Origin of the sequence: Bacillus sp. CD3-5, assembly GCF_006349665.1 — a bacterium.
Classification (GTDB): Bacteria; Bacillota; Bacilli; order Bacillales; family Bacillaceae_G; genus Bacillus_A; species Bacillus_A paranthracis.
This window is the reverse complement of record NZ_VEPX01000004.1, coordinates 172,360-287,702: the sequence shown is the minus strand read 5'-3', so window position 1 is coordinate 287,702 and position 115,343 is coordinate 172,360. Positions and strand designations below refer to the sequence as shown.

Below are 115,343 nucleotides of genomic sequence, written 5' to 3'. Positions count from 1 at the left end.
CAAGCGAAGAAGTTTGAAGAGTTTTGCGTGAGTCTATTTCAAAAACAGACAGAAAAAATCCCGACTTCTTATGAAGAAAGGGTAGCTTACATTCTGCAACGTATTTTAACGACTGAGGGATATGTGAAGCTTTCACAGTTAGCAGAGGAGATTTATGTCAGTAAATCGACAGTAAATTTAATTATGAAAGATGTTACAGATATATGTGGTCGCTATCAATTACAAATTGAAAAGAGACCGTATTATGGTATACGTATTGTCGGAGAGGAGTTTCATATTCGTTCTTGTTTATCACAATATGGTTTACCGCGTTATGACCATACTCCGTTTCATGAGCAATTTGAGCAGAGTGATACATACTTATCGTTACCTCATATACCGCTTATCCGTTCGGTTATACTAAAGTATATCGAAGGAGGAGCGATATATTTATCAGATATAGAAATTGATAATTTAGTCATTCATATTGCAATTGCATTAAAGCGTTGTGAAGATCAACATTATATGAAAGGACTACATGTAGAGCAAGCTGAACTTATCATAAAGAAAGAATATACAATTGCGAAAGAGATTTTAGAGGATTTAGAGAAAGAGTTGCATCTTTCATTTCCAGAAGAAGAAGTTTTATATGTGACGATGCATTTATTAAGCACTGCTGTTACAACGAAAGATCGTTATGAAAATGTGGAAGAACTATTAGGAAAAGATCTATATGCATTCATGCAACATATTCTTTTTAAAGTAGCGGAAGAACGGAATCTTATTTTTTATTATGATGAAGAATTATTATTTGGGTTTGGTGTTCATTTAAAAACGTTATTAAACCGTTTGAAGTATAAGTTAAATACGAGAAATCCTCTTTTGGCAGAAGTGAAAAAGAATTATCCGTATGCTTTTGAAATTGCGGTTCTCGTTGGAGATATAATTGGTGAATACACGGGAGAATCGATTCCGGAAAGTGAGATTGGTTATATTGCGATTCACTTCGGCGGAGCGATGAGCCGTTTACAGGAACAGAATCAAAAGAAAAGATGTTTATTAGTTTGTGCGACTGGTCAAGGAAGTGCTCAACTATTGAAATATAAAATTCTATCACAGTTCCGAGATAAATTAGAGATTGTAGGGATTACAGGTTATTATCAATTGAAAGTAGAAGATCTCTACAAAGAAAAGATAGATTGTATTATTAGTACGATTCATATACCAAGTGGTTTACCTGTGCCTGTTATAAAAGTAAACTCAATATTTGATGATAAAGAGATTAAGTCAATTGGTCAGCAGTTATTTACGCATGTGAATACTAGTGTGCAGCAATATATGAAGGAAGATTTAATCTTTTTAAATTACAGTGCTTCTACGAAGGAAGAGGTTATCCAATTTTTATGTGAGAAAGCTGCTGAAAAAAATTATGTACCAGAAAACTTTTATGACTCTGTTATGGAAAGAGAGAATACATCCCCTACAGCGGTTGGGAATTTAGTTGCGATTCCACATCCGATGCAGTTATTAAGTGAGAAAACATTTTTGATGTTTTGTACACTTGATAAAGCGGTTGACTGGGGAGATAAGAAAGTACAAGTTATTATTTTATTTAGTGTAAAGCGCAATAATAATGAAGATTTACAAAAGCTTTATGATTTTTTATATGATATTATGTCTAATCAAAATACGATAGAGAAATTAGCTCAGGCTGAAGTGGTTGAAGATTTTCAAGAGATATTATTATCGTTATAAGAGAAGTATATAAAAACTTCCGTTACATAACGGAAGTTTTTTATGTTTAATTGTATGCGTTTTCATAATAAGATAACAATATAGAAAAAAGATGGCTTGGGGGAATTTAAAATGACTGATATGCAAACTCCATTTGCGTTAATTTTACATGGTGGCAACGCGAGAAGCGCGTCACTTGAAGCAATTGCTTTTGCAAGACAAGGAGATTTTGAGAATGCGAGTGAAAAGATGAAACTTGCTAGGGAAGAAATTTCAGCAGCTCATCGTATTCAAACAGACTTAATTCAAGAAGAAGCAAGAGGAAATCATGCAGAAATCAGTTTACTGTTAGTGCATGCACAAGATCATTTAATGAATGCAATTACAGTGAAAGAACTTGCGGAAGAATTTATCACTCTTCATAAACGAATAGAAGAGAAAGTGACAGTATAAGATGTACATTTTATTATGTTGTGCAGCAGGCATGTCAACGAGTATGGTTGTAAGAAAAATGCAAGAAGAGGCAATGAAACAAGGGAAGGATTATAAAATTAAAGCAGTTGATTCAGAACTTGTGAAACTGGAAATAAAAAATGCTGATGTTGTTTTAATTGGTCCGCAAGTGAAATATTTATTTCCAGCCGTAGAGTTTCTTGCAAATTCATACAATATACCAGTTGCGATTATAGACCAACGAGATTATGGCATGTGTGATGGTTTGAAAGTATTGAAACAAGCAGAACAATTAGTTTTAGCATAATTATATTTTTTTAAATACAAACATTATAATGTTATAACTTTATTTCATTCTTTCATAGAAAAGAGAAAGAGGAGGGGTTTTGATGAATGGTTTTATGAGTTTTATGGAACAAAAGATTATGCCAACAACACAAAAGATTGCCGGACAGCGACATTTATTAGCAATTCGAAACGGGGTTATTTCTACATTACCGTTAACGATTGTCGGATCATTTTTCGTTATCTTTTTAAACTTACCAATTGATGCATATATGGAGTGGATTGCACCGTTTCGCCATATTTTAGATATTCCATTCCGATTTACAGTAGGACTAATGGCATTATATGCAGCATTTGGGGTAGGGGCTTCGCTCGCGAACTTTTATCAGCTCAATCAGTTAAGTGCAGGGTTATTATCTGTACTCGCCTTTTTACTAGCATCAGTTGAACCCATTCAAATTACGAAAGCCGTACCAGGTGTTATTGATGCAGGTAGATACATTTCAGTAGGAACATTAAGTGCAACATCTTTATTCGGCGCAATTGTTACAGCTTTAATTGCAGTAGAAATTTATCACTTTATGATTAAGCATAATATCTCAATTAAATTACCAGATAGTGTACCACCAGCAGTTTCAAATTCGTTTGCAGCATTAATTCCAACGTTAGCAGTTATTCTTTTATTCTGGGGCATTCGCTACGGTTTAAAATTTGATGTAAATACAACAATCACATATTTAATCGCACCACTAAAATCAGTATTAGTAGGAAATAATTTATTCGGCGGTTTATTAACAGTATTCTTAATCGTATTCTTCTGGTCATTCGGTATACATGGCCCTGCGATTTTAGGACCGATCATTCGTCCAATGTGGGATTCTGCAATTCTTGAAAATATGGAAGTATTCACAGCTACAGGAAATGCACATCAATTACCAAACTTATTTACAGAGCAATTTATTCAATGGTTCGTATGGATTGGTGGATCAGGCTCAACGTTAGCTTTAGTAATTATGTTTATGTTCTCTAAATCTAAGTTCTTAAAAGAGTTAGGTAGATTATCATTCGTGCCAGGCTTATTCAATATTAATGAACCAATTATTTTCGGGGCACCAATTGTAATGAACCCAATCTTAATTATTCCGTTCGTAATTACACCGTTAGTTACAACGACAGTATCATATTTCGCAGTTGTTTCAGGTATGATTCCGATGATGATGGCGAAATTGCCATTTACGATGTTAGCGCCAATTGCAGCGGTTATTAGTACGGACTGGACAATTATGGCTGGTGTACTTGTACTTGTTAACTTTGTTATCTCATTCGTTATTTACTATCCGTTCTTCAAAATGTATGAGAAACAACAATTAGCAGGAGAGGAGAAAGAAAAATGCTCGGAGCAATTATCATCTTAATTACATTTGTAGCGGGGCAGTGTATTGCACATTATTCAAAATGGGTACAAAGTAAATCTTTATTAGTTTTACTACTAGTATCAATTGTATTTATCGGTAGTTCAATGGGTGCCTATGTAATGCTAAGCTTACAATCACCGTACGTAATTATTGTACCAACGATTTTATGTGCAACATGTTTATCTGCAAAATATAGATTTACGAGCATGGCATTAATACAACGTGTGAAGGAGATGCAAAAGCATGGAGCGTAAATTAGGAATTTCACTTTATCCAGAGCATTCAACGAAGGAAAAAGATATGGCATATATTTCGGTAGCGGCACGCCACGGTTTTTCAAGAATATTCACATGCCTATTGTCTGTGAATCGTCCGAAAGAAGAAATTGTAGCTGAATTTAAAGAAATTATTCATCATGCAAAAGATAATAATATGGAAGTTATTTTAGATGTAGCTCCGGCTGTCTTTGATCAGCTTGATATTAGTTATAGTGATCTATCATTTTTCGCAGAGTTAGGTGCAGACGGTATTCGATTAGATTTAGGGTTTGACGGATTAACTGAAGCGAAAATGACGAATAACCCGTATGGCTTAAAAATTGAGCTAAACGTAAGTAACGATATTGCGTACTTAGAAAATATTCTTTCGCATCAGGCGAATAAACCAGCTTTAATTGGTTGTCATAACTTCTATCCGCAAAAATTCACTGGTCTTCCGTATGATTATTTCATTCGCTGTAGTGAACGTTTTAAAAAACACGGTATTCGTACGGCAGCATTTATTACGTCACATGCAGCTAACATCGGTCCATGGGATATTAACGACGGATTATGTACGTTAGAACAACACCGTAACTTACCGATTGAAGTACAAGCGAAACATTTATGGGCGACAGGGCTTATTGATGATGTGATTATCGGAAATGCTTATGCGAGTGAAGAAGAGTTAGAGAAACTAGGAAACTTAAATCGTTACATGTTACAGCTAAAGGTACACTTTGTAGACGAAGCGACTGAAGTAGAGAAGAAAGCGACGCTGCAAGAATTACACGTAAGACGCGGTGACATAACAGAATATATGGTACGTTCTACAGAAGTGCGTAAAAAGTACAAAGACTATGACTTCCCAGTACGCGAAAGTGTATTACAGGAAAGAGGGCAAGTTGTAATTGGGAACAACTCATTCGGAAAGTATAAAGGTGAACTGCAAATTATTCTAAAAGAAATGCCGATAGATGAACGGAAAAATATTGTCGGTACAATTGTAGAAGAGGAGTTATTCTTACTAGATTATGTAGGAGCTTGGACGCAGTTTACTTGTGTGGAATAGGGGAGAGAAGGAGAGGATGCTGTGGCATCCTCTTTTTTCTGTTGAAATGGTAGTCTATCGTATATAGAATGCAAAGAGATAGACTTAATTTGGACGGGAGAGAAGGAGATGGAAGAGTATATAGATGATTTATTAAGGCGGATGGATGATGAAGAAGCAGGTATTCGGCAATGTGCGTATGAAGAAGCGAGGGAGTTAAATGATTTATCGCTTTTTTCTTGTTTCCAAGAGAAAGTAACGGAAGCACGAAAAGTATATATAAAAACGAGCCTTTATTTTTTAATTACACAACTTGCAATAAATACTAGAGAGATGTATATTGCAGATTATTTGATAAATCGGTTAGAAAGTGAAGAAAGCAGGGTAGTGTTGGATAGTATGCTTATAGATTTAAGTAAATTATCTGAAGCGAGCAATGCACATAAAATTATTCCTTACATATATCATAAAAATAGTGGAGTTCGTTATTCCGCTGTCATTGCTTTAAAGTTGTGTAAATCGTTAGAAGCAGAAGATGCCTTATTGAAGTTACTTACAGTGGAAGAGAATCGAGATGATATTGTAAATATATGTGCTACTTTACATGAGATTGGAACAAAGCGATCAATTTTATCTTTAACGAAACTTTTACACAGCGATAGTGCTTATATTCGTTCGGCAGCCATTGAGACTTTGGCAGAAATCGGAAGAACAGACTTACAAATAGTTTATATTGATTCTTTATCTGATAGAAGTGTCATGGTGAAATATGAGGCCATTCGAGCTATTTATGCATATGGAGATGAAATGGCGATTAAGCCAATTTGCGAACGTGTAACGAAAGTTGTTTCTAGAAGACGTAAAAATCAAGTAGAGTCTATTGATGAATCAGAAATCCTCATCGCTCTTCGTTTCTTACATAAGTTTGCTAATCATGAAGAAGTTCTAAAGACATTTGATAAAGTGTACAAAAAACGTGGAAACTTGTTTATGTCGGAGAGGAAATGGCTTCGAGATAATATTACTTACTTTCAAGAGAAAGAAAGAATGTAAGAATCATAAAAAAAGAGTCAGCCTCAATGAGACTGCCCCTTTTTTTACAAACTAGTTTAATACTTTAACTGTAACTGTTTTACGTCCCCAGTTACTTGATGTACCTTTATCAGGCATTAAAACATCGATTTTGTTTCCTTTAATAGCTCCACCAGTATCACCAGCGATTGCTACTCCGTAACCTTCAACCCATACTTTTGAACCTAATGGAATGACACTTGGATCAACCGCGATTAGTTTCATGTTTGGATTAGCTGTTAAGTTGTGACCTAAAGCTGATTTTACTTGGTCGCCTGCTTTATAACCATTTTCAAGTGGATCTGCTGTATAAGCTGTTGCTACAACGCGTAATTCACGAGAAGATGATGGTGCACTTGTTTCAGTTTCTTTTGCAACAGGTTGTTGTGTAGCTGGTTTTTGAGCTTTAGCCGCTTCACGAGCTTTAGCTGCTTCTTGAGCCTCAGCTGCTTCTTGAGCTTTAGCTGCTTCACGAGCTTCAGCTGCTTCTTGAGCTTTAGCTGCTTCACGAGCTTTAGCTGCCTCTTGAGCTTTAGCCGCTGCTTGAGCTTCAGCTACTTCTTGAGCTTTAGCTGCTTCACGAGCTTTAGCTGCTTCTTGAGCCTTAGCTTCTGCTTGAGCTTCAGCTGCTTCTTGAGCTTTAGCTTCTGCCTGAGCTTTAGCTGCCTCTTGAGCCTTAGCTGCCTCTTGAGCCTTAGCTGCTTCACGAGCTTTAGCCGCTGCTTGAGCTTCAGCTGCTTCGCGAGCTTTAGTTGCTTCCTCCGCTTTAGCTTTTGCTTGCGTTTCAGCTACTTCACGAGCTTTAGTTGTTGCCACGGCTTTAGCTGTATCTTGAACTGTAGTTGTTTTTGCAGCTTTAACTACTGGTTGAACTTTAACTGGAGCTTTACCTGTTAAGTAAGGAACGTGAACATAAGCTGTTTTTCCGTTATATTCAAATTGGATCCAACCATTTTCAACTTGGTGTGTTGTTTCGATTACGTCATCTTGTTTCAATTTACCAAGAATCTCTGAGTCTGTGTTTGCACCAGCACGTACGTTTAATACGTTAGCTGTTACGTAGTAAGTGTCTTTTGTGTAGTCAGCACTAATGAAAGCTTCTTTACCGCTGTTTAATTTCACTTTTGACCATCCGTTTTCTGTATGTAAAACGTTAACTTTATATCCATCTAATAATTTTCCTACAACTTTTGATTCAGTAGTTGGGTTTTCTCGTACATTTAGTACATCAGTCGTTACGATTGTTTCTGCTTTAGCAGATGTTGTGAAAATCCCAAGACCAAAAACCGCTGCTGTTGCTATACCCATAAATTTTTTCATAATAGCCTCCATTGCATTTGTTTTCGTTGACCTCATTATAGCAACCATTATTTTCTTATTTGCGAAAAACATAAAATTACAAAGCTTTCGTAACGGGTCATTAATATTCTGTAATAATTCCAGTAATATCCTAAAAGCGCTTTCTTATAGTTTATAGGGGAGGTTAGAGCATAGGATGCATAAAAAAGGTAATATTTCAATTGCTGATAGGTTAATAGTATGTCTGTAGTATTACGTAATTGTTTCGTAATCGTTACAAAAATGGCGTATTTTGCTGTCGGAACAGAAAAGTAGTTATACAAAAATAACTATTTTAGTTGTGGAGAAATAGAAATGAGGTGAAATTTAATAAAATATCGCTATAATTGTTACAAAATAAGTCGAGGTATGGAAAAAATTACGCCTTGATTTTTGTCTGTCACATATTATTTTTGCAATAATAGGATTCTATAATAGCTGTAGTACTTTGAAATAGTTAAAGGTATGTATAGCATGAAACATATATAATAGAAGAAACACGATTTAATAGATAAATAAAAAAACGTAGGAGTGTAAATTCCTACGTTTTTGTTTATTCATATCGTAAACATTCAATTGGATCCAGTTTGGCAGCTTTATTAGCTGGCAGTAAACCGAATATAATACCGATTAACATTGAGATACCTACTGCAAGAAGTCCAAGTTCTTTTGAGACAACGAGTGGCCATCCAGCAAAGATTGAGACGATCCAAGCGAAGAAGATACCGAGCATGAATCCGATGAAACCACCGAGTCCTGTTAAAATACAAGATTCAATTAAGAATTGTGTTAATACTTTACCGCGCGTTGCACCAAGTGCTTTACGAATACCAATCTCACGTGTACGTTCTGTTACAGATACGAGCATGATATTCATTACACCGATACCACCGACAAGTAAGGAAATAGCAGCGATACCACCGAATACCATCTTCATCATACCGATTGATTCATCTAATTGCTTCGTAAATTCACCTAAGTCTTGTGCTTTGAATTTATTTTCAAATTTAGGAGCTTTCATTTCGTTTAAAACGGAAACGGCTTGTTTTTCTACACTTTTACGTTCTGTTGGTGAGGTCATTGTTAATTTTACAGAGTCATACTCAGTTACTCCTGAAATGACAGGGACATTTTCAAGTGACGTATAGCCTTCAGACATAGGCATTCCAAAGTCATTTTTCGTTTCGTACACACCGACTACCTTATACGGCTTTCCTTTTATATCTGTGTATAAATTTGATTCCCAACCATTAAATAATTTATTGAAAGCTTCTTCATTTAATATAACAGCAGGAATTGCTTGTTTTAATTCGCTTTCGTTTAATTCGCGACCGTGAACTAATTTTATTTTCGAATCTGTCATGAAGTCGCCTGTTCCACCTATTAAATCAAGAGAGACATCTTTTGAACCAGAAGCTGCTTTTACTTTCATACGTACATCTGGATACACATCCTTAACGCCTGGAACAGTTTGAAGGCGTTTTAACATATCAGCTGTAATTTTGGCAACATCTGTTCCATAGTCAGAGTTGTCGTAGTAAATCGTTATTTCATTATCTTTTCCTTGGCCTAATTCTTCTTTAAACTTTGCGTTTGTACCATCACCCATTGAAATGATAGTAATAATGGCACTAATACCGATAATAATTCCTAGCATCGTTAAAATAGAACGCATTTTATGAGCAAAGATAGAGGAAAGGGCCATGCGTATATTTTCACTCGTGTTCAAAATTAACCTCTCCAATCTTGGACGATATTTCCGTCACGAATTACAATTTGGCGTGCTGCTGCTTCCCCAATTTCACGATCGTGGGTAATCATAATGATTGTTGAGCCTTGTTTATTTAATTCGTAAAAGAGGTCCATAATTTGTGTACTTGTTTTCGTATCAAGTGCCCCCGTCGGTTCATCGGCTAAGATAAATTTCGGGTTATTTACGATTGCGCGTGCAACAGCGACACGCTGCTTTTGTCCACCTGATAGTTCGTTCGGTAGGTGAGTAGCACGATCGGCTAAACCGACTTTTGTTAAAGCAGCTAATGAGCGCTCACGTCTTTCTTTTTTATCAACTCCAGCGTAAATAAGAGGCAGCTCTACATTTTGAAGTGCTGTAAGTCTCGGTAATAACATGAAGTTTTGGAATACGAATCCGATCTCTTTATTACGTACGTGTGCAAGTTCTGTTTCAGTCATGTTTGAAATATTTTGACCGGCTAGTTCGTACGTACCTGTCGTCGGTTTATCTAAGCAACCGATAATGTTCATTAATGTTGATTTACCAGAACCAGAAGGTCCCATAATAGAAGTGAATTCTCCTTGGTTCAGTGTTACGTCAATTCCGTGTAATATTTGAACGGATTCTGCACCGTTTTGGAAGGATTTCGTGATGCCTTTTAAGTTAATCACTGGGCGACAACCTCCATACCATCTTTTAAGTCTTTTTCAGGTTTAGAAATAATTTCCTCTCCTTTTTTTACTCCAGAAACTTTTGCTTCGCTATCAGTCTCGAATTCAACAGTAACTGCTTGTTCTTTCGCTTTACCATCTTTTACGACGAAGACAACATTTTTGTCACCTTTTTTCACGATGCTGCTTTTTGGAACAATTGTCCCAGTTGCTTCGCCAGATTTACTCGTTACGTATACGTGGAAGCCGTTTTGTAATTCTTCACTATTATCTAATGTGACAGTGAATTGATAGTTAGAAACTGTTTTGTTTTCATCCATGCTCTTTAATGGTGTAGAACCGATTTCTGTTACTTTTCCTGTCCAAGTCTTACCAGCGACCGTTTTTGAGGAAACAGTTACTTCTTGCCCAACTTTCATACTAGCAAGCTCATATTCAGAAAGTTGACCTTTTACTTTAAATGGACCAGCGTGACGAAGTGTAATGCCGCTCATACCTGTTTTTTCATCAGCAGTTTTTACGATGTCATCAATTACGCCATCAGTAGGGCTCGTTACAGAAAGTGTGTTTACTTTCTCTTTTGCTGCTTTAATCATCTCATCAGCCTTTTCAACTTCAAACTTCTTCATTTCAAGTTGTGATTCTAATTGCTGTACTTCAATTTCTGATGCTTTTAATGCTTCAGCAGGAAGGCCTGCATTTTTATCTTTTTGTAATTTTTGTTTCGCTGCATCAATTTGTTTTTGGAACAATGTTACTTCTTTTTGTGCAATTTTCTTTTGCATTTCTGCTTCTGTTACACCTTGTTTAGCAGTAGGGTCATTGTATTTAAATAGAAGCTGCCCTTTTTTCACTTCATCGCCTTTTTTTACAGCTAATTCATACGTTCCTTTTGTTGGATCAAATGAAATTGTTTCGATGCCGTTTGGAATAACTTCACCGCCAAATTTTTGCGCGTTTTCAATTTGTTTTTCTGTTACTTTATATCCGCTATATGCCATTGCTACTTCTGAACCACCACCACCAGCAAATGCAAAGTATGATCCAGCTGCAATTCCGATTGCTACTACACTAGTAATTAACACTTTATTTTTCTTCTTCATCTATTTATCACCTTTTCGTTCGTTTTAGTATCTACATTCAGTATAGAAGAGGTGAAGAATCTGACAAATCGTTTTAGCTTACAATAACCTTACAGTTTTGTAAGGTATGAATATGTAAATGTAAGGTAGAGGTTGTCTTAGTTTAAGCAAATGAATTGACGCGTGTTTTTTTTCTTACAATAATATTCTATGAAGGAGAGGAGGAAGGAAGATGGAAGCTTATTTTAGTGCGCATCCATTAAAACCGTTTATTCCCTACTCAAGGCAACATGCCATTATATTATTTATTATGTTGGTGGGAATCGTTTTTTTATATCAATACCAAGATGTATTACGTCAAAATGAGTGGAATATAACGGTTCGATATGCGATTGCAATTTTATTTATAGGGAGTGAAATTGGACTGCATATGTGGGAGTGGAAAGCAGGGATTTTTGAGCTAGCCACTTCATTACCGTTTGAGTTATGTACGATTAGTTTATTATTAGCGTCGATTATGATCGTAACGAAAAGTTACCGCATATATGAGATTGTATTTTTCACGGGAATTATTGGTGCATCACAAGCTATTTTAACGCCAAACTTGCAGTATGCTTTTCCGCATTTTCGTTTCATTGAATATTTTATCGCGCATATATTGCTCATTTGGGCACCACTCTTTATGACTTGGGTGGAAGGATATCGTCCGACAGTACAATCTATTAAACGCACAATGATATTTTTAAACATATTGATTCCAATTGTTTCGTTTGTAAATTATAAAACAGGCGGTAATTATATGTTTTTAGCTCATAAGCCAGAAACAGCTTCATTACTTGATATGTTAGGACCGCATCCTTACTATATTATTTCATTAGAACTCGCAGCGCTTATTGGATGTTTTATTTTGTATATGCCGTTTGCGAAAAGAGAAGGGCATACGCATAAAGAATCACTAGGATCATAACCTAGTGATTTTTTATATGTGAATATTTACAATTCAGAAAATTAAGAATAAAATTAGAGAGTAAATTATATAAAGAGAGAAGGGAAAACGTGGTCAAAAAAGTTTTTCTGAATGGGATGGAAGTGACGTTTCAATTTCTTATTTCGATTTTGGGTATTATTTGTTTAGGGACATTGCCGAAACTATTTTATGGATTTGAGCTGCATGCATCACAGTACATACAGAGTTTACAAGAAGTGTTTGTGAATTTAATGGACATCTCCAATTTTAAATATGTGGGAGATAAATTTTTATTTCCGCAGTTGTTCGTCCATTATAAAGAAACAATTGTTATATTTTTAGCTGCTTTTTTTATTTCATTATTTGTAGCATTTTGTATTGTTTATGTAATTATGAGTAGTTCACCGCGTATACAACATCGAATTAAATCATTTCTTATCTTCCTAGAATCCATTCCAGATATCCTTCTTATTTTAGTATCACAAATTTTAGTTGTATGGTTTTTTAAACAAACAGGTTTTTTACCTTTTCAAATTGCTTCAATTGGAGGCGAGTCGATTAGGGGGTTGCCAATATTGTGTTTGAGCATCCCGACTACGATTATGTTTGTAAAAATGGTCGTGCTTCGTTTTGAAAATGAACTAGAAAAAGATTATGTACTATTTGCTAAGGCGAAAGGGCTGGGGCGCTTTCATATTTTAAATCGTCATATTTTACGAAATGTGTTGCTTAGTACATTATTCTTTGCGAAAACGAATATCTTTTTTATGTTATCTAATTTATATATTATAGAATGGATTTTTAATACGGGTGGTATTTTTATGTTTTTGAAATCGTATGAGGGTATTAGAGTTGAAGTTTTTATTGTGAGTGTACTGCTTATTTATATTCCGATTTTTATTTTATTTAAATTGTTTCATTATCTCATTCCGGCTGCGATGAAGGAGAGATTATAATATGTGGACGTATATAAAACGTGATAAAAGATTTTGGATAAGCATTGGGTTTCTTCTCCTATTAGTTCTTTTGAGCATCGGAAATACGTTATGGAATGATGGACATATTAGACAAGTTACATTGCAATATGATGCGGATGAAAACCCACAAGTGCCACCTTTTTCACCTTCATTACAATTTTTACTTGGGACAGATCGGAAAGGGTATGACCTGTTACATTTAGTCATTGAAGGCGCGAAATGGACGATTGGTATATCTATTTTAATTGCGGCACTTAGAATGGTAATAGGTGTATTTTTCGGTGTCGTGCTCGGAACGTACATAAAAAGAGGATTTTCAAAAATTGAAGCTTTCTTTGATAGTTTTACAGTTATTCCGACAGTTATGATTGCGTATTTTTTTCTTCAATTTGCAAGTACATTTGGAAGTGGGGAGGAAACAACAACCTTTTTTGAAAGGGCTTCGTTTCAAGTTATCTTACTTGTAATGCTTGTAATGCCAGTTATTGCACTGTATGTTGCGAAGGAAGTTCGTAAATTGCGAACGGAGGAATTTGTTGATGCCGCGCGCATATTAGGTGGATCGAGAAGACATATTGTTATAAAGCATCTTTTCCCGCATCTTTATATGACGTTTATACTTGTATTTTTTCAGCAGTTTACGCAGACTCTTACTATTTTACTGCACTTAGGGTTACTAGAAATATTCTTTGGCGGAACGGTTAAGTTTTTAGGGCCGATAGAAGAAATAGAATCTTACACACATGAATGGTCAGGGCTAATTGGAGTCTATTTTAGATCATTAACAGTGAATCCATGGATCCCTCTCGTTCCAATTACATTTTTTGGATTTACTATTTTTTCAGGAAATATGATTGTAAAAAGTATCGAAGAGGCGATGATGAAAGTAAGATTAGGAGGAGTGATAAAGAAGGATGTTGTAGAAGAGGAACAATCTGCTGTGCAGTCAAAGGAAGAGCTGTTTACGTTTAAACATACGATGTAAAGAATCTAGGAAACTAGGTTCTTTTTATTTTGTTATATTACAATATCGTAAGAGAGATGTAATGAAAATCGATAGGGGAGAAATACAATTTCGTATACACTTTATGTATAGAGAAATGCGAGAGCAGGTGAAGGTATACGATGGATTTTTTAGAAGTATCAAAACGTAGTATAAAACGAAATATGAAAGATTATTTTCTATACTTTATTTCATTAGTAGGCAGCATTATTATTTATTTTACATTCGTATCGATTAAACGAAATGAAAGTGTAGTAGCTCTTTTAAAAGAATCGGATAAGGTGGAAACGACATTTACGTTTGCACAAATATTGTTGATTATCTTTTTAACGATATTTATTTTTTATTGCAATAGCTTCTTTTTACGAAAGAAGAAAAAAGAAATTGCACTATACAGTTTATTAGGTATCCGTAAAGAGGAGATTGCGAAGTTACTCTTTTATGAAACATTATTAGTTGGTGCTGCGGCAAGTGTGTTAGGTATTCTTGCTGGTTTATTTATAGCGAATATGTGCGCAGGGTTTCTCGTAAAGTTAATGGGAAGTGCATTTACTTTTACATTTACGATTTCATTTTTATCTATAGTAGAAGTTCTTATAACGATAGGTGCAATTTTCTTTATTGCATCATGGAAAAGTAAAAAGTTAATTTATGAGCATCGTTTAGTTGAATTACTATATGGTGAAAATCAAAAAGAAGAGGCACCTACGTATGCAAGTAAGAAGGCAAAACGAGCAATTGTTTTATTAATTACAGGTTATATCATTGCGCTACTTACACAAGTTTTTGGATTTGGAGCAATTTTTATTACAGGTCTACTTATTTTTGGTTGTATTGTAAAAGGTACGTTTTTACTATTTGAGCAATATACAGTGAAATCACTCCATAAAATAAAGGAAGATAAAACGAAATATTGGAATGGAACGAACATTTTATCCATTTCTTCATTGTTCTTCAGAATAAAAGGAAACGTAAAGATGCTCGCGCTATTATCTTTATTAAGTGCGGTAACATTATGTACCATTGGAATTAGTTCTAGTATGTATTATGGAGCGCAGAAGACAGCGGCATTAATGAATCCAGTTAGTTATGAGTATGTAACGACTGGAAAGGAATTAGATAAGAAAGTTAGAGAAGAAATTCAAAAACATGAGCTAGCAATTAAAAATGAAACATCTGTAGCTATGCTCTCTATGCAAGGAAAGATAGATGGAGAACAAATATTAACTGGGTACTTAATAGGTAATGGTAATGTGCAAATGATAAAAGTGACAGATTATAATAAAGTAGCTTCTATGTTAGGTAAGAAACAAGTTATTCTCGGTTCTGAAAAGGAAGTTATTTTATTAGATCCGTATAAGTCGTATAACATCGAAAGCAATTCACTTGAAGGAAATAATGTATCCTTTGAAGGGATGAAGGATGATATTACAATCGTTGACCATCGAGAGGAAACAGTTGTGAGTGCGAAACTTGCACCAGTTGGACTTGTTGTTCAAGATTCATTATTTAATAAGTTGCAGCAAGGACATGCTGTTTCTACAGTTAGAGGATTTATCGTCGAAGGAAATGGTAATGCAGAGGTAACGAAAAATTTAGCGAATATCCTTTCCAAAGAAGCGAAATTCCAATCATTTGAAGAGGCCAGCCAATCTGAATTGCAAGATGGTGCAGTATTATTATTTGCTAGTGTATTTTTAGGGATTGTCTTTATTCTTGCAACAGGTTGTATTTTATACTTTAAACAAATAACAGAAGCGATGGCAGAGCGTCCAGCGTACGGAATGTTAAAGAAAATTGGACTAACGAAAAAGGAAGCAACAGAGTCTGTAAGAAAGCAAGTAGGTGCAATATTTTTAGTACCATTACTTCTTGCGATTTGTCATACATTCTTTGCATTTTTAAGTTTGATGGGCTTTACAGGAATGTTTGAATATAGTCTTCCTTTATTAGGAAGTATAGGTGTGTATATCATCATTTACTTTGGTTACTATATGTTAACGGTCCGTTCGTACACAAATACAGTATGTAGCGATAGAAAATAAAAAAGAAGCAAGCATGAAATCCATGCTTGCTTCTTTTTATTTTGTAGAAACTTCACCTTCAGCTTCTGCTTGGGGAATATAGTAACCGATTATACCACCGATAATTGCTGGAATAATCCAGCCAATTCCTAAGTTGTAAAAAGGAATGGTGTGTACGATATTAGCGATAAAGTTTGGTATCATTTCCACATTATCAAGTGCGTGAATACAGCTAATAATGAATGCTGCGATCATTGCTCCGATGTAGACAGAAGGTTTGCGTTTCGTATATTTATCTATAAATGATACGAAAATTAAAATAATCGTAATTGGATATAAAATAATTAATACAGGTAAAGTAATTTTGATTAATAAACTTAAACCTAAGTTTGAAATCACGAAGCTAAAGATACAAACGTATAGTACGAGCTTTTTGTAAGAAACGTTCGTTAATACTGTTGCAAAATAGTTGGCGAATGCACTTACAACGCCGATTGCTGTCGTTAAACAAGCGAAGATGATTGCGATACTTAATAAAACATTACCGCTTGTCCCAAAGAATTGGTACATAACAGTAGCTAATAGTTGACCACCGTTCTCGAATTGACCTAAGTTGCCGTTTGAAGCACCGATATAACCGAGTAAGAAATAAACAATTGTTAAAAATAGAGCTGCAATGCTTCCGCAAATAATTGTATATTTCGCAATTGATTTCTTCTCTTGTATACCGTTTTGGCGAATTGCATTTACAACAATCGTTGATAATACAAGTGCTCCAATTGCATCTAACGTTAAAAATCCTTCAAGAAATCCTTTGAAAAATGGGATTTCTTTATAGTCACCAATAGGTTCTGCAAACGTTCCTGGTGAAAGAATCGCTTTTGTTGCCATAATTGCAATAATTCCAAGTAAAATTGGTGTTAATATTTTTCCGATATGATCTACTAATTTTGATGGATTTAATGATAAGAAGTAGACGACTGTAAAGAAAATTGCACTAAAGATTAACATAGAGTACCATTGGTCCGGGAAAAGTGGTGCAATCCCAATTTCGTAAGATACAGATCCAGTTCGTGGAATAACAAATAGTGGGCCGATTGAAAGATAAATAATGATAGCGAATATTGCTGCAAATTTTGGATGAACACGGCTTGCTAAAGTGTTAAAACTACCACCGGCAAGAGCAACAGCGACGATAGCTAGTAAAGATAAACCGACGTCTGTAATAATAAATCCTGTAATGGAGACCCACATATTTTCTCCGGAAGAAAGACCGAGAAGGGGCGGGAAAATCATATTACCAGCACCGAAGAAAACTGCGAATAGTAATAAACTAATCGAAAGTATTTGCGCTGGCTTTAAAGTTGTACGCATATAAAGAAAATCCTCCTAATGAGTATTTTTGTCGAAAATTCAAACAATTTGTCGAGTAACTGTTACTATTTTAAAGGTCTGATGACTAGAAAGCAATAGGGAATTTTGAAAAAATTAAAAAATAATGCATTAAATCGAATAAATATACTATTTATATCTTCAATAGGAAGGATTTAACTTTGAACGTAAAAAAACACATATCGCTAGGATATGTGTTTTAAAAAAATATTTTTTTATCACGTTCTTCTTTTAAAATTTCAACTGCTTCTCGGAAACGTTGTGAATGGACAATTTCACGTTCACGTAAGAAGCGTAGACTATCATTTATATCTGGATCATCGGATAAATTAATGAGCCATTGATATGTTGCTCGTGCTTTTTCTTCGGCTGCAATATCCTCGTATAGATCGGCAATTGGATCACCTTTAGCTTGTATATAGGTTGCAGTAAATGGAACACCAGCAGCGTTATGGTAGTGAAGTGCACTATCATGATCAGCGTAATGAGGGTCAAGACCAGCAGCTTTCATTTGTTCAGGAGTCGCATCTTTCGTCAGCTTATAAACCATCGTAGCAATCATTTCAAGATGCGCAAATTCTTCTGTACCAATATCGGTAAGGAGGCCAATGACTTTATCAGGAATTGTATAACGCTGATTTAAGTAACGGAGTGCAGCAGCTAATTCTCCATCTGCACCGCCATATTGCTCAATTAATAATTTTGCAAGTGCTGGATTGCAAGTTCCCACTTTAACGGGGTATTGTAATTTCTTTTCATAAATCCACATAGTTTCTCTCCTTTATATTTGCCATGGCCAAGGACCTTTGCTCCATTCCCAAGGGGCATTCGAATAACTGTTTCCAAACTGTTGGAGTGGTCCGTATTTTTCTTCCATCTTTTGTTTTAATACTCTCCGTTTATAGGAAAAGTCATTAAATTGATTAATTGCAGCGGTGTCATCTGGATGTGTATCTAAATAAAGAGTGAGTTCAACTAGTACAAAGTCTAGTTCTTGAAGCTCCAGTAAAAGTTGATAGTATTCTTCTGGTAGCGATTGATTCACGTCAGTAGTCACCGCCCTTTTTTATAAGGATTTTCATAATAGTCATAAAAAACAGGCCATAAAGTTCCTTTTTGGAGTGCTTCTTTTGGCGTGAATTGCGGTAAGTTTGGCGGTTGAAAGCCTAAAAATAAATTAGGAGGAGTAGAATAATATTTTTTTCCGATAGGAGGACAAGGATCGAGAGGACTATGATAGGGCACAAATAATCTCATATATTTATTCACGAATAAACCTCCTTACATGTTCATTACTACGTATTGTATTCAGACATAATGAGCATTTATGACACATATAAAAAAGTAATAGGTACGGGGGGAATGAATGTGGAGACTGTGAAACAATTCATTGTATTGGAAGTGAAAAACTTAAAGGAAACGTTGTATTTTTACGAAGGGATTTTAGGAATCAAACCTAGTTTAGAAAGACCGCAATTAGATACAACAGGAGTTTGGTATGATTCTGACTCAAAGAGAATTAGTTTTGTCATGAATCGCGTGTTAGGTGGACGGGAAAAAACTGTTACAGATTCATGTGAGGTTTTAACGTTTACGATTTCTAACATAGAGAAATTGAAAAAGAAGCTAGCGTTTTATGAGATTTTATATACAGAAAATGAATATGCGAAGAGTATTGTAGTACAAGACCCAGATGGATATAAACTTGAAGTGATAGAGAAGAATGAATAGATGGAGGGGATTTGGTGGAGAGAAATTATGAAGAAAGTGCGTTGTTTGAGCATCAATTTTGGCTAAAGGTACTTACTGATCATGCGCAGTTTTTACTTGATGCATTAGCTCCGAAGGAAAAAGAAGATATAAAAAAAGCTATTTATTTTGTTGAAACATTTACGAATCTGTTAAATAAAGTTCATAATGTGAATCTCGTGGCATTTTCCAAAGAGGCGGAACAAGCAGCTAAGGAAATACGAATGTTTAAATTAAATATTATACAGAAACAGTTGGAAGGAAAAATTACCATTCATTTTACGCCAACTTTTATCAATCATATGGTAAATGAAGTTGAGGAGTATATAACGGTTTTAGAGTTTTTAAAGAAAGGGGAAGTACCGCCTGTTTTTCATGAATTACATTATCATCTCGTTTGGCTAACGGATGCGGCTGGTCATGCGGGCTCTATTTCTGGTGGGCTAGATCTTGTTGAAAAAAGATTAAAAAAGAAAAGTGAAGAATTCGAGAAGCACTTTGAACAATTTTATTTGAAGGCAGTTGAAATGACGGGGTATTTAAGAACAGAGCTTCATCATTTTCCTGCATTAAAAAAGTTTACAAAAGATGTTTCACTTGAACTAAAATTATTTTCACATTTTTTACATGAAGTGGAAGAGCTCGAGTTATCGAATGAAGTATTAAGTGCATTATCAGCGAGAATGGCAGATCATATGGCAAGAGAGGAATGTTATTATTTATTAAAATTAGCTCAATCATCTGGACTTGAAATGCCGAAATGTAATCCGCTTTAAAGAAAAAGAGGTCAATTTTATTTGGCCTCTTTTTCTGTTTTATTGTCTCTTTTTATTTTTGCTTGTTCAATACTTGCCTGTAATGTCTCCATAATATTGATGATGTTTGGAGCAGGAGAGATGGTTTCCATTCTTTCCTGTTCTTCAATTTTATTTTCTATTAATTCGGTAAGAGCTTCTTTATATTCATCTGTATATAACTCTTGCTCGAAAGGGTTTGTAAGATGGTGGATTAAATTAATTGCTGCGGTGAGTTCTTGTTTTTGAATCGGATAATTTTCGTTACTTGGTAAGTTAGGTATATTTGTTATATCGCGAATTTCATTAGGATAGTGAATAGTTTGCAACATAAGCCCATCTTCAAAGTTACGGATAATAGCTAAATGTTGTTTTTTTCTAATGGAAATATGGATTAGACCAAGTTTATTCGTACGTTCAAGAGCTTCTTTTAATAATAAATACGATTTTTCATGTCCTGGGGTAGGGCCTATAAAATAAGAACGATCATAAAGAACAGAATCGATTTCGTTATTTTGGACAAAAGATATAATCCGAATGGATCGTGGTTCGTGAGCTTTTTGCAACGCAGATAATTCTTTTTCATCCATAATAATGTACTTATGAGGTGCGTATTCATAGGCTTTTACAATATCTTTATCATCGACTTCTTCATCTGTACAATCGGGAGCGAATTTTTTATATTTAATAGGTGTTAAGCATTCTTTATGGAGGCTTAAAAATTTTATATCGTTTTCATCTACGGCGCTATATAGTTTAATTCCTATATTTAATAGTCCAAGTGAAAGTGCACCTTTCCAGACGGTATGCAAATGAAACATCTCCTTTCGTTCAAAAATGGTTATGTATATTATGAGATAGTAGGAAATTTCCTATACGTGTATTTGTTTTTTACGGAAGGGATTGGAATATAAAAGATATTGACAAGCCCTCTGAAATATTTTAATGTGAGTGTATAAAATTGTGTATAAAGGGGAGTAACTTATTACAATAAAGTCGTCATTACAGGGAGAAACCCTCGGCTTTATTGGCAACGTTTCGTTGTTAGTGAGACCTTTACCAGCAATGGTAAAGGCCCCTTATTGTCTTTTTTAGGACCCTTACCATATTTGGTAGGGGCCTTTTTGTATACAAAGAGAGGAGAAATAAAAATGAAAAAACTGATTAGTAGATTAAGAGTTGTATTTCATGTTCGCCGATTTGTTCCATTCCTATTTGACTTTTTTACTTCAAAAGAGGTTTCAATAAAGAAGAAAATCTTATCCATTGCTTTTTTAGTTGGTTATGTAGCGATGCCGCTCGATTTAATTCCAGACTTCTTACCGTTCATCGGTATTTTAGATGATATTGGGATTGTGTTATTTATTTTGAACCGAATTGTAAAAATGGCGCCAGTTCAATTACAAGAAAAGCATAATGTAAACGTAGGATAGGAGTTAAAATATGGAGCAAATTATTTTAGATATAATTGAGTTTTTAAAGCAGTTTTCTTATTTTGGAGTTGTATTGGCTTTAACGTTTGAATTTATTCCAGCAGAAGTCGTTTTGCCTATGGTTGGATATTGGGTGTACGAGGGGGATATGAATTTTTGGCTAGCTGTATTAGCTGGAACACTTGGCGGAACGACAGGACCGTTAACGTTATACGCACTCGGTTATTACGGTGGTCGTCCTCTATTAATAAAGTACGGGAAATACTTCTTTATTAAAGAAGAACAAATTCAAAAAGCAGATGATTTCTTTGAGAAATATGGACCAGTTGTAGCATTTGTTGGACGCTTTGTACCGGGAGTTCGAACACTTATTTCTGTTCCATGTGGTATGGCAAAAATGAATATATGGAAATTTAGTATTTATACATTTGTAGCAATGTTCCCGTTAACAACTTTATATGTCTATTTTGGAATGAAATTAGGTCCGCATTGGGCAAAAGCGGCGGATGTTGTTGGACAATATATGCTACCGATATTACTAGTCGTAGTTATTGTTGTAGGTGGTATATTCATCTATAAATTTATGAAAAAAAGAAATAAAACTGAATCTATCTAGTCATATGAATATTTTTTGAAAATAGATGAATAGTACAGGCAAAAGACTCTGGGGGACATACACATATAGGGAATAACAAAGAGAGAGGGGAAAGGCTATGGCTTGTGAATGCTCAAGTACAGTATTAACATGCTGCTCAGATAATAGCAGTAACTTCGTCCAAGATAAAGTATGTAACCCGTGGTCTAGTGCTGAAGCTAGTACATTTACAGTTTACGCAAACAATGTGAATCAGAATATTGTTGGTACAGGATATTTAACTTATGATGTTGGTCCTGGCGTAAGTCCTGCGAACCAAATTACAGTAACGGTTTTAGACTCAGGTGGAGGGACAATCCAAACATTCCTAGTAAATGAAGGGACTAGCATTTCATTTACGTTTCGCCGCTTTAACATCATCCAAATTACAACTCCAGCAACGCCGATAGGTACGTATCAAGGGGAATTTTGTATTACAACTAGATATTTAATGGCATAGAGAGGGGAATTAGTATGGGGAATTGTAGTACAAATCTTTCATGTTGTGCAAATGGACAAAAAACAATTGTCCAAGATAAGGTGTGTATTGATTGGACAGCAGCTGCAACTGCAGCAATCATTTATGCTGATAATATTTCGCAAGATATTTATGCTTCAGGATATTTGAAAGTGGATACTGGAACAGGTCCTGTTACAATTGTATTTTATAGTGGAGGAGTAACGGGGACTGCAGTGGAAACAATTGTAGTTGCCACTGGAAGTAGCGCATCTTTTACAGTTCGCCGATTTGATACGGTTACAATTCTTGGAACAGCGGCTGCTGAAACAGGAGAATTTTGTATGACTATTCGCTACACTTTGTCTTAATATATAGTGATTTAAAGATTACTAAAAAACGTGCAAACGATTCATAAGTTTGCACGTTTTTTAGTAGACTTTTGATTAGATTCAAAAGCAATAGTTTTTTTGTTATAGGCAATCTCGCTTTGATTTACAATAAGTTAATTGGAAGCAGTAACGCCCCTCGATATAAATAGAAGGATCTGATGGAATATCGATAACTGAAACGGATTGTAAATCAAAGCCTGTATATGAAATAGTGTTTCCAGGTAAAACTGTAAAAGTGTTTGTGGTAGAACTTATTATTTGGATAGATAGTGCATTGGTACTATTTCTATTGTTGTATATAGAGATAGTTCCAGATAATGAAATAATTCCATCTTTTTTCCAAATGTTTACTGTGGTGTTGGTTTGTTTTAGTTGTTTTTGAGAAATTGGAATAAAATCATTTGAGATAAGAATATCTCCAGCGAACTCATTGGTAACTAATTCGGCATCGCCTCTTTCAGGTGGGGAAATAGGAGGAGGACAGGGGCAAGTAGGTTGACAAATGATAGATAAAGGAGCAAAACAGCCGATATTTTTATGAGGTTTCAATGGGTTCCCTCCTTTTCATAAGATTGTTTACTATTATTAAATGTAACAGCATGGCCGATGTGTTAAGAATAGATAAAAAAAATAAAATCGTGATAGTTTCATAGGCCCATACCTCTTCACAGTTTTTATAGGAAAAAGTTAGTTAACTATTAGACAAAAGTGCTTGTTTTATGTAAATGTGGCATTTAATATAAAATTGACTGTATATTTACAAAATTTAAACAAAATAAATTTTTAGTTTAAATTAAGTTAATATATGTTCGATACAATAACCAATGTAATTAATTTATTATATGAGGGGGATTCATGTGGAAAGAACAGCTTTACGCAAAGTAAAAGGTCTTATTGGATTATTAATGGTTTTTGTATTAGCATTTGTATCATTTCCGTGGGGTACATCAGTTAAAGCGGAAGAGAAGAAGCAAGAAAAGGCACCGAGTGAGAAGAAGATCGTTTTCCCGGTTGTAAGTGATGTACATATTAAGAATAGTGGAACAGATGATACGTTTCGCTGGAAACGAGCAATCGAGCAACTGAATACACTTGCACCTAAACAAGATGCGTTTGTAATTGTGGGAGATTTTACTGATTCAGGATCACTGCAACAATATGATCGTTTCATGCAAGTGTATAATGAAAATGCAAATAAAGATGCTGTGCGAATGAATTCTCTTGGTAACCATGATTATTGGAACGGTTTATCTGTAGAGGGCGCACAGAAGCGTTTCTTAGAAAAAACAGGAATGGAATCGATTTACTATCATAAAGTGGTGAAAGGGTATCATTTCCTTGTTATGTCTCCAGAAGATGGGACAACTCATGGATATTATTCAGATAAGCAAATTAATTGGTTAAAAGAAGAAATGGCAAAGGCACAAAAAGATGATCCAGAAAAACCAATTTTCGTATTTTTACACCAGCATATTAAAGATACAGTATACGGTAGCCAAGAGTGGGGAACAAAAGATAGCGCGAAAATTAACGAGGTGTTAAAAGAATATCCACAAGTTATTACGTTTTCAGGTCATTCACATTATCCGTTAGATGACCCGAGATCGATTCATCAAAAAGACTTTACATCAGTTGGTACATCTTCAGTAAGTTATATGGAAGTTGAAGGTGGTAAAGTACAAGGGACGATCCCGCCAGGAGCTAGTACATTAAGCCAAGGCTTATTAGTAGAAGTAGACGATAAAGAAGTAACGATCAATCGCCGTGATTTCCATACAAATTCTTGGACAGGCGAGCCTTGGAAAATTAAATTACCAGCAAAGAAAGACACATTTACACATGTAGAAGATCGTGATAAAGAAAAACCTTACTTTGCAAAGGATGCAAAGCTTGCTGTATCAAATGTAACAGAAAATGCGGCAACGGTAACATTCCAGCAAGCGTTGGACAACCTTCTTGTTCATTCTTATCGTGTACAAGCTAGAGATAAGCAAACAGGAGAAATTAAAAACAAGCTGTTAGCATTCTCAGAGTTTTATCGTGATCCAGTGCCGAAAGATCTTACATTTACACTTGCAGGGTTAGATGGCGGGAAAACATATACACTTGAAGTAGTTGCAATTGATTCGTTTGGTAATGAAAGTGCGCAGCCTTTAACGGCAGAAATTACTACGAAAAAAGATGATATTGATCCGAATGTAAAAGTGCCAAAGGCTGATGTTTTCGATGTGAATTTTGCAGATGGTACATTTAAAGACAATTCACCATTTGGTACAAAAGGTGATGTGAAGGGCAATGTGACTATTGAATATGATAAAGCATTGAAAAAGAATGTGATGAAGCTAAACGGAAAAGCAAATACATTTGGATACCTTCCGTTTTCAGCAGCACAAAAAGAAAAAGTAGCAAATACGTTCACGCTAGAAACTGTATTTTCAATGAATGAAATTCGCGGACAAGGTATTTTGCAAAATACAGAGAGTGGCGGAATTGGTTTTGAATCTACAGGAAGTGGATATGTTGAATTATGGGCTCACATTGGCGGCAGTTATAAACGCGTTGGCGTTCAATTAGAAGCAAACAAAACATATCACTTAACAGGAACGTATAACGGAAGTGAAGTAGCTATTTATGTCGATGGTAAAAAAGTAAATAGCCAACCAGCTACAGGGAAAGTGTATCATCCAAATGTACCATTTGCACTTGGAGCGGATCCTGATAGCAATGGAAATGGTGGCATTCCGTTAAATGGACAAATCGCGCTTGCGAAATTATATAGTAAAGCGTTAAGTTCTTCAGAAGTATTAGCGGCGTACAATGAGTTTTCTAACCGTACGAAATTAGAGCAAGTAAATGCGTTATTTGAAGGGCTTGGAAAAGTGAAAGAAGTGTTAGCTGGTACGTATGAGTTTGGTGATAAGCCAGGTCAATATTCAAAGGAAGCATTTCAAGAATTAGAGAAAAGCTATAATCATGCAAAACAAGTGTTTGAAAATGTAGCGAGTACGGGAGAACAAATTGTTCAAGCGTATAATGAATTAAAAACTGCAAATCAAACATTTATACAATCTAAAGTAGTAGAACAACCGAAAACACCGAAAGAAAAATTACAAATCAATATTGAATCTGCAAAAGCAGTAGTGAAAAAAGCGCAAGATGTAAATGTAACGGACGGTTCAGTGAAAGCACTGAGTCAAAAAATTACAGTGGCCGAAGCTGTAGTGAAAGATGTAAAAGTAAAAGATGCACAGGTAGAAACGATCAATCGTACGTTAGAGTATACGATTTCACTCGTTGAAAAAAGCATAAACAAATAAGAATGAAGAAAAGAAGCTTATCATGATAGGCTTCTTTTTTGTTATACTAAAAATAGCATAGAAAGAGGGAGCGAATAATTTGGAAGAGAAAAAGCTAAAAAGAATTCTTGAATATGTATGGATCGCGGTTGTGCTCCTTGTAGGATATTATTTCTTAAAAGAAAAAAGCATATGGGTTCTATTTTTAATGACGTTTTTATTAGCGGGTTTAGGCACGTTATTTATTAACTTCTTCTTTGATAGTTTAAATGCATGGAAGAAGAAAAAGAAGGGAACGAAGTAAAGGAGGGAACATATGCAAAAGTGGAAGCTCATATATCAGGTGATTATTTTCCTATTACTTGTAGGTATTGGAATTGTGAAATACGCAACGCCAATAGGAAATTGGGCATCATTTACAGCTTGCATCGGCATATTTTTCATTTTACAATCGTTAACGAAAAAATATAATAGTACAGAAAAATAGCTCGCCGCTAAAACGGCGAGCTATTTTGTTATGCTTTTTTCTTTTCATCATTCGTTTTTTCGGTAGCTAAGTGACTATGCTTTCTAGAGTAGAAGAAATAGAAGCATAAGCCGACTATAAGCCAAACGGCAAAGCTAATCCATGTTGTTTTAGACAAATTGATCATTAAATATAAACAGCAAAGAATCGCGACAACTGGTAGTACAGGTACGAAAGGTGTACGGAATCCGCGTTTTAAGTCAGGGTGTGTTTTTCGTAAAATAAGTACTGCACAGCAAACGAATGTAAAGGCTGTTAATGTACCGATGTTTACTAAATTCGCTAATACGTGCAGATCTAAAAGTCCTGCTAATAAAGCGGCAACAACACCAGTAATCCACGTATTTAATAAAGGGATTTTCACTCTTTTATTTACACGTGCTAACGCTTTTGGAAGTAAACCGTCACGGCTCATCGCATACGAAACGCGAACTTGTCCATACATAACGACTAAGAGAACGGTTGTCATTCCAGTCATCGCTCCAACAGCGAGTAGTCCTGCAATTGTATCTTCGCCAACGAAATGTAAGGCAAACGCAACTGGATCAGAAACATCTAATTGTGTATAAGGAACCATACCTGTTAAAACGAAAGATACGATCATATATAAAACAGTGCAAATAAGAAGAGAGCCAATAATGCCGATTGGTAAATCACGCTGTGGTTTTTTCGTTTCTTCCGCAGCGGTTGCGATTGCATCAAATCCTAAGAAGGCGAAGAATACAGTAGCAGCCCCAGTAATAATACCGTCATATCCGAATGGGATGAACGGTGTCCAATTTTCAGGTTTTACATATTTTGCACCTGCTACGATAAAGGCGATAATAACGGCTAACTTAATAAGAACCATAATATTATTAATGCGTGCGCTTTCACGTATACCAAAACTTAAAAGGCCAGTAATGATGAGTAAAATACAAACAGCTGGTAAATCAATGAGACCACCTTTTCCTACGCCAGGGGCCGAGGCGATTATGGCGGGAAGATGGACGTTAAATCCTTGTAGTAAAGATTGTAAATAACCAGACCAACCGACAGCTACTGCTGCAACGGCAAGTAAATATTCGAGCATTAAACACCATCCGACGATGAAGGCGACGACTTCTCCGACTGTCATGTATGCGTAAGTATACACACTTCCTGAGACAGGAATAGAAGAAGCAAATTCAGCATAACAAAAGGCTACACAAGCACAAGTAAATGCAGCAATAAGAAATGATAGCATAATACCAGGACCAGAATGTTTCGCTGCAACAATACCTGTTAATACAAATATCCCTGTCCCAATTACGGCGCCAATTCCTAAAAACGTTAAATCAAGTGCGGTTAATGTTCTTTGTAGTTGCCGTGGTGATTCAGTACTAAGCGCTTTTTTTCGTAATAATGACTTCACTTTGGACTCTCCCCCCGTTTTTCATTTCCATAACCGCGAGTGTAGTATGAGCCCACTAGAAAAGAGTATGTAAGTAAATGGAGGTACAGTTATGGTATATAGTTTTTGGAATTGCTGGGTTCATTTTATTATAATTCAGAATATTTTGTCAAATGAAAATGTGACAAATAAAATGCGAATGAATAGGGGAAACTACTTGCAGGAATGGACGGGGATTACCAATCTATTCGGATGGAGAAAACCCGCTGATTAAAGTTAAAGTAGGAGAAGATGCTATGCTATTTTATTTTGAACTTGTCGTCATTTTACTTTGTACGAAATTAGCTGGTGATATTAGTGTGAGACTCGGCCAGCCTTCTGTACTTGGGAAATTAATTGTTGGTATTATTATCGGTCCAGCTGTACTCGGTATTATTAATAGTTCTGAACTTATTGATGAATTGAGTGAGATTGGTGTTTTACTACTTATGTTTATGGCGGGACTTGAAACAGATTTAGAAGAGTTAAATCGGAATTTGAAATCATCATTTGCAGTAGCGGCTGGTGGAATTATTTTTCCTTTCATCGGTGGTTATGTAACAGGATTGCTGTTTGGATTAATACAATCTCATGCCATTTTTTTAGGGTTATTACTTTGCGCAACGTCAGTTAGTATTACAGTGCAAACGCTAAGAGATTTAGGAAAAATGAATACGAGAGAAAGTACAACGATTTTAGGTGCTGCTGTATTTGATGATGTCATCGTCGTTATTTTATTAGCGTTTGTTATGAGCTTTTTAGGAACGCAAGATGTGAATATAACACTTGTTATCGTAAAGAAAATTATCTTCTTTGTTAGCATTGTTTTTATTGCATGGAAAGTTGTTCCTTGGATTATGAAAATGCTCGTGCCGCTTCGTGTAACAGAAGCGTTAATTAGCGCGGCTCTTATTATTTGCTTCTCTTTTTCTTATTACAGTGAAATGATGGGAATTGCAGGCATTATTGGAGCATTTGCAGCCGGAATTGCCATTTCTCAAACAGAGTATAAGCACGAAGTAGAACATAAAATTGAACCGATTGCGTATGCGATATTTGTGCCAGTGTTCTTCGTAAGTATCGGAATGGAAATTACATTTCAAGGTATCGGAAGCCAGCTTTGGTTCATTATCATTATGACGCTCATTGCGATTTTCACAAAGTTAATTGGATCAGGTTTAGGAGCAAGACTAACAGGATTCAACCTTCAATCTTCTATTAGTATTGGTGCGGGAATGGTATCGCGTGGTGAAGTAGCACTTATTATTGCTGCAAATGGACTGGCGGCGAATTTACTAGCGAAAGAAAATTTCACAGCGATTGTTATTGTTGTTATATTGACAACGATTATTACCCCGCCGCTTTTGAAGAAGTATTTTGTATAGAGAGGAAGGGCTTATCTGAAGTAGATAAGCTCTTTTTTTATAGTAAAAAGCAATAGTCATTAGCTTGAATAGGTTGTAATTATGGTAAAATCTATGTATGTAATATGACGAGGAGAGGGAAGGTTATCGGTATAATCATACTTATTGCAGTATGTACACCGTTTACTGCATGGAAAGAATCAAAAGCGAAAGATTTTCCGGTTTCTATTTTTTCTTCCTATGTAGAAGATGAAAACCCGAAAGACTATAAGTAGACTGCTTTTGTACCTGACTGTGCAGTTTGGATACATGGATGGGGAAAATACCGATTTGAAGGTGAAATAACGCTATATAAAAAAGGGATGGAACTGTAATTGTTCACCATCCACCTGGTAATGATGGTTTTTATCTATATGGTGTAAATGAGAGTAGAGAATATACGCAACCGTAAGAAGTGGAGGTTAAATAGTGAAAGCTTCAACATTACTATTTAAAATTGAAAGTAATATGGATCAATTTTCACCAGCTGAAAAGAAGGTTGCCATGTACATAACGGAGAATGCAGAGATTGTTCCGAACTTAACGACGAAAGAAGTGTCAACGAATGCAGGCGCAAGTGAGGCGAGTGTCGTTCGCTTTTGTAAATCGATTGGGATTGGGAGCTTTAAAGCATTTAAAATCGCGCTCGTTCGTGAATTAACGATTGCTGATTATAATATTAACGATTTTTCAGTGATGAATACGGAAGATGGACCGTATGACTTGTTTAATAAAGTTACATATGTGAATAAAGCTGCAATTGAGGCGAGCGTTACGGCGATAGATAAGAAGGAGCTTGAGAAAGCAGCAGATCGTATTGTAAATGCGGATAAAATTATATTTTACGGAGTAGGCGGATCAGCTACTCCAGCGATGGACGGGGCTTATAAATTTACACGGCTCGGATTTACGGCAATGATGCTGTCTGATTTTCATATGATGTTGCCGCTTGTGACGAATTTAAAAGAAGGCGATATATTTGTGGCGATTTCAACATCTGGTCGTACGAAAGATGTACTTGAAATGGCGCAATATGCGAAGAGACAGGGTGCAACAGTTATTGCGATTACGAAGCTTGATCAATCATCACCGTTATATAAAGAGGCGGATATTCGTCTTTGTATGCCAGATGTAGAACAAGATCATCGTATTGCAAGTATTGCTTCAAGAATGACGCAATTGAACATGATAGATGCTCTATATGTGATTACCTTTAATCGCATTGGTAATAAAGTGCTAGATCAATTTATGGAAACAAGAGAAGAAGCTTTGCGATTACGGAAGCTGAAATGAGAAGATGGGGAAACCCATCTTTTTTGCATACGGACGGACATAAATTCGTCATGAAAAGAAATTAAATTTCATAAAATAATAAAGTAATATTGATTTTAAATTTCTTGAAGTTATAATGAAAGTATGAAATTAAATTTCAAAGTAGGTGGGAATATGTTAGAAAATTTATCGACAGAACATCGTAATGAGAAGACGATGAATTTAGATGAGATGAGCATAAAAGAAGTTCTGCAAAGTATGAATGAAGAAGATCGAACTGTTGCATTAGCAGTTGAAAATGAAATAGAGCAGATTGAAAAAGTTGTGCAGACTGTTATTAAATCTTTCGAAGAAGAGGGCCGATTAATTTACATTGGGGCTGGTACGAGTGGCCGTTTAGGTATTTTGGACGCAGTGGAATGTCCGCCGACATTTGGCACAGACGATAAAATGGTGCAAGGATTTATAGCAGGTGGGTTGAAAGCGTTTACTAAAGCGGTAGAAGGTGCAGAAGATCGCGAAGAATTAGCAGAAGAAGATTTAAAAAGTACTGGATTAAATGAGAAAGATACAGTGATTGGAATTGCAGCAAGTGGTCGAACTCCTTATGTTATTGGTGGCTTGAAGTACGCGAATAGCGTAGGAGCGAGTACAGCTAGTATCTCCTGTAATAAAAATGCTGAAATAAGTAAATATGCAAAACTAAACGTGGAAGTAGAAACAGGCGCAGAAATTTTAACAGGATCAACGCGTTTGAAAGCTGGTACAGCGCAAAAACTAGTGCTCAATATGATTTCAACAGCATCTATGATTGGTGTAGGGAAAGTATATAAAAACTTAATGGTAGATGTTCAATCTACAAATGAAAAGTTAATAGAACGATCAAAACGAATTATTGTGGAAGCAACAGGTGTTAGTTATGAAGTAGCAGCGGAGTATTATGAAAAAGCAGAACGTAATGTGAAAGCTGCGATTGTTATGGTGTTATTGCAGTGTGAGTATGGGGAAGCACTGGAGAAACTAAAAGAAGCGAAAGGGTTTGTGAAGAAGGCACTATAAAATAATAGGGAGGGGGATTCTATTATGAAGAAAGAAGAGAGAATGGCCAGAGAAATTTCAGAGCAACTTGGGGGAGTAAAAAATATTCGTGGCATTGCTCATTGTATGACGAGACTACGATTAACGCTTCATGATGAAAGTAAAGTAAACATGGACCTTTTAAAAAAGGTTGAAGGGGTTATGGGCGTTATTGAAGATGAGACGCTTCAAGTTGTCGTTGGTCCGGGAACGGTAAATAAAGTAGCAGCAGAGATGGAAGGTTTAACGGGACTGCGAATTGGTGAGGTGGCAGATCATCACCTTGAAGATCTTGGGCAAGAGATGAAGTCAGAGATGAAGAAGAAAAATAATACACCAGTGAAAAACTTTTTAAGAAAAATAGGAAGTATTTTCATTCCGTTAATTCCGGGTCTTGTTGCGTCAGGTATTATAAATGGGGTTGCTAACTTTGCGAAAAACGCAGGTGCTGATCCGAATGCAACATGGCTACAAATGTTACTACTTATTGGCGGCGGTATCTTTACATTCTTAGGCATTTTAGTCGGTTGGAATACAGCGAAAGAGTTTGGCGGGACTCCAGTTCTTGGGGCAATTGCTGGTATTTTAATTTTCAATCCAGCGATGGCGAACGTAAAGTTATTTGGTGAAGCGCTCGTACCCGGACGGGGCGGATTGTTTGCAGTTATTTTTGCAGCGTGGCTTATGGTTGTAGTGGAAAGACAAGTTCGAAAAGCTGTACCAAATGCAGTTGATATTATCATAACGCCACTTATTACTGTGTTAGTCGTAAGTATCGTAACGATGTTAGCAATTCAGCCGGTAGCAGGTTTCTTATCTGAAGGAATTACGAGCGGAATTAATGGTATTTTAAGTATTGGTGGCGCGTTTGCGGGAGCAGTACTTGCAGGAACATTTTTACCGCTCGTTATGGTCGGATTACATCACGGTTTAACACCGATTCATATGGAGTTTATTAATCAAACGCACGTAACACCTTTATTACCAGTACTCGCAATGGCTGGAGCTGGTCAAGTAGGTGCAGCCATTGCGATTTTTGTAAAAACAAAAAATAAACGACTTCGTAACGTAATTAAAGGGGCATTACCAGTTGGATTTTTAGGAATTGGCGAACCGTTATTATATGGGGTTACATTACCACTTGGAAAACCGTTTCTTACAGCTTGTTTAGGAGCAGCAGTTGGCGGTGCATTCCAAGCAGTTATGAAAACAGCTGCACTCGGAATCGGTGTATCTGGATTATCATTAATTCCGTTAATTGCTGATAATAAATATTTATTATATTTCCTTGGATTAGTAGTGGCATATACGTTCGGATTCATCTTTACGTACTTCTTCGGATTTAAAGAAGAAATGGCAGAAAACATATAGAGAAAGGGATTCCTTTCTCTTTTTTTATTCATAGAAAGGGAGATTCATATGCTAGGAGTATCAATTTATCTTTCAAAAGAGCGAGTAAAGAAACAAGAAGAATGGCTAAAAGTAGCGAAGAAAAACGGATTTTTATCTATTTTTACATCACTTCATATACCAGAAGATGATCCAAATACGTATAAAGAGTTAATTCAAATACTTGGGAAACAGGCTCTTGAAAATGAAATGGAATTAATGGTTGATGTTTCTCAAAAATCGCTACACCATTTAGGAATGACGTACGAAAATGTGGAAGAGTTAGTAGAGTGGGGAATTACTGGTTTACGAATGGACTATGGCATCACGCCAAAAGAAATCGCACGCGTATCTCACAAGATGAAAGTAGCTTTAAATGCGAGTACGATTACAGATTCATTTTGGAAAGAGTTAATTACTGAAAAGATACGGGTCGAGAATGTAGAAGCGTGGCATAATTTTTACCCGCGCCCAGAAACAGGACTAGCAAAGTCCTTTTTACAAAAACAAAACGAATATTTACATGCGTGCGGAATAAAAACGATGGCATTTATTCCAGGGGATGGGGAGAAACGGGGCCCGTTATATGAAGGATTACCAACGTTAGAAAAGCACCGCAATATGCGCCCGCTTGAAGCGTATTTAGAACTTGTACAAGATTGTGGTGTCGATAAGGTGTTAATCGGGGATATAAGCGGAAGTCTAGAAAGTGTACAAGAGATAGCGAGTGCGAGTAGAGGGATTATTCCGCTGCGGTACAAATCGTTTATAACTGATAAAGAAGTATTAAAAATAGTGGAACAAGTGCATACAAATAGACTAGATCCAGCTCGTGATGTTATTCGCTCAGTAGAATCGCGAGAAGAACATAAAGTGATTTTACAGCCGATTCATACCATTTCAAGAAAGAAAGGTAGCATTACAATTGATAATGAATTGTACGGTAGATATGCTGGAGAGATGCAAGTTGCTATACATGATTTGCCTGTAGATGAGAAAGTGAACGTTGTTGGCATGGTTGTAGAAGAGGATATTTCTTTATTGCCGTATGTTGGCGCTGGAAAAATGTTTCAACTTTTTTGTGCGATAGAGTAAAAGCTTGAATTAACGCTACTTTGTAGGAAAACATTATCCGTAAAAGGGATAATGTTTTTTGTTTTCTTTAAAAAAGTATTTGACGAATGAAATGAAATACCGTATTGTTTTGACTTGTAAATAAAAGTTCACCATAACAAAACAAAAAGGAGAGAAAAAAATGAATCAATATATTGGGAATTTAATTATTCGTATCGTGTTAGGAGTAACGTTCTTTGCACATGGTTTAGCGAAGTTTCAATCAGGTATCGATAACGTAGCAGGCTGGTTTACAAGCATTGGCTTACCGGGTGGTCTAGCGTATGGCGTAGCAACAGTTGAATTAGTTGGTGGTATATTATTAATTATCGGTTTAGGCGTACGATATGTAGGATTGTTATTTGCACTAATTTTAGCTGGAGCTATCGTAAAGGTAAATGGAGCAGCAGGTTTATTAGGAGATGGAAAGAATCCAGGATATGAATTAGACCTTGCATTATTATCAATGGGTGCGTATTTATTCGTTGTAAAAGCAGAAGGATATGTAGATCGTTTCTTAAAAGAGAAAGTAATGAAAACGAAGTAGATTTTATTTATAAATTGTTGACTTGAATCATTATTGTAACTATAATAATTACAACGTATAGATTAAGAATAAAATAATTTAAATATTTTTTCGCACGAGTTGTAACGAAGTTGGTTACACCTTGTGCGAAAAATAAATAAAACGGGAGGAAGTAACATGTCTAAATCAAATTTAGAAATAATTCGAAGTACATATGAAGGATCAGCTTCTTCGAATGCAAAACATTTAGCGGAAGCCCTCTCTGAAAAAGTAGAATGGACAGAGGCAGAAGGATTCCCATACGGGGGAACTTATATAGGTGTAGAAACAATAATGGAAAATGTATTTAGCCGATTAGGATCAGAATGGGATGATTATAAAGCAAGTGTAAATACATATCATGAAGTAAGCGGAAAAGATGTAATTATTGCTGAAGGTATGTATTCAGGAGTTTATAAAGAAACGGGAAAATCATTTGAAGCAGAATTTGTTCATGTATGGCAACTTGAGAACGGAAAAATTGTGAAGTTTAAGCAATATGTAGATAGTCATCTTGTTAGAGAAGCGATGAAGAGTTAATGCTTTTTAAATGGGGCGTAGGTATATGCATTACAATTATAATAATTTTCTCGTCTATAGTTGGCGGAAAGAAATTGCTTGCATATGTGGAAAAAGAAAATAAAAATATTCAAACCCAGCAAGTGGCAAACGAAAAAGAGAAGAAAGTTGCAGAAGAATCTCCGCAAGTTAGTGAAGGTGAAATTATTTCTACTATGCACAAAATGGTACACCAAAAGGTAAAATCCTCTGAAAAATGGGGATTTGTAGAAATGACAAACAAGGAAATTTCTAATGTGAAAAGAGATATTGAAAATAGCACAGGTTTTCAATATAAAATGAAGTTATTTTCTATTATAAATAGATGGGAAAAAGGAGATTTTTCTCAAACTGTTGAGGAGCATAACTTTTTATGGAGCCTTCAAGGTGGAGATACTGGCAAGGCGACGGAACGTTTATCGCCAGAAGAGGAAAAGCAGTATATAAAAGAAATGAAGAGAAAATAAAAACATCGCCAACCCAGATGACGATGTTTTTTCATTAAGAATGTTTTCGCATTAAAGGTCTAACAGGCTGAACGGCAACTGTTTTGAAATGAGAAAATAAATAACATCCTGTCACAACGATCATTGTCCCTACAATTTGAATCCACGTTAATTCTTCTCCGAGGAAAAGGAATGCTAAAATAGCTGTGAAAATGGGATTGAAGTTTAGAAAAATGCCGGATGTAGTTGCTCCTAATTTTTGTACGCCAATATTCCAAAATACCATGCAAAGAACTGTGGAAATAAGCCCTGTATATAAAAGTGAAGTTATGAAAGAAGTATTTATATTTGTAACAGTGAAGCTACCTATGTTAAATGGCAGTAATAAAATAACGCCGAAAATACCAGAGTATAGCGTCGCCATAAGTGGTGTCGTTGTCTTTGTTGCCCATTTACTACAAACAGAATAGATTCCCCAAATACAAACAGCCGCAATCATCCATAAATCGCCACTATTAAAGTGTAATGAAAATAAAAGTGAAAAATCACCTTTTAATAGGACAAGAATAACCCCAAAGAATGAAAGAATCATGGATAGAATTTGAAGTGTGTTTACTTTTTCTTTTAGAAATAATACTGAAAATAGTGCAATTGAAATCGCATTTAATGTAGAAATAAGCCCTACATTCGTTGCGGATGTTTTTTCTAGTGCTAAAAATTGAAAGATGTTAAAAAGAGCGACCCCTGAAATCCCCATTAGTAGTAACGGAAGTATTGCAGCACGAGGTGGAATGATTTTCTTTTCTTTAAACCATACCATTGGTAATAAACAAACGATCGCAATTATCCATCTTAAACTTGTAAGTGTCATTGGAGATGCGTGATCAACAAGTGATTTTCCAACGACAAAGTTTCCTCCCCATAATAAGCTCGTTAGTAATAGTAAAAAGACATAAAAATAAGGCATATTAAAATCCCCTTTGTTGTAATCAATGTGAATTGTAAATAATTTTAACATTTTTCTTTATTGTGTAATATATTCTTTTGTATAATGGATAAAAATCGATAAAATGTTTTGTTGTAGAAGCTATTTAAAGAAAGATATTCAATTTTATATAAGTTATAAGGTGTTTTTTCGAATAATCATCGGTAAGAAATAAGGGGGAATTATAATGGAGTCGTCTGTTATTAAAGTGTTGGATGATTTAGATGTACAAATTTTAGATATATTACAGAAGGAGTCACAAGTAAGTAATGCAGAGCTTGCGCGACGTGTTAATTTATCACCAGCTGCAATGCATGCAAGAATTAAACGGTTAGATGGAGAAGGATTCATTGATAAGCAAGTAGCCATTTTAAACCAAGAAAAGCTTGGTTTTGATTTGTTATGCTTCATTTTTATGAGTACGAATATTCATCAATCGGATAAACTTGAAGTGTTGGAAAAAGAATTAGAAGCGATGCCGGAAGTGTTAGAATGTCACTGTTTAACAGGGGAGTATGATTATTTATTAAAGGTTGCAAATCGTGATCGTAAAGAACTAGAGCAGTTTATTAGAAAGCTAAATAAGCTTGGTATTACAAGGATACAGACGAGTTTAGCACTTCGTGAAATTAAATATTCGACGGTATTACCGATACGAAATGAGGAACCGAGCATCGATTAGATTGCTTGGTTTTTTGTTTGTATAAAGTGATTGACGAGAAGAAAAGAGAGATGTATTATTATATAAAATTGTGTATTAAAATTCATTTTGAGTTATAAATATTAATATCGGGGGCAAGGGGATAGCGTATGAAAATCTGTAATGCGGTTACGAGTGATGTGAAAGAAATTTATAGTCTCATTGAAGTTTATGCAAAAGAGGGGGTAGTTTTACCGCGTTCTCTTTTGTCTCTCTATCAATATTTACAATGTTTATATGTTATGAAAGAAGAGGGGAAAATCGTTGGAGTTGCTGGTTTACATGTATTAGGGGAGGACCTTGCAGAAGTACGATCGTTAGTCGTTTCGCATACATATGCAGGGAAAGGTATCGGACGTATGTTAGTAAACCATGTAATAAATGAGGCAGCGAAAATAAAAGTGAGCAGAGTTATTTCTTTAACATATGAAACGGAATTTTTTCAAAAGTGCGGGTTTGATTTTGTGAATAGAGAGGCGTTACCAGAGAAGGTATGGATTGATTGTAGACATTGTCCAAAGGTAGATTATTGTGATGAAGTAGCGATGATTCGGTACGTTGGATGAAGCAAAAGAAATAAGAGCAGCTAGCAAAAGCTAACTGCTCTATTTAAGGGATCTCTCCAAGGGGGAGTGGAGAAAATATTATGTTACTAGCAGTATTGACAGATTATTAGGAAATATACAAATCAGATGAAAGAAATTTTAAATAAACTTTCGGCATTGACAGTTTTTAAAATATTCATGTACAATACATATGAATGACATTCAGTCATTTCCTGTGTCAGGATGTAGTTAGTTTGAAAACGGAACAAATACAAAAGGTAAATGAGGATGATAGTTGTTTATATAGTAGTGATGAAAGAGCATATTTTTTTAAAACAAAAATGACTGATAGTCAGTCATGAGAGGTGAGAGGTATGAAAAATAAAGCTTGGTTATATGTCATATTAACATGTATCTTTGAAATTTTTTGGGTGTTTGGTTTTAATACGGCCAATACTTGGTGGCATTGGATTATTATTTTAGGAGTTATCGCTGTTGATTTTCACTTCCTTTCTAAAGCGTGTGAACATCTTGCAACAGGGACTGTATATGCTGTTTTCGCCGGAGCTGGTACGGTAGGTACTTTCTTAATGGATGTATTCCTTTTTGGCGGGAGTTTCAGTGTAGGAAAATTATTCTTTATCGTGATGGTTGTAGCTGGCGTTATCGGTTTAAAGCTAGCTGATAATAAAGAAGATACTATGGAAGGAGCTGCTTAAAGATGGGTTGGTTTTTCGTATTTTGTGCTGCAATTAGTGAAATAGTCGGTGTGATCGGTCTTAAAATGTATAGTAAAGATAAAACGTTAGCAAATGGAGCACTTTATATAGGCGGGTTTGCTACATCCTTTGCATTCTTGTATACATCTTTCTTATTTTTACAAGTAAGTGTCGCGTATGCGGTTTGGATTGGTATTGGAACAGCAGGTGCCGTTTTATTAAACATGTTCCTGTTTGGTGAGTCGAAAAGTAAAGCACGTATCATTAGTGTAGCTCTTATTGTATGCGGCGTGACAGGGTTAAAGGCTCTTTCTTAAAGGTATTTGGCATTTTTATCTCCTAATTTTTTGTTAGGAGATTTTATTATGAAAAAAATGATTTCCTCGCAAAGTTCACTATCATTGACAGTACAATCGATTATCTTATAAAATGAGTGACAGTCATTCAATACGCGTGTGAAAGGGTTCAGATGATGAATAAAAAAGAGAAAATTGTCTATGCAGCTATTGAAGTGTTTCAGGAAAAAGGCGTTGAAAAAACGAAGATTTCTGATATTGTGAAATTGGCTGGCATTGCACAAGGAACTTTCTATTTATATTTTCCTTCTAAGTTATCTGTTATGCCTGCAATAGCAGAAGTGATGGTTGAGAAGATGATCCTTGCAGTGAAAGAAAAAGTGCAAAACGATGCGCCTTTTTCAAGTAAAGTTACGCAAGTAATAGATGCGGTGTTTCACTTCATAGCGGAATATCGTGAAATACAAGCTTTAATGTATGCAGGTCTTGCATCTACAGAACATATAAAAGAATGGGAAGCTGTGTATGAGCCTCTTTATATGTGGCTAAGTGAATTTTTAAGTGGGGCGAAAGAAGCTGGTGAAATTCGTGATTCGGTTCACGCAGAGCGAACAGCGAAGTTATTTATCGCTCTAGTTGAATCCGCAGCGGAGCAAGTTTATTTATATGATCATAAAGATGATGAGCAAGTCGAGCTACAAAAGGCTGAAGTACTAGATTTTTTAACACATGCACTACATATAAAGAAGTAGTAAGATGAACCTGTCTGAGAAGGTAGGTTCATTTTTGAGGGAAAATGAATGATAGTCATTCACCTAATACTTATGTATGTGTGGAAGGATAGAGTGAAATTCTAATGAGTGGAGGCATCTCTACTCATGATTAGCGCACAAATAGCAGGATAAAGAAAAAGCTTCTTGGGCATTATTTTTTGAGAGGAGCTTGCGGGAAGAGGTGTTAAAATTGAAGAAACCGATAAAAGAACAAAAGATGGTACTGGTCATTCTTTTGAGTAATATATTTATCGCTTTTTTAGGGATTGGATTAATCATTCCGGTTATGCCGTCCTTTATGAATGACATGCATTTAACAGGGAAGACGATGGGTTACCTCGTTGCAGTGTTTGCAATGGCTCAGCTCATTTCATCACCTATTACAGGCCGGTGGGTCGATCTTTACGGTAGGAAGAAAATGATCATCATTGGCTTATTTATCTTTGGTGTTTCAGAACTTCTTTTTGGATTAGGAAAAGATGTGTGGATGCTTTATGTGGCACGGGTGTTAGGCGGAATTAGTGCTGCGTTTATTATGCCTGGTGTTACGGCATATGTTGCGGATATTACCTCTATGCAAGAGCGTCCAAAGGCGATGGGATATTTATCTGCGGCAATTAGTACTGGATTTATTATAGGGCCTGGAATTGGCGGATTTATTGCAGAATACGGTATACGTGTGCCGTTCTTTGTAGCTGCAGCAATTGCTTTTATAGCATGTGTCATTTCTATATTTATTTTAAAAGAGCCGTTAACGAAAGAAGAGCTTGCAGAGATTTCTGCTAACACGAAAGAATCGAGTTTTATTGGTGATTTAAAGAAATCATTACATCCAATGTATGCAATCGCATTTATTATCGTATTTGTACTTGCGTTTGGTTTATCAGCGTATGAAACTGTGTTTAGTCTGTTTTCTGATCATAAGTTTGGATTTACACCGAAAGATATTGCGGCAATTATTACAATTAGTTCAATCTTTGGGGTAGTTGTGCAAGTATTTATGTTTGGTAAATTGGTTGATATATTCGGTGAAAAAGTGTTAATTCAAATATGTTTAATTGTAGGTGCAGTATTAGCGTTCGTTTCAACTGTAGTCTTTAATTATTGGATTGTACTTCTCGTTACGTGCTTCATTTTCCTTGCATTTGATTTACTTCGTCCAGCTTTAACGACGTTTTTATCAAAAGCAGCTGGAAAAGAGCAAGGATTCGTTGCTGGTATGAACTCGACTTATACGAGTTTAGGAAATATCGCAGGACCGGCCATGGGTGGAATATTATTTGATATGAACATTCATTATCCATATGCATTTTCAGGAGTTGTTTTAATAGTTGGTCTCGCTATTACATTTATGTGGAGAGAGAAACAGCTAGCTGAAAGTTTTGCGAAGTAATAAAACCCCTTACGACGGTAAGGGGTTTTGTTTTATAAGCTTAATCCAAACCGTTTTAATTCAATAAATATGCCCTCTAATTGCTTTCCTTTATCCGTTAATGTGTACTCTACACGAGGCGGAACTTCTGGATATACTTTTCTCGTTATAATGCCTTGAGATTCTAATTCTTTTAGTCGAAGTGATAATGTTTTCGGACTAATCCCGTCCATTGATTTTTGTAAATCACTAAAGCGTAATGTTCCTTCGATAAGAAGATCACGAATGATTAAAAACGTCCATTTTGTACTGATTACATCAAGGGTTTTAGCGATGGGACAAGGTATGCCAGGTAAACCTTTCGTTAATTCAACTGGATCTATATTGTTCATGGAACTAGCCTCCATAAAATTTTTTTGATGAATTTGCTTTATAGTATCACAAAACTATACTTTTGGTAACTATATGAAAAAAATATCACTACTTCCATAAAGAAAGTTAGTGCATATACAATAGCAATACGAAATACAAAGGATTTAGAGGAGGAGGTGGTGATTTTCATGGGGATAAAAAAGTTGTTTGGGTTTCTTAGTTTGTTTGTTATTTGTATTGTGCTCGTAGCATGTGGTGTGGAACAAAAAACGGAAGTTCAGTTATTAAAAGAAATGCCAAAGCCAAAAGCAATGACAATTGATCCCTCACTAAGTAAAAAAGAAGCGACAGAAATGGTTCATGCGGCGCAGCGTTTTTATGCATTTTGGGATACAGGTAAGGAGGAACTTATTCCGCAGACTGTTACTGAAAATTTCTTCGATAATACGTTGCCAAAAGGGCGACCACAAGGTGTTGAAGGGTTAAAGTTTGCAGCACAAAATTTTCGTAAAGTCGTTCCTAATATACATTGCGAGATTGAAGATTTATTAGTCGTCGGTGATAAAGTAACAGCTCGTCTTTCTTTTACAGGAACGCATAACGGTAAAAATATTAGCTTTTCTGCAATAGATATTTTGCATGTGAAAGACGGAAAGATTACGGAAGACTGGCATTTAGAAGATAATCTTACGTTGAAACAGCAACTTGGGTTAATAAGTGAGGAATAGAGTAGGGGAGAGGAAAACGATGAAAAATATATTTATTATAAATGGACATGAAAAATACGGTACAAAGGAAGGACGATTAAATAAAACGTTAGTGGATCATATGGTGACGGTATTAAGCGAGAACCATCAAGTGAAAACAACAACGATTCAAGATGGCTATAGTATTAAAGAAGAACAAGATAAATTTTTATGGGCTGATGTTGTGATTTATCAAACACCGATTTATTGGTTTAGTGTTCCAGGATTATTTAAAACGTATATGGATGAAGTATATGAATACGGTTTGTTCTTTAAAGGTGCAGATGAATACGGAACAGGTGGTTTATTAACAGAGAAAGAGTATATGTTCTCTACAACTTGGAATGCACCTGAAAATTCATTTGGAGATAAGACGAAGTTCTTTGAAGGGGAAAGTCTAGAATCAACGCTTAGTCATTTACACCGCGTGCAGAAGTTTCTTGGGATGAGTCCGTTAAAGAGTTTTGCTTGTTATGATGTGGTAAAGAATCCGGATATTGAGAAGTTTTTATTAAACTTGAAAGATCACTTAGATGAAATAATTCAATAATAGTTTGTATTGTGAAGAAGGTACTACTAAGGAGGTAGTCCCTTCTCTCTTATGAAATACGTTGAAAATCTTTACTTATACAGGACTGTTTTAGTTTTTTTGATTTGAGTAAATGTTTCATATCAGAGATGTTATTGTATGAAAGCTGAGTATGATAATAGTTAATGTACTCAAGTAATGCAAAAATATAAATAAATAGGATGAATGATACCCCGCCTAAAGGTAAGTCGGGATACAAAATTACAACATCAATAGTAAACGTAATAAATCCCGTGATAGTGAATGCTATATTAATCTTTTTAAGTATTTTTAAATATTGAATCATCCTAATGGGCGTAACAGATGTTTTCTCTTTTTTTAGTCGTTTCCACTTTACGTACCAGTAAATTACTCCTTGTAATAAGATAAACTCTAAAAGAAGAAATGAGACCCAAAAAGAATACAGGGAATATAAATGTAACGTAGGATAAGCATAATTAAGTAAGTAACTTGTGAAAATAAAAGTAATGACTGAAAATAATTCACCTGTGTATAGATAGGAAAGTCTTTTTTCTAAGGTGTGTTTCATGTTTTTCTCCTTTTATAAAAGCCCACATAATTTAATAAGTGGATGGCTGTACCCATAACTTCGCAAAATTTGCCCAACCGAATGAATCAATTGTTACGTTTTTTAAAGAAGAAGGGTATGTCTTTCTTTTTAAAACGTAATAGTTAAATAAAATGATGTGTTCTGTTTGTAAAAATTCTTCGATCTCATACATGAGCTCGTAGCGCTTTTCTTTATTTTCTTCTAATAAAAATGTATCAAGTAAACAGTTAATTTGTTTTTCATAGTGCGGGTCCATGAACCGGTTTATGAAGCAACTTTTATTTTTAAATACATTTAAGAATGCAAGTTCGTGATTGGAAGCAAACACTTCTCCCATGAAAATAATATCGGCATGTTGATCGATAGAACGGTTCATATAATCTGAAACGAGAAATGGGTGAAGCTCTACTTGTATACCTAGACCGTCACATCGTTCTTTTAAGAAATATGCATCATTTGCACTATCTTTAAATGCGAAGAAGTAAATATGTATCGTCTCTCCATTATAAGTGCTCTTTTTTAAATACTCTTTTGCTTTTTCTAAAGAGTAGGACCTTTTAGTAGCTTGGCGGCTTCTTTCAGGGAAAAAGCTTGATGCAGCAATTGTTCGTCTACCCTCTATGCTACGAAGTATCGTTTCAACATCATATAGTTCTCTCCAAGCTTTTCGAAAGTAAATGTCGTGATGAGGACCAGGTTTTGTAAAGTTGAATCCAGCATAAATACAACCTATTTCTTCTATTTGTATATCATGCCTTTCATTTTCTTCTTCATTTGGTAGTTCATAATCAGCATCGATTTGTACATGATCCGGAATACCCCAAAATTCAATACGATCTAATAACGCGCGTTCTTTAAAATAATGAGTGAACGCTTCGAGTACGATATTGTCTTCAGAGTAATGAGCAAGTTTGAAAGGTCCAGTACCTATATAATGATGATTTTGAATACTAGCATCACGCGGCAAAATTGCTAGTTGTATGGAACTTACATAGTGTAAGAAGAAAAGGTTGGGCTTTGCTAAATGGAACCTTATTTGCAGTGGTGATGGCGTTTCAATTTGAACAATTTCTTCTGTTAACCATTCAAAAGGAGAGTGAACTTCTTTTAGTCTTTCAAATGAAAATCGTACATCTTTAGAAGTTAAAACTGTTTCGTTATGAAAATATACATCCTTTCGTAAATAAAAAGTCCACGTCAGCCCGTCTTCACTTAATTCCCACGTATGGGCAATGTGTGGTTCCATTTTTTCCGTAACATCGTTATAAACGACTAACGTATCAAAAATTTGACTTGTAAGATGGCTTTCTGTAGTTACAGCCACAAAAGCCGGATCTAAGGGGAATATCTTTCTCGATATAGGAATCTTTAATATGTCGTACATATCATTTGAAGGTTCGTATCCAAAATGATGATGTAGTTTATTTTCTATCTTTTTTTGAAGTGCAAGGGGTAGGGGTTCTTTTAAAAGAAGAAAGATATCTTTTAATTTTTCTTGCGCTAACAGTTCATCTGTATAGGACTCAATCGCTTCTACGAAATTATGTATAAATAGAATTTCCGTTTTATTCCCGCGGCCTCGCCCTGGAGTCCAGTGAATTAATTGCTCCTCGCTCATTTTCTTTAATAAAATCTTTATGTTTTTCGTACTGCAATATAAAACATCCGCTAATTCTTGTAAGCTATTTCGCATATGTTGTTGATCTTGTGCATGTAGTCTTAGTCTAATGTAATAGTCCATAATTTTCATATATACACTTCCTTCTATTATAAAAGGGGAAACTCTTTAGAATATTCTAACCTTTTTCTTCCTTTTTTTCAAAGTAAAATAAGTAAGCATAAGGAGGGGGAAACAATGGGATTTTGGAGTATGCATCGAAATATAAAGATTAGAATTATAACTTCGTTTTTAACACGTACTGTATCCACGATGATTTTTCCATTTATGGCGATTTATTTTTCAATAAAGTTAGGTAGTGCGATTGCTGGTGCGTTACTACTTAGTAATGTCATAGCTTCGTTAGTAATTGGTTTATACGGTGGATATGTTGGAGACCGGCTTGGTCGTAAAAAGGTGATGATTATCGGTCAAAGTATACAAGTCATTTCCATTGCTTGTATGGGGATTGCGAATTCCGATTATGTAGATTCACCGTGGCTAACATTTATATTTATGTTGGTGAATAGTTTAGGATCTGGACTTATGAACCCTGCGACAGAGGCAATGTTAATTGATGTAAGTACACCTGAAAATCGAAAAGTGATGTACAGCATTAACTACTGGGCAATTAATTTATCCATTGCGATTGGAGCGATATTTGGCGGATTACTATTTGAGAACTATAGATTGCAATTGTTTATCGGATTAACAGTGATTGCAGTTATTACTTTATATGTGATGGCTGTATATATGGAAGAGGTGTATGTAGCTAGAAAAATAGTAGAGAAGAAAAATGTATTAAAAGATATGGCGGATAGTTATAAAGTCGTAATGAAAGATAAAGCATTTTTAATTTTTTGTGCAGCGAGTATATGTACATTATCGTTAGAGTTTCAAATTAATAATTATTTAGGAGTACGTTTGCAGAAGGAATTTGAAACGGTGCACTTTTTATTCGGGAATGGTGTTACGTTTGATTTAACAGGTATTCGCATGCTGAGCTGGATTTCTGCAGAGAATACAATTTTAGTTGTATTATGTTCAGCACTTCTTATTAAAATGCTGAAAAGCTTCAACGATTTGAAAATATTATATGTCGGCTTATTCATTTATACAATTGGATTTACAATACTCGGAACGAGCAATAGTTTATGGATTTTATTAATTGCAGGGCTTTTCCAAACGGTAGGCGAGATGATGTATGTGCCAGTGCGTCAATCTATTATGGCAGATATGGTACCAAATGAGGCGAGAGGTTCATATATGGCGATTAACGGAATGGTCTTTCAAGTGGCAAAAATGAACGGGGCATTAGGTGTTATGCTAGGTTCATTTATCGCATCTTGGGGCATGAGTGCTCTGTATTTTATCGTTGGTATGAGCAGTATTTTATTATTTATGAAAGCGATAGGGAAAGAGAAGTATGAGGAGGAGAGAAATGTTTCTCAAATTGGATGAAACTATATAAAAGCGAACCAGTTATACTGGGACTCGCTTTTTATATAATTTTTAGAACGGATCAACTTCAGCTAAATTCGGAGTGGTATCTGGCTGTAGCAAAAGATTTTTTAATGTGCCTACTTCAGAAAGAGTGACTAATATGTAGCCACTAATTAGTACAATAAGTCCGATGACGCGTAACGTTTGTAAGCTCACTTCATTATTATTCGTTTCCGTTGGATTTGGGGGCGTTGAAGGTGGATTGTTATTCATAAATATAGGCTCCCATCTTTTGTATTTATATATGTGTAAAAGCATGATTTAACTTATGGATAGGAATGATATAGTCATTTTCACTATATGAGAACTGCCTATGAAAAGTGATTAGAAATTTTGGGACGAAAAAAGGAGGTATCCAAAAGATTATTAAAACTGAACTTTTGGATTCCCTTCTTTTTATGTATCCCGCTATTTGTGGAGGTCGGATTTCCTGTAAACGACCAGTTGGTGAGGGCTGATTCATTATTTTCATGTAAATAAAAGGAGGTTAGTTAACCAAAGTAGCTATCCTAATATACGCAACGATTCTTCAATAAACGCCGGGATGTCCTCAGGTTGTCTACTTGTGACCAGCTGATTTTGGCATACGACTACTTCTTTATCGTGAAAGTTTCCGCCAGCGTTTTTTAAATCGACTTCAATAGATTTATATCCAGTCACATCGCGTCCTTCAAGTGTTTGTGCAGTGATGAGTAATTGGGGTCCGTGACAAATAGCGAAAACCGGTTTTTCCGTATCCATAAATGCTTTACTAAAGCGAACGAAACGCTCATCCGCACGAAGTATATCTGGAGAAAATCCGCCTGGTATGAAGAGTGCGTCAAAGTTTTCTGGAGAAACATCATCGATACCTTTATCAATTACAATTTCACTTTTTCCTTGTTTACCGTGTACCGTTTTCCCTTTTTCAGTTTCAATAGTTGTTAATTCATATCCCTTTTGTTTAAAAGCTTCTGCTGGCTCTGTGTATTCTGTGTCCTCGAAATAATCCGTTATTAAAATAGCAATTTTTTTACTCATTCTAATCCGCTCCTTATATTATATTATCGGTTCCAGAATCGTCCTTGGGCAATGCCTTCTATAAATGACTCAATTGAAGTGTTTGTTAAGTTGTAAATTCCTGCTCCATCTAATTTGATTTTACTATTGTCTAAAGCATGAGGATCGCTAAGGACATAGGCTATCGGTTTAAAGTGTTTAAAAGTAGTTTCTGCAAATTCTAAAACAGGGGGGTGAATGACAGATTCGCTACTAAACACTAATACCGCATCAAAAAGTGCAGAGTCTGTTGTTGTATAAGTATCCGTTACTTTAATGGAATCATTGAAATGATGAATTTTATTATCTATGATGCCATAGTTCATTCGGTGTTGTACAAAAGCTTGAATCCATTCGGACAGAAGGGAGACGCTTGGGTCACCATTCAATAGAATTGCCACATTTTTGGAATCAGCTTTAAAAATAGTGTTGGACATGCTGAGTGCAGGTGATTTTGCATCCGATTTTATTTCGTGATTTTCTTTAGGCAAAGGGGCTCCAATTATGTTAGCGACTTCCTTTGCTAATTGACGATCGACGTGGTTTAAAAGAGCAATTACATTTGCCTTCACCATGTCTGATTTGCACTTCCCAACTTCAAAGCAAAATGCATCTTTTATGTGCTGTTTTTCAATAGGGTTCATACTATTGTAGAAAAGTTTAGCTTGAGAATAAAAGTTAAGGAAGCTTTTACTGCGGCCTCTAATTTTATGTCCATCAATCTTTTCTTGATAATGCTCATATCCGCCCTGTTCGGCTTGGACGGTTGCTGGTTGATTATTATTCAAGCCATTAGGGTGATAGCTTGTTTGACCGCGATGAATCTGCATTTGATGCACGCCATCACGTTGATTATTATGAAAAGGACATACGGGCTGGTTAATAGGAATTTGGTGAAAATTAGGGCCTCCTAAACGAGATAATTGTGTATCTGTATAGGAGAACAATCTTCCTTGCAGAAGAGGATCATTTGAAAAATCAATACCTGGTACGACATGGCCAGGGTGGAAAGCTACCTGCTCCGTTTCTGCAAAGAAGTTATCAACATTTTTGTTCAATGTCATTTTACCAACTAGTTTTACAGGAACTTCTTCTTCCGGCCATAATTTCGTTGGATCTAAAATATCAAAATCAAATGCATGCTCATCTTCTTCTGGAATTAGCTGCAATCCAAGCTCCCATTCTGGATAATCCCCTTTTTCAATTGCTTCATATAAATCTTGACGATGGAAATCAGGGTTTTTCCCAGCAATTCTTTGAGCTTCATCCCATACTAATGAATGAACTCCGAGGGTAGGTTTCCAGTGAAATTTTACGAAGTGGGCTTTTCCTTCTTTATTAATAAGTCGAAATGTATGAACCCCAAAACCTTCCATCATTCGTAAACTACGCGGAATAGCCCGGTCGCTCATCTGCCACATAACCATATGAGTAGACTCGGGGTTATGGGCAACAAAATCCCAAAATGTATCATGAGCGCTAGCTCCCTGAGGAATATCATTATGTGGTTCTGGTTTAACTGCATGGACAAAGTCAGGGAATTTAATAGCATCTTGGATAAAGAATACTGGCATATTATTACCTACTAAATCATAGTTACCTTCATCTGTATAAAATTTTGTGGCAAATCCGCGCACATCTCTTACTGTGTCATTGGATCCTTTAGAGCCTTGAACGGTTGAGAACCGTACAAATACAGGTGTTTTTTTTGAAGGATTAGTAAGGAAATCTGCTTTTGTATATGCTTCTAAAGATTCATAAAGCTGAAAATGACCATGTGCTCCAACTCCGCGTGCATGAACAATTCTTTCAGGAATTCGTTCATGATCAAAGTGGGTCATTTTCTCGCGAAAGTGGAAATCCTCCATTAAGGTTGGGCCTCTTAAGCCCATCTTTAAAGAGAATTCATCCTCGGCTATTTTTACTCCTTGGTTTGTTGTTAAAGCATGTTTGCGTTGATTATCCGTAACGTGGTGTTCCAATTGTTCCGTTTTTTTATTCACAATATAGGCCCCTCCTTTACGCTGTTAATTAATAGATACCCTTTTTGTTAGGATGTAAACATGTATTATCGTTTTTGTATGTAAAAATCATAAAACGTTGGTTGTACCAGTGATTCTTGTTTGAGAAGGGAAAATAAAAAAGCCAAGGAGATACTTTATTTTCTCCTTGGCATTTAAGATAATTCTTTTCGTTAAAACGAAGAAACGCGTTGTTTCGTTTTTTGTACAATAATAAATTTGATCCAGAGTAACCCGACAATCATAATGATAAGGCTATGTAAAAATTGACCTGTAGCAATGAGTATAACAATTGAAAATATAATGAGCTGAATGCTTAGTAATATAAAGATTAAGTGAAGAAATTGATTCAGTCGTTTTTCAGTATCAATTGGATATAATGCTACAATAATATTTCCCGAAAAATATTTCCACAGGGAACGGAGCTGCATAGAAATCATATATAGGACGATATATGCGATAGCGCCTTTTACGTATATGTTTGGTATAAAATATAAGGCGAAGGCACCAATCAGCCCTAAGCGAATATATATACCGAAATAATCATTCCCGCGTAAAAATGCGAGTGTATGTAAATAGAAGAAAGTTGCTCGTTTTTTATGTAATAAAGGTTCAATCCAAGTTGTAAGCCATTTTCTTTTATTTACTTGCTTATTTAGTTGCGGAACATCGGTGAAGATGCTAGCAAATTGATAAAAACGAACGTTCATTTTTTCTTCTTGTTCAATTATGTAATCCCACGGTATTCGTTTTGTAGGCTGCTTTTTCGTATATAGAAGCAGGAAAGCAAGCAGTAAAAGTAATCCCCCTAATATGAGAATGTTTGCTGAGTAAAACAGCATGTAAATAATGAGTGCGTTACAAGTAATACGAATGATAAGCCAGATGCTTTTTTCATGACTATCACGCCACATCCAATGTATGTACATATTCCAAGCTTTCGCAATCATTAAAACGATAAAGATTGTACATAAGAAAGGCACCGTTACTTGCAATGATTGTAGCGCAAGCGGAACGAGAATAAGAAACGTAAATAATAATGGGAAAAGCTGAATGATATAATTGTATAGAAGAGATTTTTTGAAATAAGATGTTAATTTCTCTTCTAGTGCTAGTAAATAGACAGCATCAGGTTTTTGAATAAATGTACGGATCGGGCATCTCGTTATAATGAATGTAAGTACAATCGTGATGAGTAGTAAAGATATTCCTTTAGAAGGAGATGCTTTTAGAAACTGAGCATAGTAGTATGCGCCAACGCATGAAATAAAGATAAAGCTATATAGTAAACCGTTAATCATACGTGCAAAGTATGTAATGATATTTTGCATATGTTGTTGGAAGCGGCTGCTCCATAGTGATTCGATTGACATGTTTTTCACCTCTTTGTTCTATTATATATGTTTTTAGAAAAGAAAAAACGAGCAAATTGCGTTATGCAACTTGCCCGTCTTTCTTTTCGTTATTTTTTTTCTGATCACGATTCATTAATGGATAGAAAGCAAAGCCGATTACGAATAAACCAATTCCGAGAAGGAATGTTTTTATATCGGCTGCGCCCGTTTTAATAACCCATAGTGCGTAGCAAAGTGCAATCACTGCGACTATACCATCTGTAATTCTTGCCCGCATTTCATTTTTATACGTTTCACCAGTTGCGACTAGTTTTAACTGGAAGATTGGTGAAACGAGATATGGAATGAGGTAGGCCAGTGTCGATACAGTAATAACGAATGTATAAGCTTCCGCAATTGTTCCTGATAATGTTGAGAATAAGAACACTTGCGACATAATGTTTGTTAATCGTAATGAATAAATTGGACTTCCTTTTTTGTTTGTTTTTGCGAAGAAGGAAGGGAAGAAACCTTCTTTTGCTGCTTGATATGGTACTTCTGAGCTTAATAAAATCCAGCCTAAAATCGAACCGAACAGGGAAGTAAGAGCAAGTAATGCCATCAGTTTCCCGCCGCCGTGACCCATTGCAGCATTTAATGCATCTGCTAACGGACGTTCTGAGGCTTGTAATGTATCAACGTGAAGTACACCCATTGTTAAAATTGTAATTCCTAAGTAAATCGCAACTGTAATAAGTAATCCCGCAACTGTTGCGCGTTTTACCGTTTTTGGAGAAACAGCACGGTTTGATAAAAGAACCGCTGATTCAATTCCGATAAATGCCCAAAGCGTCGTAAGAGCAGCTAAGTTTACTTGTGAAAGAAGGCCGTGTGATGCACCTGATTTATCGATCATCGGTGTGTACCATTGTCCAAACTTAGAAGCTTCGAATGCAAATAACGTAACGACGATGAATAATAGGAATCCAGTTACTTTCGTTGTTGTTGCTAAGAAGTTTAGCTTTCCAGCTCCGCTTACACCGTTTGTTAATATAATATGAGTTCCCCAAAGTAAGATGGAACAAATCGTAAATGTAATTAGTTTTCCGACTTCTACATTAAAAGAACCGATTGAAAATAGTAGTCGTGTATCTTTCATAATTGGGAAGAAGAGTGATAAATATCCCGCAAATGATGTAATGATGGCAACGTTACTTGCCCAGTTTGCAACCCAATAGCCCCATACCATACTGAAACCAGCCATTTTTTTCTTTTTTGGTGTTGAGAATAAAGCATATGCATGACTTTGTGGTCCTGTCGTTAAATCAGGACGACGAATTGCTAAATTACCGAAAACAAGAGCTAGCATTAAAACACCAAACCCTGTTGTTAACCAAGCTAAAGTGACACCGAGAGGGCTTGCTGTTTGTGCCAACGTACTTGGCACCATGAAAATACCAGCGCCAACCATGTTACCGACAACGAAAGCTGTGAGTACCCAAAAGCCCCATTTTTTTTGTTGCATAGAAAATACCTCCAAAGTTAGTATAACCAAGTCAAGCGAGGAGATATGTATGTCTTCCTGAGTCAGGAAGAGAAGTTCCAAACAAAACAAAAAAAGCACGTAATTTGCCGCTACATGCTTTCTATCTTATAAGAAACCCACGACATACCTCTCGATAGCTCTCCACAAACGAAACGTTTGTGACAGTTCTGCACTTATTAAGTAGCAGACCCAGCAAGCGTGCATGGTGGACACGGGCTTACTTCGGCAATCATTCCTTTCTCATTCGTTCATCAATGCCACTACATCTCCTGAAATGATACTCTTAATGACTGCAACCTCTACCTCACCGAGATACGAATGAGGATTTAAATATTAATTTAACGTATTTAAGAGTAACAAATGAATTTTTATACGTCAATGGATATAGTAATAATCAGATTATAGAGAAGAGTTTGTGATTAAAAAGGAATTAGGAGAGGATGTAACGATTATTAGTTCTGCGGAAGAAACAGCGATAGAGTTAAGCACAATTTTACAGCACAAAGGAATCCTGGCTGACAATCTGAATCCGAAGCATCGATTTTTTACAACGGGCTCTGCCTTATCATTTGAACATATTGCTGAGCGTTGGCTAGGATATCACATTTCTGTAGAATGTGTGGATTTACCCGTAAAGAATGCTCGCATCTGTAATTAGACTGTATGAAAGTACTTTTTGTTTAATAAATTAGGTTAGTTGCATAAGAAGGAAAAAATGCACTTTTAATTGAAAGGATTAAGGTCATTTCAATTAAAGGAGAGGTTTGATTATGGAATTATCAAGGTCTCAACTATTTGCTTTAGAGTATATTTCAAAATATGCAGAGAACGAAAAACGCGGAGCTAAAGCAACAATTAATCATATACTTAACATGTGTAATATTACAGATGAAATATTTGAAGAAGCTGTCGCTAACTTGAAATCTCATGCAAGGATTGCTTTACACTTTCATCCAGACAGACTCGATTCGAGTATGAAAAGTGTTGCTGAAGCATTGTTTGAACAAGGAATATATAAAAGTCAGTTTGAAACATTGCTATCTAACGGAAGCGTATCTGCTTATCCTGGCGGTGAACGTGACCTTTGGGAACAGAGAATATTTGGAGGAGCATATCAATTGGAAGGTGTAACGAATAATCAACGGCCAAAGTATGGAGCGCTAAATTTGATGTTACATCCAGATGGGCCTGCTCCGCGTTTTGGATCATGTTACTTTCTCTTATCTCCAAAAGTTTCTTATCGCTCTACATATACGTATTTAGATTCGCATCAAGATCCAAAAGAAAAGGGGACTTATGAGGAGTTTGATATGATTTTAGCTGCTCTTTTGGAAGAGACATTCGTAAGAGAGTGTGCAATTGGTGAAGGGAATTTGACTCCAACAAGATTAGTTAATCATTTACTGGCTAATCTGGAAAGGCCGTTTATAGATTTAGTAAGTAAAGAGCCAGCCCGTAATCTTAATCATTATATTGAAGTGCAGATTCATGGAGAGATTTCTCTTAAAGAAGACGTGGAAGCGCTTGTTGTAGATCCTTCATTTAAGGGGACGGATGTAGGAAGAACTTTAGAAGAAATTTGTATGAAGTATGCTATTGATTTGTATTGGCACACAGGTTTTGTACTTATGGTAGACGACGTTCCAATGGATTTTAGAGGTTCAAAAATGCCATCTTTAGCAAGACGCATTGCACGGAATCATTGTATCGATGCAAATATAATCGGTTCTGCTGTAGCGGATTTGAAACGCAATCCATTATCTTGGAGTGATCGTGGAACTTATGAAGAAGTGCTTCAGGAATTAAAATTATTATGGCATGTTTTAGTTCGATTTGGAAAACCAAATCGGAAGTAGAACGAAATACCTCGTTTTTGGGAAGTGTCTATATAGAAAAGAAGCTGATCTAAAATTAGATCAGCTTCTTTGTATAAGATTAAACTAAGTTTAATACAGTTACTTTTTCACGTGTCATAGACTCAAGGCTCTTACGAATACCTTGTGCGCCCATACCTGAACCTTTTACACCGATGAATGGGAAGTGGTCAGGACCGCGCTCTGTGCGTCCGTTAATTTGAACAGAACCAGTTTCGATTTTGTTAGCAATTGCAAATGCTTTGTTAATGTCTTTAGTGAAGACACTTGCTTGCAGACCGAACTCTGATTTGTTAGCAATTTCAATTGCTTGCTCATCTGAAGAAACACGGATGATTGGAAGGATTGGACCAAATGGCTCTTCCCAAGCAACTTTCATTTCTTCAGTTACGTGGTCGATTAATGTTGGGTAAATTAAGTTACGCTCACGTTTGTTACCGATAACGATTGTAGCACCTTTTTCTACAGCGTCGTCAACTAAGCCTTGAACGAAGTCAGCAGACTTATCGTCGATTAATGGAACGATTGTGCTGTCTTGTTCTGGAGATCCAACTGATAGTTTAGCTACTTGCTCTTTTAATAAGCCAACAAGCTCGTCTGCTACGTTTTCGTGTACAAGTACACGTTTAATAGCTGTACAACGTTGACCAGAGTAAGAGAATGCACCGCTTACGATATGGTTTGCAGCATCTTGTAAGTCAGCATCTTCACGAACGATACCAGGGTCTTTACCACCAAGTTCTAATACAAGTGGAATCATGGAAGCTTTTTTCGCTAAATGTTTACCTGTGTTTGTACCACCTGTGAACGATACCATATTGATGCCTTCGTGTTCTACTAAGTAGTCACCAATTACAGAACCACGTCCTGTCGCTACGTTTACAAGACCTTTTGGAAGGCCAGCTTTATGAAGTGCTTCAACCATTTTAATCCCACTAATTGCACCTTGAGTTGCTGGTTTGAAAATAACAGCGTTACCCATAATTAATGCTGGTGCAAGTTTTGCGGCAGATAAGTTTACTGGGTAGTTAAATGGTGCGATTGCTAATACAACACCAAGTGGTGCGCGTTGGATAATCGCAAGTTTTGATTTTGTACCGCCCGGGAAGCTATCGCCCATCATGCTTTCTCCGTGCATATGTAAAGCTTCTTCGATCGTATAACGAATGAAATCAGCTGTACGAACAACTTCTTTCTTCGCATCTTTATATCCTTTACCGACTTCTTTCATAATGATATCGGCAATTTCATCCTGCATATTTACGAGCTCATCAGCCCATTTATATAAATACTTTGCGCGATCTTGTAGAGAAGCTTCCGCCCATGATTTTTGAGCTTCTTTTGCAGATGCAATTGCTTCATCTACTTCTCCGCGAGTAATTGCTTGTACTTGTCCAATTACTTCGTGTAAGTATGGAGATGGAATTTCGATTGTTTCTCCTGAAGAGCTTTCTCTCCATTCTCCATTTAAATAAAATTTGTACGTATTGCTAGTTGTCATGATTAGTCCTCCTAAAATAGCAACTTGTAAGAGTGAGTATAAGGTGATTGTATGGGGTTTGATAACATTTTTCAAATGAAATATTTGTGAAAACGATTTCTTATGAAGTTTTTATTTTGTATGCCCTTTCTTACAGAACATTCCCTTATTTCGAAATGATGGATCATATATTTTTATTCAATTTGTAAAAAAACAATTGACAGAATACTCAATAAAGTTATAAGATTATAAATGGAAAATAAATGAAGGAGGTGTGCGTAATGATTGTAATCGTAAATGTAATGGGTTTAGCTCTGTTAAATGGCAGAAAACATTTATATCATTACGCAACCCGTGCGGATATATAGGGCATTTTTGTCTTATAAAAAGCGTACGTTGCGTATATCGTAACGTACGCTTTTATGCATTTTTGTGCATATCGTCAAGCGGCGGTATGCTTTTTTTTGTTTATTTTCCATGTTACTAAATAAAACTTTGGAAGGTGGAAAAATGTGATGAGATTGTATGGGTTACGAAATGTAAATGTAATGGGTCTGGATAGCGGATAAAGAAATGAGAGATAAATGAGAATGAGAAGGGAGAGATTACATTGTTTTCAGTATTACTAAAGTTAAAGTGGTTTTTTAAGGAGCACTGGAAGAGATATAGTATCGCCATTGGAGCTCTTTTAATTGTGAATATAGTGGAAGTTATCCCCCCGAAAGTGTTAGGGGTTACGATAGATAATATAAAAACAGGAACGTTATCGAACGAAGCTATTATACAGTCTATTCTTATTTTAATTGGGGTTACGATAGTTGGATATGGCCTCACTTTCGTATGGCAACATCAATTGTTTGGCGGTGCATTCGTGCTTGAGAAAACGATGCGCTCTAAATTTATGGGGCATTTACTTAAGATGACGCCGACGTTTTATCAAAAAAATCGTACTGGTGATTTAATGGCGAGAGCAACGAATGATTTAAAAGCAATCGCTATGACAGCTGGTTTCGGTATATTAACGCTCGTAGATTCGAGTTTATATATGCTTACGATCGTCTTTATGATGGGATTTACAATTAGTTGGGAGCTTACATTTGCGGCACTTATACCACTTCCAATTATGGCATATGCGATGAATATATATGGAAAGAAATTGCATGAAAGATTTACAGTTGCGCAAGATGCGTTCGGTGATATGAACGATAAAGTATTAGAATCGATTGCTGGCGTGCGTGTTATTCGTGCGTATGTACAAGAGAATGCAGACCAAGAAAGATTTCATCATTTAGGAGATGACGTCTACGAAAAGAATATGAAAGTAGCTAGAATTGATGCACTATTCCAGCCAACTGTAAAAATGCTTGTCGGTCTTAGTTATTTAATTGGTTTAGTGTATGGCGCATATCTTGTATTCCAATCAAAGGTGACACTTGGTGAACTTGTGTCCTTTAACGTGTATTTAGGGATGATGATTTGGCCGATGTTTGCAATTGGTGAATTAATCAATGTTATGCAAAGAGGAAATGCGTCACTCGACCGTGTAAATGAAACGTTAGCGTATGAACCAGATGTAAAGGATCCGAAACATCCAAAGCTTGTACAAGAGCCGGATTATATTCAGTTTGATGATGTTACCTTTTCATATCCTTCATCAACTGAAACAAATTTAAAAAAGGTTTCGTTTACATTAAAACAAGGGGAAACGCTTGGGGTTGTTGGAAAAACAGGAAGCGGAAAAACGACGCTCGTACGTCAGCTTCTTCGCCAATATCCGCTTGGAGATGGAGATATTGCAGTCTCTGATGTGACGTTAGATAAAATGACGAATGAAAATGTGCTTGGGTGGATTGGTTATGTACCGCAGGAACATATTTTATTCTCAAAAACAGCGAGGGAAAATATTTTATTCGGAAATAGGGAAGCGACTGAAGAGGAACTCGAGAAAGCGATTGAAATTGCAGCGTTTAAAAAAGACTTAGAGTTTTTACCAGAAGGGTTAGAAACGCTCGTCGGAGAGAAAGGTGTTTCTTTATCAGGAGGGCAAAAACAAAGGATTTCGATTGCACGAGCTGTTATTCAAAATCCAGAAATTTTAATTTTAGATGATTCTTTATCAGCTGTTGATGCTCGTACGGAAGCAGCGATCATTGAAAATATAAGAAGAGAAAGAAGCGGAAAGACGACGATTATTACGACGCACCGTTTGTCAGCCGTACAACATGCGGATTGGATTCTCGTTATGGATGAGGGAGAAGTAATGGAAGAAGGTACGCATGATCAGCTTATCCAAAAGGGAGGCTGGTATGCGGAGCAGTTTGAAAGACAACAGGGTGAAAGTGAAAGTGCGGATAGTGGGGTGAAAATATGAGCGTTTCAAAACGATTGTTTCAATACGCGATGAAAGTGAAAGGGACGATATTTGCAGCGATGTTAATGTTATTTATTTTCGTTATTGCAGAGCTTGCGGGTCCTTTCGTCGCGAAAACGATGATTGACGATCATATCGTTGGAATAGAGAAACCTTGGTATGAAACAGAAAAGAGTGACGAGGCTGTTTCGTATAATGGTGCCTTTTATAAGCGAAGCGATCGCTTCCAAGAAGGTGAGAAAAAAGGAAAAGAAGTACGCGTGATGCAAGTCGGTTTTCAATATTACTTTGTGCCGAATAAAGTGAATGCTGAAGGATCACGTACTGTAAAAGGTGATATGATTACCGTTCAAAATGGTAAGGCGGTGCAAGTGTATAAAGCGAAAGCATTAACGAAAGAAGAAGTATTTGCGTTTTATAAGCCAGAAATAAACCGCTTATTATTACTTGGTGGAGGCTATTTTGCTTTATTAGTAGTCGTTTCATTATTTGCATACGGAAAGCAATTTTTCTTACAGAAGGCAGCGAACAAAATTATTCAAATTATGAGGGAAGATGTCTTTTCTCATATCCAAACGTTGCCGATTCGGTATTTCGATCATTTACCAGCAGGGAAAATTGTATCGCGTGTAACGAATGATACAGAGGCTATTCGTGATTTATATGTAACGGTGCTTGCAACATTCGTTTCAAGTATCATCTATATTATTGGGATATTCGCTGCGCTATTTTTACTTGATGTAAAATTGGCGACGTTATGTTTACTCATCATCCCAATTTTAATTGTTTGGGCTATTTTATATAGAAAGTACGCGTCTGTATACAATCATAAAATGCGTTCGCGTTTATCTGATATTAACGGAACAGTGAATGAATCCATTCAAGGGATGCCAATTATTCAAGCGTTCCGTCAAGAGCGTGAAACGAAAAAAGAGTTTGAAGAATTAAATGGCGATTATTTTAAGTATCAAAATAAAATTTTGAATTTAAATGCAGCAACTTCTCATAACTTAGTAGGTGTATTAAGAAATATCGCTTTCACAGGTGTGATTTGGTATTTCGGTGGTACTTCATTAAGTGCTACAGGCGTCATTTCTCTAGGGATACTATATGCGTTCGTTGATTATTTAACACGATTATTCTCACCGATTACAAATATGGTGAATCAGCTTGCTAACTTAGAACAATCGCGCGTTGCATCAGAACGTGTTTTTGAATTGTTAGAGGAAAAAGGGGAAGCAGTAGAAGAAGAACGTATACCTCGCTTACAAGGAAATGTGAAGTTTGATAATGTGTCGTTTTCTTATAATGGAAAAGATGAAGTGTTAAAAAATATTTCATTTGAAGCGAAACAAGGCGAGACAGTCGCACTTGTCGGTCATACTGGCTCAGGAAAAAGTTCCATTATGAATGTACTTTTTCAGTTTTACGAGTTTGAAAAAGGAAAGCTTACGATTGACGGTCATGATATAAAAGAGATGTCGAAACAAGCAACTCGTGAACATATGGGAATTGTACTGCAAGATCCGTTTTTATTTAGCGGAACAGTAGCAACTAATGTTAGTTTAGAAAATGAAAATATTTCAAAAGAGCGCATCGTAAAAGCATTGCGTGATGTAGGTGCTGAAAGATTTGCGAACAATATAAATGAAGAAATTACGGAGAAAGGAAGTACACTTTCAACCGGAGAACGTCAGCTTATATCGTTTGCTAGGGCGCTCGCTTTTGACCCAGCCATTTTAATTTTAGATGAAGCGACATCTAGTATCGATACAGAAACAGAGGCGATGATTCAACAAGCGCTAGAAGTTGTGAAAAAAGGAAGAACGACATTTATTATCGCTCACCGACTTTCAACAATTAAAAGCGCAGATCAAATTATCGTGCTTGATAGAGGGATGATTTTAGAAAAAGGGTCTCATGATGAATTAATGAAAAAGCGCGGGCGTTATTACGATATGTACAAAACGCAAATGGAAGGGAATCAGAGCGCTTAATAGGTATGGGGAGGAACTTGTGATTTTCACAAGTTCTTTTTTTAGTGAATCAGGACTGTTAAATAAGAAGTATTATTTTACCTTTCGTACAATAAATGCTATATTAAAAAATGTTACTTATTTTTTGTATGTAGCGTTATTTTTCCCTTTTGTTTGATTATGAAGAAAAAGGATAAACTAAATAAGAACATTTTCATTGAAAAATTGTTCAAGATTGCATACAATCAATATAGTTTTTAAATTCCTATCAGAATACTTGGAGGATTACCATCATGAAGAAATTATTTTCAGTGCTTGCAGTAACTACATTAGCGATCGGGATTGTAGCCGGCTGCGGTAAAGAAGAGAAAAAAGATACAGCTAGTCAAGACGCGTTACAAAAGATTAAACAAAGCGGCGAACTTGTAATTGGTACAGAAGGTACATACCCACCATTTACGTTCCACGATTCAAGCAATAAATTAACTGGATTTGACGTTGAACTATCAGAAGAAGTTGCAAAACGTTTAGGAGTAAAACCTGTATTTAAAGAAACACAATGGGATAGCTTACTTGCTGGTTTAGATGCGAAACGCTTTGATATGGTTGCAAACGAAGTTGGTATTCGTGAAGACCGTCAAAAGAAATATGATTTCTCTAAACCATACGTTTCATCTTCAGCGGCATTAGTTATCGCAAAAGATAAAGATAAACCTGCTACATTTGCTGATGTAAAAGGATTAAAAGGAGCACAATCTTTAACAAGTAACTATGCAGATATCGCTAAGAAAAATGGTGCGGAAATCGTTGGTGTAGAAGGATTTAGCCAAGCGGCAGAACTATTAGCTTCAGGACGCGTTGATTTCACAATCAATGATAAATTATCAGTATTAAACTATTTAGAAACGAAAAAAGATGCGAAAATTAAAATTGTAGATACAGAAAAAGAAGCTTCAGAAAGTGGATTCTTATTCCGTAAAGGTAGCACTAAGCTTGTACAAGAAGTAGATAAAGCGTTAGAAGATATGAAAAAAGACGGTACGTATGACAAAATAACGAAAAAATGGTTTGGTGAAAATGTATCTAAGTAGTGCATTGATTTCAGATCGATTGTCTACTTGGATAGATATTATGCAGACTTCCTTCATGCCTATGCTGAAGGAAGCTGTTTTTACGACAATTCCATTAACGCTTATTACATTTATTATCGGTCTTATACTGGCAACGTTAACGGCGCTTGCACGTATTTCAGGTAGTCGTATTTTACAATGGATTGCTCGTATCTATGTATCTATCATTCGCGGAACGCCACTTCTTGTACAGTTATTTATCATTTTCTATGGTCTCCCAACTCTTAATATTGAAGTTGAGCCATATACAGCAGCAGTTGTTGGATTTTCATTAAATGTCGGTGCGTATGCATCTGAAATTATTCGTGCTTCTATCCTTTCGATTCCGAAAGGGCAGTGGGAAGCAGCTTACACAATTGGGATGACATATCCGCAAGCGTTAAAACGTGTTATTTTACCACAAGCAACGCGCGTATCAATTCCGCCGCTTTCGAATACATTTATTAGCTTAGTGAAAGATACTTCATTAGCATCGTTAATTTTAGTAACAGAAATGTTCCGAAAAGCGCAGGAAATTGCGGCAATGAACTATGAGTTTTTAATTGTTTATTTTGAAGCAGGTCTTATTTATTGGGTTATTTGTTTCTTATTATCAATCGTACAACAGATGTTAGAAAAGCGTTCAGAACGCTATACATTAAAATAATCCTTTTACAAAAGGAGTTTTTGTTTTTATGATTTCAATTCAGCACTTACAAAAAAGTTTCGGAGATAATACCGTACTAAAACATATAGATTTAACAGTTGAGAAGGGTGAGGTTGTTGTTATTATCGGGCCGTCTGGATCTGGTAAAACGACATTCCTGCGTTGTCTTAATGTATTAGAAACGCCAAACGCTGGTAATATTCGTATCGGTAATAAAGAGCTTAACTTCTCTCAAAAAGTAACGAAGAAAGATATTGTCAACCTTCGTACGCAAACAGGTATGGTATTCCAGCACCATAATCTATTCCCGCATTTAACAGCACTTCAAAATGTAATGGAAGGGCTTGTTACAGTGAAAAAGATGGGGAAAGAAGAAGCAAAGAAAAAAGCAAACTATTTCCTTGAAAAAGTGGGTCTAGCAGATAAAGTGGATTTATATCCGTTCCAATTATCAGGCGGACAACAACAGCGCGTTGGAATTGCGCGCGCGCTTGCGATGGAGCCGGAAGTGTTACTATTTGATGAACCGACGTCAGCACTTGATCCTGAACTCGTTCAAGAAGTTCTGAAGGTCATGAAAGAGCTTGCTAAAGAAGGCATGACGATGGTCATTGTAACGCATGAAATGCGTTTTGCACATCAAATTGCGAACCGTGTTATTTTCATGGATGGCGGTGTCGTTGTCGAACAAGGTACACCAGAAGATGTATTTACAAATCCAAAAGAAGAACGTACGAAGAAGTTTTTACAAATGTTGCAATAAAGTGAAACTTTAATCAGTGGGGGTTTTCTTCATCCCCCACTGATTATCAGCCCTCACCAATCGGACTTTTATGGGCAGTTGATCCCCCACCTAACTTCTTCGCTTTCGCTGAATTTTGAGGTGGGGGTCTTACTGCCCATTAAAGCGGGATAAATGAAGGAAGGTCTCAAGGCATATGCCTTGAGACCTTTTTGCCATATATATTTATTTGTGGAATCCGCCAAGGCTTTGCTCAGCCATTGCAACTAGACGTTTTGTAATTTCGCCACCAACAGAACCGTTAGCACGAGCTGTAGAATCTGCTCCTAATTGTACACCAAATTCTTGAGCGATTTCGTACTTCATTTGGTCGATTGCAGCTGTTGCTCCTGGTACTACTAATTGATTTGAAGAATTTTGGTTTGCCATAGGAATATATCCTCCTTAGAGTTATAAAAATTTTTTTGGTTGGACTAGCTGGAGTTGAACCAGATTATCGCCCCGTTTGGCGCTAATCCATCGGTAATTAAGTTTGTACTCATAGTATGGATGTTACCTAGAAAGATATACGAAATAATAATTTGTAAATTTTGTAAAAAATCTTAGTGATTTCGTAAATTATGAAATAAGAGTAATCGTTTTATTTTTTAGAAAGAAGGTAAAACTAAGAGCGATATGAAATATATTTTTCTTTTTGTATCCTGCTAATTTGAGGAGAATGTAAGTAAGAATGGGGCAAGCTGCTCCTATACGTAGCTAGATACAATTATATGGAGGGATCGTGATGGGAATTTGCCCGCTTTGCAACGCATTAGAATCACAAACATATTCTTGTCAAAATTGCCAAAGTATACTCCAAGATTATGGGAAGGCTGTAGATTACATAGACGATTATAGTGCGTATATGGACCAAGAATTATTAAGTGCAGTAGATGGATTGACACATAATAATTCAAATGAATATTGCAATCATATTTTTTATTGCGGAGTATGTAACGTGGAAACAGAGGTTGTAGTAAAACTTGTGTAAATAGAAAACTTCCACCTTATGAATGAGGTGGAAGTTTTTGTTTTTGTATTTGTGAGTGAATCATAGGGGACGGGATATGCTCGTTGTTTGAGGCAATCTCTGATTTTATTTGAGACATTTTTTCTTTTGTATCGCGCAAAGAATGTTCAGTTAAGTAGATGGCATATTCGTAAAATAATTGGCGCGTTAGTTCACTTTGTTCTTTTAACTTGGCATCTTGGAATACAGTTCGCCCTGGTTTAGAGTTTGCTTCAAAGAGCCATGGGTTTTCCTGTGTGTCTAAACCGATATCAAAACCGATTTCTCCGATATTTCCGGTTACTTGTTCATCGAGCGCGTAACTAATTTGTAAGGCGGTATGTTTTAACTTATTTTCAATTTGAACTTGTTTCGTTGAATCTGGAAAAAGTTCTTGCAGCAATTTTGTATCGCCACCGCTATTTACATGCGTTGTTAAGCTACCTTTGCCAGCAATTTTTGCCACGATTGCACTGACCATCCATTGGCCGAAATGATTTTTATTTGTATGAATGCGGAAATCAACAGGTTGCCCATCGAAGCGTAGCAAGGAGATACCTTGTTGTACGATAAACTTTTTTAAATCATGTCCTTTTAACACATGGTTCAGAAGTGTTTCTAATGATTGGTACTTTCTTAGTTTATTTTCTTCATTTTCGCGATAACGACAGTAGTAGCAATTCTCTGTTTGGGAATAAAATATTTGATGAATGTTTCTACCGAAGCTACCATGAATCGGTTTCATATAAATGGATTTATACGTTCCGAGAAATCGTTCCACTTGTTCGAAGTGCTGAAATGTTTCTGTGTTTGGTAATAATGGCATAATGGATTCATCTTTCATAAGAAGTTGATGCACTTCCCATTTATTAAAAAAACCTGGGTTAAACCATGGAATCGCATAGTCATGCTCTAGCTTTCTTTTTGCTCTTACGATCGGTTTATAATTTTCGGCTTTCCGATTTGGTAATCGATCGTAAATGACATTCGGTAAAGGGACTTTTTTCTTTATCCATTTTTCCTCTTGAAAGAAATACCCTTCAATTGTTTCGTCTTCCCAGTCTATATGTTGCACACCAAAAACGAATACAAATGGTCGTAAGGTGAATGGTGGCGTTAGTAACTCGCCAAGAGAAGTTGAACGGTTCCCTAAAGGATTAGAAGCGTCATCGTTAAAACCAGTTGTGAAAATCCCGATTAATGGTCCGAAAATAATTGTTTGGTTTTGTGTGAATGCATGGATAGTAGTGGAATGAGGCAGTAAAAGTTTCTCTGCAATTTGTTTTCCAATAATGATTTCGCGAGTAAAGGAATAATGAATTTTTACCTCTTCACTTGCAACATGGCGTAGGCCGAAGGAAAGGGATGTAATTGGTGGTGTGATGGAAAAAATATAAGGTAAAGTAATACTATTTGGATGTTCATCTGAAATATTTAACGTATATATGTGCTCTTTCAAAATAGACTTACCCCCTTTCTTTATGGTGTAAAGCGACTAAATTGTAATGGTCCGTGATATATTTTTTCGGCTAATGAACCACTATGGCGAATGTAATGTTCGTAAGGGGGAATTGTGTTGACATACATAAGCCAAATTGCCCCTTTTTGATCCATAATAGTGGAAAGCTCTAGCTCGAATAATGAAGAATAAGATGCATCTAGCGTTTGAAACACTTCATTTATAATGTCTTGTAAAGCGTCTTGTAACAATTGTACACCGGTACTAGATAGTACGTATTTAATTTTTGAAAATGCATGCAGCGAGGAATCATCTGTTGCCGAAAGTAAAAGTTGATTCGGAAATGAGCTTTTTTGTATAAACTGACCGATAACGTTCCACTTCTTTTCTTTATTTTTTTGTAAAATGGTTCGAATATGGAGTGGGTATGTTAATTGATTTGGAGGTTGCAGCATTGTATGCGTGATGTAACGTGCTGATCGTATATGAGATTTGTACCAAGATATAAATTCATCAGTCCGTTTAATTGGAGTAGAAGTATGGTAGGCGTCATTTATCGTATCAACATGAAACGTTTTATTTTTATAAACGACCCGGTACAAACTTTCATTGGAATGTGCGTTAGTAGGACGTATAATAATATCTTTTGTTTTTAATAACAGTTTGAAAACGTTGTGTATCGTTGCTATTTCAAATTTTGGTATATAAGGAGATAATTTTTTATTCGTGAGAAATACATCATGTAGTTTGCTTAAGTCAATGAGTGTGTTATTTAAAAAGGTAGTGGAAGGACGGTTGTGTAATGAGTGAATAATTGACTTTGCTTTTTCGACGTCTGTTTCCTCGTTAAAAGAAAAACGATCGTATATATAAGAAGGAATAGGGAATATTTGCTCTTTCCATTTTCCTGTATCCGTATCATAAATCAGACCAGAAACAAGATCTGTTTTAGGATCAATACCAAATGGCGTAAACTGGGCAACGACATTATGATAAAGCCGAGCGCGTTTAGCGATTTCGGTGTAATACGTTTGCTCATAATGAGGGTGAGAAGTTAAAATACCGAGAACCAACGAAATCACTCCTTTACTAACAAAATGTTGGCATAATAGGCGAAGCTATATATTGCAAATACGTTTTTATACCATTATACTTTTGTCCGTATGATGATATGCTATAGTTTTGGAGAAGCGAAAGGTTGATTGTAATGAATATATGGTTAAGTATGTTAACGACGACAGGGCTCGGAGCAATTATTGGAGGATTTACAAATCATTTAGCGATAAAAATGTTATTTCGTCCTCATCGCCCTATGTATATTGGGAAGTTTCAAGTGCCATTTACACCAGGATTAATTCCGAAGCGCCGCGATGAGCTTGCTGTTCAATTAGGGAAAATGGTTGTAGAACATTTGTTAACGCCAGAAGGAATCGGCAAGAAGTTAACAAATGAAGAGTTTCAAAAAGGTTTAATCCAATGGGCACAAGTAGAAGTGGATAAAGTAATTACGAATGAACAGTCACTGCGACACATGTTAGAAAAACGGGACGTAGCGCATGTAGAAAAAGAAGCAACTGAGAAAATCGAACAGGTGATTACAGAAAAGATTCAGGCATTTTTAGAAGAGTACTATACATATACATGGGAACAAGCTTTACCTCATTCTGTTCATGAGAAAATAGAGAATGCGATTCCAAATGTTTCGGCATTTATTTTAGGGCGAGCAACTCAGTTTTTTGAGAGTGAAGAAGGTAAAGCACGTCTTTCAAAAATGATTGATGATTTCTTTGCTTCTAGGGGAACGCTACTTAACTTAGTCGGAATGTTTTTAGGGAATGTAAGTGTAGTGGATCGTGTGCAGCCTGAGGTTATTAAGTTTTTAGGGCAAGATGGCACAAAGCAGCTTTTAACGGATGTACTGCAAAAAGAGTGGGAGAAGTTAAAAGGAAGAGATGTAAAAGAATTAGAAACGTTTGTAGAAAAAGAAATGATTGTAAGCTCTATATTGTCAGCAGTTAAAGTTGAGGAAACTGTGAGTAAATTTTTAAACCAATCTGTGCAGAAAGTATGTGAGCCAGTTCGGGAAACAATTATTGAAAAGATAGTCCCAGGCGCAGTAACGAAAGGTTTGGAGTGGGGGGCAGAAAACGTAGAAAGTATACTACATAATCTACACTTAGCGGAAATTGTCCAACAAGAAGTGTCTACATTTTCAACGGAGAGACTAGAAGATTTAGTTCTGTCCATTACAAAAAATGAACTAAAAATGATCACGTATTTAGGTGCCTTATTAGGCGGAGTGATTGGAATCGTGCAAGGGGTATTACTGTTGTTTCTGAAATAATAAAATACGTACATACAAATAAAAGTGAAATTTCTTCACATCTCTTGCATAGTTTGATATGGTAAGAAGAGGTGCGTATGTAAATGCACGTAAAAGGCAGTGCGTATGAAAAGCGCTAGCCTTCTAAAGGAGGAAAATAAAATGACAAAAAACATTCATGATGTAGCATATGAATTACAAAAAGCAATCGCTGAAAACGATGACTTCAAAACTTTAAAAGAGAGCTACGCAGCAGTTCAAGCTGATGCAGCTTCAAAGAACTTATTTGATGAGTTCCGCACAATGCAACTTAGCCTACAACAAAAAATGATGCAAGGCCAAGAAATCACTGAAGAAGACAACCAACAAGCACAAGAAGTTGTAGTTCGCATTCAACAAGATGCTAAAATTACAAAGTTAATGGAAACTGAGCAACGCTTAAACGTTGTAATCGGCGACGTTAACAAAATTATCATGAAGCCACTTGAAGAATTATATAGCACGCAACAACAAGCGTAATAGCGGAAGACGCCCCTGTATAGGGGCGTCTTTTTTGTTTAGGGAATTTGATAGTTAGACAACAAAACCTCACTTTCAAAATAGCTATTTTGAAAGTGGTATGTAGTACATCCGTTAATTCTTTTTATTGCTGTTAATTGAAGTTTTAATGTTTTTTTCGTTTAAAAACTTTTCAATCTCTTTTTGTTTCCGTCCATTAGCTTTCTCAAGGTGCTTCGTAAAAGAAAAATCGGCTTTGAATAAGTTACCATCTTGGGCGAGTTTGTTTAATTCTTGATCTAGTTCTACGAAAATAGCCGTAGATGATGACATAAATTCATAGATTTCTTTTGAAGGTTTTTTATAATCAGTAGGTAAATTATTATTACTAATAAACTCATGGAAATTCATATCGTTTTGTTTCGCTAGATCGATTAGTTTTTGTAATTTTTTTCGATCGGAATCAGTGAAATTCTTATCAGGAGTTGTTGAGGCAAGTGGAATGATGTTTTCAGATAACTCCCAGCTATAATCTATATAATCTTTTATATTTTTTCTCATTTCATCTTCATTAATAGTTTCATTCTTTTTTGAGGAAGTGAATATAGTTTCCGGAATTTTAACCGTAACATCTTTAATAGATTGTACATCGTTTTCTTCCTTAGGTTGCGCACTGTTTGAACAAGCTGATAGAAATAACATTGTAAGTAGCATGAGTGAATATAAAGTATATTTCTTCATTTTAGTCTCCTTTTACATTCATTAGTGTCTTTGTAAAATAGCTATATTCCATTTCAAATACTTTACTAAAAGTGCATATAGATGTTTTATCATTTGATAACATATGACGGATATGAGTAAACCGACGCAAAAAGCGATAAACACATTATAAACATCGGAGTAACTAATTTGATGAAACCCTGTAAAAAATCCTAACCCTATTAATAAAATAGGGGAAATGATTAATACTGGAGTGGCAATGATAAGTGCTAGAATAATCGGTAATAAAAAGAGTAGTACGAAAAAGGCGACAAAGATAAAGGCAAAGTTTAAAACACTTAAGCTCATAACAGAAAATAGTGCAGTTATCATATTTTTGAAGCTGCGTTTCTTGTCAGCATTGCTTATTGCATAGGAAACATTCAGTTCTTTCGCGATCATTTTAGGGTTTCCTAGTTTTTTAGCAATTTCTTCTTCACATTTTCCGTCTTGTTTACCACTAATAAAATGAGTTTCATATTCTGAAATAATATCCTCCTTTTCTGAATTAGGTATATTCCGTAGGTAGGAACTAAGTTGGCTTAAAAACTCACTTTTGTTCATTGCGATCACTTCCCTTTATAAAATAATGAATTATAGCTGAGAATCCGCTCTTTGTTGAGAGGGGGATATACTAACTACGAATGTCATTCCAATTAATGGGTGTTCCAATATTTACAAATATATCATTTAGTAGTGTTCTTTACAAGGTACTATTATTTTTAAAATACTGTGATGAGATGGAAGTTTTTTAGATTTTTTCGAGAAAATATAAAAATATTATTTTAGGATAAATAAAGGGTTGTAAGCGCATTCCTTAATGAGCGTCATAAAACTGTCAAATTCATATCATTGGAAAAATAATGCATTTGTAATATAATGATAAATAATACTTCACCACGTTAATTAACAAGGTGAAATTAAAATCTTTATTACACAAATTATGAAACAAAGGAATGATTAGTTTGAGTACAGGTGTAAAAGCAAACGACGTGAAGACAAAAACAAAAGGAGCAGATCTTGTTGTTGATTGTTTAATTAAACAAGGTGTTACACATGTTTTCGGTATTCCAGGAGCGAAGATTGACTCTGTATTTGATGTACTGCAAGAAAGAGGACCAGAGTTAATTGTTTGTCGTCATGAACAAAATGCAGCATTTATGGCAGCTGCGATTGGTAGATTAACAGGAAAACCGGGCGTATGTCTTGTAACTTCAGGACCAGGGACATCAAATTTAGCGACAGGTCTTGTTACTGCGAATGCGGAGAGTGATCCCGTTGTTGCTTTAGCTGGTGCAGTTCCGCGTACAGATCGATTAAAACGTACGCACCAATCTATGGATAATGCTGCACTATTCGAACCAATCACAAAATATAGCGTAGAAGTAGAGCATCCTGATAATGTGCCAGAAGCATTATCAAATGCATTTCGAAGTGCGACTTCCACAAATCCAGGCGCTACTTTAGTAAGTCTTCCGCAAGACGTTATGACTGCGGAAACGAATGTAGAGTCTATCGGTGCGCTTTCTAAGCCACAGCTTGGAATCGCTCCCACACATGATATTACATACGTAGTAGAAAAAATAAAAGCAGCAAAATTGCCGGTTATTTTACTCGGTATGAGAGCAAGCACAAATGAAGTGACGAAAGCTGTTCGTGAATTAATTGCGGATACAGAACTTCCTGTCGTTGAAACATATCAAGCAGCTGGTGCGATTTCACGTGAATTAGAAGATCATTTCTTCGGCCGCGTTGGATTATTCCGTAACCAACCGGGTGATATTTTACTAGAAGAAGCGGACCTTGTTATTTCTATCGGTTATGACCCAATTGAGTATGATCCGAAATTCTGGAATAAACTTGGGGACAGAACAATTATTCATCTTGATGACCATCAAGCAGATATCGACCACGATTACCAACCAGAGCGTGAATTAATTGGTGATATCGCTTTAACTGTAAATAGCATCGCGGAGAAATTACCGAAACTTGTATTAAGTACGAAATCAGAAGCAGTGTTAGAACGATTACGCGCGAAATTATCAGAACAAGCAGAAGTTCCAAATCGTGCTTCAGAAGGTGTTACACATCCGCTTCAAGTGATTCGTACACTTCGTTCTTTAATTAGTGATGATACAACTGTTACGTGTGACATCGGCTCCCATTACATTTGGATGGCAAGATGTTTCCGTTCTTATGAACCACGTAGATTATTATTTAGTAACGGTATGCAAACGTTAGGTGTTGCACTTCCTTGGGCAATTGCTGCTACTTTAGTAGAACCAGGTAAGAAAGTAGTTTCCGTATCAGGTGACGGTGGTTTCTTATTCTCAGCGATGGAATTAGAAACAGCGGTACGTTTAAATTCTCCAATTGTACATCTTGTATGGAGAGACGGTACGTATGATATGGTTGCGTTCCAACAAATGATGAAATACGGTAGAACATCAGCTACAGAGTTCGGTGATGTTGATATTGTAAAATATGCAGAAAGTTTCGGTGCGACAGGTCTTCGCGTTAACACGCCTGATGAATTAGAAGGTGTACTGAAATCCGCACTAGTAGCAGACGGCCCTGTCATTATTGATATTCCAATCGATTACCGTGACAACATTAAATTAAGCGAAAAATTATTACCAAACCAATTAAACTAATGGAGGCAGATTTGAGATGACTGTTGCGCAATTAATTGATATTGATGCAAAAAGAACGAAAACGAATAACGAAGTATATCAAACATCTACAATGCTTGCGCTATTAGATGGGATATATGATGGTGTGATTAGCTTTGAAGATTTGAAAAAACATGGTGATTTCGGTATCGGCACATTTGATCAATTAGATGGTGAAATGATTGCGTTTGATAACGAATTTTATCATTTACGTTCAGACGGTTCAGCAGAAAAAGTAGAGCCAGAAGAAACAACACCATTTGCGACTGTAACGTTTTTTGAAAAAGAAATGAGTTATACGATAGAGCGTCCGATGAATCGTGAAGAAGTGGAAGCTTTATTACATGAACTAATGCCGAGTAAAAACTTATTTTACGGTATTCGAATGGATGGTACGTTCCGCGAAGTAAGAACGAGAACTGTTCCAAGACAAGAAAAACCGTATACACCGCTCGTTGAAGTGACGAAATCCCAACCAATCTTCTCATTTGAAAATACAGAAGGTACGCTTGCTGGATTTTGGACGCCAGATTATGCGCAAGGTATTGGTGTAGCTGGATTCCACTTACATTATATTGATGATGAAAGAAGCGGAGGCGGACATGTTTTCGACTATGTTGTTGAAAACTGTACGATCCAAATTTGTCAAAAAGCTCATATGCATTTAGCACTTCCAGAAACTGCTGACTTTATGGCAGCTGAATTATCTAGAGAAAACTTAGAGGATAATATTGCGACTGCGGAAGGTGCGGAGTAAAAAGGGAGAGACTGTTCCATTTTGGAACAGTCTTCTTTTATGAATATTTTTTGTTGAATCATTTATTTCTTTGAAACAAACGGATGCCCCTCATAATAAAAACGCCACGGATAATGTACAGCTTCTTCTGCATAGTCAATGTTAATTCGAGGTCCGGCTGTTATTTTATATTGTGATGATATGTGTTCTTCGTCTGGGACGAGTTCAATATGCAATGTGTCACTTTGTAATGATACGCCTCGTTCTTCTAAAGTAATGCCGAGTGCACGGCATAGTTTGCCAGGTCCGTTCGTTAAATTTTTATACTGCGTTTTTGTAAGGTCTGTTTTGTTATAGCGCGCTAGTTTTATTTCTTCTATTCCATCTACCGGTTCAAGAGCTCGAATGAGAACACCTTGCGGGGTGCCCACTGGTGCTGTAATGACGTTGAAACAATGGTACATACCGTAAATTAAATATACGTAAGCATGTCCTGGTGCGCCAAACATGACTTCCGTACGATCCGTCCGTCTGCCGCCGTAACTATGTGCGGCCTTATCACCCGGCCCTTTGTATGCTTCTACTTCAACAATGATTCCACTTCGTTTTATTCCATCTACAATATGAACAAGTTTCTGTCCGAGTAATTTTTTTGCGACTTCTAACGTATCGCCTTCATAAAAGGAAGGAGGTGCCTGCATTGTACTATCTCCTTTACTGAGTGTATATGTATATAGTAAACCAAATTTTCAGTAGAAATTCTAACTCGTTCTATTTGCTACAGTTATTTCATAAATTATGGATAGAGTACAACAGCGAAGAGGGGGAGTGCGACATGATTTATCGCTTACTAGCACTTAACATAGATGGGACACTACTATACAACAACGGAAAAATTGCAAAAGGATTACGAGAAACAATTGAATTTGTAAAAAGAAAAGATGTATACGTTACATTATTTACGAGTCGTAATTTTCAATCCGCTCATAAAGTAGCAAAGGCGTTAAAATTAGATTCTATATTAGTGACACATGGTGGTGCTTTCGTTTCAGCAACGTTAGATAAGCCGTACGTTCAAAGAAGATTATCGGAAGAGAAGACATTTAACATTGTGCAAGTATTAGAGCATTTTGACTGTAACGTCCGCATTTCTCATGAACGGTTTTCAATCGGAAATCGCGAGAGAAATACACCAAACTTAATTGCGCGTACTGTGCTATCGAGTGCTGATCCGTTATTTTATCCAGTTCAATTTGTAGATTCGTTAGGTGATGCGCTTCGTGATCATCCAGTCGCGGCGCCAAAAATTGATGTTCTTTTCCAAACGAAAGGTGAAAAAGAAAGAGGACTGAATACATTAAGAAAAGCGTTTCAAGATATAGAGTATATTGAATGTGATTCAAAACGAATAGAAATTTTGCCACAAAATGTATCAAAATTACGTGGATTACAATTGCTTGGAGAGCATTTAAATATTTCGCTAAACGAAATGGTTGCCATTGGAGATAGCATGGAAGATTTAGAGGTTATTGAAAATGTGGGTCTCGGGGTAGCGATGGGGAACGCACCTGTAGAGGTAAAACAAGCGGCCGACTGGATTACACGTTCAAATAGTGAGAACGGCGTAGAGTATATGATTAAAGAACATTTCCGCAAGCAATTCCCGCTTCCGTTTTTGAAGAATCATAAAAATACACCGAAACGATAAAGGAAAAACGTAGCTTTTGGCTACGTTTTTTTGTTTAAGCTTCAATAACTTTAAGCATTCGATTTAAAAATGCGGCTGCTTCAGCACGTGTTGCTGTGCCTTTTGGTACGAATTCATTACGTTCGTTCCCTTTTACAATTCCGTATGCGTAAACATTTTGTAATGCTTTTTTATCGTATGCTAAGTGTTGGTCAGTGAATGGTAATTTCACTTCTTTTCTATAAATCCAGTTATATTCTAATGCACGGTCAATCATAATAACAGCTTCATCACGTGTTATTGTAGCATTGGGATCAAATTTATTATTCCCACGACCATTAATGATACCTGCGCTAGCGGCGCGGTTAATTCCATCTATTAAAGATGGGTGTGCTTCGTTTAAGTCTGTAAATTTAGCGTTTCCAGCAGGTAATTTTAAAGCTCTCGACATTAAATTTGCAAACTCAGCTCGTGTCACGAGGCGGTTTGGCCAGTAAGAACCATTGCCGTCACCGAACATGATTTTTCTAGCAGCTAATTGACGAATGTCTTGCTCATACCAACCACCTGTAATGTCGTCTTTTTCATGAGGGACTTCTGGCGGCGGCATAACATCTTTACGATGTTCGTTATAGTAAGCGTTCGTGCCCTTTAAGAAAGCATCCCATTGTCCGCGCTGAATCATAAATGCAGGGCAGTTTTTTCCGCTCCAAAATTGATGCTTTTGAACGTGATCTAGAGATATGTTTAATTCATTCATTAAGAAAGCAGCTAACTTGCGCGCATTTTCTACCGCTTTCGTATAATTTCCATCACTATTCACAGCAATTTCAATTCCGATAGATTCATAGTTTCCAGTTTTATTTCCGGCATGCCATCCAACTTCATTTAGTGGGAGATGTTGATAAATTTCTTTGTCATCTACTGTAAAATGCCAAGATGCTGAACGATCCGTATTTCCGCGAGCTTGATTATCTAAGTACTTCGCATGATTTAAAGCGTTCGCACCTTTACTTGTATTAGCAGTTTCATGAATTGTAATGTATTTCGGTTCCATTGCGTAGCCAGGACGAATGTTTTCATTTCCTTTTGGAACAATCATTTCTTTAAATGTAACACCATAAACGTTATTTGTAGGCAAATTAGATGGTGTTTTGAAGAAAGTTGCGCTTCTCTTTTCGATAGTACTTGTTTTTTCAAATAATGATGCTTTTGTACCTTCAAATGTAGCTGAAGGAGCATAAATCCATTTCTCAGTTCCGTTCATTTGAATGTTAAACCAATTCCCAGCTTGTTCAGTAGGAGCTACTGTTTGTGGCTGTAATTTCGTTTCTTCTTTAAACGATTGGAAAGGGAAGGAATATACTGATGTTTCTTCTGATACAATTAGTTTTTGATTCGAAAGTTTATGAATCTCTTGTACTTCTAAACTATTACTTTCCTTATTAACCCAGCCAGCACCAAACGTAGTTTGTATATAATATGCATTCCCTTTTTTCTTCGTTGCTTTTACTACTGGTTCAGCAATTTCAATATTTGTTTTCGTTTTTAAGTCGTTTGAATCGTATAGTGGAAGTTTTGTTGATAAGTGGAGAAGATATTCACCCGAGATTTCAAGGTCGTTTTCTTCGTCATGTCTATGCTGTTTTGCATGTTCTTCAATGCTTTTTAAAGCTTGCTCATCCGTAGACAATTCCGCAGTTTTCTCTATGCTTTCCGCGAATGAATGGATAGGTGCTACAAATGTTTGTAATGCTAAAGATAGTGCTAAAATATTGTAAAACTTTTTTTTCATAGTTGTTTTAACACGTGATAGTCTTTATGTCGTGTTAAGAGTCCTCCTTTATATGTATTTAAATTAGTAGCAAGTACTAATACGTTCTAGATTGTAACAAGAGTATATTCTAATGTCTATACAACTAGAGAAAGTTCGTTAAAAATCAATATTCAGTTTGTTTTAAATAGGATATGAAAATAAGGTAAAACCTTCTGTATTGACCTGCAAACGCCCTTCAAGTAAACTAAAGAGAGTTTGCAAATGAAAAGGTGATAATGTTGTTAATTTCAATTAAAACGTTACAAGATGATCGTTTTTTACGTCCGCTACAAAATATTGGCGGCTTATTTTTTGAAGAGAGTACGATTGGATTTGAACAAGAGGAAGCAAATCTTATCGTTGATATACACATTGAAGAGAATGTGAAAGCATCAGCTCGTTTAACAGATGTTGCGACTGGAAATGTGTATGAAGAAACATTCGCAAAAGATTTATCTGCTTTTACAGATGAAAAAGAGCGTATGAAGCAAGTGAAGCACGTTGTTTCTTATGTATATCTTTCTGTTCTTCAGCAGTTAACTGGTATTGAACAAAGCTGGGGTATTTTAACTGGAGTTCGTCCAACGAAACTTCTTCATAAAATGCTTCAAAATGGTATGTCAAAAGAAGAAGCACACCAAGAACTTCGTGAAAGTTATTTAATTCATGAAGAGAAAATTGAACTTCTTCAACGTATCGTTGATTGCCAATTAGCGGTAGTTCCGGATTTATATCGTTTGAAAGAGGAAGTAAGTATTTATATCGGTATTCCATTCTGCCCAACAAAATGTGCATATTGTACATTCCCGGCGTATGCAATTAACGGACGCCAAGGCTCTGTTGATTCATTCTTAGGTGGATTACATTATGAAGTTCGTGAAATTGGTAAGTTTTTAAAAGAAAAAGGTGTAACAGTTACGACGATTTATTACGGCGGCGGTACACCGACAAGTATTACAGCAGAAGAGATGGATATGCTGTATGAAGAAATGTATGAAGCGTTCCCAGATGTGAAAAATGTACGTGAAGTAACAGTTGAGGCAGGTCGCCCAGATACAATTACGCCAGCGAAGCTAGAAGTGTTAAATAAATGGAACATTGACCGTATTAGTATTAATCCGCAGTCATACCATCAAGAAACATTAAAAGCAATTGGACGTCATCATACTGTAGAAGAAACAATTGAGAAGTATCATTTAGCTCGTGAAATGGGAATGAATAATATTAATATGGATTTAATTATTGGTCTTCCTGGTGAAGGGTTAGATATCTTCAAGCACACGTTAGATGAGACAGAAAAGTTAATGCCAGAATCGTTAACAGTTCATACGTTATCATTCAAACGTGCTTCTGAAATGACGCAAAACAAACGGAAATATAAAGTAGCAGGTCGCGAAGAAATTACAGCGATGATGCACGAAGCAGAAGAGTGGACGCAAAAGCATAATTACGTACCATATTACCTATATCGTCAAAAGAATATTTTAGGTAATTTAGAGAACGTTGGTTATGCAATGCCGACGCAAGAAAGTATTTACAACATTGTCATTATGGAAGAAGTACAATCAATTATCGGACTTGGTTGTGGTGCATCAAGTAAATTTGTTCATCCGAAAACGGGAGCAATTACGCACTTTGCGAATCCGAAAGATCCAAAATCATATAACGATGGCTTCGTAAAATATACAGAAGATAAACTGAAAATTTTAGAAGAGCTATTTGCATAAAAAGAAAGAGGTTATTCCGAGTCGGAACAACCTCTTTTTTATATTGTCAGTTTTTGTCGGTAAGTCGATATATTCGAAAAATCGCTGATATAATTCAAGTTGCGCTGATATATTTTGAAAATCGCTGATATAATTCAAGTTGCGCCGATATATCCGGAAAATCGCCGATATAATTTCACTTACCGCCAAAAGCGGAACTGTTTGTAAAACTATGTCGATAATAATCAGAAAAATTAGTCAAATCATTAAAGGACAATGTCTACTTATGGACGAAATGATAGATTTATGAAAGAGAAAAGGGGGAAATTGTTGGCATGTACATGACGATAGGGAGAATTTTCGATTTATCTGTTGGTAAGTATCCGAATAAAGAGGCATTAGTGGAACCAGAAAAAAATATTCGCTGGACGTATAAACAGTGGGATGAGCAAATAAATAAAACGGCGCATGCTCTATTAGAAGAAGGGGTAAGAAAGGGCGATACGGTATCTGTTTACTTATATAATTGCCGTGAATTTGTAAACGTTTACTTAGCCTGCGCAAAAATTGGAGCGATCTTTAACCCGATCAATTTCCGCTTAAAAGCAAAAGAAGTATCTTATATTCTCCAGGACGCATCCTCGAAAGTAGTTGTTTTTGAAAAAGCAGTTGAGCCAACCGTGGCTATCATTGAACGAGATTTTCCGAATTCGTCTTTTTGGTATGTAGAAGACGATACACCTTCTTATGCTAGCTCCTACCATGAAAAAGTAAATGAAGCATCTTCCAAAAAAGTAGATATTGAAATTGGTGAAATGGATTATTGTTCTATGCTGTATACAAGCGGTACGACAGGTCATCCGAAAGGTGTATTACATCGTCATCGCGAAATGGCTGAGCATAGTATGATTTGTACGTATTTCCTAAAATATAATCGAGATAGTATTGGGCTTGTTGTAGCACCGTTATATCATTGCGGTGAGTTGAATGCTGGAATTATACCGCGCATTCAAGTTGGTGGAAAGAATGTTATTTTACATCATTTTGACACAGAAACAGTATTACATACAATTCAAGAAGAGAAGATTACGACGTTTTTTGCAGCGCCGACGATGTGGAATATGTTGTTGCAAAAAGATTTAACACAGTACGATTTAACTTCCATGAAGATTGGTATATACGGCGGGGCTGCAATGGCACCAGCATTAGTGAAGGAATGTAAAGAACGTCTTTATATTGATCTTGTACAAATTTATGGAATGACAGAAATGGGACCTGTTGTTGCGTTTCTCGTAGAAGAGGATCAAATTACGAAAGCAGGTTCAGCAGGAACACCGTGCTTTAGTCATGAAATCCGCATTGTGAAACCGAATGAAGATGCACCAGCAGAGCCAAATGATGTATTACCTCCTTATGAAGTAGGAGAGATTATTTTGCGCGGTCCAACTATGATGGCTGGTTATCATAACCGAGAAGAGGCAAATGCAAAATCGATGTATAAAGGATGGTATCACTCTGGTGATTTAGGTTACTTCGATAAAGATGGCTATTTATTCGTCGCAGATCGTGTGGATGATATGGTAATTAGCGGAGGCGTTAATATTTATCCACGTGAAATTGAAGATTTCCTTCATAGTCATCCTGGTGTATTAGATGTTGCGGTGCTTGGTGAGCCGGATGAATTATGGGGAGAACGTGTTGTGGCAGTTGTTGTGAAGAAAGATGAAACAATTACAGAGGCTGATTTAGAAACGTATTGTAAAGAAAGTGATGAATTAGCGGATTATAAACGTCCACGTCATTATTTATTTGTGGATGAACTTCCTCGTAATGCAAGTGGGAAATTACAGAAGTTTGTGCTTAGAGAGTCTTTAAAAGGGGCAAAAAAATAGAAAGTGGGGGATGCCCACTTTCTATTTTTATTTACGTGAAAATCCTTCTTCATCAAGGTATTCCGCAGCTTCTGGATAAGAGTTGAATGTACCGTCTAAATTTACACCAGCGTACACGTTCCACATATCGTCCTCTGAGATAAGAGTAAGGATATGACCGTCTTCGTTCTGCCATTCTTCTTCTTTCGCAGGTTCTGCAGGAATTACTACTTCTTCTTGTGAAAGTAATTCAATTGATTGCTCAATTACTGAACGTAACTCATCTGCTGAAAATTCGCGGATGTTAACCATACCTTTATCATCTGTTTTGTAACCTTTAATCCCACTTGCATATACAAATCCGTTTCCATTTGGATGTAAATGATATACAACGTTCTTTTTATCTAAACGACTTTCTTCAAAGTGAAAGTTCACACGTTTTAATGATACGTTTTTTCTTTCTAATTCAGGGAAAGATTCAATAATTGATAATTTTTCTTCAAAAGTTAGCATAGTGCCTCCAAATATATAATAAAAGATTTAATTTATCTATTATAGCACAGTTACAATGGTTTCCAAAGATGCGGTAGGTACTTGTAATTGAATGCGTTTACGTCACGATACTGTAAAAAGTGGACTAACGAATGTATCTTTTTAGGTGTACAATGGAAAATGGACTTTATACAAAGGTGGTTATTATATGTTTCAAAAAATAGCAAAGGAATGTTTAGCAGGTTTTACTGTTGCAATTGTTGCGTTGCCACTTGCCATTGCATTTGGTATTGCTGCAACGGGAACGTCTGAGGGAGCACTAGTCGGATTGTATGGTGCAATTTTTGCAGGCTTATTTGCGGCGTTATTTGGTGGTACACCTGGGCAGGTTACAGGCCCAACTGGACCGATTACGGTTATTGCAACAGGGGTTATTGCGACGCACGGATTAGAGGCGAGTTTTATAGCATTTATGATGGCGGGACTGTTTCAAATTTTATTCGGTGTATGTAAGCTTGGATCTTACGTGCGGTACATTCCGTATCCTGTCGTTTCAGGATTTATGAACGGAATCGCATTAATTATTATTTTAGGTGAAATGAAACATGTGCAAAATAGTTTTCTACTCGTCGTATTAACGATTATTGTCATGATTGTTTCTGGAAAGTGGATTAAGGCAATCCCATCTAGTTTAGTCGCATTAGTAGGTGTGACAGCTATGCTTCCTTTATTTTCTTCTGCGTTAGAAGGGCTTACAGTGAGGTTACCGGTTATCGGAAATTTGTCATTAAATAAGGTGATTGAAAAGATTGGGACGATTCCAGAAGCGATGCCAACGCTTCATATTCCATCTTTAAGTGGAACAGGCGTAGCAGAACTTGTTTTACCAGCGCTTAGTATTGCTTTATTAGGATCGATTGACTCGTTGTTAACATCGGTCGTAATGGATAACGTGACGGGGACACGTCATAAAAGTAATAAAGAACTGGTCGGACAAGGTATCGGTAATGTGATGAGCGGATTGTTTGGCGGATTAGCAGGGGCAGGTGCGACGGTACGATCTATCGTTAATATAAGAAGTGGTGGTAAAACGGCGCTTTCAGCAAGTATGCATAGTGTTATATTATTTATTTTCATTATGGGACTTGGATCAGTCGTACAATACATTCCACTTGCTGTATTATCAGGTATTTTAATTTTAACTGGTATTGGCATGTTTGATTGGGAGAGCATGAAGAAAATGCATGTAGCGCCAAAAGGTGATGTCGTTGTTATGCTCGTAACGATGATTGTCACAGTGAAGTTTGATTTAATGATCGCGGTTGCGTTCGGTATTATTCTTTCATTCATTATATACATGGTGAAATGTAAAGAACGTAAAGTTTTTATTGTAAAAGAAAAGGAAGCAACATATAAAATTAAGGGACCACTTTCGTTTTTAACAGTGGATCGTGTTTTTTATGCTTTACAAGACGTAAAATCTCCGGTTGTTTTACGTATGAAAGATGCACGCTATATGGATGTATCAGGAGCTATGGCGTTATTGAATTTCATTGAGCAGTCGGATAAGTCAGGATTGAGTGTAACGCTAGAGCAAGTACCTGCTCATATTAAAAAGACGTTAGTAGTGATGGCGAGTAATGAGCAGAAAGATAAATTACTATTTGTAAAAACGGAAACTATATGAAGAAACACCCTTATATAAGGGTGTTTTTTTTGTTTATAACATCTGTATATCAAGATGTTATGCGTCTGTTGACATTTATTCCTCTTAGCAGTATAGTAACATTCTAGATTAGGTATGTGATATTATAGTAATGTATATGAATTTTGAGATTCCTTTTTTGTCAGAAGGAAGAGCTTTAAGCTGGAGGGAATAATTGATGTACAAACAGTTACCACACGGAGTGAAGATTGGGATTACACGCTCAATTGTTGTTTCTTTTGAGAAGTATATGAAAGAAATTGAATGGAACGAAGAAAAGTTTGATATGCAACAATTTGTTGAACAGTGGAAACAGTATTTATACACAAAATCAACTTGGATCAATAAAGTAGATGACGAGTTGAAAGGACATCCAGATTTCCATCAAGCGTTAGCAATGAAAGTAAATGAAAAAATTAACGAGCTTATTAATGAAAAACCGAGCGAAGAACAAGTGGAGCAATTAAAAAGAAATAAAGTAAAGCATGCAGATGAAATGTGCAAATTAGAAGCTGAATATCATATTGAACGTTTATTCGTAACGAAATAAATTTTACATAAAGAAAAAGCCTGTCCAAAGAGGTGTGATGACCATCTTTTTGAGCAGGCTTTTTGTATGAAAAAAAGTAAGAGAGGCGAGCCTCTCTATGATTAGTCTTGTGGTACAAGTGCCTTCCAAGAAGATAGGTCTATATCTTCTTTTAATATAGATGAAGCAGGGAAGACAAATGACCACGGTTTTGTAGTGTTCGCTTTAATTTCAAGGTTCGGTAATGTGAAAGCGCCTTTAACAACAACTGCACCTGTGGCATCTTCAATATGAAGAGGAAGTTGCTCTAGTTGAATGTTGTCTTTACAACCGTTACGAATAAGAAGCGTTGTATGTAAATCGCCGTTTTCTTTTCGTGCAGCTTGCAGACCTAGGAAGTTCATTTCACCATCATGTGGAGGTGTTAAATTGTCCACGAAATTACGTAAAGCTTCTTTGCTTGCTTCAGGTAACTGAGCTTCCCAAGATGGATCTAAATCTAATACATGCTTACTTTCAAGTTCGAACGCTAATTCCCAATCCGTTTGCGATAATTCAGCATCTGTAATTGTTTCTTGCTCAAATGTAAAAATAAACGGCATATTTACATTTGCAGGAATATCTCCTAATGCAGAAAGGTTGAATGTTTTTCGCGCGCATAATTTTTTCTCTTTATTTAGAAGAATTAATGTAACTTCTTCGAAAGAAATTGGTTTCGGAACAGTGCTGCGAATAAATACAGCTACGTCATAACCGTTATCACGCTTTTCAATCTCAATTCCAGATAAAGAAATTTGATATTCTTCTAAACGTGGTAGTTCTTTATGTAAAAATTGATAAATGTATTTTTGTTCTTGTCCTACTGCACCCCAGCTAGGGTGGAAGTAAAGCGTTGGTTTTACAGTTTTATTTTCAGTATTTGTGCTTTCTTGTCCGAATAGTTGATTACTAGAGACAGTCGTATCTTTTCCGTTTTTCTTAGCTTTTTTTAGGAATGATAACATAATCTTTCACCTCGTTATTGTACGTTTTCAGGAACACCTAAATGTCTTGCAACATAGCGGCACATTTCTTTTTCGAAATTACCATATGTGTATAAAAAGATATCTAAAGCTTCTTTTTGATAAAGACGAGTAGGGTCTTCTTGTTGATATTGTCTTAGTCCGATGCCTTCTTTTAAGTGGGTCATTGCATCTAAGTGATTGACCCAGTTCTGATCTAGGAAATGAAGGGCAACATATCGTAGCGACTGTTGTAAATCAGTATGGCTATCTAGCTCATTTACGCGCTCTTTATAAAGAGATAATGTTTCTTTCAAAACGGATTGTAAATCTTCCGGTGAATGTACATTATTTGCTGATAATGATGGCATATTTTCTACTGATAAAATTTCGTTTAGACTTGCTGTTAAACTAGCAAAATCCCATTCTTCTGGAAGCATACCTTCTACAAGATATTGCTTAGAAATGGCTTCTACAGCATGATCAATCATTGGAATAATAATTTCAATCATATTTGTATCTTCTTGTAATAAGTTATTACGTAATTTATAAATAACGTTACGTTGGTCATTTATTACATCGTCTAACTTTAAATTGTACTCACGCATTGAGAAATGGCTACCTTCACAAATTAATTGTGTACGGTTTACAAAATCATGGACTTTAGAAGTTAGAATAAGTCCTGTTTCATCTGTTTTCAGTGATTTCATTAATTTCTCGACTTCTTCTTGTGCGAAACGTTTTAGCATTTCATCTTCTAAAGAAAGGAAGAATTGAGAGCTACCTGGGTCACCTTGGCGACCAGCACGACCTTTTAGCTGATTGTCAACGCGTCGCGATTCATGGCGTTCTGTCCCGATTACATGTAATCCACCAAGTTCGTGAACACCCTCACCTAGTAAAATATCAGTACCTCGTCCGGCCATATTCGTCGCAATTGTAATTTGACCTTTTTGTCCAGCAGTTGCGATTAAATCAGCTTCTTGTTCTGCGCTTTTTGCATTTAATAATTGATATGTAATATTTGCTTCATCTAAGTAACGAGCAACGGTTTCTGATTGTAAAATAGACATTGTCCCAATTAAAATCGGGCGTCCTTGTTTATTGTGTTTTAGAACATCTTCACGTACAGCTTTATATTTAGCATCGGCTGTTGCGTATATGACGTCCTTTTTGTCTTCACGAATAATCGGACGATTTGTCGGAATCGGCATAACTTCCATGTTATATACACGGTTAAATTCTTTTTCTTCCGTTTTTGCTGTACCTGTCATACCAGATAGTGCTGGATACATACGGAAGAAGTTTTGAATTGTAATGGATGCTTGTGTTTGATTTTCTTCAGTGATTTCTAAGCCTTCTTTTGCTTCGAGAGCTTGGTGTAAACCGTCACTTAAAGAGCGACCATCCATAACACGACCCGTGAAAATATCTACAAGTAGAATTTTTTCATCGTGTACAATATAGTCAACATCACATTGGAAAGCGACATGAGCTCGTAATGCTTGAATCATATAATGATATAAAGTTTGATGTTCTAAATCATATAGGTTATCGATATCAAATAAATCTTCTATTTTTGTAATACCGTCTTCTGTAAAACTAGCAGATTTCGATTCTGCATCGTATGTGTAATGAAGAGTATCCTGGAATGATTTAATAACTTTTGCACATAAATAGTGTAAATCAGAGCTGCTTGATTTCTTACCAGCGATAATAAGAGGTGTCTTTGCTTCGTCAATTAAAACGCTATCAATCTCATCGATAATAGCAAAATGATAAGGACGTTGTACCTGTTCATTTTTTGAAGAGGCCATATTATCACGTAGATAGTCAAAGCCAAATTCTGTTCCAATACCGTATGTAATATCAGCTTCGTAAGCAAGTTTCTTTTCGGCAGGATCGATTTGAGGAATATTTAATCCAACCTTTAAACCTAGAAATTCATGAACTTGGCCAATTAATTCTTTATCTCGTTTTGCTAAATAGTCGTTTACAGTAATAACGTGAACGCCTTTTCCTTCAAGAGCACGTACGTATGTTGGAAGAGAAGAAACTAATGTTTTTCCTTCACCAGTTGGCATCTCTGCAATATTACCTTCTAATAGTACAAGGCCACCAATTAACTGCACATCGTAGTGACGTAATCCAAGTACACGTTTTGCTGCTTCACGTACAACAGCGAACGCTTCAACTTTTATATCATCCACTGTTTTTCCGTCACGAAGCATGTTTTTAAATGTGATCGTTTTATGACGCAATTCTTCATCAGATAAATCAGATAGTTTTTCTTCCAGATTATTAATTTCTTGAACAAGTTGTTCATACTTTTTTAGTTTTCTCTTCTGAGAATCTCCTAACAGCTTTTTTACCGAATTCAGCATGTTGTAAACACTCCTCTTACTGACAATAGCTACATTATAGCACATGTTTATCCCGAATAAGTAGAAGTAGTAAATTGAAGAAATAACTGGATATAAATAAGGCGTTATTGTACATACTATATTTAAAACATAGAAAGAAAGAGAGTATTCAATGTATAAGAAATTTGGTATGATAGCTAAATGAGATAAAGTGAAATTTTTCAAAAAAGAGAAGAATATAGCTATCTCGTTTTATGTTGTAATATGTATGAAAATTATATATTGAAAGAAAAGAGCTAGAAGATGAATAATAAGTTTGTGAAAGGCGCTGCGATTTTAACGATTACAACGTTTCTATCGAAAGTGTTGGGAAGTTTTTTTCAAATCCCATTACAAAATATAGCAGGAGATGAAGTACTGGGGATTTTTCGCCTTGTTTTTCCTGTGTATATGATAGCTTTAACTTTATCAGTAGCGGGAGTACCGCTAGCTATATCAAAATTAATCGCTGAACTTCATGAGAAGAATGACGAGAATGGAATTGCCAAACTATTTACTTCAGCATCTATTATTGGAGTAATATTTGGAGTGCTTGGATTTTCAGTTATTATGATTGGATCAAGTATGTTTGCAAATATGCTTGGTGGACAAGAAACAAGACTTCCATTAATCGTAACTTCGTTTGCGTTATTAATCGCACCATATATGGCGGTATATCGAGGATATTTCCAAGGTTTTGGAGATATGATTCCTACCGGGGTGTCACAAGTAATTGAGCAGTTCATTCGTGTTTTCTTTATGTTAGCAATTGCATTTTTATTTGTATATTGGAATAAAGAGAGTGATGTTGTAACAGGCGGCGCAATGATTGGTTCTTGCCTTGGAGTAATTACGTCACTTATCTATTTGAGAATGAAGTATGTAAAAAGTATATATCGTTATAAAAGTAATACATATTCACTACAAGATTTTAAAGATAATGCAAAAAAGATACTTCAGGTCTCGATTCCAATTGCAGTTGGAGCATTATCGATGCCGGTGTTAAATTTAGTTGATTCTGTAACGATTCCACATATGTTGTATGAATCCACTACAACGATTCAAGAACAATTTGGTATATATAGTCGTGGATTTGCGTTTACACAATTAATTGTCGTGTTTGCAAGTGCGATGGTATTTCCGTTAATCCCATTGTTAACTGCTGCATTAACAAAGAAAGATAGAGTGTTAGCAAAACAAACAATTGAACGGACAAATGAGCTTGCTCATGTTTTAACAACGCCGATAACAATCTGGCTCATGGCACTTACAATCCCGTTAAATGTTGGATTGTTTACAGATGCGAAAGGGAGCGGAATGTTAGCTATTTTAATTGGTAGTTCGTATTTTACGTCACTTATGGTATTATCAATAGGAATTTTGCAAGGAATTAACCGTTCTAAGCAAGCGGCGTGGATAGTTGTTGGAGCGAGTTTTGTAAAAGTCATATTAAATATAGTACTTGTAAGTCAATTTGGTATAACTGGTGCGGCTTATAGTACACTTATCATATATATCATGATTTGTATCGTAAACTATATATACATTCGAAAAGAATTGGCTTATTCGATTCACATGGGGAGATTTTTTGCTGTAATTGGGGTATCTAGTATAGTAGGTATAGGATTGTATTTCACATCTACTTTCATAAATGTGGTAGATTCTAGACTTATTGCAATAATATATAGTGGTGTAGCGTTTTGTGTGGCCTTGTTCATATATGGCATATGCGCATTAAAGTTGAACTGGATATCCAAAAAGCAAATCCCATTTTTACGTAAGTAAATGAGTCCATAAATGAGTATGGCTATTTGTATGTTTGTGAAAGAAATCAATTTAAAGTTATCCAACTTTTCTTATTAAAGAGTTGATAGCGATTTGTTGAATGACAAAAAGTTGATTGCGAAATGTTGGAGGAGATTAAGAGTGCGGTTAGTTTTATCAGGATATTATGGTTTTTATAATGTTGGGGACGAAGCAATTTTGCAATCAATTATTAAAGCGCTACATGAAGAGGATCCTACTCTTGAGCTTGTTGTACTTTCGAATGACCCCGACTATACAAGGAAAATGTACGGTGTAGAGGCAGTAAATCGCTGGGATATAAGAGCAATTTATAAGGAAATAAAGAGAAGTAATGGCTTAATTAGCGGAGGAGGAAGCCTCCTTCAAGATAAAACGAGTATTAAAAGTATTTTGTACTATACGGGTATTATGCGAATTGCTCGTTTTTTGAAGAAGCCGTATTATATTTATGCGCAAGGAATTGGTCCAATTACGAAAAGACAAAATCGTTTATTAGTGAAATGGCAAGTATCAAAAGCGGAATATATATCAGTTCGTGATGAAGATTCATTTTTGTATTTAAAAGAAATTGGTATTAAGAAGGATATCGAACTAGTTCCAGATCCAGTATTGGCATGTCAACCAGAAGGAATGAAGTCGGAGTGGTTGCAAAAACATGCGATTCAAGGGAAAGTAATTGCAGTTAGTGTGAGGTATTGGGACGCGAAAGAAGATTATATGAAGAAGCTAGCAGATACGCTGAAAAAATTTAAGCATGATGGATACCATATTTTATTCGTGCCAATGCATGGACCATTTGATCAAAATGCATCACGCGATATTATTAATTTAATGGGAGAAGAAGCTCATATGCTTCCGTATAAGCTCGATATTCATGAGAAAATTTCAATTTTGTCGGAATGTTCGCTTCTAATCGGTATGAGACTTCATGCGCTCATACTATCTGCGGTTGCTAATATTCCTATGGTCGGTATTTCATATGATCCAAAGATCGATTCATTTTTACAACAAGTAAATCAGCCGATTATCGGAAACGTAGATGGTGATTGGACGTCTGAAACTTTGTATAATGTCGCAACGAAGCAATTAGAACAAAAAGAATATGTACAAGAAACATTGGAACAAAGAGTAGAAGAATTACGAGAGCAAATTTCAACAGCGTCTCGATACATCATAAGTGACTTGAATTCAAAAGAGTTCAAAAAAAGAGGAATGGGATCTTAATTTAAGAGGACATCCTCTTTTTTATTTTTTGAAAAAAGAAAATGTCGAAAGAAAAAATAAATTTGTAGAAAAATGTCGAATTACGTAAGTGATTGTAAACATATGCTCATAAAGAAAGAAGTTTGAGAGATAAGATGTATGTTTAAAAATCCTAACATTAATATATAATGAATGTTGGTATTTAACGTTTTATTTAGTAAATGATAAGAAAATAGGTATGGTAATTTTGGAAAATCTGATGGTAATAAAAATGTCGAATCATAGAAAAATAAGTTGTCGATTAATGTCGTAATATCTCTATAGTTAGATGTTGTAATTGGAAAGCTTTTTCTGTTATAGTTGTAAATGGTTATAAGAAGTTTGTTATAAATGTAATTCTGACGCGTTTTTCTATTCATTTAAAATATTCTGATTTTTAGATCTGGATCCTTTAAAATGAAAGTCGAAAAAACGATCGTTTCGAATTGTGAAAATTCACTTTTTTGTCGAATTTAAGGTTTTAAATTAGATGAAAAGAGTGTATGATTCTTTAATACGGGATATTCTATTATTCTGTATAAGGAATACTTTAACCACATTTATATCTACTAGTTTCAAAAATAAATAGAATATCTATTTAAAACAGTATGGAACTAGTATTACATTCCTAAGGAGGAAATATATAAAATGGCAAAGACTAACTCTTACAAAAAAGTAATCGCTGGTACAATGACAGCAGCAATGGTAGCAGGTGTTGTATCTCCAGTAGCAGCAGCAGGAAAATCATTCCCAGACGTTCCAGAAAAATTCTGGGCAGAAGATTCTATTAACTACTTAGTAGAAAAAGGCGCAGTTAAAGGTAACGACAAAGGAATGTTCGAGCCTGGAAAAGAAATCACTCGTGCAGAAGCAGCTACAATGATGGCTCAAATCTTAAACTTACCAATCGATAAAGATGCTAAACCATCATTCGGTGATTCTCAAGGCCAATGGTATACTCCATTCATCGCAGCTGTAGAAAAAGCTGGCGTTGTTAAAGGTAAAGGCGAAGGCGTATTCGATCCAAACGGAAAAATCGACCGCGTTTCTATGGCTTCTCTTCTTGTAGAAGCTTACAAATTAGATACTAAAGTAAACGGTCCTCTAGAAACTAAATTCGATGATTTAAAAGATAGCTGGGGTAAAGATAAAGCTAACATCCTAGTTAAATTAGGAATCTCTGTAGGTACTGGCGACAAATGGGAGCCAAATAAATCTGTAACTAAAGCAGAAGCAGCTCAATTTATTGCTAAAACTGACAAGCAGTTCGGACAAAAAGCAGAAGATAAAGTTGAATCTGTAAAAGTTTTAAACTCTAAAGAAGTAGAAGTTAAATTCGCTACAGAAATTAACAAAGATGCAGTTACTACAGATGTATTCTCTTTAACTGGAAAAACAGTTGAGAAAGTAGAAGTTGGTAAAGATAACAAAACTGTAATCGTAACTTTCAATGACATTGCTAAAATTGAAGATGCGGTATTAGTTGTTGCTCCAGTTGAAACAAAAGCTGATGCTAAAGTTAAAACTGCTAAATACACTCAAGTAATTTCTTATAAAGATACAGTTCGCCCTGAAGTAAAAGGTGTTGAATATGAAGATGCAAACACTGCAAAAGTTGTATTCTCTGAGCCGATTTCAAATCAAGGTAATGTAACTGTAAACAACGACAAAGCAGTTGTGAAAGGTCTTTCTCAAGATAAAAAATCTTTAGTAGTTGATTTAACAAATGTTGATGAAAATGCAGAAGTAGTTGTAACAATTGTTGGTGCAACAGATGTTGCTGGAAACTTAATTTCTCCAAACCCAGTAAAAACAACTATCAAAAAACAAGCTATTGATAAAACAAAACCAGTAGTAAACGGTGTAGAAGTACTTTCTGATACACAATTAAAAGTTACATTCTCTAAAGAATTTACAACGCTAGACAAAACTGCTGTTTCTGTAAATAAGAAAACACCAACTAGTGTTGAATTAGATAAAGACAACAAAAAAGTTGCATATGTAACTTTAAAAGACGCTGATAACCTTCTAATTGATGGTCTTAACACAATCACAATCAAAGCTGGTGTTACAGACAAATTCGGTATCGCATTAGAAAAAGAGTATGTGAAACAAGTATTAGTATCAGCTGATACAACTGCTCCAGAAGTAACTAAATCTGAAGTTGTTACTGAAAAAGTTGAGAATGAAACTAAACAATTCCTTGTATTAACTTACAGCGAAGATGTTGAAGTAGCAGGTGCTGTTCCAGCAAAAGGTACACACGTTCATAACTATGTAACAAACAATAATGCTGCTTTCGGCGGTGCATTAGATAATGCTGAAAGAAAAGATAAAAAAGTTGTTAAGATCGATGTAACAAAAGCAACTCCAGGATCTTGGACAGTTACATTACCAGCTGGATTTGTTAAAGACGATGCTAAAACTCCAAATGGTAGTAAAGCAAAAACAGTTACATTTAATGTTGCTGGTCAAGTAGCAGAAGCTGGCGAACTTACTTACACAGTAGTAGCTAACGAGAAAAATGGAGTAACAGTTAATTTCGATGGCGAAGTTGATGGAGCTTCAGCTGTTAATGCAGCAAACTACACTGTTGAAGGTGCAAAAGTAGAAAAAGCAGTATTAGTGAACAATAATGGAACTGCTCAAGTAGAACTTACATTAAAAGCAGGTTCAGTAGAAGCTACTGGTAACTATGCAGTATCTGTTGCAGGTGTTAAAGATAAAACAAAAGCTGTAGAAGCAAAACGTGCAGAAGGTGCAGCAAAAACTGTTGAACTTAAAGAAAACGTAGCACCAAAAGTAGAAAAAGCAGAGTTAATCGATGGTAAAAAAGTTGTATTAACATTCAGCAAATCAATGGATGAAACTAGTGTAGATGCTACAGACTTTAACTTCCTTCTTGATGGAACGAATGTATCTTCTTTAGCTCAAAACCCAATTGAGGTAGCAAAAGGAGAAGTTGCTGAGAATGGTAAGAAAATTACATTCAACTTCAGCCGTGAATTAACAAGTGCAGAATTTGCTAAAACAGTTACTGTTAAAACTGCAAAAGATGGATTTGAAGTTAAAGACTTAAACAAAAACCCACTTGCTCCAATTGAAAGCTTAACAGTTTCAAAAATCATTAAGTAATAGTTTGTTCGTATAATTGAATGAATTTAATGAAAATAAGCCTATAATTTTATAGGCTTATTTTTTTATGTTGGTTCAAAATAAGATTGTAATTGGTGAAGATAATAAAACTTTTAGATTATATATCAATCAAATTTTATTGAGAAATAAATAGAAAGCGCTTTCGGTAATAGAGGAATGCCTATTAATATGTAAATTTTTTGTGAATTCACATCTTTTTTCGTTGAAAAAACATACGAACAGAGGAATGATTTGTCGAATTTTAAAAAAATCAGTCGAATGTAGTCTGAAAATTGTATTTATTGTAAAAAATATTTAGGTGATAAAGTGTAAATATGTGCTATAATTCCAATTGTGTATTCTATATGAAAAATATACGAAGCGCAGTGAGAGTGGTTTATAGGAAAACAGTTTATTCATTTCTATATTTTAGTATTATTAATATACTAATAATACGATTAAAAGACTGAATTATCAGAATGTGTCGAATCTTCTTTTGAGAAAGTTCTTGATAACGAATGGTTTTGTATAGTATGATGAACTTGTTTCAGAAAATGGTATTTAAACCTTATATTTACATTAAACGGTTTGTATCATTTTTTATGTGAACTACTTTTCATTATAGTGTTTTTGTTTATGTTTTTATTGTTTTATGGCTTTTCTAACTAGCTAGTTTTCAAATTTAATATGATGTGAAACTAGTAGCATATTCCTGAAGGAGGAAATTTATAAAATGGCAAAGACTAACTCTTACAAAAAAGTAATCGCAGGTACAATGACAGCAGCAATGGTAGCAGGTGTTGTATCACCAGTAGCAGCAGCAGGTAAATCATTCCCAGACGTTCCAGCTGGACATTGGGCAGAAGAATCTATTAACTACTTAGTAGATAAAGGTGCAATTGTAGGTAAGCCAGACGGTACATATGGTCCAACCGAATCAATCGATCGTGCTTCTGCAGCTGTAATCTTCACTAAAATTTTAAATTTACCAGTTGATGAAAATGCTCAACCTTCTTTCAAAGATGCTAAAAATACATGGGCTGCTAAATATATCGCAGCAGTTGAAAAAGCTGGTATCGTTAAAGGTGACGGCAAAGAAAACTTCTATCCAGAAGGAAAGATTGACCGTGCTTCATTTGCTTCTATGTTAGTAAGTGCTTATAACTTAAAAGATAAAGTTAATGGCGAGTTAGTTACAACATTTGATGATTTAAGAAAACATTGGGGTGAAGAAAAAGCAAACATCCTAATTAACCTTGGAATCTCTGTAGGTACTGGTACGAAATGGGAGCCAAATAAAACTGTAACTCGTGCAGAAGCAGCTCAATTTATCGCATTAACAGATAAAAAATATGGTAAAAAAGATAATGCACAAGCATATGTAACAGATGTGAAAATTTCTGAACCAGCGAAATTAACATTAACAGGTACTGGTTTAGATAAACTTTCTGCTGATGATGTAACTCTTGAAGGAGATAAAGCTGTTGCGATTGAAGCAAGCGCTGATGGTACTTCTGCTGTAGTAACACTTGGTGGCAAAGTAGCTCCTAATAAAGACTTAAGCATTAAAGTTAAAAATCAATCATTCGTAGCGAAATTCGTATACGAAGTGAAAAAATTAGCTGTAGAAAAACTTACATTTGATGATGATCGTGCTGGTCAAGCAATTGTCTTCAAATTAAACGACGAAAAAGGTAACGCTGATGTTGAGTACTTAAACTTAGCAAACCATGACGTCAAATTTGTAGCAAATAACTTAGACGGTTCACCAGCAAACATTTTTGAGGGTGGAAAGTCAACTTCTTCTACAGGTAAACTTGGTGTTGGCCTTTCTCACGGTGATTACAAAGTAGAGGTTCAAGTTACAAAACGCGGTGGTTTAACTGTTTCTAACACTGGTATTATTTCAGTGAAAAACCTTGATACACCAGCTTCTGCAATTAAGAGTACTGTATTTGCGGTAGATGCAGATAAAAACGGTGTAGTATACGGTAATACATTGACTGGAAAAGACTTCAAACTAAACAGCCAAACGTTAGTGGTTGGTGAAAAAGCACAAATCCATAACGTAGTTGCTACAATCGCTGGAGAAGATAAAGTAGTTGATCCAAACTCAATTAGCATTAAATCTTCAAACAGCGGTATTATCTCTGTAGTAAACAACTACATTACAGCTGAAGCTGCTGGTGAAGCTACACTTACTATTAAAGTAGGCGACGTTACAAAAGACGTTAAATTCAAAGTAACGACTGGTTCTCGTACGTTAAAATCAGTAAAAGCTAATCCAGATAAATTACAAGTTGTTCAAAACAAAACATTACCTGTTACTTTCGTAACAACTGACCAATATGGTGATCCATATGGTGCGAAATCTAATGAAATTAAAGAAGTTCTTCCACAAACAGATGTAGTTCTTTTAGAAGATCAAAAAAATGGTAAAGAAAAATTTGATGTAGTAACAACTGATGCTGGTTCAATTGGAATTAAGACACTTGGTGTTACAGGTAAGTCTGTTGGTGAAGGTACAGTACACTTCCAAAACCTTAACGGTGAGACTTTAGGTTCATTATATGTGAACGTAACAGAAGGTAACGTTGCATTTAAAAACTTTGAACTTGTATCTAAAGTAGGTAAATACGGTGAATCACCTGATTCAAAACTTGACTTAAATGTTTCTAACACAGTTGAGTATCAATTATCTAAGTACACTTCAGATCGTGTATACTCTGATGCTGAAAACTTAGAAGGTTATGAAATTGAATCTAAAAATCCAGCAGTAGCTACAGCTGAAATTGTTGGAAATAAAGTTGTTGTTAAAGGTTTAAAACCAGGTAAAGTTGATATCCACTTAACGAAAAATGGTGCAACTGCTGGTAAAGCGACATTAGAAATCGTTCAAGAGAAAATCGCTATTAAATCTGTAGACTTCAAACCAGTTCAAACAGAAAACTTCGTTGAGAAGAAAATTAACATCGGTACTGTATTAGAACTTGAGAAGAGTAACCTTGATGATATCGTAAAAGGTATTAACTTAACAAAAGAAACACAACATAAAGTACGTGTTGTGAAGTCTGGCAAAGATAAAGGAACTCTTTACCTTGATACAAATGGTAATGCTCATTATGACATCTTTGACCAAAAACTTGGCGATGTAACAGTAACAGCATCAAGTGATTCAGTATTCAACAACTTTAAAGCAGACATTTATGATGCTTTAACTACGAAGTACACTGACAAAGGTACATTAGTATTCAAAGTATTAGGCGATAAGAATGTTGTAACAAGTGAAATTGGTTCACAAGCAGTACAAGTGAACGTTCTTAACAACCCAAATCTATAAGTCGATTATAGATAAAGTGAAAAATCAGCGGGGATTCATCTCCGCTGATTTTTTAATAGAAAGAAGGCTCTTGTATTTTTACAAGAGCCTTCTTTCTATTTCTTAAATTTAAACATATCCCCGCTCAAATTCGAATCACTATACACAAACAATACCATGTTAATGTTGTTGTCTTGAATGTATTGATATACATCTTTTTCGTGATAGTGACGCAGGTCGAGGATAGATGTATGTTTGAAACTTTGTGCTAAGTGTGGCACGATTGCGTTTGCGAATGAGTCTTTTAGGACTAGGGCGCGTACTTCATTTTGTGCATTGTTATTTTCGATGACGATTTCTGGATAGTCATCTGTGTAATAACCTGCGTATGATGTTGTATCTTTTTGTTTTTCTACGCCGTATAGTTCATCTAAGTTTTGGTGAACAGTACCTTGCATATCTTTTGCGGTTACGCTTGTGAAGTTGAAACCGTCTTTCGGTGTGTAGTAGCACAATTTTTCACCCGTTGCATCGATGAGTTGGTATAGTTGGTTGTTAAAACTTCCGACTAAATGTTTATTTTGCGCACATGTCCGAGTGTAGTCTTCTTTTTTTATTTCTTTTTCTTTATATATAGAAGATTGTTGCCCGATTGTGTTCATTATATATTGGTAACCTAAGAAGGCACCGTCCATATTCCAATGATGATCTGTTTTGAAATACATGTCTTGTATTTCTTCGTTTGTATAGTTCTGTTTAAAGTGTTCCATAAGTTTTATTGGCTTTACGTCTGCTGGAAGCTTCTTTAGAAAGTAATTTAAATTTTCCTGTGCATATGTATGAATATGAGAAGGTAATTTAAATGATAATGCATTCGTTTTTGACGGTGGTAAAGCAAAGTAAAACTCAACGTTTTGTTCTTTTAAAAACTGAGACAAATCGTTTATAGCAGGCATGGATTGGTCAATTTCATTATATTTTTTTGTCCACGCCGGGTTTTTCAGGAGCCATTTATCATCAGTTAAAATAATGTCGTTAATGAGAGATTTGCCCATATTAATTTGAGCAATTGTATAGTTTTTAATAAGCTCATCTCGTCCGATTAGTTGATCATTTGTGTATGTTTCGACATCTTTAAAGAAGCTACCAGTTAGGAGAGCTTCTTTCGTAAGTGCTGGTTTTTGAGCGAGCGGCCGATTTTCAACTGGTGAAATGTCTCGGTCTGTTTTGAGTAACGATAATATGCCAAATGAAAAGATAATGGTGAGAAAACCGATAAACAGGATGAGGTTCCCCAATTTTTTCATAATAACGTTTCCTTCCTACATCAGTTAAAACCTGAAATAAATAAATGGATTATATGTTGAGTTAATCAAGTACATAACCGAAATCATAAATAATGTTAGTAATAATATAGGACGTACAAATTGCATTGTGAACATATACGTTTTTGGCGCAAGTTCTAGTATGTTTTTCATTCTTTTTAAAATTGGTGTCGCTGCGATAAAGGCAATGAGAAATACGATAATGTATTCATGTACGTATAACATCGTATTGTCATCGATGAAAGATTGGCTGCTTATGCCGAACATCGCTTTTAAATATTGGAATGAGTAAGCGAAATTGTCAGCTCGGAAGAAGACCCAACCGATCATAACGATTAGTAATACGTATGCATGTTGCAGCGGCTTCCATAGTTTGTTTAATATTTTTTCGAATCCAGCTTTTTCAATTGAAATAATAAAGCCGTAATATAAGCCCCAGGCGATAAATGTCCAGCTCGCCCCGTGCCATAAACCAGTTAACCCCCATACGATGAAGAGGTTACGATAATTCGCTAGTTTTGAAACGCGGTTTCCGCCGAGCGGGATATATATGTAATCGCGGAACCAAGAGCCGAGTGTAATATGCCATCTTCTCCAAAACTCTGAAATAGATTTAGAGATGTACGGATAGTTGAAGTTTTTCGGGAAATCAAAGCCGAACATTTTTCCAAGTCCGATTGCCATATCAGAGTACCCTGAGAAATCGAAATAAATTTGCAGGGTATAGGCGATAATACCAATCCATGCCGTTCCAACACTCATTTCAGATGGTGGTAAGGCAAAGATTTTATCAGCGACGAATCCAACTTGGTTAGCGATTAATATCTTTTTTGCTAGTCCGAGAACGAAAATTTGAATACCTTCTGTGAATCGTTCAAAAGAATGGATGCGCGTTTTAATTTGCTCAGCGACGATATTGTAACGAACAATTGGTCCGGCAATAAGCTGAGGGAAAATAGATATATATAGCGCTAAGTTAAGTGGATTTTTTTGAACATCCCCATCTTTACGGTATATATCGATGACATAGGACATCGCTTGGAATGTATAAAATGAAATTCCAATTGGTAGTGGAATAGGTTCCACATGAATAGATAAGTGCAAGACGTTGTTTAAAATGTCTGTGAAAAATGAAATATACTTAAAATAAGAAAGTAATAGTATATTTCCGACTACAGCCATAATTAAAAATGTGACTTTCATATTTTTTCGTTTATCATAATGATGCACGAGTAGGCCGAAGCAGTAGTTTAATACGATGGAAAAGAGCATTAAAAGAACGAAACGTGGTTCGCCCCATGCATAGAAAATTAAACTAAATGCAAGTAATACGAAGTTACGTAGCTCGGCACGCACTATAAAATAGAGAAATAATACGAGAGGTAAAAAGATAAATAAGAAAATCGAACTACTAAATACCAAAGGACTCTCCTCACTTTTTCGAAATACATTTCGTAAAAAAAACGACATATCTATTATATATTCTTTTTTATAATAGTGCCTTTAATATTTTAGCATGTTAATAATTCGATTAAAATAATTATTCTATATAATAGAAGAAAAGCGGTATGGAATCCTTTTGACACCCACTATCTGGATAAGATAAGATGAATAAGGTGTGATTTGTTTAGAAGGGAAGAGATGGTGTGTTATTTAACTCGTTTGAGTTTATTTTTTTATTTTTACCGATAGCATTTCTTTTATATTTTTTATTAAATAAATTTGGACAAACTACTTTAGCGAAAGCTTGGCTTGTGGCAGCGTCTTTATTTTTCTATAGTTATTGGAACATAAAGTATTTGCCGCTTATGTTAGTATCGCTCATTGTGAACTACTTTATCGGAATGAAGCTCGTAAAGCATAAGAGTAAATTTCTTTTAACAGTAGGCTTACTATTTAATATTGGAATGCTTAGTTATTTCAAGTACTATGATTTCTTTTTGCAAAATGTAAATTCGTTATTTGGAACTCATTTTACATTATTATCATTAACGTTACCGCTTGCGATTAGTTTCTATACATTCCAAAAGATTGCGTTTTTAGTAGATACATATCGCGGGGAAACGGAGGCATGTCATTTTCTTGATTACGCTCTGTTTGTAACATTTTTCCCGCAACTTATTGCAGGACCAATTGTACACCATGCGCAAATTATGCCGCAATTTGCGGATCGTAGTAAAAAGCGTTGGCAATCAAATTATATCGTTCTCGGTATTTTTGTATTTGCCATCGGTATTTTCAAGAAAGTAGGGATTGCAGACGTTTTATCTCCTGTCGTACGGGAAGGGTTTGATGTACAGCAGTCGCTAACATTTGTGGAAGCTTGGCTTTCATCATTAGCGTTTACATTTCAGTTATACTTTGATTTCAGTGGATATAGCGATATGGCAATTGGAATTGCGTTAATGTTCAACATTAAATTGCCTCAAAACTTTAACTCACCGTATAAAGCGGTGAGTATACAAGACTTTTGGCATCGTTGGCATATGACATTAAGCCAGTTTTTAACGAAATATGTGTATATTTCTCTTGGAGGAAATCGAAAAGGTATTACGCGTACATACGTCAATATTATGATTGTCTTCTTAATAAGTGGACTTTGGCATGGGGCTGGTTGGACATTTATTTTCTGGGGATTTCTGCACGGATTAGCTTCTGTCGTTCATCGTTTGTGGAACAAAGCAGGAGGGTGCATGCCGGCCTGGGCGGGATGGCTCGTGACGTTTTTCTTCATTAATATAACGTGGGTATTCTTTAGAGCAACATCGATGCATGATGCGGTGAAAGTGTTAAAAGGAATGTTTGGATGTAATGGATTCGAACTAGCAAATAGCGTATTCCCGGTATTTGTTATTGAGAAGCTACAATTTTTAAAAGGGTACGGTGTTTCATTTACTGAAGCATACCATGTTTCATTATTAAATACGGAAATAGTAGCGTATATTTTCGGAGCATTATGTATTAGTTTCTTCTTAAAAAATTCAATTCAGTTAAAAGACTCATTCCGTCCGACAGTATGGACGGCGTTATTTACTGCAATATTACTTGTGTATAGTGTATTGCATTTAACGAGTATTAGTGAGTTTTTATACTTTAATTTCTAGGTGGAGAATATGAAAAACAAACAGTGGCTTATTTTCGTTTTTGTATGTGTTTTTGTTCCACTTGCAGGTGTTGGAATATTTAATGGCTATGCAGATTCACTTTGGTTATTCTCGCATAAAAATAAGTGGAATAATGTTCAGTTTGGGTTTAATGAGAGACAACAAAAAACGAATTATATAACATATCGTCCGTTTACTTATGATGGCGTTATACTTGGCAGTAGTAGAACAACGTTTATCAATGAAAATGATTTTACCGGATTAAACGCATTTAATTATGCGGTAAGTAGTACAGATCCGCGTGAGTACGATGCGTACATTGAATATGCAAAAGAGAGAAAAGGTAGTGAATTATCTTCTATTGTGGTTGGTTTAGATTTCCTTGGAACGAACAAAAATAGAGAAATCGGTTTTGAAAAGCCAGAAGTATATATTAATGAGGCACAAAGCTTACTATATCCAATTAAATCGTATGTGAGTATGGATGGGATTACATATTCCCGAAATACAATTCAAAACTCCATTCATCACAATAAGACTATTGATGTATATAATCGCGATAACATAAAATCGATGCGTGAGTATACGAAAGAAGAGCGTGACACACAAATTGCCGCGCAAGTAGATAAATTTAGTAGAGAGATTTATGGCGGGAATTATGAGTATCAAAATATGAAGGAAATATTAGGAACTGTAAAATCTCATAATCCGAATACAAAGTTTTATATTTTTACAACTCCTGTTTCAGAGCCATTGTTCCGTGCGATGATTCAATCAGGGCGTTGGGAAGATTATAAAAGGTGGCTCCATGATGCTGTCGATGTATTTGGAGAAGTGCATCATTTCATGTATTTAAATTCAGTAACAAAGAACTTAGATAATTATATGGATGGACATCATTTCAGGCCAGAAGTCGGAAAGATAATTGCACATAAAGTTGTAAATGAAGAAGATCGTAATGTGCCGAAAGATTTCGGTATTGTTATTACGAAGGATAATATTGATGAGGTGCTGGAGCAGATTCATGCATCGTTTCAATAGAAAGAAATAGTTTTGTTTCAAAGATCGAATCGTCATGTGATTCGATCTTTTTTTAGTAGTCCACAAAAAATTTAATTAAGCGAGAAAAAGCAATTATGACTGGAGTAGAAAGAAGCAGCATCCAAATAGATGCTGCTTCTTTCTATTCTATTTCTAAATCAACAATTAAGTAGGCAAGTATAACGATGAAAAAAATGCTAACAGATGGCGCTGTTAATACGTGACCAGACATAAAGCCAATGCCAAGTGATAGGATGAGTGTACTAGATAATAGCATATATTTTACAGTTATAATTTTCTTAAAGTTTGTGATCATACGGATGAATAGTTTAATACCGAAGTATAGAAGTGGTATTAAGTAAATAAGGAAACCGATAATTCCAAAGGCGAAAAATAGGTCATGGAAGTCCATTTCAATTAATTTAATTTTAACTGTGTAGTTACCAGCGTAACCCATTCCAAAAAGTTTTTGTGAGAGCGGTGCTTCTTTATAGTATTGTTTGTATACTTTTAAGAATTTGTCCCGATCACTATAAATTAAACTCTTCACTTCAGAGTCTGTTAGTTCACCTTTTGCGTGTTTTTTTGCATCCTCTGGATTTTCTTTAATTACTTTTCCTTCTTTTTTATCCTGTTCTTCTTGTACTGATTTTTTGTATTCGTATATTTGCATGTGGATTCCCATATTTTTTGCGATAGGAGTATGCGGTGTAAGAACAATTAAACCTCCTAGTACAACTGCTGCAACGATGGTGTTTACAAGATATGTGAATCCTTTTTTTTCTTTTTTACGGTTTATCATATATTCAATGAACGAGAAGAAAAGTGCTACGCCTAATGTTAGCACAATTGCACCATATCCAACTTTTGTTCCGACCATAATACTTGCATACATCGCAAGTATTGTTGGAATCCAGTAATATATTTTCGAGAAAGAAGTTGTTTTATAAATCGAATATAAGACAACGATTGGGAACATAATCGCGAAGAGAGCACTTAAATCATTTCCAGCAAAGAACCAACCTCTTGAGCCAATTTTTGAGTGAGGATAGCTTGGGAAATCAGTGCCAGTTTGCATTGCGATAATCATTGTGATGCTTAAAATTAAAGTTGCATATAAGAAATATGTAATGATTTTATGAAACACATATTCTTTATTTTTTAGCTCTTTAAAGACGATAATATATCCAAACAGTAGCACAATTGGATATATGCTCTTTAAAATAAATTTAACTTCTTCTCCAAATGAAACTGGAGATTTAACCATCATATTATTTACAAGACCGATTGCCAGTGCAATGCCGAGTAAACATAAATAGAGAATGTACTTTTTCGCGCCTTGTTGTTTATGATGAAGAAGTAGATAACCTAATGCAAGAAGCATAAAGGCGAAACGGACTACGATTCCGACTGTTGCGCTCATGTGTAATATATAGATTGAAAAAGACGTTAATAAATCTAAAATTGGTTGAAACACGATGAATAGCAGTAGGAAATGCGGGAAGTAGTTATCCGTCTGTTTTAACTTAGTAACCATATGTTCCTCCATTTCTTCATTCCTTTATTTCAGCACCCCTCTATATAATAGGAAGGGGAATGAATTTCTATATTTAATTTTTATATCAGACTTAAGAATACACCATTTCATTGTAATGGTAAATAGATGAAGAGCCGGGATAAACCGACTTTAATTTCTATATTTTTCAACGAAATTGTATGTTTTATGCAAGGTGATATACAAATTACGAGATTATTAGACAGAAAATTAAGAAAAAAGAAGGGTTTTTCACATCCTTTCTATAATTATATAAGTATAATCTTTGTCCCGCTTTAATGGGCAGTAAGACCCCCACCTCAAAATTCAGAGAAAGCAAAGAAGTTAGGTGGGGAATCAACTGCCCATAAAAGTCCGATTGGTTCAACTAATAATCAGTGGAGTGGGGGATGAAGAAAACCCCCACTCCACTGATTAAAGTTTCACTTTATGTAGAAAAGAGGGGTATATATAATGGAAGTAACAAGTAAAACAGAATCTGTCATTGTGAAATATGAAGGGCACGTTGCAACGGTTATGGTCAATCGCCCAGAGGTGTTAAATGCATTAGATGAGCCAACGTTAAAAGAGTTATTACAAAAACTGAAAGAAGTAGCGGAGAGTTCTGCACACATTGTTGTGTTATGCGGGAACGGCCGTGGTTTTTCTGCGGGTGGAGATATTAAATCGATGCTTTCAAGTAATGATGAAAGCAAGTTTGATGGTATTATGAATACTATCTCTGAAGTCGTTGTGACTTTATATACGATGCCAAAGCTCGTTATTAGTGCGATTCATGGACCAACTGCTGGTCTTGGATTAAGTATTGCGCTAACAGCTGACTATGTGATGGCAGATATTTCATCCATTATTGCGATGAACTTTATTGGAATCGCTTTAATTCCAGATGGCGGCGGCCATTTCTTCCTTCAAAAGCGCGTTGGTGAAAATATGACGAAGCAAATTATTTGGGAAGGAAAGAAATTATCAGCGAGCGAAGCGCTTGATATCGGCTTAATTGATGAAGTAATTGGCGAGGATTTCCAAACAGCTGTGAAGCAAAAGATTAGTGAATGGTCACAAAAACCGATTAAAGCGATGATTCAAACGAAACAAATTTTATGTGAAGTAAATCGCTCCAATTTAGAACAAACGCTGCAGCTTGAAAAACGCGGCCAATATGCGATGAGACAAACTGCGGATCATAAAGAAGGTATTGCTGCATTTTTAGAAAAACGTTTACCGGCATTTAAAGGAGAATAAAGTGTAGTAATAGTTTTACTAACGGTTAATTTAAGGTAAAGGGGAGAAAGTGCTAACACATTTTAGTATAATTGTGTTAGCACTTTTTTTAGGAGTAATATATGAAGAAAATTATTGGTGTTATCGTTATTATTTTACTTACATATTATGCTTTGCATAGTACACCATCTCTTGCGGTACGAACTGCACTATTCTTTGAAGGGCATCCAATTGTTGCTTTCTCAGGTGAAGTGGAGAAAGAACGGGATGTGAAAAAAGAGGCGATTCCTGATGAGTACCAAACCTTATATGGCGATAAGAAAGAAGAACCAGAGCATTATTTCTTTCCGGCAGTAAGGGCACACGGATCAGGAATTGATATGTTAAGTGCTTGTGTGAAAAAAGAGTGGTTATTTTATAAGGCAGAGCTCGGCTGCTATTAAACATAGGAGGATTAATGATGTCAGCATATAACAAGTTAGTAAGAGATCGTGTTCCAGAGAAGATTTTAATGTCTGGAAAAACATATACAGCACAAAAATTAACAGGACAAGCATACATACAAGCTTTGGCGAAAATTGGGACAGAAGAAATTCGTGAATTTGCTTCTATGAAAGAGCGTGAACATGCGCTTGATTCTCTTGCGGATGCACTGGAAGTAATCATATCATTAGCGCGTGCAGAAGGTGCAACAATTGAAGATGTAGAACGTCTTCGTAAGCAGAAAGAGATAGAGCGCGGTGGGTTTGAAAGAGGTATTTACTTGTTGGATGTTTCAGAAGAATAGATTTGTAGGGAAAGCATAGCGTTACTCATTAACGCTATGCTTTTTTGTTGCAAATAAACTAATAATGAAGAAGATAGCTGTTAATACCCAGCCAGTTGTAATAGAAGTAGTAGTATGAACTGCATAAGAAACTTGTAAACAAAGTAATGATGCTAGAAACCAAATGAGTGCAATGTGTACATATTTTTTTGATATATTCATATTGTATAACTCCTTTTATATACTAAAGTGAATTTTACTATAATTTAGAAAATTAAGCTATATGAGTAGAGGATTTATAGTAAATTCGGTATACTAAATAATAGGAAAAATGAGGAGGAAATGACAATGGCACATCATACGAAAGAAACGATGGAATTGATTAAGGAGCTTGTCTCTATTCCAAGTCCATCTGGAAATACAGAGAAAATTATTCGTTTTATTGAAAACTATGTAAGTGAGTGGAATGTAGAAACGAAGCGTAACAATAAAGGTGCTCTTATTTTAACGGTAAAAGGGAAAAATGATGCACAGCACCGTTTATTAACAGCACATGTTGATACGTTAGGTGCGATGGTAAAAGAAATTAAGCCAGATGGTCGTCTGAGTCTTTCTATGATTGGCGGATTTCGCTGGAACTCTGTAGAAGGGGAATATTGCGAAATTGAAACATCAAGTGGCAAGACGTATACAGGAACGATTTTAATGCATCAAACATCTGTACATGTATATAAAGATGCAGGTGAAGCGAAACGCGATGAGAAAAATATTGAGGTTCGTATTGATGAGCGCGTATTTTCAGCTGATGAAGTACGTGAATTAGGAATTGAAGTAGGAGACTTCGTTTCATTTGATCCACGCGTTCAAATTACAGAGAGTGGATACATAAAATCACGTCATTTAGATGACAAAGTAAGTGTTGCGATTCTATTAAAATTAATTAAGCGATTACAAGATGAAAACGTAACATTACCATATACAACTCATTTCTTAATTTCTAACAATGAAGAGATTGGATACGGTGGTAACTCTAACATTCCAGAAGAAACGGTTGAATATTTAGCGGTTGATATGGGAGCGCTAGGTGATGGACAAGCATCTGACGAGTATACAGTATCTATTTGTGCAAAAGACTCTAGTGGTCCGTATCATTATGCACTACGTAAACATTTAGTAGAGCTTGCGAAAACGAACAATATTGAATATAAAGTAGATATTTATCCGTACTATGGATCGGATGCATCAGCTGCGATTCGCGCTGGATTTGATGTGAAGCATGCATTAATTGGAGCAGGTATTGATTCTTCTCATGCATTTGAGCGTACACATGAAAGTTCGATTGCTCATACAGAAGCACTTGTTTATGCATATGTATTATCAGAGATGATTGCAGAATAAGAAAAGAAATGGGCTACCTCTAGTAGCCTATTTTTTGTTTGCAGAGAAATCGACTTTATTTAACAAAGAGTAAATTAATTGTAATTTATTTTACAATATTAAGAAAGTAGGTTTACTACATAATTCGAGTATTATAAAATAATAGAGGCGCACTAATTTTTTTTGTTCGAATTTGTCGAAATTTATATATTAAGATTACGCGTTATTAAAAGATGATTGTCGAGAGGAGTATTATTTTTTATGAAGTATCGTGCAGTCGCGGCAGGTATTTTAGCCGCAAGTTTATTATCGTCTCCAGTAAGTAGTTTCGCAGCAGCGAAGAAGTTTTCGGATGTTCCTTCATGGGCGCAAGAATCAGTTGATTATTTAGTAGGAAAAAAGGCGCTTGATGGAAAGCCAGATGGAACGTTTTCTCCATCTGAAGCAGTAGATAGAGGATCAGCTGCAAAAATTTTAGCAGTCGTTCTTGGTTTACCAATTGATCCAAAAGCAAAGCCATCTTTTAAAGATGCACAAAACCATTGGGCAGCTCCGTACATTGCTGCAGTGGAAAAAGCAGGTGTAATTAGTGGAGATGGTACTGGTAAATTTAATCCATCAAGCCAAATTAACCGTGCATCTATGGCATCTATGTTGGTACAAGCATACTCATTAGATAAGAAAATTATTGGAGAACTTCCAACACAGTTTAAAGATTTGGAACCTCATTGGGGTAAGAAACAAGCTAATATTTTAGTAGCTTTAGAGATTTCTAAAGGTACGGGAAATGGTTGGGAGCCTGAAGGAACTGTAACTCGTGCAGAAGCAGCTCAGTTTATTGCGATGGCTGATCAAAATAAAACAGATACATCAAAAAGAATGTATATGAACAGAAACTTTATTACATATCATCAACCATCATTATCATCTGGTATTACTGATGTTCAGCATAAGCCACAAATGGTTGTAGTGAAAGAACAAAGAGCAGACGGCTGGTTAAAAATTGTAACAAGTAAAGGTGAGAAGTGGACACCTCTAACAGAAAAAACAGAAACGATTAATGAAGGATTTACTACTTATGAAACAGCTTCACATAGTTCTAAAGTGCTAGGTACATATAATGCACAAACAGTAACGGTTATGGAAGAGAGTGGAAGCTGGATTCGTATCCGCGTAGGCGCTGGTTTCCAATGGGTTGATAAAAATCAATTAAACCCAGTAAAACAAGAGAACTTCTTAGAAGGTAAAGCAATTATTATTGATCCAGGTCACGGTGGAATTGACTCGGGTAATGTTGGTTATTACGAGAAAGAAAGTCAAATCGTATTAGATACATCTTTACGATTACAAAAACTATTTGAGAAAAAGACACCATTTACTGTTAAGTTAACACGTACGAACGATACACGCCCAGGAGTAGATTCTAGTGATTCTTTAAGAAAAAGAGTAGAATTTGCTAATGAAAATAATGGTGATATTTTCGTAAGTATTCACGGTAACGGTTCTACAGGTAAAGATGGACATGGTACAGAAACATTCTATTATGCAGCAGCACCGACAAGATCAACGAATCCACATACGGAAGACAGTCGCTTATTAGCAGAAAAAATTCAAAAGCGCCTTGTAGCAGCTCTTGGAACAAAAGATCGTGGTGTGAAAAAGGATAATTGGTACGTAGTAAAATATAATACAATGCCAGCTGTATTAGCAGAATTAGCATTTGTAGATAATAAGAATGATGCAAATAAACTCGCTACACCAGCACAGAAACAAAGTGCAGCAGAAGCAATTTATCAAGGTATTTTAGACTATTACGAAGCAAAGGGTAATAACGTATCTTCTTTCCGTTAATACATTAAAAGAGATTGCCGATAGGCAATCTCTTTTATTTATTAACGTTTCTCTTTATTTCAGGCATGTGATATCATTTAATTTTATATAAGAAAGTATTGTAATTATAACGATATAGAGGATGATCATAGATTGAATAATTATAGGAAAACACCTGCATGTATATATACGTATGCATTTCGTGAGGAGGAGCGTGCTTTATGTTACTTGGAAATGCGCTCGTTCTTTGGAATGGAGTCTCACGTTAATATTTTGAAAAGTGATGTCAAAATTGACCCGAGTAGAAGTCCTTTTATGAAAGAGCGCGTTGAGGTTATGTATGAAGGAGACGACTTAGAAAGTATTTTGGAACAAGTAAAGGAAATTGAATTAGGAGAAATGACGTTTAAAGTTATCTTCGTGAAAATCAATGATCTTGAGGGGGAAAATAAAATAGAGTATGCGGAAAGGCGTATCATTGAACGACGTATTGGAGATTGTATTGATGCGGAAGCAGATGTGCGCAATCCAGAGCGTACTTTTGGTATTGTTCCATTAGGCGGACGTTGGTATTTTGGACATTATGTAGAGAGTAAGCCAGTTTGGTATCATCATATACAAAAACCACGTAGCTATTCGACATCTCTTAGCACACGCGTTGCAAGATCCGTTGCAAATATTGCGGTGCCAAATCCAGAGGGAGTAAGAGCGATTGATCCGTGCTGCGGCATTGGAACGGTTGTAGTAGAAGCTCTTTCGATGGGAATTAACATCGTTGGTAGAGATATAAGCCCGCTCGTTGCGATTGGAGCGAGAGAAAATATTGCACACTTCGGATTCGATGGGACGATAACGAAAGGCCCGATCGAGGAGATTACGGATAATTACGACGTCGCAATTATCGACATGCCATATGACTTATTTACGCACGCAACACCAGAAAATCAGCTCTCCATTCTTTCAAGCGCGCGCCGCATTGCTAAAAAGGTAGTCGTTGTTACAATGGAAACAATGGACGATATGATTCATGAAGCAGGATTTGAAATTATAGATCGCTGCACTACAAAAAAAGGAACATTTTCTAGACAAATTCTTATTTGTGAATAAGGAAGAAAGGTCACCCGTTTGGGTGACCTTTTTTGTTTGGTATTGATGTGTGATTGATTGGTGGAATGGAGGAATGGTTTGGCGAAATTTGTCGATAAGTCGATATTCGATGTCGAATCGTCGATAAATTTAAAAAATCGCCGATATATTGTGTGAAATCGCTGATATATTCCGAGAATCGTCGATATCGCTAAATTAGTATATTACTGTTCTTTTAATTTCTCTTGTTGTGCAAGTAGTAAATTGCGCAAGATGTGTCCGCGGTAACTTTCTAGTTTGCGTCCTTCATGATAACGCACGCCTAATTTTTTTAGTTCAGCTACGTACCAGCCTTTTGTTCCGTAGTACATTGGATCACTTCCTTTTTGCTTTTGAACAGTATATGTGGGAGGGGGAGAGAATTTTCTTTTTTATTCATGAAATTTGCGAAAGTGATTATTGAATATTCTGTCTACTTGTATTATGATTAACTTATTATCGGATGACAGTGATTAGCCTCTCTGCAAGCCCGGATATATGTTTTGAAAAGAAAATAGCGGAACTTCTTTCCACTTGAACTTCCTTAGCAGGAGGACGAGCCATAAGGATAGGGGCAGTAAAATTCAATGCGGTTGTATGCGTTGTTTTTCTGGCTCTTTTTATTTTTATTTAAATTAGGAGGGGATTTAAAGAAAGGGTTATCAATAGGTTGTGGCGCACGTTCATGCTAATGGAGGGGCTGGTGAATTGTTTGGCTAAACAGAAAAAGGAGTTACAGAAAGATTTAAGAACACGGCATATAACAATGATTTCAATTGGCGGGGTCATCGGGGGCGGTTTGTTTGTAGGAAGTGGAACGATTATTCAATCGTCGGGGCCGGCTGCAATTTTATCCTACATGATTGGTGCTTTAATGGTTGTGCTCGTGATGCGCATGTTAGGGGAGATGGCAGCGGAAAATCCTGATAGTGGTTCTTTCGCAACGTATGCGAACAAAGCAATTGGACCGTGGGCAGGGTATACGATCGGATGGTTATATTGGTTTAACTGGGTCATTATTATCGCGATTGAAGCGGTGCTTTTAGGCGTAATGATTAATAATTGGTTTCCTTCTGTGCCTGCATGGATCGCGAGTTTAGGGATGGTCCTTTTAATGACGATGACAAATGTGTATTCCGTAAAATTGTACGGTGAGTTTGAATATTGGTTAGCGCTTATTAAAGTGGTAGCGATTGTTGCGTTTTTAATTTTAGGCGTTTCGATGTTCTTTGGTCTCGTTCCGGGGGTGGATAGACCCAGTCTTTCTATTATTACAGAACATGGTGGCTTTTTCCCGAATGGAATTGTTCCTGTCTTGTTGAGCGTTGTGTTTATTTCATTCTCGTTATCAGGGAGTGAAGTTGCAGCGATTGCAGCCGGAGAATCGGAAAATCCAGAGAAGAATGTTATACGAGCTATTAATAGTGTGGTATGGCGTCTGATGCTTTTCTTCGTCGGATCAGTAACGATTTTAGTTATGTTTATTCCGTGGACGGATAAGGAATTATTAAAACTTCCGTATGCAAGTTTATTTAATATGGCAGGAGTACCTGCAGCCGCAGAAATTATGAATGGTGTTGTATTTTTATCGCTACTTTCCGTTATGAACTCAGGGATTTATACGAGTTCGCGTATGTTATTTTCACTTGCGAAAAAAGGTGATGCTCCGTCTGCTTTTGCAAAGTTAAATAGTAGAGGGACACCGGTTATCGCAATTTATGCGAGTATCGTATTTGCTTTTGTTTGCGCGATGTTGAAATTTATATCTCCTGATAAACTATTTGCATTTTTAGCGAATAGTTCAGGCGGGGTAACGATGCTTATGTATATGTTCGTTGCTGTTTCACATGTCAAGTTAAGGCGAGAAAGGGAACGAGAAGGGGCCGGGAAGCTGAAAGTGAAAATGTGGTTATTCCCTTATCTCACATATGCAACGCTTTTAATGATTATTACGATATTTGTTTCACAAGCGTTTATAGCAGATATGCGTATGCAGTTTTACATGACATTACTCGCTACGATCCTAGTAATAATCAGTTACTTTTTAAGAGTTAGAAAGTTAGATAAGCAAAAGTTAAATGATTTTACGATGATAAAAGATTCGGAAATTAGCCTAGAGAAAGAATAAGAAAAGGGGTATAGACCATGTTGAAAGAGAAGAAGGATATTATAACTACAAAATCTAGCACATTACATGAAAGAAGAAAAAATGCAGTACCAGAAGGGCCTTACAATATTACAGAGTTGTATGTGCAATCAGCGAAAGGTGCGATTATTACGGATGTAGATGGTAATGAATTAATTGATTTTGCGGGTGGAATTGGTATGCAAAACGTCGGGCATTGTCATCCGAAAGTAGTAAAGGCAATTCAAAATCAAGTAGAATCTTCTATTCATAGTTGTTTTCACGTAGCACCTTATGAAAGTTATATTACACTCGCGGAAAGGCTAAATGAGTTAACGCCAGGAGATTGTAAGAAAAAAACGATGTTTGCGAATAGCGGTGCGGAAGCGGTAGAAAATGCGGTGAAGATTGCTAGAAAAGCTACTGGAAGAAGTGCAATTGTTTCATTTGAGCGTGCATATCACGGGCGTACACTTTTGACGATGTCACTGACAAGTAAGGTGAAACCGTATAAACATGGATTTGGTCCGTTTGCATCAGAAGTATACAAATTACCATATCCGTACTATTACCGCGCGGAAGAAGGACTGTCGCAAGAAGAAGTAGATGCGCAAATTTTAGCGTATTTCGAACGCTTTATGTTAGAGGAAGTAGCAAGTGATAATATCGCTGCGATTATTTTGGAACCGCTTCAAGGAGAAGGTGGGTTTATCGTTCCGACAAGTACGTTCATACAAGGTGTTCGAAATATTTGTGATAAGTACGGAATGATTATGATTGCAGATGAAATTCAAACTGGTTTTGCTCGTACGGGTAGCTTGTTTGCAATGGATCATTTCGGCGTAGCTCCTGATTTAATGACTTTCTCAAAATCAATTGCTGCTGGTATGCCGCTTAGCGCAGTAACAGGAAGAGCAGATTTGATGGATGCACCTGGACCGGGTCAATTAGGTGGTACTTTCTCAGGAAGTCCGGCTGCTTGTGCGGCTGCATTAGCTGTTTTAGATGTAATTGAAGAAGAGAATTTAGTAAATCGTGCTGTAGAAATTGGCGAGCGTATGATGACAGTGTTTCATAGCTGGAAAGAGAAATACGAAATAGTTGGCGATGTGAGAGGCCTTGGCGCTATGACTGCCATTGAGCTTGTAAAGGATAAAGGGACGAAAGAGCCAGCATCAGAAGAAGTGAAAGCGATTATGAAAGAAACGCATAGTAAAGGGGTTATTACGATAAGCGCAGGTATTTATAGTAATGTACTTCGCTTCTTACCACCCCTCGTTATAACGGATGAACAGCTTGAAGAAGGGCTTACTATTTTAGAAGCAGCAATTGCAAAACGATCAAAATAAAAACGGCGGGGGCAGGGGAATGAAGTATTTCAATTATATAAACGGTGAATGGAAAGAACCTTCCACGAATGCATATGTAAAAAACTATAATCCGCATAACGGGGAAGTATTAGGTGAATTTCCGTTTAGTTCAGTAGAAGATACACGAGTCGCAATCGCATCAGCGAAAGAAGCTTTTCATACGTGGCAAAGGTTATCGTTTCAAGAGAGAGCCAGTTATTTATGGAAAGCAGCCGCTATTTTAAAAGAAAAGGTAAATGAAATCGGTCAGGATGTAACGAATGAAGAAGGAAAGACGATTGCAGAAGGAATAGGAGAGACGAGGCGGGCGATTAGCATTCTTGAATATTATGCAGGAGAAGCAAATCAACCAATCGGAGAGATTATCCCGTCTGCGAATGAAAGTACAATGCTTTACAGTAAGCGCGAGGCAGTAGGGCCGGTTGGATTAATTACGCCGTGGAATTTTCCAATTGCAATTCCAGCGTGGAAAATGGCGCCGGCACTTATTTACGGAAATACGATTGTTATTAAGCCGGCTGAAGTGACGCCGAAATCGGTGTACCATCTTGTAAATGCGTTTCATGAAGCAGGCATTCCAGCAGGTGTTATCAATTGTGTATTCGGAAAGGGCTCTGAAGTTGGAGCAGAATTAACAGGGAATCCAGATATACAAGCGGTTTCTTTTACCGGTTCGAATCATGTTGGAAATATCATTCAAAAAGCATCGGTTGAAACGAGAAAGAAAGTACAACTAGAAATGGGCGGGAAAAATCCGTTAGTTGTATTAAAAGATGCTGACATTGAAAAGGCGGTCACTATTGCGATAAAAGGTGCATTTATGTCAACAGGGCAAAAATGTACTGCAACAAGTAGAGTAATAGTAGAAGAGGATATTTATGAAGCGTTCAAGGATCGACTGTTGCAGCGTACAAAAGCTCTTGCAGTTGGGAATCCGTTAAATCCTGATACATTTATGGGGCCCTGCGTTTCAAAGGGACAACAGCAATCTGTTTTATCGATGATTGAAGTTGGAAAGGAAGAAGCTTCTTTACTGTATGGGGGTAGCGTACCGAATGAAACAGAATTACAAAATGGTTATTATGTGTTACCAACTATTTTTGAAAATGTAGACGGGGATGCACGTATTGCGAAAGAAGAAATTTTTGGCCCAGTTATTTGTTTATTTAAAGTGAGTAGTTATGAAGCAGCTGTTTCTTTAGCGAACGATACAGAATACGGACTCAGTGCATCGATTTGTACGAATAATTTAAGTTTGTCGCAACGATTTATTGATGATATGGAAGTTGGAATGGTTCATGTGAATTCAGAAACTGCAGGAGCAGAACCGCAAGTCCCGTTTGGTGGAATGAAAAACTCTAGTGCTGGACCGCGTGAACAAGGAAAAGCGGCGAAAGAATTTTATACGAGAATAAAGACGGTATACGTAGATCAAATATAAACATTAAAAAACATAGTAACGGAGGATGAAATATGCGTAAAGGGACATTTTTTATGGCAGGACATTCGAGACTTCCGAAAGGGATGGCTGTTCGTAGTATGTATGAAACATTAACAATTACAATTGAGGCAGATCATAAATATCATGTCATTATTGAAGCATCGTGTACGCTTGCGACAGAGCACGGTAGGGACTTCGTCGCTCAAATTTTGAGAGGACATAGTTTACGAGATGGTATTGAAGAAATCGTTCAAGATATTACAGATCATTACCAAGGAAAAGCGCAAAATGCGATTGTTAGTGCAGTAAAAGATTTACATCGCCAATATGTAAGTTATTTAAACGATGAACAGCCACAAGGTGAGTACGAGGAAACAACACCATAAAAACTGTCTAGTTTATATAGCCATAAACAAGAGCCAGCTGTATTTCTTTTAAAGGGATACGACTGGCCTTTTATATTGAGGAGGCAAAGAATATGAAAAAGTTAAATGACGTGCAGGTTGTAAAGCGAGAGACGAACAAAAGAGGGTGTGCAGAGAACAAAGGGATTTGTAAAATGTGTAAAGTGTGTCGAGAAAATAATAAAAAACGAATTGACAGTTAGAATATTTTGAATTATTATTTAATTAATAAGATCCATTCGAGAAATTAGCCTTCTCTAAATTCGATCTTGCTTACCTGTTTTACACATATTTTCATATGTACTGTCTATTATTATTGTACTTTAAGAGATTAAAGAACACTCGTAATTATGAGCCAGTTGTATGTATCTGCGATTGTTATGTCGTGGATACGTATGACTGGCTTTTTGCTGTTAGGGCAGTAAGACCGGATCTCAGCATATAGAAGATAAGGATAACTGTCTGTAAAAAGCGTCAATACGTTCTTCATATTTCATTTAGGGAGGAATTAAAATGTCGATTATTACAGAACAAAGTGCGAAAATGAAGTTTGCAAAAAAATATGAGGGGTATGAAATTGTTCCTCATCCAGAGCATAAACGTTTATATCATATCGTTTTAAATCAGCAGTTGCTTAAGCAATTTTTTGAAGAGGTAAAAGAGCATTCAGAGCAGTCACTCCAATACATTCCGTATTCTCGGTTTAATCTTGCGGATAGCATGAGAAAGATTTTTGGGCAATCGTTTATGGATAACATTCGCAGCATTATTCATGACCGTGAAACGGGCGGATTTACGATTGGGGTACAAGGTGAAACTGTAGATCCAGCAGATTACGTGAAATTTGCGACCGCATTAACGCATTTAATTGGAACGCCAAATTTTGATGCGATGACAGGAACATATTATGCTAGATTTAATGTGAAAGATACGGATAGTAGTGATTCCTATCTTCGCCAAGCGTACCGATTATTTACACTTCATACAGACGGAACATTCGTTGATGAACCGACAGATTGGCTTCTTATGATGAAGATTGAAGAACAAAATGCAGTAGGCGGGGAATCACGTTTACTACATTTAGACGATTGGGAAGAACTTCAGAAGTTTAGAGATCATTCGCTCGCATCTGTAAAAATTACGTATAAAGCACCGCCAAGTAAAAACTCGCAAGAAATCGTCTATCGTGAAACATTCTTTGATGTAAATAATGCACCGTGCATTTGCTTTATTGATCAGTTTGCGTATCCAGATAATATTGAACAAGCAAACTATCTGAAAGACTTATCTTATTCTGTTGAAAACTCACCAGCAACACATGCATTAAAATTACCAGTTGGTGACTTAGTTCTTTTAAACAACTTATTTTGGATGCACGGAAGAGCGGCATTCGAAAAAAATAAAGATTTATATAGAGAACTCATGCGTCAACGTGGTTGTTTTTCTAAATAATATGTACGGCGGGTCTTGCAAAGAGACCTGCCTTTTATACTATTAAGGGGGAAGTAGGATGTATGACTTTATTATTATTGGCGGAGG

The 115,343-nt window shown here is 36.0% G+C and carries 107 protein-coding genes, 3 pseudogenes and 1 riboswitch (2 of these 111 only partly in view); of the genes and pseudogenes, 74 read left to right on the top strand and 36 right to left on the bottom strand.

Annotated features, from left to right (window positions below; genetic code table 11):
• From FH036_RS10995 to FH036_RS10965, 7 genes are all read left to right on the top strand, one after another.
• A protein-coding gene (locus FH036_RS10995; protein ID WP_000169846.1) for a BglG family transcription antiterminator crosses the window boundary here: on the top strand, nucleotides 1-1,734 show its 3' portion. The gene continues 207 nt to the left of window position 1, outside the view; the window shows 1,734 of its 1,941 coding nt (coding positions 208-1,941); its start codon lies beyond the left edge, outside the window; its stop codon occupies nucleotides 1,732-1,734.
• 111 nt (nucleotides 1,735-1,845) lie between these two features.
• Nucleotides 1,846-2,166 carry a PTS lactose/cellobiose transporter subunit IIA gene (locus tag FH036_RS10990; RefSeq protein WP_000131335.1) on the top strand — a complete coding sequence of 107 codons (321 nt, stop codon included), beginning with the start codon at nucleotides 1,846-1,848 and terminating at the stop codon, nucleotides 2,164-2,166.
• Nucleotide 2,167: 1 nt separating this feature from the next.
• Complete coding sequence (locus tag FH036_RS10985; protein WP_000275647.1) at nucleotides 2,168-2,473, top strand: PTS sugar transporter subunit IIB; 306 nt, start codon at nucleotides 2,168-2,170, stop codon at nucleotides 2,471-2,473.
• Nucleotides 2,474-2,555: 82 nt separating this feature from the next.
• On the top strand, nucleotides 2,556-3,866 hold the full coding sequence (locus FH036_RS10980; protein ID WP_001013055.1) for a PTS sugar transporter subunit IIC: 1,311 nt from the start codon (nucleotides 2,556-2,558) through the stop codon (nucleotides 3,864-3,866).
• Nucleotides 3,842-4,120 (top strand): hypothetical protein, encoded by a 279-nt coding sequence (locus FH036_RS10975; protein WP_000900037.1) that lies wholly within the window; start codon nucleotides 3,842-3,844, stop codon nucleotides 4,118-4,120. The genes FH036_RS10980 and FH036_RS10975 overlap by 25 nt, the downstream gene beginning before the upstream one ends.
• Entirely contained in the window at nucleotides 4,110-5,195 is a 1,086-nt protein-coding gene (locus tag FH036_RS10970; RefSeq protein WP_139895754.1) for a DUF871 domain-containing protein, read from the top strand. Before FH036_RS10975 ends, FH036_RS10970 begins: the two co-directional genes overlap by 11 nt.
• Nucleotides 5,196-5,303: 108 nt before the next feature.
• The gene (locus FH036_RS10965; protein WP_000393381.1) at nucleotides 5,304-6,227 is read left to right on the top strand and encodes a HEAT repeat domain-containing protein; all 924 of its coding nucleotides are present in this window, start codon (nucleotides 5,304-5,306) and stop codon (nucleotides 6,225-6,227) included.
• Between the two features lie 51 nt (nucleotides 6,228-6,278).
• Here FH036_RS10965 and entC read toward each other — a convergent pair whose 3' ends face one another.
• The 4 genes from entC to FH036_RS10940 all read right to left on the bottom strand — a co-directional run bounded on the left by entC (nucleotide 6,279) and on the right by FH036_RS10940 (nucleotide 11,092).
• Complete coding sequence (gene entC, locus FH036_RS10955; RefSeq protein WP_139895753.1) at nucleotides 6,279-7,688, bottom strand: cell wall-binding protein EntC; 1,410 nt, start codon at nucleotides 7,686-7,688, stop codon at nucleotides 6,279-6,281.
• 448 nt (nucleotides 7,689-8,136) lie between these two features.
• Nucleotides 8,137-9,288 (bottom strand): ABC transporter permease, encoded by a 1,152-nt coding sequence (locus tag FH036_RS10950; RefSeq protein WP_420000962.1) that lies wholly within the window; start codon nucleotides 9,286-9,288, stop codon nucleotides 8,137-8,139.
• A 26-nt stretch (nucleotides 9,289-9,314) separates the two neighbouring features.
• Nucleotides 9,315-9,989 (bottom strand): ABC transporter ATP-binding protein, encoded by a 675-nt coding sequence (locus FH036_RS10945; protein ID WP_000609104.1) that lies wholly within the window; start codon nucleotides 9,987-9,989, stop codon nucleotides 9,315-9,317.
• The gene (locus FH036_RS10940) at nucleotides 9,986-11,092 is read right to left on the bottom strand and encodes an efflux RND transporter periplasmic adaptor subunit (RefSeq protein WP_139895751.1); all 1,107 of its coding nucleotides are present in this window, start codon (nucleotides 11,090-11,092) and stop codon (nucleotides 9,986-9,988) included. Before FH036_RS10940 ends, FH036_RS10945 begins: the two co-directional genes overlap by 4 nt.
• Nucleotides 11,093-11,303: 211 nt before the next feature.
• Between FH036_RS10940 and FH036_RS10935 the strand changes: the two genes are divergently transcribed.
• The 4 genes from FH036_RS10935 (at nucleotide 11,304) to FH036_RS10920 (ending at nucleotide 16,063) form a co-directional block, all read left to right on the top strand.
• A complete protein-coding gene (locus FH036_RS10935) occupies nucleotides 11,304-12,038 on the top strand; it encodes a YwaF family protein (protein ID WP_000388693.1) in 735 nt (244 codons plus the stop codon).
• 89 nt (nucleotides 12,039-12,127) lie between these two features.
• On the top strand, nucleotides 12,128-12,994 hold the full coding sequence (locus FH036_RS10930; RefSeq protein ID WP_139895750.1) for an ABC transporter permease subunit: 867 nt from the start codon (nucleotides 12,128-12,130) through the stop codon (nucleotides 12,992-12,994).
• A 1-nt stretch (nucleotide 12,995) separates the two neighbouring features.
• Complete coding sequence (locus tag FH036_RS10925) at nucleotides 12,996-14,000, top strand: ABC transporter permease (RefSeq protein WP_139895749.1); 1,005 nt, start codon at nucleotides 12,996-12,998, stop codon at nucleotides 13,998-14,000.
• Between the two features lie 140 nt (nucleotides 14,001-14,140).
• Entirely contained in the window at nucleotides 14,141-16,063 is a 1,923-nt protein-coding gene (locus tag FH036_RS10920; protein ID WP_139895748.1) for an FtsX-like permease family protein, read from the top strand.
• A gap of 36 nt (nucleotides 16,064-16,099) precedes the next feature.
• Here FH036_RS10920 and brnQ2 read toward each other — a convergent pair whose 3' ends face one another.
• The 4 genes from brnQ2 to FH036_RS10900 form a co-directional block, all read right to left on the bottom strand.
• Nucleotides 16,100-17,416: a branched-chain amino acid transport system II carrier protein BrnQ2 gene (brnQ2, locus tag FH036_RS10915; RefSeq protein WP_139895747.1), complete on the bottom strand. Its 1,317-nt coding sequence runs from the start codon at nucleotides 17,414-17,416 to the stop codon at nucleotides 16,100-16,102.
• Nucleotides 17,417-17,633: 217 nt separating this feature from the next.
• Nucleotides 17,634-18,203, bottom strand: a complete 570-nt coding sequence (gene cotJC, locus FH036_RS10910) for a spore coat protein CotJC (protein WP_000265273.1) — start codon at nucleotides 18,201-18,203, stop codon at nucleotides 17,634-17,636.
• Nucleotides 18,204-18,215: 12 nt separating this feature from the next.
• Nucleotides 18,216-18,479, bottom strand: coding sequence for a spore coat protein CotJB (locus FH036_RS10905; RefSeq protein WP_001076510.1), 264 nt, complete (start codon nucleotides 18,477-18,479; stop codon nucleotides 18,216-18,218).
• Between the two features lie 8 nt (nucleotides 18,480-18,487).
• The gene (locus tag FH036_RS10900) at nucleotides 18,488-18,703 is read right to left on the bottom strand and encodes a spore coat associated protein CotJA (RefSeq protein WP_139895746.1); all 216 of its coding nucleotides are present in this window, start codon (nucleotides 18,701-18,703) and stop codon (nucleotides 18,488-18,490) included.
• Between the two features lie 33 nt (nucleotides 18,704-18,736).
• Between FH036_RS10900 and FH036_RS10895 the strand changes: the two genes are divergently transcribed.
• Together FH036_RS10895 and FH036_RS10890 are read left to right on the top strand one after the other, a co-directional pair.
• Nucleotides 18,737-19,165, top strand: coding sequence for a VOC family protein (locus FH036_RS10895; RefSeq protein WP_011732532.1), 429 nt, complete (start codon nucleotides 18,737-18,739; stop codon nucleotides 19,163-19,165).
• Nucleotides 19,166-19,179: 14 nt separating this feature from the next.
• A complete protein-coding gene (locus FH036_RS10890) occupies nucleotides 19,180-19,959 on the top strand; it encodes a DUF2935 domain-containing protein (RefSeq protein WP_044791230.1) in 780 nt (259 codons plus the stop codon).
• Between the two features lie 17 nt (nucleotides 19,960-19,976).
• Here the strand turns inward: FH036_RS10890 and ku are convergent, their stop codons facing one another.
• Nucleotides 19,977-20,789, bottom strand: coding sequence for a non-homologous end joining protein Ku (ku, locus tag FH036_RS10885; RefSeq protein ID WP_139895745.1), 813 nt, complete (start codon nucleotides 20,787-20,789; stop codon nucleotides 19,977-19,979).
• A 339-nt stretch (nucleotides 20,790-21,128) separates the two neighbouring features.
• Here ku and FH036_RS10880 point away from each other — a divergent pair, with 339 nt between their 5' ends.
• The 4 genes from FH036_RS10880 to FH036_RS10865 all read left to right on the top strand — a co-directional run bounded on the left by FH036_RS10880 (nucleotide 21,129) and on the right by FH036_RS10865 (nucleotide 22,872).
• The gene (locus FH036_RS10880) at nucleotides 21,129-21,410 is read left to right on the top strand and encodes a YkvA family protein (protein ID WP_000733844.1); all 282 of its coding nucleotides are present in this window, start codon (nucleotides 21,129-21,131) and stop codon (nucleotides 21,408-21,410) included.
• Nucleotides 21,411-21,420: 10 nt separating this feature from the next.
• Nucleotides 21,421-22,026: a DedA family protein gene (locus tag FH036_RS10875; protein ID WP_139895744.1), complete on the top strand. Its 606-nt coding sequence runs from the start codon at nucleotides 21,421-21,423 to the stop codon at nucleotides 22,024-22,026.
• 97 nt (nucleotides 22,027-22,123) lie between these two features.
• Nucleotides 22,124-22,504: a DUF3992 domain-containing protein gene (locus tag FH036_RS10870; protein WP_000742049.1), complete on the top strand. Its 381-nt coding sequence runs from the start codon at nucleotides 22,124-22,126 to the stop codon at nucleotides 22,502-22,504.
• A 14-nt stretch (nucleotides 22,505-22,518) separates the two neighbouring features.
• Complete coding sequence (locus tag FH036_RS10865) at nucleotides 22,519-22,872, top strand: DUF3992 domain-containing protein (protein WP_000526007.1); 354 nt, start codon at nucleotides 22,519-22,521, stop codon at nucleotides 22,870-22,872.
• A 102-nt stretch (nucleotides 22,873-22,974) separates the two neighbouring features.
• Here FH036_RS10865 and FH036_RS10860 read toward each other — a convergent pair whose 3' ends face one another.
• The gene (locus FH036_RS10860) at nucleotides 22,975-23,442 is read right to left on the bottom strand and encodes an S-Ena type endospore appendage (RefSeq protein WP_139895743.1); all 468 of its coding nucleotides are present in this window, start codon (nucleotides 23,440-23,442) and stop codon (nucleotides 22,975-22,977) included.
• 308 nt (nucleotides 23,443-23,750) lie between these two features.
• On the opposite strand from FH036_RS10860, the gene FH036_RS10855 reads away from it, so the two are divergent.
• The 3 genes from FH036_RS10855 to FH036_RS27095 all read left to right on the top strand — a co-directional run bounded on the left by FH036_RS10855 (nucleotide 23,751) and on the right by FH036_RS27095 (nucleotide 26,676).
• Nucleotides 23,751-26,210, top strand: coding sequence for a LamG-like jellyroll fold domain-containing protein (locus tag FH036_RS10855; RefSeq protein WP_139895742.1), 2,460 nt, complete (start codon nucleotides 23,751-23,753; stop codon nucleotides 26,208-26,210).
• Between the two features lie 79 nt (nucleotides 26,211-26,289).
• Nucleotides 26,290-26,493: a hypothetical protein gene (locus FH036_RS10850; RefSeq protein WP_000391504.1), complete on the top strand. Its 204-nt coding sequence runs from the start codon at nucleotides 26,290-26,292 to the stop codon at nucleotides 26,491-26,493.
• A gap of 12 nt (nucleotides 26,494-26,505) precedes the next feature.
• Entirely contained in the window at nucleotides 26,506-26,676 is a 171-nt protein-coding gene (locus FH036_RS27095) for a hypothetical protein (protein ID WP_001174836.1), read from the top strand.
• A 28-nt stretch (nucleotides 26,677-26,704) separates the two neighbouring features.
• Here the strand turns inward: FH036_RS27095 and bcaP are convergent, their stop codons facing one another.
• Entirely contained in the window at nucleotides 26,705-28,108 is a 1,404-nt protein-coding gene (gene bcaP, locus FH036_RS10845; protein ID WP_139895741.1) for a branched-chain amino acid transporter BcaP, read from the bottom strand.
• Nucleotides 28,109-28,383: 275 nt separating this feature from the next.
• Here bcaP and FH036_RS10840 point away from each other — a divergent pair, with 275 nt between their 5' ends.
• From FH036_RS10840 to FH036_RS10800, 9 genes and pseudogenes are all read left to right on the top strand, one after another.
• The gene (locus FH036_RS10840) at nucleotides 28,384-29,511 is read left to right on the top strand and encodes a cation:proton antiporter (protein WP_000899806.1); all 1,128 of its coding nucleotides are present in this window, start codon (nucleotides 28,384-28,386) and stop codon (nucleotides 29,509-29,511) included.
• A 104-nt stretch (nucleotides 29,512-29,615) separates the two neighbouring features.
• Nucleotides 29,616-29,941, top strand: a pseudogene (locus FH036_RS10835) (outer surface protein).
• Between the two features lie 17 nt (nucleotides 29,942-29,958).
• Nucleotides 29,959-30,822, top strand: a complete 864-nt coding sequence (locus FH036_RS10830) for a MurR/RpiR family transcriptional regulator (RefSeq protein ID WP_000648180.1) — start codon at nucleotides 29,959-29,961, stop codon at nucleotides 30,820-30,822.
• A 153-nt stretch (nucleotides 30,823-30,975) separates the two neighbouring features.
• Nucleotides 30,976-31,860 carry an N-acetylmuramic acid 6-phosphate etherase gene (gene murQ / locus FH036_RS10825; RefSeq protein ID WP_044791246.1) on the top strand — a complete coding sequence of 295 codons (885 nt, stop codon included), beginning with the start codon at nucleotides 30,976-30,978 and terminating at the stop codon, nucleotides 31,858-31,860.
• Between the two features lie 24 nt (nucleotides 31,861-31,884).
• Nucleotides 31,885-33,249, top strand: a complete 1,365-nt coding sequence (locus tag FH036_RS10820) for a PTS transporter subunit EIIC (RefSeq protein ID WP_139895740.1) — start codon at nucleotides 31,885-31,887, stop codon at nucleotides 33,247-33,249.
• Between the two features lie 48 nt (nucleotides 33,250-33,297).
• Entirely contained in the window at nucleotides 33,298-34,362 is a 1,065-nt protein-coding gene (locus FH036_RS10815) for a DUF871 domain-containing protein (RefSeq protein ID WP_000901934.1), read from the top strand.
• A gap of 160 nt (nucleotides 34,363-34,522) precedes the next feature.
• A complete protein-coding gene (locus FH036_RS10810) occupies nucleotides 34,523-34,927 on the top strand; it encodes a DoxX family protein (protein WP_001077751.1) in 405 nt (134 codons plus the stop codon).
• Nucleotides 34,928-35,083: 156 nt separating this feature from the next.
• Nucleotides 35,084-35,485 carry a nuclear transport factor 2 family protein gene (locus FH036_RS10805; RefSeq protein WP_139895739.1) on the top strand — a complete coding sequence of 134 codons (402 nt, stop codon included), beginning with the start codon at nucleotides 35,084-35,086 and terminating at the stop codon, nucleotides 35,483-35,485.
• Nucleotides 35,485-35,970, top strand: coding sequence for a PRK06770 family protein (locus tag FH036_RS10800; protein ID WP_000897971.1), 486 nt, complete (start codon nucleotides 35,485-35,487; stop codon nucleotides 35,968-35,970). Before FH036_RS10805 ends, FH036_RS10800 begins: the two co-directional genes overlap by 1 nt.
• A gap of 34 nt (nucleotides 35,971-36,004) precedes the next feature.
• Here FH036_RS10800 and FH036_RS10795 read toward each other — a convergent pair whose 3' ends face one another.
• On the bottom strand, nucleotides 36,005-36,916 hold the full coding sequence (locus FH036_RS10795; protein ID WP_139895738.1) for a DMT family transporter: 912 nt from the start codon (nucleotides 36,914-36,916) through the stop codon (nucleotides 36,005-36,007).
• Between the two features lie 205 nt (nucleotides 36,917-37,121).
• Here FH036_RS10795 and FH036_RS10790 point away from each other — a divergent pair, with 205 nt between their 5' ends.
• The 6 genes from FH036_RS10790 (at nucleotide 37,122) to FH036_RS10765 (ending at nucleotide 41,360) form a co-directional block, all read left to right on the top strand.
• Entirely contained in the window at nucleotides 37,122-37,616 is a 495-nt protein-coding gene (locus FH036_RS10790; RefSeq protein WP_000446106.1) for an Lrp/AsnC family transcriptional regulator, read from the top strand.
• Between the two features lie 128 nt (nucleotides 37,617-37,744).
• A complete protein-coding gene (locus FH036_RS10785; protein ID WP_000686674.1) occupies nucleotides 37,745-38,200 on the top strand; it encodes an N-acetyltransferase in 456 nt (151 codons plus the stop codon).
• A 353-nt stretch (nucleotides 38,201-38,553) separates the two neighbouring features.
• On the top strand, nucleotides 38,554-38,898 hold the full coding sequence (locus FH036_RS10780; protein ID WP_000790625.1) for a DMT family transporter: 345 nt from the start codon (nucleotides 38,554-38,556) through the stop codon (nucleotides 38,896-38,898).
• Nucleotides 38,899-38,900: 2 nt separating this feature from the next.
• Nucleotides 38,901-39,215 (top strand): DMT family transporter, encoded by a 315-nt coding sequence (locus FH036_RS10775; protein ID WP_000539674.1) that lies wholly within the window; start codon nucleotides 38,901-38,903, stop codon nucleotides 39,213-39,215.
• Between the two features lie 152 nt (nucleotides 39,216-39,367).
• Nucleotides 39,368-39,946, top strand: a complete 579-nt coding sequence (locus FH036_RS10770) for a TetR/AcrR family transcriptional regulator (RefSeq protein WP_016716563.1) — start codon at nucleotides 39,368-39,370, stop codon at nucleotides 39,944-39,946.
• Nucleotides 39,947-40,157: 211 nt separating this feature from the next.
• Nucleotides 40,158-41,360 carry an MFS transporter gene (locus tag FH036_RS10765; RefSeq protein WP_087957483.1) on the top strand — a complete coding sequence of 401 codons (1,203 nt, stop codon included), beginning with the start codon at nucleotides 40,158-40,160 and terminating at the stop codon, nucleotides 41,358-41,360.
• A gap of 32 nt (nucleotides 41,361-41,392) precedes the next feature.
• Here FH036_RS10765 and FH036_RS10760 read toward each other — a convergent pair whose 3' ends face one another.
• A complete protein-coding gene (locus tag FH036_RS10760; RefSeq protein WP_001059470.1) occupies nucleotides 41,393-41,731 on the bottom strand; it encodes a winged helix-turn-helix transcriptional regulator in 339 nt (112 codons plus the stop codon).
• Nucleotides 41,732-41,899: 168 nt separating this feature from the next.
• Here FH036_RS10760 and FH036_RS10755 point away from each other — a divergent pair, with 168 nt between their 5' ends.
• Together FH036_RS10755 and FH036_RS10750 are read left to right on the top strand one after the other, a co-directional pair.
• A complete protein-coding gene (locus tag FH036_RS10755) occupies nucleotides 41,900-42,439 on the top strand; it encodes an ester cyclase (RefSeq protein ID WP_139895737.1) in 540 nt (179 codons plus the stop codon).
• 19 nt (nucleotides 42,440-42,458) lie between these two features.
• Nucleotides 42,459-43,007: an NAD(P)H-dependent oxidoreductase gene (locus FH036_RS10750; protein ID WP_139895736.1), complete on the top strand. Its 549-nt coding sequence runs from the start codon at nucleotides 42,459-42,461 to the stop codon at nucleotides 43,005-43,007.
• 49 nt (nucleotides 43,008-43,056) lie between these two features.
• On the opposite strand, the gene FH036_RS10745 is transcribed toward FH036_RS10750, so the two are convergent.
• On the bottom strand, nucleotides 43,057-43,575 hold the full coding sequence (locus FH036_RS10745) for a general stress protein (RefSeq protein WP_139895735.1): 519 nt from the start codon (nucleotides 43,573-43,575) through the stop codon (nucleotides 43,057-43,059).
• 31 nt (nucleotides 43,576-43,606) lie between these two features.
• Nucleotides 43,607-45,346, bottom strand: a complete 1,740-nt coding sequence (locus FH036_RS10740) for an SgrR family transcriptional regulator (RefSeq protein WP_139895734.1) — start codon at nucleotides 45,344-45,346, stop codon at nucleotides 43,607-43,609.
• A gap of 105 nt (nucleotides 45,347-45,451) precedes the next feature.
• On the opposite strand from FH036_RS10740, the gene FH036_RS10735 reads away from it, so the two are divergent.
• Complete coding sequence (locus FH036_RS10735; RefSeq protein ID WP_000508226.1) at nucleotides 45,452-46,714, top strand: MDR family MFS transporter; 1,263 nt, start codon at nucleotides 45,452-45,454, stop codon at nucleotides 46,712-46,714.
• A gap of 51 nt (nucleotides 46,715-46,765) precedes the next feature.
• On the opposite strand, the gene FH036_RS10730 is transcribed toward FH036_RS10735, so the two are convergent.
• The 5 genes from FH036_RS10730 to FH036_RS10710 form a co-directional block, all read right to left on the bottom strand.
• Nucleotides 46,766-46,969 (bottom strand): hypothetical protein, encoded by a 204-nt coding sequence (locus FH036_RS10730; RefSeq protein ID WP_001063865.1) that lies wholly within the window; start codon nucleotides 46,967-46,969, stop codon nucleotides 46,766-46,768.
• A 291-nt stretch (nucleotides 46,970-47,260) separates the two neighbouring features.
• Nucleotides 47,261-47,776 carry a type 1 glutamine amidotransferase domain-containing protein gene (locus tag FH036_RS10725; RefSeq protein ID WP_136363058.1) on the bottom strand — a complete coding sequence of 172 codons (516 nt, stop codon included), beginning with the start codon at nucleotides 47,774-47,776 and terminating at the stop codon, nucleotides 47,261-47,263.
• A 23-nt stretch (nucleotides 47,777-47,799) separates the two neighbouring features.
• Nucleotides 47,800-49,797, bottom strand: a complete 1,998-nt coding sequence (locus FH036_RS10720; protein WP_139895733.1) for a catalase — start codon at nucleotides 49,795-49,797, stop codon at nucleotides 47,800-47,802.
• A 191-nt stretch (nucleotides 49,798-49,988) separates the two neighbouring features.
• Nucleotides 49,989-51,188 carry an ABC transporter permease gene (locus FH036_RS10715; protein WP_139895732.1) on the bottom strand — a complete coding sequence of 400 codons (1,200 nt, stop codon included), beginning with the start codon at nucleotides 51,186-51,188 and terminating at the stop codon, nucleotides 49,989-49,991.
• A gap of 61 nt (nucleotides 51,189-51,249) precedes the next feature.
• Nucleotides 51,250-52,674, bottom strand: coding sequence for an amino acid permease (locus tag FH036_RS10710; RefSeq protein WP_001186306.1), 1,425 nt, complete (start codon nucleotides 52,672-52,674; stop codon nucleotides 51,250-51,252).
• Between the two features lie 147 nt (nucleotides 52,675-52,821).
• Nucleotides 52,822-53,005: riboswitch (Lysine riboswitch) on the bottom strand.
• 99 nt (nucleotides 53,006-53,104) lie between these two features.
• On the opposite strand from FH036_RS10710, the pseudogene FH036_RS10705 reads away from it, so the two are divergent.
• Nucleotides 53,105-53,353, top strand: a pseudogene (locus FH036_RS10705) (glutamate racemase); the annotation flags it as partial.
• A gap of 112 nt (nucleotides 53,354-53,465) precedes the next feature.
• Nucleotides 53,466-54,551 (top strand): DUF3626 domain-containing protein, encoded by a 1,086-nt coding sequence (locus tag FH036_RS10700; RefSeq protein WP_139895730.1) that lies wholly within the window; start codon nucleotides 53,466-53,468, stop codon nucleotides 54,549-54,551.
• Between the two features lie 79 nt (nucleotides 54,552-54,630).
• On the opposite strand, the gene gapN is transcribed toward FH036_RS10700, so the two are convergent.
• The gene (gene gapN, locus FH036_RS10695) at nucleotides 54,631-56,070 is read right to left on the bottom strand and encodes an NADP-dependent glyceraldehyde-3-phosphate dehydrogenase (protein ID WP_000213631.1); all 1,440 of its coding nucleotides are present in this window, start codon (nucleotides 56,068-56,070) and stop codon (nucleotides 54,631-54,633) included.
• Nucleotides 56,071-56,659: 589 nt separating this feature from the next.
• Here gapN and FH036_RS10680 point away from each other — a divergent pair.
• From FH036_RS10680 to FH036_RS10660, 5 genes are all read left to right on the top strand, one after another.
• Complete coding sequence (locus FH036_RS10680) at nucleotides 56,660-58,420, top strand: ABC transporter ATP-binding protein (protein WP_044791265.1); 1,761 nt, start codon at nucleotides 56,660-56,662, stop codon at nucleotides 58,418-58,420.
• Nucleotides 58,417-60,417 (top strand): ABC transporter ATP-binding protein, encoded by a 2,001-nt coding sequence (locus FH036_RS10675; RefSeq protein WP_139895729.1) that lies wholly within the window; start codon nucleotides 58,417-58,419, stop codon nucleotides 60,415-60,417. The genes FH036_RS10680 and FH036_RS10675 overlap by 4 nt, the downstream gene beginning before the upstream one ends.
• 272 nt (nucleotides 60,418-60,689) lie before the next feature.
• Nucleotides 60,690-61,487, top strand: a complete 798-nt coding sequence (locus FH036_RS10670; RefSeq protein WP_000732860.1) for an amino acid ABC transporter substrate-binding protein — start codon at nucleotides 60,690-60,692, stop codon at nucleotides 61,485-61,487.
• Nucleotides 61,474-62,172 (top strand): amino acid ABC transporter permease, encoded by a 699-nt coding sequence (locus tag FH036_RS10665; protein ID WP_002091752.1) that lies wholly within the window; start codon nucleotides 61,474-61,476, stop codon nucleotides 62,170-62,172. The genes FH036_RS10670 and FH036_RS10665 overlap by 14 nt, the downstream gene beginning before the upstream one ends.
• A gap of 28 nt (nucleotides 62,173-62,200) precedes the next feature.
• Nucleotides 62,201-62,935, top strand: coding sequence for an amino acid ABC transporter ATP-binding protein (locus FH036_RS10660; RefSeq protein WP_000623609.1), 735 nt, complete (start codon nucleotides 62,201-62,203; stop codon nucleotides 62,933-62,935).
• Nucleotides 62,936-63,139: 204 nt separating this feature from the next.
• On the opposite strand, the gene sasP is transcribed toward FH036_RS10660, so the two are convergent.
• Entirely contained in the window at nucleotides 63,140-63,343 is a 204-nt protein-coding gene (gene sasP / locus FH036_RS10655; protein WP_000013338.1) for a small acid-soluble spore protein, SasP family, read from the bottom strand.
• Nucleotides 63,344-63,698: 355 nt separating this feature from the next.
• On the opposite strand from sasP, the gene FH036_RS10650 reads away from it, so the two are divergent.
• Nucleotides 63,699-63,944, top strand: a complete 246-nt coding sequence (locus FH036_RS10650) for a hypothetical protein (protein ID WP_000510468.1) — start codon at nucleotides 63,699-63,701, stop codon at nucleotides 63,942-63,944.
• A gap of 16 nt (nucleotides 63,945-63,960) precedes the next feature.
• Here the strand turns inward: FH036_RS10650 and FH036_RS10645 are convergent, their stop codons facing one another.
• Together FH036_RS10645 and FH036_RS10640 are read right to left on the bottom strand one after the other, a co-directional pair.
• A complete protein-coding gene (locus FH036_RS10645) occupies nucleotides 63,961-65,421 on the bottom strand; it encodes a YheC/YheD family endospore coat-associated protein (protein ID WP_000658079.1) in 1,461 nt (486 codons plus the stop codon).
• A gap of 20 nt (nucleotides 65,422-65,441) precedes the next feature.
• A complete protein-coding gene (locus FH036_RS10640; RefSeq protein ID WP_000242716.1) occupies nucleotides 65,442-66,494 on the bottom strand; it encodes a YheC/YheD family protein in 1,053 nt (350 codons plus the stop codon).
• A 134-nt stretch (nucleotides 66,495-66,628) separates the two neighbouring features.
• Between FH036_RS10640 and FH036_RS10635 the strand changes: the two genes are divergently transcribed.
• Together FH036_RS10635 and FH036_RS10630 are read left to right on the top strand one after the other, a co-directional pair.
• The gene (locus FH036_RS10635; protein WP_139895728.1) at nucleotides 66,629-67,765 is read left to right on the top strand and encodes a DUF445 domain-containing protein; all 1,137 of its coding nucleotides are present in this window, start codon (nucleotides 66,629-66,631) and stop codon (nucleotides 67,763-67,765) included.
• A gap of 141 nt (nucleotides 67,766-67,906) precedes the next feature.
• Nucleotides 67,907-68,263, top strand: a complete 357-nt coding sequence (locus FH036_RS10630; RefSeq protein ID WP_000164608.1) for a YlbF/YmcA family competence regulator — start codon at nucleotides 67,907-67,909, stop codon at nucleotides 68,261-68,263.
• Between the two features lie 114 nt (nucleotides 68,264-68,377).
• On the opposite strand, the gene FH036_RS10625 is transcribed toward FH036_RS10630, so the two are convergent.
• Both FH036_RS10625 and FH036_RS10620 read right to left on the bottom strand, forming a co-directional pair.
• Nucleotides 68,378-68,983 (bottom strand): NDxxF motif lipoprotein, encoded by a 606-nt coding sequence (locus FH036_RS10625; RefSeq protein ID WP_139895727.1) that lies wholly within the window; start codon nucleotides 68,981-68,983, stop codon nucleotides 68,378-68,380.
• 21 nt (nucleotides 68,984-69,004) lie between these two features.
• The gene (locus FH036_RS10620; RefSeq protein WP_139895726.1) at nucleotides 69,005-69,565 is read right to left on the bottom strand and encodes a DUF1700 domain-containing protein; all 561 of its coding nucleotides are present in this window, start codon (nucleotides 69,563-69,565) and stop codon (nucleotides 69,005-69,007) included.
• 401 nt (nucleotides 69,566-69,966) lie between these two features.
• On the opposite strand from FH036_RS10620, the gene alsS reads away from it, so the two are divergent.
• Nucleotides 69,967-71,655: an acetolactate synthase AlsS gene (alsS, locus tag FH036_RS10615; protein WP_139895725.1), complete on the top strand. Its 1,689-nt coding sequence runs from the start codon at nucleotides 69,967-69,969 to the stop codon at nucleotides 71,653-71,655.
• A gap of 16 nt (nucleotides 71,656-71,671) precedes the next feature.
• Complete coding sequence (gene alsD, locus FH036_RS10610) at nucleotides 71,672-72,430, top strand: alpha-acetolactate decarboxylase (RefSeq protein WP_139895724.1); 759 nt, start codon at nucleotides 71,672-71,674, stop codon at nucleotides 72,428-72,430.
• 62 nt (nucleotides 72,431-72,492) lie between these two features.
• Here alsD and FH036_RS10605 read toward each other — a convergent pair whose 3' ends face one another.
• A complete protein-coding gene (locus FH036_RS10605) occupies nucleotides 72,493-73,110 on the bottom strand; it encodes a DNA-3-methyladenine glycosylase (RefSeq protein WP_044791293.1) in 618 nt (205 codons plus the stop codon).
• 134 nt (nucleotides 73,111-73,244) lie between these two features.
• Between FH036_RS10605 and FH036_RS10600 the strand changes: the two genes are divergently transcribed.
• Complete coding sequence (locus FH036_RS10600; protein ID WP_000640425.1) at nucleotides 73,245-74,117, top strand: Cof-type HAD-IIB family hydrolase; 873 nt, start codon at nucleotides 73,245-73,247, stop codon at nucleotides 74,115-74,117.
• A gap of 34 nt (nucleotides 74,118-74,151) precedes the next feature.
• On the opposite strand, the gene FH036_RS10595 is transcribed toward FH036_RS10600, so the two are convergent.
• Complete coding sequence (locus tag FH036_RS10595) at nucleotides 74,152-75,891, bottom strand: S-layer homology domain-containing protein (RefSeq protein ID WP_139895723.1); 1,740 nt, start codon at nucleotides 75,889-75,891, stop codon at nucleotides 74,152-74,154.
• 257 nt (nucleotides 75,892-76,148) lie between these two features.
• On the opposite strand from FH036_RS10595, the gene FH036_RS10590 reads away from it, so the two are divergent.
• Both FH036_RS10590 and FH036_RS10585 read left to right on the top strand, forming a co-directional pair.
• Entirely contained in the window at nucleotides 76,149-77,639 is a 1,491-nt protein-coding gene (locus tag FH036_RS10590) for a coproporphyrinogen III oxidase (protein WP_014481578.1), read from the top strand.
• A 314-nt stretch (nucleotides 77,640-77,953) separates the two neighbouring features.
• Nucleotides 77,954-79,510: a fatty acid--CoA ligase gene (locus FH036_RS10585; RefSeq protein WP_139895722.1), complete on the top strand. Its 1,557-nt coding sequence runs from the start codon at nucleotides 77,954-77,956 to the stop codon at nucleotides 79,508-79,510.
• Nucleotides 79,511-79,537: 27 nt separating this feature from the next.
• On the opposite strand, the gene FH036_RS10580 is transcribed toward FH036_RS10585, so the two are convergent.
• Nucleotides 79,538-80,002 (bottom strand): hypothetical protein, encoded by a 465-nt coding sequence (locus FH036_RS10580; protein WP_000955016.1) that lies wholly within the window; start codon nucleotides 80,000-80,002, stop codon nucleotides 79,538-79,540.
• A gap of 187 nt (nucleotides 80,003-80,189) precedes the next feature.
• Between FH036_RS10580 and FH036_RS10575 the strand changes: the two genes are divergently transcribed.
• Nucleotides 80,190-81,668 carry a SulP family inorganic anion transporter gene (locus FH036_RS10575; RefSeq protein ID WP_000486692.1) on the top strand — a complete coding sequence of 493 codons (1,479 nt, stop codon included), beginning with the start codon at nucleotides 80,190-80,192 and terminating at the stop codon, nucleotides 81,666-81,668.
• A 196-nt stretch (nucleotides 81,669-81,864) separates the two neighbouring features.
• The gene (locus tag FH036_RS10570; RefSeq protein WP_000278023.1) at nucleotides 81,865-82,236 is read left to right on the top strand and encodes a hypothetical protein; all 372 of its coding nucleotides are present in this window, start codon (nucleotides 81,865-81,867) and stop codon (nucleotides 82,234-82,236) included.
• Nucleotides 82,237-82,337: 101 nt separating this feature from the next.
• On the opposite strand, the gene FH036_RS10565 is transcribed toward FH036_RS10570, so the two are convergent.
• Both FH036_RS10565 and secA2 read right to left on the bottom strand, forming a co-directional pair.
• Nucleotides 82,338-83,219 (bottom strand): accessory Sec system S-layer assembly protein, encoded by an 882-nt coding sequence (locus tag FH036_RS10565; protein ID WP_000948198.1) that lies wholly within the window; start codon nucleotides 83,217-83,219, stop codon nucleotides 82,338-82,340.
• A 14-nt stretch (nucleotides 83,220-83,233) separates the two neighbouring features.
• The gene (gene secA2, locus FH036_RS10560; RefSeq protein ID WP_139895721.1) at nucleotides 83,234-85,600 is read right to left on the bottom strand and encodes an accessory Sec system translocase SecA2; all 2,367 of its coding nucleotides are present in this window, start codon (nucleotides 85,598-85,600) and stop codon (nucleotides 83,234-83,236) included.
• Between the two features lie 282 nt (nucleotides 85,601-85,882).
• On the opposite strand from secA2, the gene FH036_RS10555 reads away from it, so the two are divergent.
• The 4 genes from FH036_RS10555 (at nucleotide 85,883) to FH036_RS10540 (ending at nucleotide 95,141) form a co-directional block, all read left to right on the top strand.
• Entirely contained in the window at nucleotides 85,883-87,403 is a 1,521-nt protein-coding gene (locus FH036_RS10555) for a putative polysaccharide biosynthesis protein (RefSeq protein ID WP_139895720.1), read from the top strand.
• 141 nt (nucleotides 87,404-87,544) lie between these two features.
• On the top strand, nucleotides 87,545-88,648 hold the full coding sequence (gene csaB, locus FH036_RS10550) for a polysaccharide pyruvyl transferase CsaB (protein WP_139895719.1): 1,104 nt from the start codon (nucleotides 87,545-87,547) through the stop codon (nucleotides 88,646-88,648).
• A 666-nt stretch (nucleotides 88,649-89,314) separates the two neighbouring features.
• Entirely contained in the window at nucleotides 89,315-91,801 is a 2,487-nt protein-coding gene (locus FH036_RS10545) for an S-layer homology domain-containing protein (protein WP_139895718.1), read from the top strand.
• A 733-nt stretch (nucleotides 91,802-92,534) separates the two neighbouring features.
• Nucleotides 92,535-95,141: an S-layer homology domain-containing protein gene (locus tag FH036_RS10540; RefSeq protein WP_138322423.1), complete on the top strand. Its 2,607-nt coding sequence runs from the start codon at nucleotides 92,535-92,537 to the stop codon at nucleotides 95,139-95,141.
• 95 nt (nucleotides 95,142-95,236) lie between these two features.
• Here the strand turns inward: FH036_RS10540 and patB1 are convergent, their stop codons facing one another.
• Both patB1 and FH036_RS10530 read right to left on the bottom strand, forming a co-directional pair.
• Entirely contained in the window at nucleotides 95,237-96,427 is a 1,191-nt protein-coding gene (gene patB1, locus FH036_RS10535) for a secondary cell wall polysaccharide O-acetyltransferase PatB1 (RefSeq protein WP_139895717.1), read from the bottom strand.
• Nucleotides 96,428-96,451: 24 nt separating this feature from the next.
• A complete protein-coding gene (locus tag FH036_RS10530; RefSeq protein WP_139895716.1) occupies nucleotides 96,452-97,867 on the bottom strand; it encodes an MBOAT family O-acyltransferase in 1,416 nt (471 codons plus the stop codon).
• Nucleotides 97,868-98,091: 224 nt separating this feature from the next.
• Here FH036_RS10530 and FH036_RS10525 point away from each other — a divergent pair, with 224 nt between their 5' ends.
• Both FH036_RS10525 and FH036_RS10520 read left to right on the top strand, forming a co-directional pair.
• Nucleotides 98,092-99,549: an MBOAT family O-acyltransferase gene (locus FH036_RS10525; protein ID WP_139895715.1), complete on the top strand. Its 1,458-nt coding sequence runs from the start codon at nucleotides 98,092-98,094 to the stop codon at nucleotides 99,547-99,549.
• 9 nt (nucleotides 99,550-99,558) lie between these two features.
• Nucleotides 99,559-100,590 (top strand): hypothetical protein, encoded by a 1,032-nt coding sequence (locus FH036_RS10520; protein WP_139895714.1) that lies wholly within the window; start codon nucleotides 99,559-99,561, stop codon nucleotides 100,588-100,590.
• Nucleotides 100,591-100,732: 142 nt separating this feature from the next.
• Here the strand turns inward: FH036_RS10520 and FH036_RS10515 are convergent, their stop codons facing one another.
• Nucleotides 100,733-102,127, bottom strand: coding sequence for an O-antigen ligase family protein (locus FH036_RS10515; RefSeq protein WP_000256702.1), 1,395 nt, complete (start codon nucleotides 102,125-102,127; stop codon nucleotides 100,733-100,735).
• Between the two features lie 471 nt (nucleotides 102,128-102,598).
• Between FH036_RS10515 and FH036_RS10510 the strand changes: the two genes are divergently transcribed.
• The 3 genes from FH036_RS10510 to FH036_RS10500 all read left to right on the top strand — a co-directional run bounded on the left by FH036_RS10510 (nucleotide 102,599) and on the right by FH036_RS10500 (nucleotide 104,153).
• Complete coding sequence (locus FH036_RS10510) at nucleotides 102,599-103,387, top strand: enoyl-CoA hydratase (RefSeq protein WP_000454170.1); 789 nt, start codon at nucleotides 102,599-102,601, stop codon at nucleotides 103,385-103,387.
• A gap of 101 nt (nucleotides 103,388-103,488) precedes the next feature.
• A complete protein-coding gene (locus FH036_RS10505; RefSeq protein ID WP_000720155.1) occupies nucleotides 103,489-103,809 on the top strand; it encodes a hypothetical protein in 321 nt (106 codons plus the stop codon).
• 17 nt (nucleotides 103,810-103,826) lie between these two features.
• Nucleotides 103,827-104,153, top strand: a complete 327-nt coding sequence (locus FH036_RS10500; protein ID WP_001277353.1) for a nucleoside triphosphate pyrophosphohydrolase — start codon at nucleotides 103,827-103,829, stop codon at nucleotides 104,151-104,153.
• Nucleotides 104,154-104,174: 21 nt separating this feature from the next.
• Here FH036_RS10500 and FH036_RS10495 read toward each other — a convergent pair whose 3' ends face one another.
• A complete protein-coding gene (locus FH036_RS10495) occupies nucleotides 104,175-104,354 on the bottom strand; it encodes a hypothetical protein (RefSeq protein WP_001027102.1) in 180 nt (59 codons plus the stop codon).
• A 126-nt stretch (nucleotides 104,355-104,480) separates the two neighbouring features.
• Here FH036_RS10495 and FH036_RS10490 point away from each other — a divergent pair, with 126 nt between their 5' ends.
• The 3 genes from FH036_RS10490 to FH036_RS10480 all read left to right on the top strand — a co-directional run bounded on the left by FH036_RS10490 (nucleotide 104,481) and on the right by FH036_RS10480 (nucleotide 108,446).
• Complete coding sequence (locus FH036_RS10490) at nucleotides 104,481-105,530, top strand: M42 family metallopeptidase (protein ID WP_000930097.1); 1,050 nt, start codon at nucleotides 104,481-104,483, stop codon at nucleotides 105,528-105,530.
• Nucleotides 105,531-105,770: 240 nt separating this feature from the next.
• Entirely contained in the window at nucleotides 105,771-107,360 is a 1,590-nt protein-coding gene (locus tag FH036_RS10485) for an N-acetylmuramoyl-L-alanine amidase (RefSeq protein WP_044793667.1), read from the top strand.
• Nucleotides 107,361-107,492: 132 nt separating this feature from the next.
• Nucleotides 107,493-108,446, top strand: a complete 954-nt coding sequence (locus FH036_RS10480) for a TRM11 family SAM-dependent methyltransferase (protein ID WP_139895713.1) — start codon at nucleotides 107,493-107,495, stop codon at nucleotides 108,444-108,446.
• A 203-nt stretch (nucleotides 108,447-108,649) separates the two neighbouring features.
• Here the strand turns inward: FH036_RS10480 and FH036_RS10475 are convergent.
• Nucleotides 108,650-108,850, bottom strand: a pseudogene (locus FH036_RS10475) (YflJ family protein); the annotation flags it as partial.
• 317 nt (nucleotides 108,851-109,167) lie between these two features.
• Between FH036_RS10475 and FH036_RS10470 the strand changes: the two are divergent.
• From FH036_RS10470 to lhgO, 7 genes are all read left to right on the top strand, one after another.
• Nucleotides 109,168-110,592, top strand: a complete 1,425-nt coding sequence (locus FH036_RS10470) for an amino acid permease (protein ID WP_139895712.1) — start codon at nucleotides 109,168-109,170, stop codon at nucleotides 110,590-110,592.
• 17 nt (nucleotides 110,593-110,609) lie between these two features.
• Nucleotides 110,610-111,938 (top strand): 4-aminobutyrate--2-oxoglutarate transaminase, encoded by a 1,329-nt coding sequence (gene gabT, locus FH036_RS10465; RefSeq protein WP_139895711.1) that lies wholly within the window; start codon nucleotides 110,610-110,612, stop codon nucleotides 111,936-111,938.
• Nucleotides 111,939-111,957: 19 nt separating this feature from the next.
• A complete protein-coding gene (locus FH036_RS10460) occupies nucleotides 111,958-113,400 on the top strand; it encodes an aldehyde dehydrogenase family protein (RefSeq protein ID WP_139895710.1) in 1,443 nt (480 codons plus the stop codon).
• A gap of 32 nt (nucleotides 113,401-113,432) precedes the next feature.
• On the top strand, nucleotides 113,433-113,786 hold the full coding sequence (locus FH036_RS10455) for a DUF3870 domain-containing protein (protein ID WP_002170612.1): 354 nt from the start codon (nucleotides 113,433-113,435) through the stop codon (nucleotides 113,784-113,786).
• A 92-nt stretch (nucleotides 113,787-113,878) separates the two neighbouring features.
• Nucleotides 113,879-114,007 (top strand): hypothetical protein, encoded by a 129-nt coding sequence (locus tag FH036_RS27400; protein WP_257469592.1) that lies wholly within the window; start codon nucleotides 113,879-113,881, stop codon nucleotides 114,005-114,007.
• A gap of 310 nt (nucleotides 114,008-114,317) precedes the next feature.
• On the top strand, nucleotides 114,318-115,256 hold the full coding sequence (gene glaH, locus FH036_RS10450; protein ID WP_139895709.1) for a glutarate dioxygenase GlaH: 939 nt from the start codon (nucleotides 114,318-114,320) through the stop codon (nucleotides 115,254-115,256).
• A 58-nt stretch (nucleotides 115,257-115,314) separates the two neighbouring features.
• Nucleotides 115,315-115,343: the start of an L-2-hydroxyglutarate oxidase gene (lhgO, locus tag FH036_RS10445; RefSeq protein WP_139895708.1), read on the top strand. The gene runs 1,174 nt beyond the window's last position; only the first 29 of its 1,203 coding nucleotides appear in the window; its start codon is at nucleotides 115,315-115,317; its stop codon lies off the right edge, out of view.

Excerpts from the sequence above, each read along its gene's own strand:
- FH036_RS10990 (WP_000131335.1), top strand. The coding sequence starts at position 1,846 with ATGACTGATATGCAAACTCCATTTGCGTTAATTTTACATGGTGGCAAC.
- FH036_RS10985 (WP_000275647.1), top strand. The coding sequence starts at position 2,168 with ATGTACATTTTATTATGTTGTGCAGCAGGCATGTCAACGAGTATGGTT.
- FH036_RS10980 (WP_001013055.1), top strand. The coding sequence starts at position 2,556 with ATGAATGGTTTTATGAGTTTTATGGAACAAAAGATTATGCCAACAACA.
- FH036_RS10975 (WP_000900037.1), top strand. The coding sequence starts at position 3,842 with ATGCTCGGAGCAATTATCATCTTAATTACATTTGTAGCGGGGCAGTGT.
- FH036_RS10970 (WP_139895754.1), top strand. The coding sequence starts at position 4,110 with ATGGAGCGTAAATTAGGAATTTCACTTTATCCAGAGCATTCAACGAAG.
- FH036_RS10965 (WP_000393381.1), top strand. The coding sequence starts at position 5,304 with ATGGAAGAGTATATAGATGATTTATTAAGGCGGATGGATGATGAAGAA.
- FH036_RS10950 (WP_420000962.1), bottom strand. The coding sequence starts at position 9,288 with ATGGCCCTTTCCTCTATCTTTGCTCATAAAATGCGTTCTATTTTAACG.
- FH036_RS10940 (WP_139895751.1), bottom strand. The coding sequence starts at position 11,092 with ATGAAGAAGAAAAATAAAGTGTTAATTACTAGTGTAGTAGCAATCGGA.
- FH036_RS10935 (WP_000388693.1), top strand. The coding sequence starts at position 11,304 with ATGGAAGCTTATTTTAGTGCGCATCCATTAAAACCGTTTATTCCCTAC.
- FH036_RS10925 (WP_139895749.1), top strand. The coding sequence starts at position 12,996 with ATGTGGACGTATATAAAACGTGATAAAAGATTTTGGATAAGCATTGGG.
- FH036_RS10920 (WP_139895748.1), top strand. The coding sequence starts at position 14,141 with ATGGATTTTTTAGAAGTATCAAAACGTAGTATAAAACGAAATATGAAA.
- brnQ2 (WP_139895747.1), bottom strand. The coding sequence starts at position 17,416 with ATGCGTACAACTTTAAAGCCAGCGCAAATACTTTCGATTAGTTTATTA.
- cotJC (WP_000265273.1), bottom strand. The coding sequence starts at position 18,203 with ATGTGGATTTATGAAAAGAAATTACAATACCCCGTTAAAGTGGGAACT.
- FH036_RS10880 (WP_000733844.1), top strand. The coding sequence starts at position 21,129 with ATGAAAAAACTGATTAGTAGATTAAGAGTTGTATTTCATGTTCGCCGA.
- FH036_RS10875 (WP_139895744.1), top strand. The coding sequence starts at position 21,421 with ATGGAGCAAATTATTTTAGATATAATTGAGTTTTTAAAGCAGTTTTCT.
- FH036_RS10870 (WP_000742049.1), top strand. The coding sequence starts at position 22,124 with ATGGCTTGTGAATGCTCAAGTACAGTATTAACATGCTGCTCAGATAAT.
- FH036_RS10865 (WP_000526007.1), top strand. The coding sequence starts at position 22,519 with ATGGGGAATTGTAGTACAAATCTTTCATGTTGTGCAAATGGACAAAAA.
- FH036_RS27095 (WP_001174836.1), top strand. The coding sequence starts at position 26,506 with ATGCAAAAGTGGAAGCTCATATATCAGGTGATTATTTTCCTATTACTT.
- FH036_RS10840 (WP_000899806.1), top strand. The coding sequence starts at position 28,384 with ATGCTATTTTATTTTGAACTTGTCGTCATTTTACTTTGTACGAAATTA.
- murQ (WP_044791246.1), top strand. The coding sequence starts at position 30,976 with ATGTTAGAAAATTTATCGACAGAACATCGTAATGAGAAGACGATGAAT.
- FH036_RS10820 (WP_139895740.1), top strand. The coding sequence starts at position 31,885 with ATGAAGAAAGAAGAGAGAATGGCCAGAGAAATTTCAGAGCAACTTGGG.
- FH036_RS10815 (WP_000901934.1), top strand. The coding sequence starts at position 33,298 with ATGCTAGGAGTATCAATTTATCTTTCAAAAGAGCGAGTAAAGAAACAA.
- FH036_RS10810 (WP_001077751.1), top strand. The coding sequence starts at position 34,523 with ATGAATCAATATATTGGGAATTTAATTATTCGTATCGTGTTAGGAGTA.
- FH036_RS10805 (WP_139895739.1), top strand. The coding sequence starts at position 35,084 with ATGTCTAAATCAAATTTAGAAATAATTCGAAGTACATATGAAGGATCA.
- FH036_RS10800 (WP_000897971.1), top strand. The coding sequence starts at position 35,485 with ATGCTTTTTAAATGGGGCGTAGGTATATGCATTACAATTATAATAATT.
- FH036_RS10795 (WP_139895738.1), bottom strand. The coding sequence starts at position 36,916 with ATGCCTTATTTTTATGTCTTTTTACTATTACTAACGAGCTTATTATGG.
- FH036_RS10790 (WP_000446106.1), top strand. The coding sequence starts at position 37,122 with ATGGAGTCGTCTGTTATTAAAGTGTTGGATGATTTAGATGTACAAATT.
- FH036_RS10785 (WP_000686674.1), top strand. The coding sequence starts at position 37,745 with ATGAAAATCTGTAATGCGGTTACGAGTGATGTGAAAGAAATTTATAGT.
- FH036_RS10780 (WP_000790625.1), top strand. The coding sequence starts at position 38,554 with ATGAAAAATAAAGCTTGGTTATATGTCATATTAACATGTATCTTTGAA.
- FH036_RS10775 (WP_000539674.1), top strand. The coding sequence starts at position 38,901 with ATGGGTTGGTTTTTCGTATTTTGTGCTGCAATTAGTGAAATAGTCGGT.
- FH036_RS10770 (WP_016716563.1), top strand. The coding sequence starts at position 39,368 with ATGATGAATAAAAAAGAGAAAATTGTCTATGCAGCTATTGAAGTGTTT.
- FH036_RS10760 (WP_001059470.1), bottom strand. The coding sequence starts at position 41,731 with ATGAACAATATAGATCCAGTTGAATTAACGAAAGGTTTACCTGGCATA.
- FH036_RS10755 (WP_139895737.1), top strand. The coding sequence starts at position 41,900 with ATGGGGATAAAAAAGTTGTTTGGGTTTCTTAGTTTGTTTGTTATTTGT.
- FH036_RS10750 (WP_139895736.1), top strand. The coding sequence starts at position 42,459 with ATGAAAAATATATTTATTATAAATGGACATGAAAAATACGGTACAAAG.
- FH036_RS10745 (WP_139895735.1), bottom strand. The coding sequence starts at position 43,575 with ATGAAACACACCTTAGAAAAAAGACTTTCCTATCTATACACAGGTGAA.
- FH036_RS10740 (WP_139895734.1), bottom strand. The coding sequence starts at position 45,346 with ATGAAAATTATGGACTATTACATTAGACTAAGACTACATGCACAAGAT.
- FH036_RS10735 (WP_000508226.1), top strand. The coding sequence starts at position 45,452 with ATGGGATTTTGGAGTATGCATCGAAATATAAAGATTAGAATTATAACT.
- FH036_RS10730 (WP_001063865.1), bottom strand. The coding sequence starts at position 46,969 with ATGAATAACAATCCACCTTCAACGCCCCCAAATCCAACGGAAACGAAT.
- FH036_RS10725 (WP_136363058.1), bottom strand. The coding sequence starts at position 47,776 with ATGAGTAAAAAAATTGCTATTTTAATAACGGATTATTTCGAGGACACA.
- FH036_RS10715 (WP_139895732.1), bottom strand. The coding sequence starts at position 51,188 with ATGTCAATCGAATCACTATGGAGCAGCCGCTTCCAACAACATATGCAA.
- FH036_RS10710 (WP_001186306.1), bottom strand. The coding sequence starts at position 52,674 with ATGCAACAAAAAAAATGGGGCTTTTGGGTACTCACAGCTTTCGTTGTC.
- FH036_RS10700 (WP_139895730.1), top strand. The coding sequence starts at position 53,466 with ATGGAATTATCAAGGTCTCAACTATTTGCTTTAGAGTATATTTCAAAA.
- gapN (WP_000213631.1), bottom strand. The coding sequence starts at position 56,070 with ATGACAACTAGCAATACGTACAAATTTTATTTAAATGGAGAATGGAGA.
- FH036_RS10675 (WP_139895729.1), top strand. The coding sequence starts at position 58,417 with ATGAGCGTTTCAAAACGATTGTTTCAATACGCGATGAAAGTGAAAGGG.
- FH036_RS10670 (WP_000732860.1), top strand. The coding sequence starts at position 60,690 with ATGAAGAAATTATTTTCAGTGCTTGCAGTAACTACATTAGCGATCGGG.
- FH036_RS10665 (WP_002091752.1), top strand. The coding sequence starts at position 61,474 with ATGTATCTAAGTAGTGCATTGATTTCAGATCGATTGTCTACTTGGATA.
- FH036_RS10660 (WP_000623609.1), top strand. The coding sequence starts at position 62,201 with ATGATTTCAATTCAGCACTTACAAAAAAGTTTCGGAGATAATACCGTA.
- sasP (WP_000013338.1), bottom strand. The coding sequence starts at position 63,343 with ATGGCAAACCAAAATTCTTCAAATCAATTAGTAGTACCAGGAGCAACA.
- FH036_RS10650 (WP_000510468.1), top strand. The coding sequence starts at position 63,699 with ATGGGAATTTGCCCGCTTTGCAACGCATTAGAATCACAAACATATTCT.
- FH036_RS10635 (WP_139895728.1), top strand. The coding sequence starts at position 66,629 with ATGAATATATGGTTAAGTATGTTAACGACGACAGGGCTCGGAGCAATT.
- FH036_RS10630 (WP_000164608.1), top strand. The coding sequence starts at position 67,907 with ATGACAAAAAACATTCATGATGTAGCATATGAATTACAAAAAGCAATC.
- FH036_RS10625 (WP_139895727.1), bottom strand. The coding sequence starts at position 68,983 with ATGAAGAAATATACTTTATATTCACTCATGCTACTTACAATGTTATTT.
- FH036_RS10620 (WP_139895726.1), bottom strand. The coding sequence starts at position 69,565 with ATGAACAAAAGTGAGTTTTTAAGCCAACTTAGTTCCTACCTACGGAAT.
- alsD (WP_139895724.1), top strand. The coding sequence starts at position 71,672 with ATGACTGTTGCGCAATTAATTGATATTGATGCAAAAAGAACGAAAACG.
- FH036_RS10605 (WP_044791293.1), bottom strand. The coding sequence starts at position 73,110 with ATGCAGGCACCTCCTTCCTTTTATGAAGGCGATACGTTAGAAGTCGCA.
- FH036_RS10600 (WP_000640425.1), top strand. The coding sequence starts at position 73,245 with ATGATTTATCGCTTACTAGCACTTAACATAGATGGGACACTACTATAC.
- FH036_RS10595 (WP_139895723.1), bottom strand. The coding sequence starts at position 75,891 with ATGAAAAAAAAGTTTTACAATATTTTAGCACTATCTTTAGCATTACAA.
- FH036_RS10590 (WP_014481578.1), top strand. The coding sequence starts at position 76,149 with ATGTTGTTAATTTCAATTAAAACGTTACAAGATGATCGTTTTTTACGT.
- FH036_RS10585 (WP_139895722.1), top strand. The coding sequence starts at position 77,954 with ATGTACATGACGATAGGGAGAATTTTCGATTTATCTGTTGGTAAGTAT.
- FH036_RS10580 (WP_000955016.1), bottom strand. The coding sequence starts at position 80,002 with ATGCTAACTTTTGAAGAAAAATTATCAATTATTGAATCTTTCCCTGAA.
- FH036_RS10575 (WP_000486692.1), top strand. The coding sequence starts at position 80,190 with ATGTTTCAAAAAATAGCAAAGGAATGTTTAGCAGGTTTTACTGTTGCA.
- FH036_RS10570 (WP_000278023.1), top strand. The coding sequence starts at position 81,865 with ATGTACAAACAGTTACCACACGGAGTGAAGATTGGGATTACACGCTCA.
- FH036_RS10565 (WP_000948198.1), bottom strand. The coding sequence starts at position 83,219 with ATGTTATCATTCCTAAAAAAAGCTAAGAAAAACGGAAAAGATACGACT.
- secA2 (WP_139895721.1), bottom strand. The coding sequence starts at position 85,600 with ATGCTGAATTCGGTAAAAAAGCTGTTAGGAGATTCTCAGAAGAGAAAA.
- FH036_RS10555 (WP_139895720.1), top strand. The coding sequence starts at position 85,883 with ATGAATAATAAGTTTGTGAAAGGCGCTGCGATTTTAACGATTACAACG.
- FH036_RS10545 (WP_139895718.1), top strand. The coding sequence starts at position 89,315 with ATGGCAAAGACTAACTCTTACAAAAAAGTAATCGCTGGTACAATGACA.
- FH036_RS10540 (WP_138322423.1), top strand. The coding sequence starts at position 92,535 with ATGGCAAAGACTAACTCTTACAAAAAAGTAATCGCAGGTACAATGACA.
- patB1 (WP_139895717.1), bottom strand. The coding sequence starts at position 96,427 with ATGAAAAAATTGGGGAACCTCATCCTGTTTATCGGTTTTCTCACCATT.
- FH036_RS10520 (WP_139895714.1), top strand. The coding sequence starts at position 99,559 with ATGAAAAACAAACAGTGGCTTATTTTCGTTTTTGTATGTGTTTTTGTT.
- FH036_RS10515 (WP_000256702.1), bottom strand. The coding sequence starts at position 102,127 with ATGGTTACTAAGTTAAAACAGACGGATAACTACTTCCCGCATTTCCTA.
- FH036_RS10510 (WP_000454170.1), top strand. The coding sequence starts at position 102,599 with ATGGAAGTAACAAGTAAAACAGAATCTGTCATTGTGAAATATGAAGGG.
- FH036_RS10505 (WP_000720155.1), top strand. The coding sequence starts at position 103,489 with ATGAAGAAAATTATTGGTGTTATCGTTATTATTTTACTTACATATTAT.
- FH036_RS10500 (WP_001277353.1), top strand. The coding sequence starts at position 103,827 with ATGTCAGCATATAACAAGTTAGTAAGAGATCGTGTTCCAGAGAAGATT.
- FH036_RS10495 (WP_001027102.1), bottom strand. The coding sequence starts at position 104,354 with ATGAATATATCAAAAAAATATGTACACATTGCACTCATTTGGTTTCTA.
- FH036_RS10490 (WP_000930097.1), top strand. The coding sequence starts at position 104,481 with ATGGCACATCATACGAAAGAAACGATGGAATTGATTAAGGAGCTTGTC.
- FH036_RS10485 (WP_044793667.1), top strand. The coding sequence starts at position 105,771 with ATGAAGTATCGTGCAGTCGCGGCAGGTATTTTAGCCGCAAGTTTATTA.
- gabT (WP_139895711.1), top strand. The coding sequence starts at position 110,610 with ATGTTGAAAGAGAAGAAGGATATTATAACTACAAAATCTAGCACATTA.
- FH036_RS10460 (WP_139895710.1), top strand. The coding sequence starts at position 111,958 with ATGAAGTATTTCAATTATATAAACGGTGAATGGAAAGAACCTTCCACG.
- FH036_RS10455 (WP_002170612.1), top strand. The coding sequence starts at position 113,433 with ATGCGTAAAGGGACATTTTTTATGGCAGGACATTCGAGACTTCCGAAA.
- FH036_RS27400 (WP_257469592.1), top strand. The coding sequence starts at position 113,879 with ATGAAAAAGTTAAATGACGTGCAGGTTGTAAAGCGAGAGACGAACAAA.
- glaH (WP_139895709.1), top strand. The coding sequence starts at position 114,318 with ATGTCGATTATTACAGAACAAAGTGCGAAAATGAAGTTTGCAAAAAAA.